We start from the raw sequence: 112637 nt of genomic DNA, 5'->3' as shown, positions 1-112637 counted from the left end.
CAAGAGCCGCGACGCTACGCCCACCGGCATCGATTGCAGCCTGGACATCCCGCGTTACGTGAGCCTGCAGCCGGGCATCACCAGCAACGCCTTTTACACCCATTTCCGCCAACCGGTCGGCGAGAACACCGAGTTCTACGCCGACCTGCGCGCCACCCGGGTCAGCCTGGAGATGCAGAACGCGCCGTTTTACGCGGCGATCGATCTGCCCGAGGACCATCCCGAAGCGTACAAGCCCAAGCCTTATCTGGATCTGCGTTACTGGTTCTCCGAAGTCGGCCCGGTGCGCAACCGCACCACCACCAGCACGCGCGATTTCACCGCCGGCCTCAAGGGTTATCGCAGCAAGTGGGAATGGGACGTCAGCCTGTCGCGTCGGCGCAACAAGGTGGTCAACCGCATCGACGGGCTGATCAGCGTGCCGGCGGTCGACGAGGCGGTACAGACCAAGACGTTTCATTTCAGCAAGACCGAAGAAAACACGCCCGAAGTGATCGAGGAGATTTCGCCGCAGGTCACCATGGGCGGCGAGATGGTGCTCGATACGGTCTCGGCCAGCCTGGAGGGGCCGCTGTTCGCGCTGCCGGCCGGCGATGTGCAGATCGCGGTCGGCGCCGAGGCGCGGCGCGAACGCCTGAGCAATCGGCCCGATCAATCGTTGGTGCGCGGCGACGTGGCCTTGGCGCAGGTGCTGGACGAGCGCAGGGCCACCCGCGATACCGCGGCGATCTACGCCGAGGCCAATGTTCCGCTGCACGACAAGCTGTGGGTCGATGCCGCATGGCGCCTGGACCGCAACGACGGTTACGGCAATCAGGCCTCGCCGATGTTCGGCGTGCGCTGGCAGCCATGGCAGTCGCTGATCCTGCGCGCGTCGATGGGCGAGGGCTATCGTGCGCCGACCTTGGCCGAGCTGCGCCGGCCGCTGGTGATCGAGTCCTCCGGCTACGTGCCCGCCACCGCCGCCACCGCGCCGTGTCTGATCGATCTGGGGCAATGGTGTCAGGTCGATCGCCACGCGACCATCAATCCCGACCTGCGGCCTGAAACCTCCACCAGCCGAAGCTTCGGCTTGATCTGGACGCCGAACGAGGCGTTCAGCGCCACCCTCAACCGCTATCGCATCCGCCGCCGCAACGAAATTCTGGCGATCGACGCGGTGTCGCGGCCGGAGCTGTATCCCAGGGCGATGGTGCGCGACGAGGAAGGCCAGTTGATCGGCGTCAACACCTACCTCGACAACATCGGCAGCACCGAAGTGCGCGGCTGGGAGGTCGAAACCGAATACCGGCTGCGCACCGGGGAATGGGGCAACTTCACCTTCCGCCTCAACGGTCACTACATGGACCGTCTGTCGCGCCGCGCGCATCCGGCCGAGAGCGAGTTCGATTACGCCGGCTTCGGCACGCCCGACCGCACCGTGTTGGGCAGCGTGCGCTGGACCTACCGCGATTGGATCGCCACCGCGAACGTGCGTTACATGGGCCCGGCTACGGTGTGGATCGACACTCCGGGGCAAATCTGCCCGACGATCCGCGGAGTGACCGGACGTTGCCGCACGCCGAGCGCGACCTTGCTCGGCGTCGACGTGGCTTACGGCGGTTTCGATGGTTGGCTGATCGGGCTCAACGTCAGCAACCTCAACGATCGCCGGCCGGTCAACTACGACTACAACTTCGGCGGCTACAGCATCGTCGACGACGATCCGGTCGGGCGCTATTACCTGGTCAGCGCGATGTACCGTTTCTAAGTCTGCGCGTTCTGAGTCTGCGCGCCGCTCAACCCGGCGCGAGCCACGAGAACGGCGGCCACGGCAGATTGCGCAACACCCAGAACGCCGCCAACAAACCGATCCAGAAGCGACCGCTGCTGAGCGTGGCCACCGCGCGCTTGGGCAAGGGCAGGCGATAGCCCAGCGCGTGCAGCACCAACAGCGGCAGCGTCAGGATCAACCACGGCAGCAGCGGATTCATCGCCAGCATCTGCGCCAGATCGCCATGCGCCAGGGCGTGCGCCGCGCGGGTCATGCCGCAGCCGGGGCAATACAGGCCGGTGAGGTGATAGAACACGCAGCCCGGCAACGGGCTGTCGGCGGCGTTCGGATCGATCCGGCGCAGCGCCCACACGCCGGCCGCCGTCGCGGCGGTGGCCGCGGTGGCGACGACGGCGAGATGGAAGTGGCGCGAGTGGGTGTTCACATCGTCGGCTCGGGCGGGGTCAGCGCCGCAACGCGTCGCGCAGTTGGTCGACGACGGCTTCGGGAATGAGCGTCGAGGCATCGATGAAGACGCTGGCGAGGTTGCCGATCAGGCTCAGCCCGACCAGCGCCGCGCCGACCCAGCACCACACCTTCGCGGTCTCCGACGCGCGCCGCGCGCCGTCCTCATCGCCCGCGGCCCACTTGCTGTCGGCCTGGCCGCCGAACACGATCGCCACGATCCCGGGCACCGCGCCGATCCCGCAGCACAAACACAGGCCCAGCACGGTGAGGGTGATCGACCACGGCAGGTAATTCGGATACGGCGAGGCGGCGCGAACGGGCTGATTCATGACGCTCCTTGTGACGAAGGCCGGCGGCCATGAGCGGCCGCTCGCGGGCATCCTAACAGCGGCATGCGGCCTGACGGCGCCGACCCCGCGACGATCAGGCCCGATCGCCGCGCAAGCCCCGCACCCGCGCTTCCAAAGACTCGGCGCTGGCCTCGTGGCCGTCGACCGGCGCCTCGGCGATCACCTCCACCTCGGCGCGGAACCGTCGCGGCACGCGCATCCGCCTCATCCGCGAATCGCGCTTGCTCCACATGCTGGTCCACATCCCGCGCAGCGCCATCGGGATCACCGGCACCGGGTTCTTCTCCAGCACGCGTTCGATACCGGACTTGAACGGCGCGATCTCGCCGTCCTTGGTCAACGCGCCCTCGGGGAAGATGCCGACCAGTTGACCGTCGGCCAATGCCGCTTCGATCTCCTCGAACGCGCGCCGCATCACTTCAGGATCTTCCTTCGCGCCCGCGATCGGAATCGCCTTGGCGGTACGGAAGATCCAGCTCATCACCGGGATATTGAAGATCTTGTAATACATCACGAAGCGCACCGGCCGCGGAATGCTGGCGCTGAGAATCAACGCATCCATGTAGCTGACGTGATTGCACACCACCAGCCCGGCGCCCTCGTCTGGGATCTGATCGGTGCCCGACACCCGCAACCGGTACAAGCCGCGCACCAGCACCCAGCTCAGGAAGCGCATCAGGAACTCGGGCACCAGGGTGAAGATGTAGATCGCCACCAGGGCGTTGGCGATCGCCAAGGCCAAAAACACCTGCGGAATCGTCCAGTGGAAGAACCGCTGAACCACCACGCCCAGCACCGCGGCCAGCACGATGAAGGCCGCGTTCTGGATGTTCATGCCCGCGATCACGCGCGACAGCTCGTTCTTCGGCGAACGGTTCTGGATCAGCGCGAACAGCGGCACCACGAAGAAACCGGCGAACACGCCGATGCCGACCAGGTCCATCATGATCCGCCATGCGCCGGCGCCGTGGACGAAGCCGGACACGTCCAGTCCGGTCGCGACCGCCGCGCCGGGCCGGGCGAAATACAGATCGATCATGAAGGCGCTCATGCCGAACGCGCCCAGCGGCACCAGGCCGATTTCCACCGTGCGCGCAGAGAGTTTCTCGCACAGCATCGAGCCCACGCCGGTGCCGACCGAGAACAGCGCCAGCGCGAAGATGTACAAGGTGCCGTCGCCACCGAGATTGGTTAGCGCATAGGTAGGCAGTTGCGCGGTCAACACCGTGCCGACGAACCAGAACCACGACACGCCCAGCACCGAGTTGCGCACCGCCACTTGGCGGCGGGTCATGCGCAGGATGTTCACCGACTCGGGGATCGGATTCCAATTGATCTTGAGATCAGGCTCGCCCGCATCGGCGCGCGGAATCATCCGGCTGATGAGATTGCCGGTGACCGCCAGCGCGATGATCGCGGTGGCCGCCACCACCGGGCCGTGGCTGCCGGCCAGGGTGAAGATCAGGCCGCCGAAGATCATGCCGACCAGGATAGAAATCGACGTGCCCATCTCGACCAGACCGTTGCCGCCGGTGAGTTCCTTGGGCGACAGCACCGACGGCAGGATCGAATATTTGACCGGCCCGAACAGTGTCGACTGCAGGCCGGTGCCGAACAGCGCGATCAACAGGATCGTCATGCTCTGGGTCAGAAATCCGACCGCCGCCAGCGACATGATCACGATCTCCATCGTGGTCGTGATCCGGATCAGCTTGTGTTTCTCCAGCTTCTCGGCGATCTGCCCGGCCGTGGCCGAGAACAGGAAGTACGGCAGGATGAACAAGGCCGGCGCGAGGTTGGTGTAGAGCGTGCGCTGCTCATCGTTCACGCCCAGATAGATCAACAGCCCGATGATCGCCTGCCGATAGACGTTGTCGTTGAACGCGCCGAAGGCTTGGGTCAGGAAGAACGGCAGAAAGCGCCGTTGGGTGAGCAACGCGAACTGATTGTGCGCCATGCCGTCCTGCTTGTCGGTTCTAACCCGCACCTGGATGTGCGGCTCGCGCGAAGGATTCGCGTGGGGGAGCCTAACAAAAGGGCGCCGGCCCGGTGTAGCCGGGTCGGGCAGGTAGCGCAAAAGTAGCTTCCGCATCGCATCGCCGTAGACCCCGGCCATGCCCGCTCGCTCCGCCCCACCCACCTGCTTTTGCTGTTCCCCCCTTTGAAAAAGGGGGGGCAGGGGGGATTTGCTCTCGCCTTCCCTCACCCCGCCGCCGCATCCCGCCAATCCGCCCCGTGCACGCCTTCGGCCGCCTTGTCCCGCGCCACCCGGCTCCACTCCGGCTCTTGCCGCCACCGCCGCGTGGTGCGCTGGAAGAACTGGCTGTTGGGCACTTGCAGCACCGTATCGTCGCCGTTGGCATGGATCTCCTGCAGCGTGGTGTAGACGAAGTTGATGTCGATCACCCGCCCGCGCAGGCCCGGCTTATCGCCGCCCTCCAGCACCTCGATGTAGTCGTACAAACGGAACGGCCGCGTGGTCAGAATCAACAGCGCGCAGAAAATATTCGACAACACGCTCCACACCGCGAAGAACGCCACCGCGCCCACCGCCACGAACCCGGTCAAGGTGGTCCATACCACCGACCCCGGAATGCCCAGCCGGTTGAGCAACAACAGCAACGCGGTGATATAGATCACCGTGCTCAGCACCCGCCGCACGCCGATCGCGAACGCCGGCGCCAGGTCGTAACGCGTCGACAGCCGCCGCAACATATGTCGCAGCAGCGTGGTCAGCAGCCAGGCCACCACCAGGATGGCCAGCGCCTCGCCCAGTTTCGCGGCGATGTAGGCGGCTTGGGCGATGGTGGGGGACATGCGGGTACGGCCTTTGGCGATCGATACGGCCCTGCAGTGTACGAAGGCGCGGGTTAGCGCGCCGTGCCGGAGTGGGCAGCAGGCCGCTCCGGACCGTCTCCAACGATCCGCTGCCGTTCAAGCGCGATCGATGATTCATACGCCGCCCGACGCTTTATCCTGGTTCCGGCTGCCCGACGGTAGCCTTTGCCGCGCCCGACTTTGGGCGGCAGGATGCGCAGGTATGTCACGGAGAGTTCATGGCGGAGCATCACTTCCGAGTCGTCCGGCGCTTCTGCCCGGACACGGGGCCATCGACGCCGCGGAGGCATTTGTCCACGCGTTGATTCTCAACGCGGAAGAGGTCCATGTCGTTTGCCATTCCGGCACCCACTTCGGCGAAACGGGCGAGAGGTTCAATGAGGACGAATTCGATACGCTCGGCCTCGGCCGTTATTGCAGCAACCCATCATGGGAGACGACGATGAGTTTCGATCTGATGGTCTTCGAGCCGAGCGTCGCGCCCACTGAGCGCGCGGACTTCATTCGCTGGTACGAAGAGCAGGTCCAGTGGGCCGAGGGCCGCGGCTACGACGATCCCAGCGTCACGTCGCCGGCATTGCAGCGTTGGTTCGCCGATATGATTCGGTACTTCCCGCCGTTGAACGGCCCGTTCGCCGCGGAAGATCCGGACCACCACCCCACGGCCGCCGAGCACTGCATCGGGCGCAACGTCATCTACTCCGCCTTCCGTTGGTCTTTGGCCGATCAGGCCTACGCTAAAATGCGCGAGCTGGCGATCCAGCACGGCGTCGGCTTCTTTCATGCGAGCGAGGAAGAAGGAGAAATCCTCATTCCGGGTTTGGGTGCTTTGCAGTCGATCAAGAAGCCCTGGTGGAAGTTCTGATGGTGGTATCTGTGCGTTGGTTCTGGACGAAGCTGTGTCCGATTTGACTGGACTGGCCAGAGCTCCTACCGTTGAGCTCGAGGTCGAGAAGTACATTGACAGCACGTACGGGTGACGGGAGCGTCCATCATCAATCGCCCACTCATACCATCGTCCCAGTCGATCGCGCACAAGGCCCGGCGGCTCAGCCGTCTGGCGGGACTGATCGCGCTCTTGGGCGTTAGCGCCATGCTCGTCGCTTGCGCCGGAGCCTGGCTTGGAGTCGAGCATCCCGCGGTGTCCTGGCTGGACGCATATTGGTGGCAAATTTTTCTGGGGTGCGTTTTCGCCTACTGCCTGGTGACGCTCTACGCAAACTTCGCGTTGCGCTGCCCTTCCTGCCGCTTCCGGCTTGGGCGCGCGGGAATCAGTCCGGTGGTGATTTCACTGGGCTTGTACGTTCGCTGCTGTCCAAAATGCGGCGCCTCGATCCTGCCGCCCGCATCGGACAGCTGAGGAGGCGTAAAACCTACGTCCACCTGGCAGCGATCGAGTCGCCTCGTGAAGCGACGTCTAGTTCGCATCCGGCAAACCGCTGCGACTCAACGCATAAACATAGGCCGGCACCACACCGCCGCCCTGCAACTCGGCCGAGGTCAGCACACGCTCATACCCCTCGCCCTCGAACTCGTCCAGGCGTTGCCAATGCGCGGGCAGTGCATCGGAGCTGAAAACCAGCCCTGGGACTTCGTCGCCGTCCGCATCCAGGACGATGCCCGGATAGCCAGCAGCGGCTCCCCAACCTACTTGATGCAGCGTGCCCCGCACGGCTGCGGGCTCCCAAGCGCCAGGCACATCGGCGAGCACATGTTCGTTAGGCTGGCCCGGGGCGAGTGTTCCGTAAACGAAGAGTCGGTGGGTCATGGCCACTGCCAGTGAAGTCGGTGCCGGAATGAGTCGGCCTGTGCCGCGGACCGGGTCGGCCGTGAAGCGTCAGCCGGCGGGCCGGTACACGACCGCCATGCCGACGACGACGCCGAGACCCAGCATAACGGCCCACCCGTTGCGTCGATAGAACGGTATCGGGTTGCTGCCGATCAGCGCCACCGCGGCGCGCGGATTGAGCACCCAGCCGTGCACGCAAACCGGGCACACCAGTTGGTACTGCTTCGACATCACCCAGCCGAACAAGTGATAGAAATGGCCGTACTCGTACTTGAGACGAAGAGCGAAATCCTGGTCTTGCTGGCATTTCTGGCAGTACTCTCGCTCCGACAGATCGAAGGTGAGTTCACAGTCGCCGGTACCCCAAAGAATCATCGTCGTCCCTGATCGTCGATAGCTATCCAGCGTCCGATCATATCGTTCCGCGAAACGGCTTGGGTGGATTCGCGGTAGATCCTCAGCCGGATTGCGCTCCTATCACCCGGCGACATGCGGCTTCACGGCTTTGGTGGCGCTGCGCGGTCATCCGCGCCGAAATCGATCGCATCGCTGTCCAGCGGAAACTCACCAGTCCGGGTCTGCCAGTTCCCGTCGCTGTCCCTCATGCGATAGCGATCGATCACGTAAGGCACGCCTTCACTGGCCAGGATGTCCGGCGAGGTCACTACCTGGAAGTGCAGATGCGGCCAGCGGGCGTCGCCGGAGTTGCCGATTTGCGCCAAGGGCGCGCCGCGTCGGACGCGGTCGCCTTTCTTGACTTGCACGCTGCCGGGCTTGAGATGAGCGTAATAGGCGAACTGGCCGTCGCCGATGTCGAGCACGACGGCGTTGCCGGATACGGTTTGCATGGTCAGCGGAACCGCGGTGTTGAAGCCGGCCTCGGTGCGGGGAATGTTGTCGGGGATGCCGTCCTGGGCCAGCACTACGGTCGCGTCGGCGACGGCCAGCACGGGCTTGCCATAGGCGTGATAGGAGCGCACGTCGCGCGCGTCGCCGGAGAAGAGGGCGTCGTCTTTGCGTTGTTTCCAGTCGATGGCGTAGCGGCGCGAAATCCGGGCGAGACCGCCGACGACGAACAGGCCCGGGCGGTGATGACGGTCGATGCGCAGGCCGTTATCGGCGATCCAGTCCGGGCCCGCGACGGGGCGACCGAGCGTTTTCACTTTGTCGTGGCGAGTGCCGATGGCCGGGCCGTCCGCCGCGGCGCCGTCCAGCAGCACGCGGTGGCTCAGTCGCGCCGGAACGGCGGAGGATTCATCGAATGCGAGGCAGATCAGCGCGACGCCGCTGCGGCCGCCGTCCAACGGATGATCACCGTCGAGGCCGCCCGGGCCGACTGCCAACAATTTTTCGTAGAGCTTGGGGCCGGTCAATGTGAGCAGCGGCTCGCTGCTCGAGCCGCTCGCATCGAGGACTTCGATGCCCTTGAGACGAAGCGGGTCTTCCGAGTAGTTCTGCAGATGCAATTCGTAGATCAGATAGCTATAGCCGTCGCCCGAGAACGCGGTGGGTTCGAATGGGGTGCGGATTTCCAACTGTATCGGAGGAAACACTGGCAGGACGGCAGACCGTGCGGTGTCCGCACCCGCGGCGCGACGCGCGATCTCGCATCCTTGAGGCAACGGCAGGCGCGCCGGGGTTGCGGCGAACACGGGCGCGATGGCCAGCAGGCTGGACAGTGCGGCGGCGGTGCGGACGGATCCAATCGACACTCGTCATCTCCTGGCCGCGGATCCGGGTGTCGCGGCGATTGTCGACCGTGGATGCGGCCGGCCACCTCACTGCCCGCAGGCCGAACTGTGGCGTCCGAAAGGGTGGTCCAACGTATAGCGGGGTTAGGCCGGACATGAGGATAGAGGCAATCATCCGGGCACAACAAGCTGCGTGTGAGTGGAAAACGATCGAGTTTGGGTTGGGTTGCAGGCCGCGGTTATAGGAACGCATCCATAATCGGATGTCGGTTCGGCAAGAAAGTAGAGACCTTGCAGCGGTTTCGATGATGAACGGTCAGGCCGCAGGCACACCCAGCCCCAAGCCATCAGCGACCAGCGAAATGGCCTGCGCCACAGTATCGACAACGACGGATGCGGCGTGGGCATCGGTTTCAAACAAAAACGGAGATGCGCCGGAAGGCGATTCCAGCTGAACCTCATAAGGGCTGCAAGGGTGTCGGAAGAACCATACGCCGTCATCGTCGGCATCAGGGTGCAGCACCTTCAGGTGCGCAACGGTCAGTTCTGGGTGAACCCGTGTCAGTTCTTTGATGATTGCGTCGATGTCACGCATCGTCTTCTCGCAGTGAAAGGTGGAGTTGCGCTTGGGAAGCTTCTTTTACCTTGGACGCCCAGTGCACGTCTCCCGGCTCTACCACTAGAACGTGGAAGCCGTGCGTGTGTCCTTCGATTCCAACCCTTTGGAATCGTCCACCAGCAAGTCGATGCTGAACGCGGGAGGGAACTTGGATGGGGAGATCTTCCGGCCGCGCAGAGCATTTGCATGCGTATTCCCATTGACTACGCCTCCCAGGCGAATGCCCGCGCAGAGGAGCCATAGATAGATGTATCTCTCCGACCTCAGCGAAGAGGTATAGATCCACAGGTCGTGTCCTTGCGCTTGCAACTCGCGCATCAGCGCAACCGCGCCTTCTCGCAACCGCTCGCGGAAGATCAGGCTCATGGGGAACGGCAGCGTCGAGGAAGGAAACTGGTCTTTGCCCAGCGGGGTCAACGTGCCGTCGATGTCGAAGGCGATTCGCATGAAGGTGGCGTCAGCGGTCTCGGTTGAGTCGGGTGCCGCGAGGCGGCGCCGGTTCGGCCGATGGTGACTCGATGGAAACTACGTCGCCCGGCAGGAACAGGGCCGACCACAATGCCTGCAACTCGGGTTCCGGGACGTCCAGGACCAGCCTTACGGCGCGCTCGTTGTCCGGGCCTTCGACCGACTCGACGCTCTTGATCGGGATCACGAGGTCCATCTGCGAGTTCACGGAGATTTTGACGATCAGGCCGGCACGTACAGTTCCCGAGCGGATATGCCCGTGCAGCGCAATCGCGCCGGGTGGGAACGGCTCCACAACCTGGGTCACTTCGAAAGTCGCTTGGGTGTCGTCCATCGCGGTCAATCCCTGAGCTTGGCCGTGCGCTGTGCGGCGGCTTCGGCAACTCGGTTACGACACCAAGGCCACGTCCGCCCCGGCGCGGATCGTATTGTGCACTTCGGCCACCGCATCCGTCTGGCGCAGCAGATCGGCGATGACCGAAGCGTCGGCGGCGGAAGAACTCACCCGGGCGCGATAGCGGATATTCGTGGCGGCCAACCCGACCCCGGGGAAGTCGGCGGTGGCTTCGACCTCCACGCTGTCGATGGGGATGCCGAGGCGGGCGGCCTCGCGGTACACGTCGTTGCAGTAGCAGGTGGCCAGCGCCAGCATCAGGAACTCGCCGCCGTTGACCGCCGAGCCCCGGCCCGTGGCTTTGGCGGGGATGGGCACCGATTGTGAGGCCGCATCGGTTCGGACGGTGGTCGTGTGCCCGGCGGGGGTGTTGCTGACAAGCGCAGAAATCTCCACAGCGTTGGTCTCCGGATCGAAGGTGCATTGAGAACGGAGCGCCGAGCAAGGGAAACGGCGTGGACCCAATGGTGTCAATGCGCCGTCGATATCGAAGGCGATTGTCATCGCGATGCGCCGAACGGGGCTTGAATCGAGCCGGTGGGAGTGCGATAGCGTTATAACGCCGCTTGAACGCGCTGTCAGGCTTTGTCGTAGTCGTTCAACAGGACTTGTTCGCTAGCATTGGCGGCGATATGCACGAGCACGTCGTGTTCAAGCGCGACCGTCGGATGCGCGGCGCTGTTCTTGGCGAACCAGAACACTTCGCTGAGTGGTTCATCCGTATGCCACGTGGTGAAGACGTCTCGATCGTCCGGGACGTCGCCGAAGTCAAAAGCCCTCAGGCTCGCCCAGTCCACGGCGTCGTCCCACGAGCTGCAATCTTGACCCCACGCCATCATGTACAGGCAGCCCGAGGCCACCAGCCAATCGCCGACCTGCGATTGCCAGTCTGGCGACACCGCTTGTTCTGCGATGACGACAGCGCGGAAAGGTTGCCCGATGTTCAGCGCGGGCAGGGTTGATTCGGGAGTCAGATGAATGTAGGTGGGCGGATAGGGCATGACGGAGGTGTCTGGTCGCGCGTGAACTAGATTCTGGATAGGCCTGGGACGACCGTCAATCCAGGCATCTCAGGCGATGGATGTGGGTTTCGCGACCGGCCTGGGTTATGTGGCGCGTCTTGATGCCCTCCCGTTCGGCGATGTCGCTGCGAGGTGAAAACAACGCCGCTATTCATCTACCAGGCGCCGGCATTTCGCATACAGCCAGCTTCGCGGGACTACGCTCGGGCCGGTAGCTTGTGAACGAGGAGCTCGCTATGTCTGCGGATACCAAGACGCCGTTGGATCACGTCAATGCGACGTTGAGTCAGCTCAAGGAAATGCGCCACTATTCCAAGAACTATGTGGAACAGTTGACCGCGCAGTGGTTGCTGTTCGATGGGGAGTTGTCGAAGTTGAAGCAGGCCGCGCCCATCGAGGAACTGATGACGCGGCAGGGCGAGTTGTACGACGCGCTGGAGGCGGAGATCGCCGAGTTGGAGGAGTTGGCGGTGTCGTTGCAGCCGGCGCCCGAGGAACCGGCGGGGACGGTGCATTAGTTCGCGCAGGGCCTACGGAAAAAACCGGAAACAAGACGGCCGGGAAAATGGTTCTCCCGGCCGTTTTTTATTGGACGATGAGGGTTGGGGCGTCGCGGTTCGTCACGTCATGGTGAGGCTTCACCCTTTGGCCCACGTGATGACGTTGATGGGTAGCTTGCGCGGAGCTGGGTCGGGGTGTGGTCGCGGCTTGCGCCGCTCCTACAGTCGGTTTGCGTGAGCTGCGATTCTCCGTGTAGGAGCGGCGCGAGCCGCGACCGCGACATCGCGGCTACGACGCAGGCGCGTTGCGGCGGCGGGCGCCTGAAAACGAAACGGCCGGCAGCGCGAGGGCGCTGCCGGCCGTTTCGGTGTTGCGCCGCGGTGGAGTTACGACTGCGCGGCGTGGCGTTCGCGCTCGATCGCGCGCCAGCCGATGTCGTTGCGGTGGAATTCGCCGTCCCAGCCGATCTTGGCCAGCGCGGCATAGGCTTCGCGCTGCGCTTGGGCGACGTTCTCGCCCAAGGCGCACACGCACAGCACGCGGCCGCCGGCGGTCAGCACTTCGCCGTTCGCGCCGAGCTTGGTGCCGGCTTGAAAGACTTTGGCGTGAGTCGGTTGCGTGGCGTCGAGGCCATGGATGGCGTCGCCGGTCCTCGGGGTGTCGGGGTAGTTCGCCGCGGCCATCACCACGCCGAGCGAGGGACGTGGGTTCCAGTGCGCTTGCGCGGTGTCGAGCTGGCCGTCGATGGCGGCTTCGACCAGATCCAGCAGGTCCGAATCCAGGCGCAGCATCACCGGTTGGGTTTCCGGGTCGCCGAATCGCACGTTGAATTCGATGACCTTGGGCGCGCCGTCGGCGTCGATCATCAGGCCGGCGTAGAGGAAGCCGGTGAAGGGCACGCCGTCGGCGATCATGCCGTCGACGGTCGGCATCACCACTTCGCGCATCACGCGCTCGTGCACCTGGGCGGTCACCACTGGCGCGGGCGAGTACGCACCCATGCCGCCGGTGTTGGGGCCGGTGTCGCGGTCGCCCACGCGCTTGTGGTCTTGCGAGGTGGCCATCGGCAGGGCGTGCTTGCCGTCGACCATGGAGATGAAGCTGGCTTCTTCGCCGTCGAGGAATTCCTCGATCACCACGCGCGCGCCGGCCGCGCCGAAAGCGTTGCCCGAGAGCATGTCGGTGACGGCGGCTTCGGCTTCTTCCAACGTCATCGCCACGATCACGCCCTTGCCCGCGGCCAGGCCGTCGGCCTTGACCACGATCGGCGCGCCCTTCTCGCGAACGTAGGCCAGGGCCGCGTCGACGTCGGTGTGCACCGCGTAATAGGCGGTGGGGATGCCGTGGCGGGCGAGGAAGTCCTTGGCGTAGGCCTTGCTGCCTTCCAACTGCGCGGCGGCGGCGGTGGGGCCGAAGATGCGGCGGCCGTCGGCGCGGAAGCGGTCGACCACGCCGGCCACCAAGGGCGCTTCGGGGCCCACCACGGTAACGGCCACGCCTTCGTCGGCGGCCAGTTTGAGCAGGCCGTCGATATCGGTGGCGGCCACGCCGACGTTGCGGCATTTGGCTTCGTACGCGGTGCCGGCATTGCCGGGCGCGACCAGCACCTCGTCGATGCGCGGCGACTGGGCGAGCTTCCAGGCCAGCGCGTGCTCGCGCCCGCCGGAACCGATAACCAGGACTTTCATGCGTGCTCCGGGGGAAATGACGGATCGGGAGGGGGATATAACCACGGGATTTTACGGCAGCGGCCGGGCGCGGGCGACCGGCTGTTACTATCGCCGTGTTTCCGGCCAAGGGATTGGCGCCGCGATCGTGCGATCGGCGGCTGTGCGGCGCGTCCAGGACGGCCGCCGGTCTGGGCCGGGCCTGCTGGCGATCTGAGCGGTCGCGTCCGATCCGGGACGCGCGCGAAACCGCCGGGACGGTCGATCTGAGGCCGTGGCACCTCATCTTTTCCTTCTGTCTTCTTCTTCGGAACCGTCCGCATGGATTGGCTGCTGCACCAGATCGAACAAGCGATCTCCCCGATCATCGGCGCGATCAACAACGTATTGTGGAATTACGTGCTGATCTACGGCCTGCTGGCGGTCGGCGTGTTCTTCACCCTCCGCCTGCGCTTCGTGCAGGTGCGACGCTTCACGCACATGCTCAAGGTGATCGGCCGCGGCACCGACGGCGACGATGCCGGCATTTCGCCGTTCCAGGCGCTGTGCACCTCGCTGGCCGCGCGCGTGGGCACCGGCAATCTGGCCGGCGTTGCGATCGCGATGAGTCTGGGCGGCCCGGGCGCGCTGTTCTGGATGTGGTGCACGGCGGCGGTGGGCATGGCCACGGCGTATGCGGAAAGCGCGCTGGCGCAGCTGTACAAGGTGCGCGACGAGAACGGGCAGTACCGCGGCGGTCCGGCGCACTACATCGCGCGCGGCCTGCGTTCGCCGAAGATGGGTTGGGCGTTCGCGGCCTGCCTGTTGTTCTCGTACGGCGTGGTGTTCAACGGCGTGCACGCCAACGCCATCGCCCAGTCGGTGGGCGAGACCTTCAAGTTCAGCCAGACCCAGGTCGCGGTGGTGTTGGTGCTGCTGACCGGTGTGGTGATCTTCGGCGGCGTGCGTTCGATCGCCAAGGTCGCCGAGTGGGTGGTGCCGTTCATGTCGATCGGCTATATCGGTCTGGCGGTGTGGGCGCTGGTCGCGCACTACGAACAGATCCCGGCGGCGATCATGATGATCTTGCGCGGCGCGTTCGGCCTGGATCAGGCCGCGGGCGGCATCGCCGGCGGCATGGCGGCGGCGATGCTCAACGGCGTCAAGCGCGGTCTGTACGCCAACGAGGCCGGCATGGGCAGCGCGCCCAACATCGCCGCGGCGGCGACGCCGGTACCGCACCATCCGTCCAGCCAGGGCTTCGTGCAGGCGCTGGGCGTGTTCTTCGACACCATGTTCATCTGCACCGCGACCGGCCTGATCGTGCTGTTGTCGGGCGTGTTGGGGCAGGGCGGCGACGGTGTGATCATCACCCAGCGCGCGATGACGGTGTTCTTCGGCGAGTGGGGCGCGTGGTTCGCTTCCATCGCGCTGTTCTTCTTCGCCTTCACCACCATTCTGGGTAATTACTCGTATGCCGAGAGCGGGTTGCTGTACATCGGCGGCGGACGCAAATCGCTGTTCGTGCTGCGCATCGTCGCGTTGTGCGTGATCGTGTGGGGCGTGTTCTCGAAAGTGCAGTTGGTCTGGGACGCGGCCGACGCGGCGATGGCGGTGATGGCGACGCTGAACCTGATCGCGGTGGTGCTGTTGGCGAAGGTGGTGGTGAAGCTGACCCGCGATTACGACCGTCAGCTGGATGAGGGCAAGTCGCCGGAGTTCCATATCGCTCAGTACCCGGAACTGGGGCATGGCGTGGATCACGAGATATGGAAGGAGCGTGTCAAGCCGGCGCCGTAATCTTCAATTCCGCCTTGTAGGAGCGGCGCAAGCCGCGACTGCGACATCGCAGATACGGCGTAAGCGCGATGTCGCAGTCGCGGCTTGCGCCGCTCCTACAGGCAGTTAGCGCCGGATCATTGCGGGCGGTCGCAGCCTTGTTGTTGCAGCACTTGCTCGGATATCGCGTAACGGCCGTCGCGGTGCGGAATCTTGATATTGCGTCCGACCGGATGCGCGCCCTCGCGACCGACGACGTCGAGGATCTGTCCGTAACGCGCATAGTCGTACTGCGAATGGTCCAGGCGCAGTACGCAGCGCAGCATCGTGTCGGCGCTGTCGACCCGGGTGCCGATGCTCAGCACGGGTTCGAATTGCTGGTGTTCGGACATCCATGCGGCGAGGTTGCTGTGTGGATTGCGTTGCGGCGCGGCGCCGTGAATCAGGAATGCGGTGCGTCCGGGGCCCCATTGGTGCAATTCCACGGTGCCGGCGCGGCCGGCCAGCGGCGTGGCGATGCCGCGCTTGCTCGACCAGACCCGCACTTGTTGTTGTTCGGTGCGGGCATCCGACAGTATCCACACGTCGACCGAACCGCCGCCGCCGGTGCTGCATACCGCGATATCGCGCGGGCCGCGTTGTTCCGGGCCGCTGTCGGCGCAGACCTTGCGTCGCACCGAAGTGCGCTGGTCGCCGGCCGATTCCACGCCGCGCCACGTCCGGCCGCCGAGGCGGACGTGCTCGCCATAGGCCTTCGACAGCACGCGCGCGGCGTCGGCGTCGGGGATTTGTTGCGATGGCAGCGGTTGCAGGGCGAAGGCGTGGGTTGCGTGCAGCGCCAGCATCGTGGTCAGTGCGGCGAGGGCGAGTCTTGAACGCGGAATGAGGTATCCGGACATGGCGACATCCTGGTCGGGGGAATGGCGGCAGTATGCGCCGGCGGTGCAGCGCGATGACGGCGGCGCGAGTCGCGACTCGATCGTTCGCCTCGCTGTTCGCGGAGCCCGACTGTAGGAGCGGCGCAAGCCGCGACCGCGACACCGCGCTTGCGTCGTATCCGCGATGTCGCGGTCGCGGCTTGCGCCGCTCCTACAGAGGGAACGAATTTGCGGTTATTGAACGGCCGAGGCGGCGGCGATCACGCCGTCCTTGCGCATCCGCTTGATCGCCAGGTCGGCCAGGCTGTCCCACAGCGGCGGCGGCAGTTGGTTCTTGCGCAGGTGCCAGAGCAGGGCGATGGACTGGTAGCGGCCTTCGCGCCAGGTCAGCGTCGCGCGCCACGACGGTTGCAGGTTGTGCGGATCCAGCAGTTCGACCCGATAGTGATGCTCGCTGACGGTCTGCCCGTCGATCTTCAGATCCTGCAGCGACACCCGCAGCACCGGTGCGTTGGCGCCGCGGATCTGCTGTGCGGTATCGGTCTGATATTGCGCGGCGGCGCGTTGGTCGGACACGCGCGAAGTCTGGCCGAAGCGTTCCTGGTCGCTGCGCGCGGCCAGTTCACGGGTCTGGTAACCCATCTCGCCCAAGCGCTTGGCCAGCGCGCGTGCGACCTGCCCGGTGTAGTCGCGGCGCAGGCCGCCGCCGATGTCGAGCGACACGTCCGGCTGCACCAACAAGACCGTGACCGCGCGGCCGCCGATGCGATAGTCGCCGAGCGATTCGCTGTCCACCGCCTGACGCCGCGAGTACTGCCACAGACCCCACAGCGTCATCACCGCCAGCAGCACCGCGACGATGGTGAGCTTGCGCGCGATCGAACGTCCCAGGCTGCGGCCCAGCGGAGGTTTGGCGGTTTTCGACGGCTCGGACATGCGCGTTCGCAGGCGTGAGCGGGCGGCGGACCACCCGCGCGTGGCTTAGTGACGGAAGTGACGCACGCCGGTGAACACCATCGCCAGGCCGTGCTCGTCGGCGGCGGCGATGACCTCGCCGTCGCGCATCGAGCCGCCGGGTTGGATCACCGCCTTGATGCCGGCCGCGGCGGCGGCGTCGATGCCGTCGCGGAACGGGAAGAACGCATCGGAGGCCATCACCGAACCCGGCACGACCAGCCCGGCTTCCTCGGCCTTGAGCGCGGCGATCTTGGCGCTGACCACGCGGCTCATCTGCCCCGCGCCGATGCCGATGCTGCGATGGTCGCGCGCATAGACGATGGCGTTGGATTTGACGAACTTGGCGATGCGCCAAGCGAACAGCAGGTCCGACAACTGCGCGTCGGTCGGCGCGAGCTTGCTGACCACCTTGAGCTCATCGCGGCCGACTTCGCGCAGATCCGCGCTCTGCACCAACAGACCCGAACCGATCCTCTTGAAATCCAGCACGTTGCGGCCGTCGCCGTGCGGGATGCGCAGCACCCGCACGTTGGCCTTCTTCCTGGCGTATTCCACGGCCGCATCGTCGTAATCCGGCGCGATCAGCACCTCGACGAACTGGCGGTCGAGAATGGCTTTCGCCGTCGCCGCATCGAGCCTGGTGTTGAAGGCGATGATGCCGCCGAAGGCCGAGGTCGGGTCGGTCGCATAAGCCAGTTCATACGCATCGCCGCAGGCCACGCCCTCGGCCACGCCGCAGGGATTGGCGTGCTTGACGATTACGCAGGCCGGGCGCTCGAACTGGCGCACGCATTCCCACGCCGCGTCTGCGTCGGCGAGGTTGTTGTAGCTCAGCTCCTTGCCCTGCAACTGCACGAAGGTGGCCAGGCTGCCCGGCAACGGCTGCGCGTCGCGGTAGAACGCGCCTTGCTGATGCGGGTTTTCGCCGTAGCGCAGGTCCATGACCTTGATGAAGTTGGCGTTGTGCTGCGCCGGAAAGTCCTGCTTGCTGCCGTCTTCGGCGATCGCCGACAGATAGTTGCTGATCGCCGCGTCGTACTGGGCCACGCGGTTGAACGCGGCGACCGACAAGGCGAAGCGGGTCTTGGCACCGAGCGCGCCGCCGTTGCCCTGCAGCTCGGCGACGATATCGGCGTATTGGGCCGGATCGGTCGCGACCGCGACGCGGGCGAAGTTCTTCGCCGCCGAACGCAGCATCGCCGGGCCGCCGATGTCGATGTTCTCGATGATGTCTTCGAAGCTGCTGGCCGGGTTGGCCGCGACCTTCTCGAACGGATACAGATTGAGCACCAGCAGATCGATCGCGCCGATGCCGTGCTGGGCCATCACCGCATCGTCGATGCCGGCGCGGCCGAGCAGACCGCCGTGGACGATGGGGTGCAAGGTCTTGACCCGGCCGTCCATCATTTCCGGGAAGCCGGTGACCTCGGACACGTCGCGTACGCTCAGGCCGGCCTCGCGAAGCGCCTTGGCAGTGCCGCCAGTGGAAAGCAGTTCCACATTTTGTGCGGCCAGGGCCTGGGCGAGTTCGATAAGGCCGGTCTTGTCGGACACGGACAGCAGGGCGCGGCGGATGTGAACCGGCGTGCCGGTCGAGCGATCGGAGGTCATTCGGGGAGGAGGGCAGCGGAAGGGCGCGGGAATTATAGCCGCGCGGGTGGGGGTGGGCCGGCTGTTCACGCAGTGGAGCAGCCCAAGCGCCCGGCCGGCAATGGCCTTTCGAAAGCCGCCCGAAGAAGTCCCCCCTTTGAAAATGGAGGGCTGGGGGGATTCGCTCTTGTTCCAAAGCAAAATCAACAGCTCAAATCCCCCGCATCCTGCGGACGCTCGCCCCTTTTTCTGAAGGAGGGCAAAGGCACAGGCGCCGGCAAGGAAATGGCCGGAAAAAACGTGGAATTTCATCGCTGGCCGGGCACAGGCGCCTTCGGGCTATCCCCGTGGTCGAGCATTCCAATACCCCGCCCAGGCCGCCCACGCCACGCCGCCAACCCGGCCCGCAGCCGCTAAGCTGGATGCGTAAGCTAATCGGCGATCGCCCGTACGGGCGCGAGGGACGCTCAAGGAATGGCATCGATTTACGCTTTGAAAGGGCGCTTCCAGGCGCTGTTGCGACCGCTGGTGCGGCGCTTGCATGCGCTGGGCGCGACCGCCAATCAGGTCACCACGGCCGCGGCGGTGGTGTCGCTGGGGGTCGCCGCGCTGGTGTTCTGGGGCGCGCCGCACCGGCCCTGGCTGTTCGCGTTGCTGCCGGCATGGCTGTTCGCGCGCATGGCGATGAACGCCATCGACGGCATGCTGGCGCGCGAGTTCGGCCAGCAGTCGCGTCTGGGCGCGTACCTCAACGAATTGTGCGACGTGGTGTCCGACAGCGCCTTGTATCTGGCGTTGTGGGCGGTGCCGGGCCTGCATCCGGCGCCGCTGATCGCCTTCGTGCTGTCGGCCGCGCTGACCGAATACGCCGGTGTGTTGGGGCCGATGATCGGCGCGCCGCGCCGTTACGACGGGCCGATGGGCAAGAGCGACCGGGCCTTCGTGGTGGGTTGGCTGGGATTGCTGCTGGCGTTGGGCTGGATCGGCGCGCGCGTGGTCGACCCGGTGCTGATCGCGGCCGGCGTGATGTGCGCGTGGACCGTGGTGCGCCGCGTGCGCGCCGGATTGCGGCATGATGCCGCGCAGGACGTCGCGCAACGACAAGGAGAGCAACGATGAGGGAACGGGCATGAGCGAGGCGCAGGAACGTTATTTCGCCAGTTTCGACGGGACGCAGCTGTTCTATCGCCACTGGTCCGCCGACAAACCGGCCGACGGACCGCGCAAGGCGGTCGTGCTGCTGCACCGCGGCCACGAGCACTCCGGACGCGTGCAGCATCTGGTCGCCGAACTGGGACTGGAGGACAGCGACTTCTTCGCTTGGGACGCGCGCGGCAACGGCCGCTCGCCCGGCGAGCGCGGCGACGCGCCGGGATTCGAGGCGCTGGTGCGCGATCTGGACCGCTTCATCGCCCACCTCGGCGCGCAGCACGGCGTGGAGGTGGAGAATCTGGCGCTGGTCGCGCAAAGCGTGGGCGCGGTGGTCGCTGCGACCTGGGTGCACGATTACGCGCCGCGCATCCGCGCCCTGGTGCTGGCCTCGCCGGCGTTCAAGGTCAAGCTGTACGTGCCGCTGGCGCGCCCGGGTCTGACCCTGATGCAGAAGCTGCGCGGCAATTTCTTCGTCAACAGCTACGTCAAGCCGCAATGGCTGACCCATGACCCCGAGCGGGTCGAAAGCTACCGTACCGATCCGTTGATCGCCCGGCCGATTTCGGTGCGGGTGCTGCTGGGTTTGTATGAGGCGGCCGATCGCATCGTCGCCGACGCGCAGGCCATTACCGTGCCGACCCAGCTGTTGGTGTCGGGTTCGGACTTCGTGGTGCATCGCGGCCCGCAGGACCGTTTCTACGAGCGGCTGGGTTCGGCGATCAAGGAACGCCACCTGTTGCAGGGTTTCTTCCACGACACCCTCGGCGAGAAAGGCCGCGCCGCGGCGGTTAACCGCATCCGCGCCTTCGTTCAGGCGCGCTTCGCCGAACCGCTGGTGCGCGCGGATCTGTCGCAGGCGCATCGGCGCGGGCCCAGTTTCGAGGAATCCGAAAAGCTGTCCTGGCCGCCCGAGCGCTGGTCGCTGGCCGATCTGCGTTGGCGCTTCGTCCGCGCCGGGCTGCGTTTCGGCGGCAAGTTGTCGGAAGGCATCAAGCTCGGCCTGGACACCGGTTTCGATTCGGGCAGCAGCCTGGACTACGTGTACCGCAACGAAGCGCGCGGCAGCGGTCCGCTGGGCCGGATGATCGATCGCAACTATCTCGAAGCGATCGGCTGGCGCGGCATCCGCGTGCGCCGCACCCATCTGCACGAGCTGCTGCGCGAGGCCATGCGCCGTCTGCGCGCGGCCGGGACGCCGGTGGACGCGGTCGACATCGCCGCCGGCCACGGCCGCTATGCGCTCGAGGCGCTGGCCGGCGAGGGCGAGCGCGCCGATTCGATCCGCTTGCGCGACTACAGCACGCTCAACGTCGACAAGGGCCGGGCACTGATCGAGGAACTCGGTGCCGGCGCGACCGCGCGCTTCGATCAGGGCGATGCGTTCGATCGCAATGCGCTCGCCGCGCTCGATCCCAAGCCCAGCCTGGCGGTGGTGTCGGGCCTGTACGAGCTGTTCCCGGATAACGACATGGTGCGGCGCTCGCTGGAAGGCCTGGCCGCGGCGGTGCCGCCCGGCGGTTTTCTGGTCTATACCGGCCAGCCCTGGCATCCGCAGTTGGAGTTCATCGCCCGCGCGCTGACCAGCCACCGCGGCGGCGAGGCCTGGGTGATGCGTCGGCGCAGCCAGCAAGAGATGGACGATCTGGTGCGTGCGGCGGGTTTCGTGAAGATCGACCAGCGCATCGACGCCTGGGGCATCTTCACCGTGTCCTTGGCGCAGCGGGTCGGCCCATGACCGCTGCGACCGCGCGCCGCCCGTGGGGGCGGGCAGCGCTGTGGCTGTTGCTGCTGGGGCCGCTGTTCTTCCTCAGCTACGGCTATGCCAATTCGGTCGCGGCTGCGCGCGCGGACGTGCCGAGCATCGTGTTCGGCTGGGAGCGCGCGATGCCGTTCTGGGCCTGGACCATCGTGCCGTACTGGTCGATCGACCTGTTCTACGGCATCTCCCTGTTCGTGTGCCGCGACAAGCGCGAACTCGATACCCAGGCGTTGCGGCTGTTGACCGCGCAGGCGATCGCGGTGAGCTGTTTCCTGTTGTTTCCGCTGTATTTCACCTTCACCCGGCCCGAGAGCGGCGGCGTGTTCGGTTGGCTGTTCGACGTGTTGCTGGGTTTCGACAAGCCGTTCAATCAGGCGCCGTCGTTGCACATCGTGTTGCTGATCGTGCTGTGGGTGCGCTTCGCCCAGCACCTGCGCGGTGGCTGGCGCTGGCTGCTGCATGCGTGGTTCGGCCTGATCGGCGTGTCGGTGCTGACCACCTATCAACATCACTTCATCGATATTCCCACCGGCGTTCTGGCCGGTTGGCTGTGCGTGTGGCTGTGGCCGGAGCGCATCCGCGCGCCGTGGCGCGAGGCGGCATGGGTGCGCGATCCGCAGCGCTGGAAACTCTCGGCGCTGTATCTGGCTGGCGCGGGGGTGTGCGGTTGGGCCGCGATTGCATTCGGCGGATGGGCGCTGTGGCTGTGGTGGCCGGCGACGTCGCTGTCGCTGGTGGCGCTGAACTACGCCGTGCTGGGGCCGCTGGGCTTTCAGAAGCGCGACGACGGCCGTTTGAGCCATGCCGCGCTGTGGCTGTACGCGCCCTTCCTGCTGGGCGCCTGGATCAATTCGCGTTGGTGGACGCGGCGCGCGCCGCAACCGGTGTGGGTGATCGACGAGGTCTGGCTGGGCCGGGTGCCGGCGGCGGGCGAGCGCGAGGGTTACGCGCGGGTGGTCGACGTCAGCGCGGAGTTGCCGCTGCGGGCCCGGCGTGAGGGCGATGCGGTTCGGCCGATGCTGGATCTGGTGGCGCCGACGCCGGAACAATTGCGCGCGGTCGCGACCGATATCGAAGCGATGCGCGGACGCGGCGAGATTCTGGTGTGCTGCGCCTTGGGTTATTCGCGCAGCGCGACGGCGGTCGCGGCGTGGTTGCTGCGCAGCGGGCGCGCGGCGACGGTGGATGAGGCGATCGCGATCGTGCGCAAGGCGCGTCCGACCGTGGTGCTGCGCGAGCGCCATCGCCGCGCGTTGGGGCTGATGATGCGTCAAACGCCATCGGCGACGGAGCATGGAGCGCAGACGGCATGAACCCGAACGACAGCCCGCCACCGTCCGCCGGAGCGCCCATGGACCCGGCGGCATCGCCTGTCGGCGGGTTGGAACTGCATGCGATGGCGGCCTTGCTGGCGCAGGGGCGATGGCTGTGCGTCGCATCGCTGACGCTGTGGGCTTCGGGTCTGTTCGGATTGTGTTTGTCGACCGCGGTGCCGGGCTCGCAGTTCGCGTTGCTGATGCTCAGCCTCGCGGCCGGCGTGGTGCAGTTGTACTACGCGCTGCGGGTGGACTTCGATGCACGCCTGCTGCGCGCGCTGGCCCGGACCGGCGACGGAGCGGCCGATGCCGCGGCCGCGCGGCGCCTGGATGCCGCATTGAGCCTGCTGGGTTTGCTCAAGCCCGGTCGCGAAGGCCGCGATTGGGCATCGCGCTGGCGCGGCGCGCGCGGTCTGCTGCTGCGGCAAGCATCGATGTTGATCGTGCAGTTGGTCGCGCTGATCGGCGCTTACGGACGAGTATGGATATGAACACGGGCGACGATTGCGCGCAGTGGACCGACGAGCAACGCGGGTTATGGCAGCGACTGAGCGATTACCGTTTCGGCGGCGATCATCCGCAGCCGTTCCTGGACCGCATCGCGCATGTCGGCCAGTCCTCGCGCGAAACCGCCGAGGCCGCGCTGGAGGAATACCGGCGCTTCTGCTTCCTCGCGGTCGAGGCGGGCCATGCGGTCACGCCGAGCGATGCCATCGACAAGGTCTGGCACGCGCACATGACCGACACGCGTGATTACTGGCTGCGATTCTGCCCGCAGGTACTCAAGCGCGATCTGCACCATGCGCCGTCGCTGGGCGGGCAAGTGGAGGATTCGCGTCATCAACAGCAGTACCGCGAAACCTTGGACAGCTACCGGCGTTATTTCGGCGATCCGCCGGCCGCGTTCTGGCCGCCGCCGCGCGAGCTTCCGCAGCCGCGCAAGCCGGCGAATCCGAACGAAGCGCGGGTGCGCCTGCTCTCGCCCTGGGCCACCGCCCCGGGCGGCATCGGCCTGGGATTCTGGGCCGGAAGCCTCGTGCTGGCCTTGGTGTACCTGCTGTGCGCCTCCTCGCAAGGCACACCGAATCCCTTGAACTGGCGAGGCGCCGCCTTTCTCGCTGGGTACATTCCGGCGATCGTCTGGGCGTTCATCGCCGCCGGCGCCATCGCGCGCACCTTGCGCGGCCCGAACAGGCGCACCCATGCCGCGTGCGACGATCCGGTCGAGCTGGGTTTCCTTGCCGGCGGCGAGGAGCGCGCGGCCGATGTCGCGCTGGTGGAACTGATGCAGCGCGGCGTGCTGCAACTCGATTACACCGACACCGCCACCGATGCCGCGCGGCGGCGCGATCAGGTGTGGTTGCGGGTCGACACTTCCCGCGCCGCGCAACTGCCACCGCTGCTGCGCACCGCCAGCGACGTGTCCGCGCGCGCGCAGACCTTGACCGCGACGCTGGAGGCGCTGCAGCGCGCGTATCTGCCGGTCGCCGCGCAACTGCGCCGCAACGGCTGGTGGATGACGGCGCAGCGCGAATGGCAGGTACGCTTGATCGGCAACCTGCCGCCGCTGGCATTGACGGTGTTCGGCGTGGCCAAGATCGCGATCGGACTGATCCGCGACAAGCCGGTCGGATTCTTGTGCGTGCTGGTATTCCTGGCCGGGTTCTTGACCTTGGGCCGCCTGCTGCTCTCGCAGCTGCGCACGCGCGCGGGCGACTGGATATTGCACGACGCCAGTCGGGGACTGGCCGGCGCCGACATGGTGCGGCGTGCCGCGCTGATGGGCACCATCGGCCTGGTCGGCACCGATTGCAGCGAGTACCACACCTTGCGTACGCCGGTGTCGAGCGGTTCGAGCGGCGATTCGGGCAGCGGCGGCAGCGGTTGCAGTGGCGGTGGCGGCAGCTGCGGTGGCGGTTGCGGCGGTTGTGGCGGTTGAACGGAGTACGACGATGAGCATCGATCAAGAGACTTCGCACGATCCCGCTGCCGGGCGCCACGGCTGGCGCTTGGCCCTGGCGGCGCGATTGCGCCGGCACGGCGCCACGCCGAACGGCATTTCGCTGTTCGCCATCGGCTTGTCGGCGGTGGCCGGACTGTCGTTCTACTTCGCCCTGCGCGATCCGCCGCATTACGGCGCGGTGTTGCTGCTGTTCTCGGCGGTGTGCCTGGCCGGGCGCTTGCTGTGCAATCGTCTCGACGGCTTGCTGGCGCGCCGCGGCGGCATGGTCGGCAAGGCCGGTGAGGTGTACAGCGATGCGCCCGATCGCCTGGCCGATGCGCTGGTGTTCCTCGGTGTGGGCTACGGCCTCACTCCGTGGCTGCCGTGGGCGTCTGACCTGGGCTGGGCCGCTTCGCTGTTGGCGGTGGGCACCGCCTATGTGCGCGTGCTGGGTTTGGCCTGCGGCCTGCGCGAGCACGGCGAGGGACCGATGCCGCGGCGCACGCGCATGATCGCCACCGCGATCGCGGCGTTGTTCGCCGCGGCAGGACTGGCGCTGGGTCACATCGCGGTGGTGGCGTGGTCGCTGCTGGCCGCGCTCGGCGTGATCATCGTCGGCGCGGCGCTGACCATCGGCCTGCGCCTGCGCGCGATCGTGCGCGAACTGGAGGCGCGATGATCTCGCAACTGCTCGCTGACGGGTTCAGCGCGGCGATCCGGCTGCTGACCGGCGCGCGCGCCCTGTGGCGCTGTTCGCCGTCGGCCGATCACCGTGTGTATTACGGCAATCATGTCAGCCACGGCGATTTCGTGATGATCTGGTCGGCATTGCCGCCGGCGCTGCGTCGCGACGTGCGCCCGGTCGCCGGCGCCGATTACTGGCAGCGCGACGCGCTGCGGCGTTATCTGATCCGCGAAGTCTTCAACGGGGTGTTGATCGAGCGCGATCCGGCTCAGCGCAAACAGGACGCCATCGAAACCCTGTGCGAGGCGGTCGACGGCGGCAGTTCGCTGATCCTGTTTCCGGAAGGCACGCGCAACCAGAGCGACGAGCCGCTGCTGCCGTTCAAGAGCGGTCTGTATCACCTGGCGCGCAAGCGGCCGGAACTGGAATTCGTGCCGGTATGGATCGACAACCTCGCCCGGGTCATGCCCAAGGGCAAGGTGCTGCCGCTGCCGCTGTTGTGCACGGCGACCTTCGGCGACACGATCCGGCTCGGCGCGGACGAAGATAAGGATGCGTTTTTATGGCGCGCGCGCGAGGCTTTGCTGGCCTTGTCCGATCATGCGCCAAGCAACGGCCAGGGAGCGGCGGGATGAAGGATTGGATCGGTTTCGCGCGCGAGTTGCCGCATTCGGTGCTGTTGTTCGCCGGCGTCGCCGGGGTGTTGTTGATTGCGACCGTGATCGCCGAGTGGTTGCGCTGGAAGACGCGCGAGCGGCCCAGCGCGGTGGTCGCCAACCTGGTCGCGCGCATTCGCGCGTGGTGGGTGATGGCCTTGGTAGTGGGACTGGCGTTCGCGATCGGCCGGGTCGGCATGATCGTGTTGTTCGCGCTGGTCTCGCTGTTCGCGCTGCGCGAATTCATCACCTTGGCGCCGACCCGGCGCGGCGATTACTACGCCTTGCTGGCGGCGTTCTATCTGGCCCTGCCGTTGCAGTACTGGCTGGTCTACACCGACTGGTACGGGCTCTACACCTTGTTGATTCCGGTGTATGCGTTCTTGCTGCTGCCGATTCTGTCGACCATCGGCGGCGACACCACGCGTTATCTGGAGCGCACGGCCAAGGTGCAGTGGGGGCTGATGATCTGCGTGTTCTGCATTTCGCACGTGCCGGCGCTGATCAACCTGCGGATTCCGGGGTACGAAGGGCGCAATCTGCTGCTGATCGCGTTCCTGGTGATCGTGGTGCAGTCTTCCGACGTGCTGCAGTACGTATGGGGAAAATTGTGCGGCAAGCGCTTGATCGCGCCGAAGTTGTCGCCGTCGAAAACGCTCGAGGGCTTCCTCGGCGGCGTCGCCTCGGCCACGGCACTGGGCGCGGCCTTGTGGTGGATCACCCCGTTCACGCCGCTGCAGGCCGCAGCGCTGGCGTTGGTGATCAACCTGATGGGTTTCTACGGCGGCCTGGTGATGTCGGCGATCAAGCGCGATCGCGGGATCAAGGACTGGGGGCATATGATCGAAGGCCATGGCGGCGTGCTCGACCGGTTGGATTCGGTGTGTTTCGCCGCCCCCGTATTCTTCCATTTGATCAGGTATTGGTGGGTGTAGCCGACGCGCTCGCGAGCCATTGGCTCGCGCGTCGGCTACACGCCCGGCCAAGGATGGCCGGGCCGGACGCTCCGAAGCCCGCGCAAGTCCCGCCATGGATGGCAACGCGATTCGACTAGAAGCACCGCCCGCTTTGCGCGCATTGCGCGCAGGCCGGCTACACGCCCGGCCAAGGATGGCCGGGCCGGACGCTCCGAAGCCTGCGCAAGCTTCGCCATGGATGGCAACGAGCAAACCAAGACGCGTCGGACGCTTTGCGCGCAGTCAGGCTGGCCCCACCCAAGCACGCCCGACCAACCCGAACCTCGCGTAAGCTTCCTTATCAACGGCAACGAGTGAATCCAAAGCCGCTGCCCGCGCGGAGAAACAGATGAATTCGCCATCGCTGCAAATGGACGACGCTGTCTACGAACGCCTCAACCGGCTGTGCCAGGCGGGCAACGAACTGACCCGCGAAGGCCGCTTCGACGCGGCGGTGACCCAGTTCAACGACGCCTGGGAACTGGTGCCCGAGCCGAAGAAGGATTGGGAAGCCTCGACCTGGATCCTGACCGCGGTCGGCGATTGCTATTTCCACCTGGGCGATTTCAAGTCCGCGCGTTCGGTGCTGGAGTACGCGGTGCGCTGCCCGGGCGGTCTGGGCAATCCCTTCATCCATCTGCGCCTGGGGCAGGTGATGCTGGAGTCGGGCGAAGCCGATCGGGCCGCCGACGAACTCATGCGCGCTTACATGGGCGCGGGCAAGGATATTTTCGCCGAGGACGATCCCAAGTATCTGGCGTTTCTGGGCACCCGCGCGCAACTGTGATCGCGGCCCGCGCCGGGCGCGGCCTCAGGTCCAGTCGAAGGTCAGCAGCGCCAGCCGTTCGACCGGCTCATAGAACAACATCAGGTCCGCGCCGCTGCTGCGGTAATTCCAGCCCTGCATCGCGCGCGCCGCTGAGGTGGGGCGCGGATGATCGCATGGGGCGATCGCGGTGAATCGGCGACGGCGCGCGGAGCGCTGATGCATCGCCGGATCGCGCGAGTCGCCATCGCGGCGACCGTCTTGGGCCGCGCTTACTCCAGCCCGTACTCGCGCAGCTTCTTGCGCAGGGTGGCGCGGTGAATGCCGAGCATCGCCGCGGCGCGGCTCTGATTGCCGTCGCAGTGTTGCAATACCTCGGCGAACAGCGGAATTTCCAGCTCGCGCAGCGCGATTTCGTAGAGGTTCTCGGTGCCGCTGCCGTTGAGGTCGCCCAGGTAACGCCGGATCGAAGTCGCCACGTGATCGCGCAACGGAACGCGGGGTCCGGAGCGGGAGGCTTCGTTGCGGTCGTTGAGTGCGTTCAAGTGCTTCCCCGTAGCAGATTTCCGTCGACCGTATGGACTGGATGCGCACTGCGCGCAGCGCCGACGGGAGGGGGAGTCTAGCGCGCCGGGGTCGCGGCAGACAACGCGACGGCGCGATATTTCATCGGAAATCGAAAGTGAACGCGACCACGTGCGGCGCCGGTTCGAGCACGTCGAACTGCACCGCGGCGCTTTGCCCCGGCGCGATCAGTTCCCCGGCCTTGTAACCCTTGCGGTAGTCCTTCGGAGAGAACGCGCGCTGGCCGACCTTCCGGCCATCGACGTCTTCCAGACTCAGCACCAGGGTCGGCCAGGGTTGCGCCCAGCGCGCATCGTTGCGGAATCCGGCGGAAACGCGCAGCACGCCCGTGCGATCGGCGACCGGCAGCACATTGCGATTGAGCATCGTCAACGCGCTCGGCTCGCGCCACGGCGGAATCTCGCACGGCAGCGCCCCGCACAACGCGGCGACCGTCGGCCGCCAGCCCGCATCGGCGGCGAGTTCGTCGCGTTGCGCCAGCAGCAGTTGCAAACCCAACAGCAAGGCCAGCGCAACGGCGAGCGCGGCCAAGCTCCAATGCAGACGCGGCGCGGCGGCGCGGGTGCGCGCCTGCTGACGGGCGAAGCTGGGCGCGCGGCGCGTGGCCGATACCGCGGTTTCGGGTTTGCCGTTGCGCGGCGCCGCGCGTCTGGAGCGCCGCGCGACGGGCGCCGTCTCGGCGGTCAGCGGCGGCAGCGGCAGGGCCGGCGTCTCGTTCGGTGCCTGATCGGTGGTGTCGGACGCGGCTTCGGCGTGGGTGGGCGTAGTTTGCGTGGCTGCGGCGTCGGTCTGCGCGATTCCAACCGGCGCGGCTTTTACGGATGTCGTTCCTGAGGGCTCGATCGCTGCGGGGCCTTCGGAACGCGCGTGCTCGCGCGTCGCCGTGGCGGTGCCGGCGGCAGTCACGCCGCTCTTTGCCGCATCGGCCGCATCGGCCGCATCGGCGCCACCGTGCGGGATCGGACGCACCGAGGCGACGGTGCCGGCCTTGCGCAACTCGCTGGCTCGCGATGTCGCAATCGCCGGTGCGCTCTTGCGTGGAGCCGACGCGGTTTGCGCAACCTTTGCCGGTACCGACACCGACACGCTCGGTGCGGTGGTGGTATCGCCCGCATCGTCGGACTTGCCTTGCAAGGCGCCGCCGCAACGCGGACACGCCCGCGGTGGACCGTCGTTGGCGACGATCAGCGCGACCAGGTATCCGCAATGGGGGCAGGCGACGAACATTCGCGTTATTCAACCATGCCGCCGCGCTCAGCGACGACGTACGCCTGTGACGCGGATCCAGTCTTCGAGACGGTCGGCGCGCAACTGATCGAACTCGGCGGCATAGCGCGCGAGCACCTCGTCCTCTTGTCCGGCCAGGATGCCCGACAAGGCGATGCGTCCGCCCGGCGCGACGCGCGCGGCCAGCGTGTCGGCCAAGGCGATCAGCGCCGAGGCGAGAATGTTCGCGACCACCACCGGATACGTCGCCACCGGTTCGTCCTGCGGCAGATGCACTTCGATGCGCGCGCCCACGCCGTTGCGTTCGGCATTGTCGCCGGTGGCGATCAGCGCCTGGGGATCGTTGTCCACGCCGACCGCGTGCGCGGCACCGAGCTTGAGCGCGGCCAGCGCGAGAATGCCCGAGCCGCAACCGAAATCGAGCACGCGGCGGCCGGCGAGTTCGCCGGCATCGGCCAGCCCGTCCAGCCAGGCCAGGCACAGCGAGGTGGTCGGGTGGGTGCCCGAACCGAACGCCAGGCCCGGATCCAGCCGCACCACCGCCGCTTCGGGCGTGTCGGCCTCGCTGGGGAGTTCATGATTCCACGGCACGATCCAAGTGCGGCGGCCGAACTGCAGCGGCGCGTACTGGTCCATCCAGGCGCGTTCCCAATCCTGGTCCTCGACCTGGCGGAAGCGCACCTGGGTCCAGTCCAGGCCGGGATCGAAGGACTCCAGCGCGGCCAGCACGATCAGCGCGTCGGTCTCGTGTGGGAACAGCGCGCTGAGCACGATGGATTGCCACAGCGGGGTCTCGCCCACGCCCGGTTCCAGGATCGCGTGCTCGTTGCTGGTGTCGGCATCGGCGTCGAGCATGGTCACGGCGAGTGCGCCGACGTCGTCCAGCGCGGCTTCGAAACGCGGTTGTTCGGTTTCGCTGCAGCGCAGGGTCAGTTCGAGAAAGGGCATGAGGGCGCGGGCGGTCGTTCGAAAGCGGCGGCCATTATTGACCCGTTTCGCGACGATCAGATAGCGTGCGCCGGTTCGCGTCCCGCCGGACCCAGGAGCCGCACGCAATGGAATCGCCCGCCTGTTCGCCGCACGCCCCGTCCCGCTCGCCCCTGTCGCCGCGACCGGCGCGCCTGTGGGCGGCGTTATCGCTGCTGTGCCTGGTCGCGGCCTGCACGCGCGAATCGGCCGCTCCGTCCGCTCCGGGTGCCACCGCGCCGCCGGTTGCGACGGCTCCGGCTCCGGCCGCGCCGCCACCGGCCGAGACGGTGCCGTTGGATGCCCACGGCGAGGTCGGCAGCCTGCAATTGCGAGCGCTGAGCGAGATTCCGAAAGCCCCGCCCGCCGACATCGAGGCCTCACCTGACTGCATGGTGGAGCCCGCCTCCGATGAAGCGCGCGCGGCGGTCAAGCAGGGCTGGCGGATCGTCGACGAATTCGCTTGGGGCGGCTACCGCGTGCTCGGCGTCGCCGCCGCGCCGGCGCATCTGGCCGGCGCGGGCTGCGTGGCCGGCGGCGGGCGTGTCCTGTTCTTCCGCGATGGCCGGCTGGCCGCGCAGTTGCTCGATCTGAAGGCCGATCCGAAAGAATCCGACGCCGGCGTCCAGCACGTATACGCCCACGACGATCCGGGCAAATCGTCCAGCCCGAGCCCTCGCGACGGCGCCAGCGAACTGCGGGTCACCGATTGGGCGGTCGAACGCGCCCGGGTCGTGACCGCGGGTCGAGGGCGTGGATCTGCCGCAAGCGCGCGAGCGTCTGCTGGCGCGGGGCTGGAAGGCCGATCCGCCCAAGCGCGAGCCGGGCAGCGCGGAGTATCTGCAGGGGATCATCGATGCCGGCTATCCCGAGGTCGAGGATTGCTCCGGCACCGGCCAGGGTTTCTGCAGCTTTATGTATCGCAACGCCGCCGGCGACCGCTTGAACCTGGTCACCGCGGGCGAATACGTATCGGCCTCGCAGGGGGGCGAGTCCGCCTGGCCGGGCGGTCGCCACGCCGGGGTTACCTGCGCGGGCGCCAGGGGTAGCGCGACGGATGCTGAATAGGGCGAACGCTATGGTCGGCGAAGTGGCCAGGTCGGGTTCGCGCGGTCGGGGCGGCGTCTGAAATGTGATGAATCACTGAATTTGTTGGGGCGCGGGCATAGGCCCGGCGCTTGACTTATCATCGGCACCTTAACGATGCGCTGATCGTGCCCGTTCCGGCTTGCTGACCGGTAAGGCGCGGCGGCCACCGCGTCCGCGCCGGCTCGCGCCGTCGCCTCCGCCAGCCTGGATCACGAGTCACGCGCTTGATGTCCAATGCCTACACCTCCGGCTACCCGCAGAATCCGCGCCTCACCCGCGCCGGTGCGCGCGTGAGCGGACGCGTGCTGGCCAGCCTGGTGGGTCTGGCCGTGCTGGTTGGCGCCTTCGTCTACGCCGGCCGGCGCGACCCGCAGGCTCAGGCCGACGCCGAGCAGGCCGCGATCGGCAGCTCTCCGGCCGCGCGCGCGCCGTTGACGGCGCCGCAAAGCGCGGTCGGCGGCGACGACAGCGCCGGTGCGTCGGCGTCGCGGCGCAAGACGCGTATGCCGGTGCAATCGCCGTTGCGCCAGCAGTTCGAGCAGGCGCGCGATCTGTACGCCTATGCGCAGACCCTGCGCTCGCGTGCCGATGCCGGCGAGCCCGAAGCGATCTGGCTGCTGACCCGGGTCTACGACTATTGCGCCAACTATTCCAACGCGCCGGTCGACTACGGCAACGATACCCGCGCGATCGAATCGATGAACATGCGCAGCTCGGCGGCGATGGCCGCCGCGCGCTCGCGCGTGAGCGAGCGTTGCGCGCGCTTCGTTCCCGCCGACAACCTCAATTACCCGATGATCCTGGTCAAGCGCGTCGAAGCGGCCAAGGCCGGCAGCCTGCCCGCCGAAGCTTCGCTGCTCGCCGCCGGCGAGCCGCTGGAGAAGACCGAGGATTACCGCAACAACCTGATCGATCGCGTGGTGCGCTCGAAGGATGCCGATGCGTTCTCGGCGTTGGCGCCGGTGATGGGCATCGCATCGAACGGCCGCAGCACGGGTTCGGCCTACAGCCGCGCCGCCGGAACCCAGTTCGCCGAACTGGCCTGGCAGCTGGCGGCGTGTCAATTAGGCCAGGACTGCGGCCCTAAAAGTTCGTTAATGACCTCCTACTGCGCAAACGGCGGCATTTGCTCGCAAGACCCGCAGCAGGATTTCGCAAGTTTCGTTTACGACGCGGCGATCCCGCGTCAGGGAGCGGACGTGGTTCAGGAAATGGTCGATTCGCTGACTGGCGAAGAGAGGAAACAATGAAACGCGAGCACTTCATAAGCACGGCCAAGGTCGGGTTCTGGGCGCTGTTGTTGAGCGCCTACTCGGTCGGCGCCGCCGGCGTGATGATCGACGTGTTCGGAGACGACTACCGCGAGCTCGGCCAAGTGGCCGTGACCTCGGTGGATTCCAAGGCCGAACAGCGCTCGTTGAGCGCGGCGCAGATCGCGGCGGTATACCGCGCCCAGAGCGGCGCGCCGTTCTCGTCGCTGCCGCCGGGCAGCACGTTCAAGGTGGTCTGGCCCGACGGCTCCAGCGAGTACGTCATGGTCGTCAGCCCCTCGGCCAGCGGCGGCGTGCAGCCGATTCCGGGCACCCAGGTGGCCGCGGTGGGCAAGAACAAGGGCAAGAGCACGGACCTGCCTCGCAACGTGCCGGGCGCGGCCGAGCTGACCGAGGCCGATGTGCGGGAAATGGCGAATTGGATGGACGTGGCGCGTTGATCTTTGCCGGTTCCATGCCCGCCAAGGCGCGCGCAGACTTGCGCGCGCGGCGGGCGATCGTCCGAGAGTTGCTTATCGCCGGAGCGCAAGGCTCCGTGCGCGGCGGTCGGGTTTGATCCGATCGCGGTAGATGTGTGGCCGGCACCGCAGCGAAGCCCCGAAATCTTTTGTGGGAGGGCCTTCAGGCCCGACGCTGTTCGTTCCGCTCGCATCGAAGCCGCACTGCCCTTGAGTCAAAGGCGTTGGGCCTGAAGGCCCTCCCACAAGAAACTTCGTGGCTTCGTCGTGAGCGGTTGTTTGCTCAGTGCAGTGCATTCGCGCCGGTCGTCGCGCGGTGTTTGATCGATCCGCGTAAACCCCGCAAATAAATCCCGCAAGAAGAAAAGCCCTTTCTCGCGAAAGGGCCCTCTTCACCACTCAGGAGTTTCCCAGCCAGATCGCGGCCTGCCGCGAGGCGCCGCGCCGGTCAGACGATCGAAATCGTCTTCTCCTTCTGCTCCTTGAGCCGCTTTTCCAGGTAATGGATGTTCATCCCGCCCTGCTGGAAGCCGGCATCGGACAAGATGCGCTGCTGCAGCGGGATGTTGGTCTTGATGCCGTCGACGACCATCTCGCTGAGCGCCACGCGCATGCGCGCGATCGCGGTGTCGCGGTCGGGGCCGTGCACGATCAGCTTGCCGATCATCGAGTCGTAGTTCGGCGGCACGCGGTAGCCTTCGTAGATATGGCTGTCGACGCGCACGCCGGGGCCGCCCGGTGCGTGGAAGTGGTTGATCGGGCCCGGGCAGGGCATGAAGGTTTCCGGATCTTCGGCGTTGATGCGGCATTCGATCGCGTGGCCGTCGAGCACGATGTCGCTTTGCTTGATCGACAGCTTGCGGCCGGCGGCGATCATCAACTGCTCACGCACCAGGTCGATGCCGGTCACCAGTTCGGTCACCGGATGCTCCACCTGGATGCGGGTATTCATTTCGATGAAGTAGAAGCGCCCGTCTTCGTACAGGAACTCGAACGTGCCCGCGCCGCGATAACCGATGCGGATGCAGGCTTCCACGCAGACCTTGCCGATCTGCGCGCGCTGCTCCGGCGTGATGCCCGGCGCCGGCGCTTCCTCGACGACTTTCTGATGGCGGCGCTGCATCGAACAATCGCGTTCGCCCAGATGGATCGCGTTGCCCTGGCCGTCGGCGAGCACCTGGATTTCCACGTGACGCGGGTTCTCGAGGAATTTCTCCATGTACACCATGTCGTTGCCGAACGCGGCCTTGGCTTCGGACTTGGTGGTCTGGATCGCGGCGTTGAGATGGGCTTCGGTGTGGACCACGCGCATACCGCGACCGCCGCCGCCGCCGGCGGCCTTGACGATGATCGGATAACCGATCTCGCGCGCGATCTTGATGTTGGCCGCGTTGTCGTCGCCGAGCGGGCCGCCGCTGCCGGGCACGCAGGGCACGCCGGCGTCCTTCATCGCGCGGATCGCCTCGACCTTGTCGCCCATCAGGCGGATGGTCTCGGCGCGCGGTCCGATGAAGATGAAGCCCGATTGCTCCACGCGCTCGGCGAAGTCGGCGTTCTCGCTGAGGAAGCCGTAGCCGGGGTGGATCGCCTGGGCGTCGGTGACCTCGGCCGCGGCGATGATGGACGCCATGTTGAGGTAGCTCTCCGACGAGGGAGCCGGCCCGATGCAGACCGACTCGTCGGCCATGGCGACGTGCTTGAGGTTGCGGTCGACGGTGGAATGCACCGCGACCGTGCGGATGCCCAGCGCGTGGCACGCGCGCAGGATGCGCAGCGCGATTTCGCCGCGATTGGCAATAACGACCTTATCCAGCATGGGCGCGGCCTCAGCCGATCACGAACAGCGGCTGATCGAACTCGATCGGCTGGCCGCTCTCGGCCATCACCTTGAGCACCGTGCCGGAGACGTCGGCTTCGATCGGGTTGAACATCTTCATCGCCTCGATCACGCCGAGGGTGTCGCCGACCTTGACCGACTGGCCGACCGAGACGAACGGCGGCTTGTCCGGCGCCGGCGAGGCGTAGTAAGTGCCGACCATCGGCGCGCGCACCACGTGGCCGTCGGGCAGATCGTTGTGCGGCTTGGCGCTGCCGCCTGTGGCTGCTTCGGTCGGCGACTGCATCGGCATCGCCTGTGGCGCGCGCTGTTGCTCAGGCTGCGGCGCGTACATCGGCTGCGGTGCCATCGCATAGCCACCCTTGGGCGTGCGGGCCAGGCGGACCGATTCTTCGCCTTCCTTGATCTCGATCTCGGCGAGGTTGGATTCCTCGAGCAGGTCGATCAGTTTTTTGATTTTGCGCAGGTCCATGGAGCGGGCCTCAGTTTTGGATCTTGGATGCGGACCGCGCGAGGCGGTCCGGGCGATGGGGGATCAGGATGCCAGCCGCTTGATGGCAGCTTCGAGTGCGTAGCGATAACTATCGGCGCCGAAGCCGCAGACCACGCCAAGGGCCAGGTCGCTGAAATAGCTGTGGCGGCGGAAGTCCTCGCGGGTGTGCGGGTTGGACAGGTGGATCTCGATGAACGGGATCGCGACCGCCGCCAGGGCGTCGCGGATCGCCACGCTGGTGTGGGTGAAGGCGGCCGGGTTGATCAGGATCAGCGCGGTGCCGTCGCCGCGGGCGGCCTGGATGCGGTCGACCAGGACGTGCTCGGCGTTGGACTGCAGGCTGTCCAGGTCATGGCCGGCCGCCTGCGCACGCTCGCCCAGGTCCGAGTCGATCTCGGCCAGGGTGGTGCGGCCATAGACCTCGGGCTCGCGCGTGCCGAGCAGATTGAGGTTGGGGCCGTGCAGGACCAGGAGCTTGGCCATGGGGACCGGACGGTTGCCTTCAAAGGGCGGCAGTTTGCGCGATGGCAGCTCAGCTGTCCAGGAGTTGCCCGCCAAATCGGCGAAGTTGTCGCGATTTAAGCGGTTGTTTGAGTGGCGGCTCTAAATGCCGGCGTGATCGCGGCAACAGGCGCATTTTGAGCACCCGATCGCAACCGTTGGCGGCAGTTGAACCTGGGCGGGCCGCAAACTGGCTGAACGCTATTCGAGCACACCGGCGCGGCGAGCGAGCGGACCTGCGGCGGGCCGGTTATGCGCTGACGGTCACGGACCGGTGCTGAAAGCCGCGGCGATGCCACGAGGTCTGTTGTGGGAGGGCCTTCAGGCCCGACTGCGCCAAGCGCCGCCTCAATCCACCCAGCCGTCGATCTCGCGTTCCAGGAACGGCCCGATCCGCTGCTTGAGCAGCTTGCCGTCGGCGCCGATCAGCACGGTGTACGGCAGCACGCCCTTGGGGTTGCCCAGTTGCACCCCCGAATCGCGAGGGCCCGGCTGGTCGAGAACGATCGGATAGCCGACCGGTACGCGCTGCAGGAAGGCGGCGACATCGGCGGGGTTGTCCAGGGCGATGCCGACCACTTGCGTGCCCTTGTCGCCCTGCGACTGGGCATAGCGGTTGAGCTCGGGCATTTCCTTGATGCATGGGCCGCACCAACTGGCCCAGACGTTGATCAGGATCGGCCGTCCGGCGTACGCCCGCGGCAGCTCGATCGGCTTGCCGCTCAGATCGGCCAGGCGCAGCGTCGGCATCGGTTGGCCGCGTTCGGCCACGGCCAGATCGGCCGGCGGCTTGGGCGCTTGCCGTGCGAGCTGGTCCTGCAGCACGCGCTGGCCCAGTTCGGTGCGCTGGAACCAGCCGCCGCCGTTGATCATTTGCCCGGCGAGCACGCCGAGTGCGCCGGCGGCGACGGCGATCGCCACGATCTTGATTGCCGAAGGAATCGCGATGGTCGTGTCTCCTCAGTGCGTGCGTTCAGCGCGCCGCCGCGCGCGCGCGTTCGGCGCGCTGAGCGAATTCGGGCGCTTTTTCGAAACCGACCAGGCGCAGTTCGCGCCGCTCGGCACCGTGCGCGTAATACAGCGTCATCGGCGGGCCGATGATGCCCAGCCGCTTCATCAGCGCCTGATCGATGTCGTCGTTGGCGGTGACGTCGGCCTTGAGCAGGACGAAGCCGTCCAACGCGCGATGCACGGCCGGTTCGGGGAAGGTGTATTTCTCCATCTCCTTGCAGGCCACGCACCAGTCGGCATAGAAATCGAGCATCAGCGGTTGGCCGGATGCCTGTGCCGCGGCGATTTCGCGGTCCAGGTCCTGATTGGATTTGATCTTGCGGAACGGCAATTCGGCCGGATGCGCCGCCGCGCCGCCGCGCAGGCCGGCGAGCGGGCGCAGCGGATCTTCGCTGCCGGCCAGCGCGCCGAACACTTGCGCCGCGCCGGTCAGGCCCAGCAGCAGCGCCGCCAGCCAGCCCAGCGCGCGCACGCCGTCGCCCAGTGTCTTGCGGCTCAGCGCGAGCGCCACCATCACCGCCGCGCCGAGCAGCAGCGCGCCCCACAGCGCCAGCGTCACCGGACCGGGCAGGATGCGCGAGAGCATCCAGATCGCCATGCCGACGAACACCAGACCGAACACGCGCTGCACGCCGACCATCCACGGCCCGCTGGTCGGCAGGCCCTTGCCGGCGGCGACGCCGAACGCGACCAGCGGTGCGCCCATGCCCATCGCCAGCGCGAACAAGGCCGCGCCGCCGAACAAGGGATCGCGGGTCTGGCCGATGTAGAGCACCGCCGCGGCCAGCGGCGGCGCCACGCAGGGGCCGACGATCAGCGCCGACAACGCGCCCATCACCGCCACGCCGATCCACGAGCCGCTGCGCTGGCGATTGCTGACTTCGCCGACCAGATTGCGCAGCCGGTGCGGCAGTTGCAGTTCGTACAAGCCGAAGCTCGACAGCGACAGCGCCAGGAACAGCAGCGCGAACAGCACCAGCACCCAAGGCGTCTGGAAGGCGATCTGCAGATTGGCGCCGACCAATCCGGCGACGATGCCGGCGATGGTGAACACCACCGCGCTGGCCAACACGTACACCAGCGACAGCGCGAACGCGCGGCGCGCGCCCAGGCCCGGGCCGCGACCGACGATCAGGCCCGACAGGATCGGCACCATCGGCAACACGCACGGGGTGAACGCCAGCAGCAGGCCGAAGCCGAAGAAAGTCAGCAGCGCGAAATAGCGATTGGGGCCGGCGAGCGACGCGGCGAGCAGGCTGTCTTCAGCTTGCGCGGGCGCGCTGCCGACGGCCGGGGCCGATGCGGTGGGCGCCGCGGCGCCGGTGGCGTTCGCATCGTTGCCGGCGTCGGTGCTCGCCGAGACCGAAGCATCGGCCGGTGCCGATGCGTTCGCCGATACGTTGCCCGCATCCGCGCTCGCGCCGGTAGCCGCCGCGGCCGACGCATTCGCACCCGCGTTGCCGGGCGCGGCGCCATCGATCTTCGCCGGTTCGACCGCGGCGAGCGTGCCCTTGGGCAGATCGACCGTGATCTTGCGCGTCATCGGCGGATAGCAGATGCCGTCGGTCTGGCAGCCCTGGAAACCGGCGGTGAGCACGAGCTTGCCGCCGTCGGTGGTCTTGCGCAGCAGCGGCAGCGGCACGTCGATCTGATCGAAGAACACGGTGACATCGCCGAAGTGCTCGTCGCGGTGCGCGGTGCCGCGCGGCCACTGCGGCTTGCCCGCGGCGATGTCGGCGCGGTCGGTCTTCAGCGAGGTCTTGTCGCGATACAGGTAATAGCCGCGTGCCGGAGTGAAGCGCAGCAGCAGGGTGTTGCCGTCTTTGGCGATGGCCTCGAAACCGAAGGCCTGCTCCGGCGGCAACGGCAATGCGTCGGTGGCGCCGCCCGGGGCGGTGTTGCGCGGCGCGGTCAGCGGCGAGGAGCCGCCCAACAGCGGATTGGACGCGCCGATGCGATTGCCGAACCCGGCCAGCGGCGCCGCGCCGGGCACGGGGTCCACGCCCGGCGCGGTGTTGGCGCCGGCGAGCGCCACGGTCAGGGTGCGGGTCTGCGGCGGATAGCACACGCCGGCTTCGGCGCAACCCTGGTACTTGACCGTCAGTTGGACGCTGTCCGACTGGGCCTGGCCGGGCAGGGTCGCGCTGACGTCGTTGTGGTAAGTCTCCACATCGCCGAAGAACTCATCGCGGTGCGCTTTGCCTTTGGGCAACTGCAGCGCCTGCGCGGCGAAGCCGGCATCGGTCTTGACCGAGATGCGGTGACGGTAAAGGTAATAGCCCTTGGCCACTTTCCACGAGATCGCGATGCGATCCGGCGCCGGCGCTTGCGCGCTGAGCGCGAAGGCGTCGTCGACCGGCAGCAGATCCTTCTCGTCCACCGCCAGCGCGGGCGCGGACAGCGAAGCGGCGAGGCAGGCGAAGGCGAAGGCCAGACCGGCGCGCAGGCGCCGGCCTCGAAGCGGTTGGTCGGTCATCGGTCGGGAGTCTGTTCGTTCACCCATCGCAGGTACGGCTCGGAGACGTCGCGTGGTTCGACCACGAGAATCTCCGGCAGTTCATACGGGTGCAGTTCGGTCAGCCGTTTCATCAGCGCGCCGTAGACGGTGACGCGGCTTTTGATCAGCAACTGGATTTCGGTCGCGTGTTCGATCCGGCCCTGCCAGCGGTAGGTCGAGCGCGCGCCGGGGATACGGGTGACGCAGGCGGCGAGGCGTTCTTCGACCAGGGCCAGCGCGATCGCATCGGCGCTGGCTTCGTCGGGGCAGGTGCTGAGCACCAGCACGGGCAGGGTATCGGGCATGGGCTCAGTGTAAGGGGCCGGCCGCGGCCGGGAGGAACCAGTTGCGCGGTTTAACGCGGGCCAGTCCGACGGGGCCGGGCCGGCCGCGGCGGCGATTTTGCCCGATGAGGGCTTTGGCCGACGCAAACGCCGTCACCGCGGCTGCGCGGCCTGCCGTTCGCGCACGAACTCCACGAATGCGCGCAGCGGCGCCGGCAGCTGTCGCCGGCTGGGGTAGTACAGATAGAAACCGGGGAAGGCCGGGGTCCAGTCCGCCATCAGCCGGACCAGCCGGCCGGCGGCCAGGTGTTCGCGCACGTGACAGTCGAACAGGTAGGCGATGCCGACGCCGTCGAGCGCGGCGCGTTCGGCGACTTCCGGTTCGCCGACGATCAGCGGCCCGTCCACCGCGGCCTCGAGTTTTTCCGTGCCGCGCTCGAACTCCCAGTGATACAGGCTGCCGTCGGTGGGCCAGCGGAAGTTGATGCAGCGGTGCTCGCGCAGGGTGCGCGGTTCGGTCGGCGTGCCGTGGCGCTGCAGGTAGGCCGGCGCGGCGACCACCATCATTTCGATCTCGCCGCCCAGGCGCAGGCTGACCATGTCCTTGTCGAGCATCTCGCCCAGGCGCACGCCGGCGTCGAAGCGGCCGGCGACGATATCGACCAGGCGATCGTCGGTGACCAGGTCGACGACGATGTCCGGATAGCGCTGGTGAAACGGCCCCAGCAGCGGCGCGATGCGCTGGATCGCCGCGATCTTGGAGGCGTTGATGCGCAGCAGCCCGGCCGGCGTGTCGCGCAGGCTGCGCACGTCGGCGACCGCCGCGTCCAGATCGGCCAGCGCCGGCCGCAGGCGGCTCAGCAGGCGCGCGCCAGCCTCACTGGGCGCGACCGAGCGGGTGGTGCGGTTGAGCAGGCGTAGGCCCAGACGTTCTTCCAGGCTGCGGATAGTCTGGCTCAGCGCTGACGGCGACAGGCCCAGATGCGCGGCCGCGCGGACGAAACTGCCGTGTTCGGCGATCGCGGCGAAGGCGCGCAGTTCGGCGTAGTCGTTGCCGCGCATCGATTATGCATCCGTTGCTTAATGACTCATGCAGATAATGCCGGATTAACCCAGTAGTGTCTGCGGCCTATCGTGCCGCATCCCCACTGGAGATCGCTGGCATGAGCACCGCAACCACCCTGGACACCTACCGCCTGCTGGGCCGCTCGGGCCTGCGCGTTTCGCCGCTGTCGCTGGGCGCGATGACTTTCGGCAACGACTGGGGCTGGGGCGCCGAAGAAGCCGAGGCACGCCGGATCTTCGACACCTACCTCGAACGCGGCGGCAATTTCATCGATACGGCCAATCAGTACACCAACGGTTCGTCGGAGCGGTTGGTCGGCAAGTTCGCCCAAGGCCGTCGCGACGAATTGGTGATCGCCACCAAGTACACCCTGACCGGCCGGCCGAAAGATCCCAACGCCGGCGGCAACCATCGCAAGAGCATGGTGCGTTCGGTCGAAGACAGCCTGCGCAAGCTCGATACCGATTACATCGATCTGCTGTACCTGCACGCCTGGGACGCGACCACGCCGGTCGAGGAAGTTCTGCGCGCGATGGACGATCTGGTCCGTGCCGGCAAGCTGATCTACGTCGGTATTTCCGACACCCCGGCCTGGCAGGTCGCGCGGATGCAGGCCATCGCCGACCTGCGCGGCTGGTCGCCGCTGATCGCCTTGCAGATTCAGTACAGCCTGATCGAGCGCACGGTCGAGCGCGAACTGATGCCGATGGCCAAGGAACTGGGCCTGGGCGTGGTGCCGTGGTCGCCGCTGGGCATGGGCGTGCTGACCGGCAAGTACAGCCGCGCCGATCTGGACATCGGCGGCGGCGTGCCCGAGGCGATCGGCACGCGCAAGAACATCGCCGCCGGCAACGGAGCGCTGACCGAGCGCGCGCTGGATATCGCCGAGGTGGTCAAGCAGATCGCGCGCGATATCGGCAAGACGCCGGCGCAGGTGGCCTTGGCCTGGACCCTGCTCAATCCGGCGGTGACCTCGCCGATCATGGGCGTGCGCACCCTGGCGCAGTTGCACGACAACCTCGGTGCGTTGGAGGTCGAGTTCAGCGATGCGCAGCGCGCGAGGCTGGATGAAGCCAGCGCGATCGCGGCGGGCTTCCCGCACGATTTCCTGGCGATGCCGCTGGTGCGCGCGGTGATGTTCGGCGAGGTGAGGCCGCCTGTGCGGTTGTGATTGTGGCGGTGGGTGCAGCGCCGCTAGCGCCGGGCTCGCGGCTGGTACGAATCGGTCGGCTCGACCGAAGCTCAAAGCAAATCCCCCGGCGCAGCTACATCTTCTTCAAGCACGCTACGCGGGCGCCGGCCCCTTTTCCAAAGGGAACGGATGGGACGGTAAAGCAAGCTTGCGCAACCCGGTCGAAGCAACGGGCCGGCGCACTGTGAAGCCAGGCGCTTATCGATGCGCGGCGATCGGTTCCCTTTGAAAAAAGGGGGATTCGCTTTCGCTACCAAATCAACCGCCCCACCCATGGACGTAGCCGGCGGATCGTCGCTTTACACCGATCGCGCGCCCGCGCTCTGTTCCCGCTCTTGCGACTGATCGCGCTGAGCGACTTGCCGGCCATGATCGGCGACCGCGCGGTCGGCCGCTTCGCTGCTGTGCTGCAGCGGCACTTGAATGGCCTTGGCTGTCTCCACCGCCGCGGTGTTGCGGTTGAAGGCCGGGTTGTCGCCGATGCCGCTCACTTCGACCGCGCGCGCCAGCGAACCGTCGCGGTTCAACTCCACGCGGTCGGGGCGGGTACCCTCGCGCAGCACGGCGACGGTGAGTACGCCGGCCAGATTGCGGCTGTGTTCGCCGGGAGGAATTCCGCGCTCGTGTTCGGCCTCGTGCACTCGAGCCAGCACTTGGCGATACACGGCGGCATGGGCGCCATCGGGATCGCTGAGCAAGGCCGCGCGGTGCTGTGTGGTCGGTTGCGCGGTAGGTTGCTCCGCGCCAGCCGGCGCGGGAGCAGGCGGTTGCGGCGCCTGCTCGGCCTGGCTTTCCTGCCGTCGCTGCACGGCCTCGGCGGCCTCGGGCAATCCGCGTTCGACCGCGCGCGCGTTGAGAGCGTCGCGGGTGCGTTCGTCGGCCCGGCCGTCGGCCGGCTCGATGTTTTCGTCTCGCTGGAAGCGCCGTATCGCGGCCTCAGTGTTCTCGTCGTATCTGCGGGTGGCGCCTCTGGCACCCAGATATTCGAGCCCCTGCAACTGTCGCTGCAGATCCGCGACCGGATCGCCGCGGTCGCCGCGCGCAAGCACCTGGTCGTTCAACGGACCGTACAGGTCGGTGATGGTGCTCAGCTCGAAGTCGGGGTTGGCGCGCTCGACATCGGCCCTGATACGGTCGAACAGGGCTTGATCGGCTTGTCCGTTCACCGGATCGATGCCCGCATCGGTCTGGTATTTGCGCAGGGCCTGCTCGGTCGACGGACCGAAATCGCCGTCGGGGGAAAGCGCGTTGCCGGCGTCGTTGGTGTAACCCAGTTCCTTGAGGTATTGCTGCATCTCGAACACGCGGGCGTTGGCGTCGCCGTTCTGCAGCGGCGCGTCGGCGGCGCGCGTGGGCGGCAGCGGCGTAAGGTCGACTCCGTCGCGCTCCACCGCGGTGACCAGAGCGGGCACCTGCGCTTCCCACGCGGTGGCCAGGGCGGCGATGTCGGCCGCGCGGTTGACGCCATTGACGATCGCGCGCGCGCCCTGGTAATCGGCCGCGACTTCGGGGTCGGTGCCGATGTAATCGTCCAGGCCTCGGCCGGTGAACAATCCATCGCGCATGCCGCGCACGAGGATTCGCGACGCCACCTCCGGATCGGCGGCGAGCGCCGGATCGGCGACCAGATCCCCGCCTCGGCCGAGCGCCTCGCCCAGTCGTTGGTAATTGTCGCGATGAGTCAAATGCGCATAGCCGCGGCCGAAGTAGTCTTCTCCGCCTTCGTAGCCGAGTCTGGCCGCTTCCCGGCGGCCGAAGTCTTCTTCGGGCTTGGTGAAGTTCTGGCTCTCGTGCTCGGCCGTCGCCAATATGTAGGCGATCTGGCGCGGGTCGGTCACCCCTTCCTCGATGCAGGTTCTGACGATCAGCGCGATTGCCTGGTCGCGGCTGATGGGGGAAGAGGCGCTGCGTCCGTATCCGTCGCTCATGGTATCGCTCCTTGTGCGCTGTCGGAGGCCGCCGAGACGATCGCGCCGGCGGTCACCCCCGTTTCAGGGCGCTTGTTTGGTGCAGGTGTCATAATCGTTTTGTTCGGCGATGCGCGGCGTATCGCCTCGCAGCTCGATGGTCTTTTCGCCTCGTTCGCACGGACCGCTCCGGTACCAGATGTCGAGCCGTCCGGCCGCGATGCGAGACACCGAATGCCCGTCCACCAGATCGGCGAGGGCGCGGTTCTCCACCCATCGCCCGGACTTCGGATCGAACAGGTAGTACCCATACGAAGGATCGCCATACGACCCTTCGAAACCGGTCCAGACGATCAGGTCTTGTTTGCCGTCGCCGTTGATGTCGGAGAGCATGAAGGTCGGCCAGCCGTCGACGAAGCCGACATCGAGCGAGCCGCGGTAGCCAGTGGCACCGGCCTTGTGCACGGTCGAAAAAGCGACTTGCGGCAATGAAAGCGTTTGTTCGCCAACGCCGGGCAAGACGATCCGCAGTTGCGCGCCTGAGCACACCCGGCGGCCCTGTCCGGCGCAGCGCTGCGCCTGCATCGCCACCACGGCGTCGCCCAGGCGCAGGCTCAGCGCGCCGTGCGCATCGGGGAACCCGTGGGCCGATTGGCGGCCCGCGCGTGAATCGGATCCGGAGGCGGCCAGCACATCGAATTGCGCGATCGTGCGCGCAAGCCGGCACTCGCGTCCGTCCTGCGGGACCGCGGGCGCGGTCTTGCCCGCCACGCCGCACAGGCGGTCGGTTTCGTTGAGCCAGTCGCGTTGTCGCGTGCGCAACGCATCGCGCTGCGCGCCGGAGACTGCGCCGATCTTTTCCTTGTAGACGGTATTGAGCGCGCGGTCCTGATAGGCCAGTTCTTCGTCCAGGCACCGCCCGCGCGCTTGGGTGTCCCCGCCCGCGGCGGTGAGGCAGCCGCGGTACTTGCGGCTGCCCTGAGCGGATTTGAGCTCGGCGGTGGCCGTCGGGGCGGTAGCGGCTGCGCCGGACGCGCCGTCGCTCGCTGGAGCGGCTTGCGTCGATACCGGCTTGACGGGCGTGTCGCTTGCCGTGCTCGCCGAAGATGAATACGCCGTGCCGTTGCACGCCGCCATCAAACCAGCGCAGAGCAGGCTGACGCAAACCCTGCCGAGCCGCCGCCGGCCCTGCAACCGCCGAAATGTGACGTCGAAAATCATGCATTCCCTCGCGATCGAACGACGGGTTTCAGGCTAGCACGGATGCCGGAAGCCGAAGATTTCCCACGGGCTCAGGCCGCGATGTGAAGGCCCGTTTCCGGCGAAAACACGCAGCCCAGGTCCTGTTTTCCATTCAGTATCCGAATCGAGGCATTGGGCGGATTCTTCTCGCGGTCGAACCATTCGAACGGGTGGTGCAGCCATTGCATCACCAGCGCGCGCAGGGTGACGCCGTGGCTGACGATCACCAACTGGTCGATGCCGTTCTTGTCGTAGTCGCGTTGAAAGGTGCCGAAGGCCTGATGCACGCGCACGGCGACATCGAAGCGGCTTTCGCCCAGCGGCATGCGCGCCCAGAAACGGCCTTCGAACTCGACTTGTTTGTCGTAGTGGGCGCTCTCGCGTGGAAACTGGACGGCCAGTTCGTCCTCGGGGACGCCGTCGAACAGGCCGAACTGTTGCTCGACCAGATTGATGTGCTCGCGCCGGTCGAAGGCGAACTTGTCCGCATGTTCGCCTTCGGCGATAGCGGCCACGGCCTGGACGCCGCGGATCACCTGATCGGCGGTCTGCCGGGTTCGCGCATACGGCGAAACCCAGAAACGGGTTTTGGTTTCGCGCGTGTTGTGTTCGAGGAAATGGCGGCCGAGCCATTCGCCGGCCGAATACGCCTGATCGATGCCGCGTTCGGTCAGGCCGATGGCGTGATCGGCCAGGCGCATATGCGTGGAATGGTCGACGTTGCCGGCCGACTCGCCGTGCCGGATCAGAATCAGTTTGAGTTTCTTCATGCCGCAGGTTCCTCCTGGAAGTCCGCTCCGTGCGAGCGTGGATTCGATCGCGTTGCCGCGACAAGGATCGGCCAAAGCCCGGCCGGCGTCCACTTGCCGCGCGGCATCGGTCAGAACGCATTCTCTGCACGCCGATGCCGGTATAAGGTGGCGCATTCGGGAGAACCGCATGCTCGCTTGGCTCGATCTTCGTTCCGCTCTGGCGGTCTGTGCAGGCGCGCTGTCGATCGCGCTGTCCATTGCGCCGGCGCGCGCGGCCGCGCCGACATCGCTGCCGATAGCCGGCGAGATTACCCATGGCCGCTTTCAGCGCACGCCGGTGCGCTTGCCGCAAGGCGAGGTGAAGCGCTTCGTGCTGTGGTTCGCCGACGGGGCCGACGGGGCCGACGACGCCCGGCGCAAGGCCCGGGTCGACGCCTTGGTGGCCGATGGAGCGATGGTCGCGGTGGTCGCGGTCCGCGCGCTCGAGGAACGGCTCAACAAGGACGGTGGCAGCTGCAACTTTTCCTCCGGCGACGTGGAGAATTTCTCGCGCTTCGTCCAGGCCTATTACCGTTTGCCGACGTATCACTTGCCGCTGCTGATCGGCGATGGCGAAGGCGCCGCGTTCGCCTATGCCGTCGCCGCGCAGGGCGATGCGACGCTGTTCGCCGGCGCGATCGCCGACGGGTTCTGCCCGACGCTGGACATGCCACGCGCGTTCTGCGCCACCGGCGCGCTCAAACTCGCGAACGAAAACGGCGGCCTGCGGTTGCAGCCCGCGCCGTTGGCGCTGCCATGGCTGGTCGCCGCGCCGCGCGCCGGAAACGCGCGTTGCCAGGCCACGGCCGCCGAGGCCTTCGTCCAGGCGATTCCGCAGGCACGCCGCTTCGCCCGCACCGCCGCCGGCGAAGCGTGGCCGGGGCTGCGCGCGGCCCTGGTTTCGCTCGGCGCGCAGCGCCACGTCAGCCTGCCGCCGCCGCCGGCCGATCTGAAGGGCTTGCCGATCACCGAAGTGGCCGCGGCCGGCGGCGGCAATGCCGACACCTTCGCCATCTTCATCTCCGGCGACGGCGGCTGGGCCGATTTCGACAAGAGCGTCGCCGCGCGCCTGAGCCGGGCCGGCGTGCCGGTGGTCGGCGTGGATTCGCTGCGTTACTTCTGGACGCCGCGCACGCCGCAGAGCTTCGCCGCCGATCTGGACCGCATCGTGCGTTACTACGGTGCGCAGTGGAAACGCGGCAGCGTGTTGCTGGTCGGTTTCTCGCAAGGCGCCGACGTGCTGCCCGGCGGGTACAACCAGCTGCCGCCGGCCACGCGCGGCGCAGTGCGTTCCACCGCGTTGATCTCGCCCGGGCTCAAGGCCGAGTACGAATTCCATCTGACCAACTGGATCGGCGGCAGCGGCAAGGGTCTGCCGATCGCGCCGCAGGTCGCGCGCATGCCGGCCGCGCGGGTGCTGTGCATCTACGGCAGCGACGACGGCGACGCGCTATGCCCGAAGTTACCCAAGGGAGCGGCTTCGGTGGCGAAGATGCCCGGCGACCACCACGTCGGCGGCGATTACGACGGCGTCGCCGCGCGAGTGTTGTCGGCGGCGGGAATTTCGACCGCGGCGACCGCCACGCCCTGAGCTGGCGGCGCGCTGTCGGGGAAACGCGCGGTGCCGCGCTCGTGTTCGTCGTGGCGGCGCGGATCCAGCGAGATCAACCGGGTCACGTCGAGCAAGGCGGTCGGCAGATGCATGCCGCCGGGCGCGGCCAGATAGCGCGGGCGCCAGACCGGGTCGAACTTGGCCTTGAACCGGCGCAAGCCGACGAAGCCGTAGAAACGTTCGCCGTGGCGCGCGATCAGATTGGCGAAGCGGTTCCAGCGCCCGGCCAGGCGATGCTGCGCGAGCCCCGACAACGGCGCCATGCCCAAGCAGAAGCGCTCGTAGCCGTGTTCGCGGCCCCAGGTCAGCAACTCGGCGAACATGAAATCCATCGTGCCCTTGGGCGAGTCGGCGGCGTGGCGCATCAGGTCGACCGACAACTCACGGCCGTTGGTCGCGGTCCACAGGTTGGCGAAGGCGACGATCCGGCCCTCGTGTTCGACCAGGGCCAGCGGCAGGCGCTTTAGATAGTCGGCGTCGAAGCTGCCCAGCGAGAAGCCTTTTTCTTCGCCGGACTTTTGTTCCAGCCAGTCGTCGGAGACCGCTTCCAGTGCCGGCAGCAGCGATTCGACTTGTTCTACCGGCGCGATGCGGAAACTCAGGCCCGAGCGCTTGCCGCGATTCCAGGCCTGGCGCAGATCGGCGCGGGTCGGGCCTTGCAGATTGAAATCTGTCAGCGGCACCAGCGCTTCTTCGCCGAGCTTGACCAGGGTCAGGCCGAGGTCGAGATACGTCTGCCAATGCTGTTCGCCGACTTGATAGAACACCGGGCGCACGCCGAGCCGGTCGGCTTCTTCGCGGAAGCGCCAGATCAGCGCGCGCACCGCGTCGGGCGGGCCGACCGGATCGCCCATCGAGATCAGAGAGCCGCCGTAGCGTTGCATCATCACGAAGCCGCGCTGCGCTTCGTCCATCAGCAGCGCCTTGTCGCCGGTCAGCGCCAAATGCGCCTGGCTGTCTTCGGCCAGGGCCAGGATCGGACGGATCTGCGTCAGTTGCGTCTCGTCCGCACTCGGCAGCGGCGCGCGCGCGGCGTGCAGCAAGCGCGCCAGACCGAAGGCGACCACGGTCAGGCTGACCAGCAACATCGCTCGCAGCGCGCGCGGTGCGTTGCCGGAGACCAGGAACTCCCACCACAACTCGTTGCGGTATTCGACGTGGCTGTAGGCGAAGAACATCAGCCAGATCGCGGCGATCAGCACCAGACCCAGATTGCGCAGCCAGCGCCACGACCAGGCCTCATCGAGCAAGGCGCCCTGGCGGTAGAACTCGCGTCGCGCCGCCCACAGCGCCACCGCGACCAGCGGCGGCGCCAAGGCCAGCAACCAATGTCCACCGCGCAGCCACGACGGCAACGGCAGCAGCGCGCACACCGCCAGCGCCAGCGCCCAGGCGGTGTGACTGCGGCGTTGCAGGCCCTGGCCGATCAGCAGCAGGCCGACGCCGCCGAGGCTGGCGAGCAGTTGCGAGGTCTCGATCAAGGGCAAGGGCGCGCCGACCAGACGATGGCGCGGCTTGGGCAAGGTGCCGTCGAGAATCAGCGCCGCGCCGAGCACGAACGCGGCCAGCGCGATCACGTGCGGCAGCCACGGCCGGATCGCCAGCCACGCGGTGCGCAAGGCGCCCGCGCGCGCGGCGACCGGCCCGCGCACGGCGGCGAACAGGCCCATGACCGTCGCGATCGCCAGCGGCAAGGCGTAATAAGTGATGCGGTAGGCGACCGCGGCGGCGAGCAAAGTGGCCGGGGCCACGCCAGGCAACAGCTTGAGCAGGCACCACTCGAACACACCGATGCCGGCGGGCACGCTCGACAGCAGGCCGGCGACCACTGCCACCAGGTACAGGCCGACGAAGCCGATGAAGTCGGTGCCGGGGATCGGCGCGAGCAGCGCGTACAGCGCACTGCCGGCCAATGCCAGTTCGATGACGCTGAGCGCGGTCACGCTCAGCACGGTGCGGCGATCGGGCAACCACAGCGCGTGTCCGCGCAGCCGCAGGGTGCGGCCCTCGCGGCCGACCGCGAACAGCAGGCCGAGGAATCCTAGTGCGATCGCGCCGCCGACCGCGCGGATCGCGTTCTCGCTCAGCGGCAACAGCGCCGCCGCCGGGGTGGGTTCGAACATCAGCGCGCAGGCCAGCAACACCCAGGCGCCGAACACGAAGCCCAACGTGCTCATCAGCACCACTTGACCGATGTCGGCAAGCGACAACCCGGCCGCGCCGTAACCGCGCAGCCGCACCGCGCCGCCGGTCAGCGCGGCGAAGCCCAGGGTGTGGCCGACCGCATTGGCGAGGAAGGCGGTGACGATCAGCCGCAGCGGCTTGACCTTGCTGGCGTTGCGGCGCAGGCCGATGGCGTCGAAGCCGACCAGGCAGGCATAACTGGCCAGGCCCAGCAGGAATGCCAGCACGATCCGACTGCTGTCGAGTTGCTTGAACGCCAGACGGATCGAGCGATAGCCCTGTTCGGTGAACTCGCCGGCCAGTGCTTGCAGGGCCAGCGCCAGGATCGCCAGGCTGGCCAGCATCGACAATGCGCGGCGCCAGGACGAAGCCGGACGGTCGGCGGAGGAGGCGGAAACGGGCTGAGTAGTCATGGGTGAGGCGCGCGGGGGTGCGTAAAGCTTTCAGCAAACGGCGCGAAAACGGAATGAGGGGATGGGGCGTGCAGTGTGAGGGGGATGGGGGGCGTAGGGGATTGGTTGGGGAGCAAAGGCAAATCCCCTGGCCCTTTCCAAAGGGGAGAATTCTTCGGATGGGGTGGGGTGGGTGTGTGGTGGATCGCTTCGGCGGCAAGGTGAGGGCGGGTTCGACCGCTCAGGCTGCGGCGCGAATCGCTTCAAGCACCGCCGCGCAGCTTCGCCGTGTGTTCTTCGAAACCGGTCTCCGAAAATTCGCCCCCCCTTGCAAAAGGCGGCGGCGCCCGACGCCGCAAGAAGTCGAGCCGAACACAGCGGCGCGGGGGATTTGCTCTCCCCAAAGCCCCGCATCACTCCCCGACCAACAACACGTACAAGCGGCCGAAATTCATCGGCAGCGAGACCCGCAGTTCGCCGCGCGGCTGCGCCGACAGGTCGTGCACGCCCTCGCACGCGGCAATGCGCGCACGACGGAACTGAATCCCGGTGCACTGCGCTCCAGCAGCCGCCGTTAACATCCATCGATAGTTTGTTAATTTTCCGATGCCATTGCGGCGACCTGGAAGTCAAACCACACTATTGGACGCGATCATCATGAAGAAGACACGGATTCTCACCGGCGCATTGCTCGCCGCGATGTCCTTAAGCAGCATGGCTGCCGATCTGAGTTACACCTCTGTGGAAGGCGGTTACGCCAAGGGCAAGCAAGATGTCGGCGCTGTGGACAGCCGAAACACCCGCGTGGAAGACGTCAAGGCCGACGGCTACTACCTCAAGGGTTCGGTGGCACTGGGCGATGCGTTCTACGTATTCGGTGGGTATGGCAAGATCTCCGATGACGATGTCCGTGTCACCAGCAGCGATTTCGTCGGCATTCCAGGCTCCCAGCCGTCGCGCCTCGACATCGACCAGAAGCAGTACCAGCTCGGCCTGGGCTATCACCACGGCCTGTCCGAACGCGTCGATCTTGTCACCGAGCTCAGCTATCTGAAGACGGAACTGGATACCAGCGCCCAGGCAGGACCGCCCTCGTTGCCTTCCATGCGCTACGGGGTCTCCAGCGACGGCGACGATTTCCGCGTCGCAGTCGGCGTCCGCGGCAATCTGGCTCCGAACTTCGAGGGCTGGATCAAGGCCACCTACACCGACGGCGATTTCTACGACAGCCAGTTTGGCGGCAACCTCGGCGTGCTGGTGAAGTTCAACGAGACCTGGGGCGTCACCGGCGAAGCCGATATCAGCAGCGACAATCGGCTTTACACCGTGGGACTGCGCGCCAGCTTCTGATCGTAGTGCGACCGCTTGCACCAAAGCGTTTGCTGCGCGTTCTTGCAAAAAAGCCCGGCTGCCCCGACGCCGCAAGAAGTCGAGCCGGGCACAGCGGCTTGGGGGATTTGCTCTCCCCCCAAGCCCTGCATCACTACCCGACCGGCAACCCGCCCGCACCCATCACCCGATCCCACACCGCCGGCTTGCCGATCGTTTCCTCGACGAAGTCGATGAACGCCTCGACCTTGCGCGGCCGATACTCGCGCCCCGGGTACACCGCATAGATCCCGATCGGCACCAGGCACCAGTCCGGCAACACCTCGACCAACTGCTCCGAAGCCAGTTCCTGCGCGACCGCGAACGTCGCCGTCTGCAGGATGCCGCCGCCGCGCACCGCCGCATCGACCAGCGGCGCGCCGTAGTTGGCCTTGAGCCGTCCGCGTACCGGCACCCGCAGCGGTTCGCGTTCGCCCTGGAATTCCCAGGTCGCGGTGTCGCGGAACAAGGTGTAGTGCAGGCAGTCGTGATCGATGAGTTCGGCAGGCGACGCCGGCGTGCCGCGCCGTTGCAGGTACTCCGGCGCGGCGACCAGGATGCGCCGCGTTTGCGCGATGCGCCGCGCGACCAGACGCGAATCGCTGAGCGCGCCGATCCGGATCGCGGCGTCGAAGCCGGCGCCGATCAGATCGATGAAGCGGTCGTCGAACTGCAGGTCCAGATCGATGCCCGGGTAGCGATGAAGAAAATTCGGCAGGTGCGGAATCACGTACAGGCGGCCGAAGTTCATCGGCAACGACACCCGCAACTCGCCGCGCGGCTGCGCCGACAGGTCGTGCACACGTTCGCCCGCGGCCAGGATCTGGGCCAGGGCGGGCGCTACTTCGGAGTAATAGTGGCGGCCCGATTCAGTCAGGCTCAGCCGGCGGGTCGAGCGGTTGAGCAGCTTGGCGCCCAGCCGCGCTTCCAGGGTGTTGAGCCGGCGCGTGATCGCCCCCGGGGTGACCTGCAACTGCCGCGCCGCGGCGGTGAAGCTGCCGTGTTGGAGGATGGCTTCGAAGGCTTCGAGTTCGGAGTACAGTCCGCCGATCATTATTGAGACATCCTCAATGATGAGTTGTCCTTGCGATCCTATATCAATGATCGGCTCAACAATAGCCTGTGCATCCCGACCCCATGCTCCCAAGGAGCCCGTCATGGATGCCTTCCAGCTTCAAGGCCTGAGCCTCGACAGCCTGCGCCGCGTCGACCTGCCGCAACCCCAGCCCGGCCCCGGCCAGGTGCGGATCAAAGTAGCGGCCGCCTCGATCAATTACCGCGACTACGCCCTGGCCACCGGCCGCTATCAGCCTGAGTTGCCGCGGCCGTTCGTGCCGCTGTCCGACGGTGTCGGCCGGATCGAGGCGCTAGGCGCGGGCGTGAGCGCCTTCTCGCCCGGTGAGCGAGTCATCGGCCACTACACGACCCAGTGGAAGGGCGGCCCGTTCAAATCCGAGAACCACCTGAGCAAACTCGGCGGCCCGCTCGACGGCTGGCTGGCGCGATCGATCGTGCTGCCGGTCGATGCGATCGCACGCGCGCCGGAATTCCTCGACGACGCGCAGGCCTCGACCTTGCCGGTGTCCGGGCTCACCGCCTGGACCGCGCTGCGCAAACTGCAATTGCGACCCGGTGCGACGGTGCTGGTGCAGGGCACCGGCAGCGTCTCGCTGATGGCCCTGCAACTGGCCGCCGCGCGCGGCATGCGAGTGATCGCCACCACCGGCGAAGCGGCCAAGGCCGAACGGTTGCGTGCGCTCGGCGCGGATGCGGTGATCGACTACAAGCAGCGGCCCGACCTGGCGGCGGCGGTGCGCGAACTCACCGAAGGACGCGGCGTCGACGGCATCGTCGATGTGGTCGGCGGACAGCAGTTCCTGCAGCTGTTGCAGGCCGCGGCCGACAACGCCCACATCGCGGTGATCGGCTTCCTGCAGAGCATGCACGTGGACGGCAATCTGATCGGCCCGATCATGGCCCATCAACTCAACATTCACGGCGTCAGCGTCGGCAGCTTGGAAGACCTGCACGCGTATCTGGCCGAAGTGCAAGCGCACCGCATCCGGCCGGTCGTGGGCGCGCGGTTTTCGTTCGAGCAAGGCGTCGAAGCGATCGCGTCGATCGCCCAGGCGCGGCAAATGGGTAAGCCGGTGGTGGTGTTCGATTGATCGCGATTGATCGTTTCGGGTTCTGTTTCGCGCAGGGAGGTCGTGTTCACTTGCCATGGTCTTCGCTCATGACTTCATCCTCGCGAAGGTGGGGATCCAGAGCCTTCAGAGTCATGCCGCGGTGAAGCCCTGGATCCCCGCCTTCGCCGGGATGACGCTAGCAATGAACGCGGCGATCGGAGTGCAAAAATCGAGTGCGCCGACGTTGCTTTGCTCGTCATTCCCGCGAACGCGGGAATCCAGCGACTTTGCTCCCATCCGCGCATCGCACTGAAAGCCGGCGCAGGCGCGAAGTCTTTTGTGGGAGGGGCTTCAGCCCCGACGCTGTTCTTGCCGATGGCCGCGATCTGATCGAAGAGCGTCGGGGCTGAAGCCCCTCCCACAAAAGACCTCGGGGCTCCGTCGAGATAGTTGCGCGTAAAAAAACGAAGGCCCGCGATCGCGGGCCTTCGTCGTCGCGCTGCAAATGCGCCGCTTAGGGAACCAGCTGGCAACTCGTCGGCTTGGCCGAATTGAACAGCGAGGCCGTCGCCCATTCCGGATGATCGATGAACGGGTTGCGGTTGCCCTGGAAGCTGAAGATCACTTCGTTGCGCGCCTTCTCCGCCGCATCCGGCGGATCGGCCTGGTGCCACGACAACAGCGTGGTCAGCAGTCCCATGTACGCCGGCGAGGATGAGGTGATGACGATCTTGCTGCGGTCGTCGGTCAACTCCAGGTCCGGTTCGCTCTGGCCATTGTTCGGATCGGTGCCGCCTTCGTAACGGATCGCCATGTACAGCACCGCGCGCGCCATGTCGCCGCGGCGCTTGCCCCAGACCTGGAACGAACCGCTGTTGCCGTCGGGCGTCTTGAACCAGTTGGAGTTGCCCGGGTACACGCCACTGCCGCCGCCGCTGCCGTTGTTGACCTCGGTGACGCGTTCGCCGCAGCCGCTCGACAGCGAGCAGTCGGCGAACGGCTTGTTGCCGCGATCGGCGTTGTAGCCCGCGTCGGTCAGATACAGCATATGGGTGTCGGTGTACGGCGCGTAGGGCAGGCCGAGGTTGCCGGTGGCGCTGCCGAAGCCCAGCGAGTTCGGCCAGGTGTGCTCGCGGTTGTACTTCACCCCGCTGCCGCTGCCGGCACGGTCGGTGATCTTGACGAAGCTGCGGTTCTTGTAGGCGTCGAGAATGCGGCCGGAGTTGTTCGGATCCTCGTCGGCGATTTCCAGGATCGACCAGGTGTTGGTGGTGCCGCCGCTGTACGGATAGACCGTGTGGCCCTTGATGGTTTCGTGCAGCGAGCAACGCAGCTGGCTCGCGCTGCTGGTGTTGACGTGCGCGTAGTAGCCGGTCGGCGTGCCGCCGCCGTTGGCGACGTTGAAGTTGACCACGGTGTTGGCGGCCGGTGCAGCGCCACCGGCGTCGGTGACCTTGCTCGCGACCACGGTGAAGGTGCAGGCCTCGCCGGCATGCAGCGCGGTGCCGGTGGAGGCGGTGATCGCGGTGCCGCTGGACGGGTAGGTCAGCGCGACCGTGCCGGTGGTCGCGCACTGCAGGGTCAACGCGCCGCTGGCCAGCGTCACCGCTTCGCTGAAGTTGACCGACACATCGCCGGCGGCGGGGAAGTTGGTCGCACCGTTGCTCGGTGTGGTCGAACTCACGCTCGGCGGCGTGTTCGGGGCCGAGCCGGTAAAGGTCTGATTGTTGTTGCAGGCGCCGAAGGTCTGGGTCGCCGAGCTCTGCCAGGTGAACTGCGAATAGGCGCTGCCGTTGCCAGAGAGCTGCAGCGACGTGCCGGCCGCGGCCGAACCGGATTCGGACACCGGCAGGTTGGTGCTGGTCGTGCCCGACGCCGGGCCGTTGCTCGCGGTGATCTGGCCTTCGTAGCTCAGGAACTGCACCACGGTGCCGCTGCCGTCGACCAGGGCGAAGCCGTCGTTGGAACCGTTCTGGAGGCCGTTGGTGGGATAGCTGAGCGTGGCGATGCGCGCGCTGCCGCTGCCGCAAGTCACCACGTTGCCGGCCGGGACCAGGTCGTTGTCGTAGGTGGTCGCCGAGGAGGGCGTGCTGCCGTTGTAGAGATAGACGCGGTAATTGCTGAGCGTTTCGCCGGCCGTGGCGACGACCTCGATGCGCTCGCCGACATCGCCGCTCGAGGTGGCGTCGTCGTAGTGGAATTCATTGATGAACACGGCGGCCGAGGCCATCGACGGCAGCAGCGCGGCGATCGTCAGCGACAGGACGCCGGCGCGGCGCAGCGACAGCGGGTTGGAACGGCCAGCAACGGACTTGGGCATCGGTTCTGCTCCTTGTGAGTGGCATCGCGCGGCCGCCGGGCGGCGGATCGTCGGCGCGATTCGCGCCCTCCCCAGGGCGCGTGACGTGAGTCTAGTCCGGCTGTGTGACAGTGCCGGCCAGGGTGTGGCCGGGGGCGTGCCGAAAAGGGGACTGGTGTCGCGCTTGCGTCGGGCGATCGTGACCGCTCGGGGACAGTCTGGCGCCAGCTGAGCGATAGCCAGCCGACGGCTGGACGACAGGTGCGCGGGAAGGGGCGTTCGGGGAGGCCGCAATGTGCCTGGACCATGGCGCTGTCGGCGTCGAAACGTAGCTCTGCCGTCCCGGCGATCTTGATCGCAGGCCGTTGGCAGGGCGTCTTCAGGCAGGAGGCCTTTTGTGCGAAGTCTTTTGTGGGAGGGGCTTCAGCCCCGACGCTTTTCTTTCAGATCGGGGCCGCTGGAGCGGAAAGCGTCGGGGCTGAAGCCCCTCCCACAAAAGACCTCGGGCCGCAGTCGTGGGTGCGAAGCTGCTTTTCTTCCAGATGGCTGCAATTGGAGCCGAAGCGTTGGGCTCCAGTGCCTCCCACAAAAAGACTCTTGGGCCCGTCGCCGTGGGTGCGGACCTTCTCCCGTCAAACGACGCAGCCCGAATCGAAAGCGCCGGAGCCCCGTCCGCAAAAAACGCCGTTACTACCGAAGGCTCAACCCGCGCCGCGCGTCTTGGTGGCGCCACGCGGGCGGCCGGTGCGCAGCTCGGCCAATTGCTCGGCGACTTCCACCAGCGGTGCCTTCGATCGCGCCGGTGCCTCGCGGAAGGCGGTGATCAGGCGAAGTTCCAGCGGGTCGTCGATCAGCAGGGCCTCGGCGGCGGCGACCGAATCCATGGCCGTGTCCTGCGACAGATTCATCTTGCCGCGCCCAGTCGCCAGCCACTCGAACTGCACGCCGGTGATCATCGCCACGTCGCGCAGATGGGCGACGCTGGGGAACTTGCCCTGGGCCGATTCCCAGTGTCCGACCGCGCTGCGCTGCACGCCGACCGCGGCGCCGAGCGCAGCTTGCGACAAACCGGCGTGGCGGCGGGCGAGGCGTATGCGCTGTTGCGGCGTCATGTGACAGTTTTGGGCAGTTTTTAAGGGAATTATGCGTTGATGCTACCGGAAATCACCTGGCTACCGATAGTCGCTTTACGTAGTGCGTTTTCGATAGCTAGCCGGAAAGTAGTAGCCAATAAATACAGTAACTTATATTATCAAACAACTGTTGGAGCTACCAAAAGTAGCGAAAAACGTGATCCGATGAAGTGGCGCCCGCCCCAAGGACTCCAGAAGATGGCCCCACGCTGATACGGACTTCGGCAAGACACGAGGTCGGTTCGGGGGACAGGCGCAGGATTGCGCCATGCGTAGGACGGCCATCTCCGCACCAAAGAGCGCGTTCCACGGGACGCGCTCTTTTCTTTTGTGCGGTCCGCAAGCTGCGACTGCACCGCGCTGCGACAGGATCGACCTGCTCCCACCCCGCTGCGCGCGCCGCGCCGTCTTTTGTGGGAGGGGCTTGAGCCCCGACGCTTTTCGATCAGTCCGCGACAACGGCAAGCAAAGGCCTCGGGCTGAAGTCCCTGTCACAACAAAAAGGCGATCCGCGCTGAAAGAAGCAGTCGCCACTCTGAGAGCCGCTGCTTCGATGCGGCCCGCCGCTTACGAAGAGCACCCCGCGAAAACGCCGCGCCGCTTACCCCACCGGCCGCAGTTGTTCGTCGATCGAGCGGGTCTTGTCGGTCACCACATCGCCGGTGTGCTGGGTGGTTTTGCGTTCGATCAACAACACATGGCATTCCTCGTCGGCGATCGGGTTGTGGCGCACGCCCTTGGGCACGACGAACATTTCGCCTTCGCCCAATACGACGCTGCGGTCTTCCATCTCGATCACCAGCCGACCCTTGAGCACGAAGAACAACTCGTCCTCGTCGGCGTGGCTGTGCCAGGCCAGGGTGCCGTGCACGCGTGCGACCTTGATGTAGGCCTCATCCACTTCGGCGACCACGCGCGGCGACCACAGTTCGGTGAGCGATGCGGCGACGGCGGCGGGGGAGGTCACGGACGACATGGTCGGTTCCTGGCGAAGGCTGGGACGGTCAGTCTAGATGCTTGGGCCTGCGCGCGGCATCGACAAGGCCGGCGCATGCCGATTAAGGTGAATTCGCATCGCATCGCCGATGCAGCTCCCGCTCGACTCAGGACGCGATCATGCCGCCGACCGGTCCTTCGTTACCCGCCTGCGAACCGCGCGCCGCGCGTCAGGACGAAGCCGCGCGCCTGTGGGCGCTGCGCACGCGGGCGGTGCGTGCGGGCTGCGTCGGCCATTACGATGCGGCCACCGTCGCGATCTGGTCGGCGTCGCCCTTGCCGGACTCCTACCCGCGCCTGATCGCCGCCGGTGGCGCGGTGTTGATCGAGGAGGGCGACGAGTTGCTCTGCTACGGCATCGTCGATCTGGAGCGTGCCGAGGTCGAGGCGATGTTCGTCGCCCCCGAGCACGGCGGTCGCGGCCTGGGCGCGCGCCTGATGGGCGAGATCGAGGCGATCGCCCGTGACCACGGCCTGTCGGCGCTGACCGTGGCGTCTTCGCTCAATGCGACGGCGTTCTATCGATCGGTTGGATTCAACGCGATCGGCGAAGCCGCCTATCCGCATCCCAGCGGCGTGACGCTGGCATGCGTGCATATGCGTAAATCGCTGTAGGCCGATTGCGGCGGCGACGGCGTCGCATCGTCGTCACCGCGCCGCGCGCCTCACCCGATCGAATCGATCCACCCGCGCAGCGTCGGATCGCGAATCTCCAATACATCGAACAGGCCGACCGCGCGCAGGGCCGGCAAGGCTTGGCGAATGTGTTGTTCGGCCTGCGCGCGCGCTTCGTCGTCGGCGTGCGGGTTGCTGAGCGTTCGTGCGTTGGCCAGGAACGCGGCGACCGAGCCTTTGCGCACGGCGACGCCGTCGATGTGGGCCACGTCGAGGTGGTCGGGAAGCATGTCCTGAGCGCGCATGAGAAATCTCCGAAGTGAAGGTCGAGAACGTACGCCCATGCTGGGCTGCGCGTATCGGCTCTGCTACGTTGGCCCGGCCATCCGATAGCGCATTCCGGCCATGTCCGATCCCTTGCTCGCCCCGGCCCGCGCCGACTCCGGCGCGGGGCCGTTCGTGATCGCGGTGACCCTCGAGACCCGCGGCGTGCGCGATACCGCGCCGCATCGGCATGCGCGCGGGCAATTGCTCGGCTCGTACCGCGGTTTGCTCACCGTCGGCACCGAACTGGGGCGTTGGCTGGTGCCGGCCAGCGATGCGGTCTGGCTGCCGCCGCAGCATCGGCATTCGCTACGCTCGCATGGCGACCGGTTCTGCGGGTGGAGCGTTTACGTCGCTGAAGCAGACAGCGCCGCGTTGCCGGCGCAGCCGTGCGCGATGCGAGTGTCCGGCCTGTTGCGCGAAGCGGTGGCGCGGGTCGCGGCGTGGCCGCCGCAGGCGCGGCTGGAATCCGCCCAGGTCCGACTGGGGCAGGTGCTTCTGGACGAGATCGCGCACTGCCATTCCCACAGCCGTGCCGGCGAACGCATCGGCCTGCCGATGCCGCGCGATCCGCGCCTGCAGCCGGTGGCGCTGGCGCTGATCGAGGATCCGGCCGATCCGCGCGGCCTGGCCGAATGGGCGGCGCTGGCGCATCTGTCCGAGCGCAGCCTGAGCCGGCATTTCAGCGACGAGACCGGTTACAGCCTGCTGCAATGGCGCCAACGCGCGCGGCTGATGCGCGCGCTGGAGCGGTTGGCGGCGGGCGAGGCGGTGACCACGGTCGCGCTGGATATGGGCTACGACAGCGCCAGTGCGTTCATCGCCATGTTCCGGCGCCATCTGGGCGCGTCGCCGACCCAGTACCTCGATTCACTCAAAGACTGAGCGGCCTCGGACTTTCGGATGCGCCGTCGCGATGGCGAGCATGCCGATCGGTACCGGCTTCTTTTCGCGGCGAGACTCCCGCCGCCGGCGCTCATCGCCGTTGGACGGGAGCGTACTGACCTTTGTCGCCATAGCCTTGCGCCTTGCGATCGATGTTGGCGCACAGACGATCGCCGCACAGGATCAGGTCGGCGCTGTTGATCGCCTTGAGCTTGTCGGCCGCGACCTGGTTGTCGCGGATCACGCCGATGTAGTGCATCGACAACCAAATGGCGCCGACCAGCAACAGCGCGATGCAGGCGATCACGGTGCCGGTGACTTTCCAGATCAGGCTTTTATGCATGCGCTCCATGCGCTGAAGCTGCTGTGCGAGCGCCTGCGAGCCGTCGCCCAACGCCGTACCGGCCTGGACCAACCGCTTCTCGTAATCGCCGACCGGCCGCTCCAGCCCGCTGCGTAATTTCCCCATCAGCTCACCAGGCAAACCGCTCAACGTGGCGTCGGCCGATTGCCGTACCGTTGCTGGAAGCTGCTGCGACAAGGTTTGCAACTGTTGAGACAACGCCCTCTGCTGCTGCTCGATCTGGGCGCAGTTGCGTTCGAACTGTTCCATGAGCGTAGCGGTGGCGCTGATCAGTTCGGTCAATTCTTGCTGGTCCATGCGCGATGGTTCTCCTGGGTTGAGCGGTTACGGCTGTCGCTATGGGGGCATCAGCGCGAACGGCCGCCTTGACTGGGCTGCGCGGTTTCCTGCTGCCGATCGCGTTGCTGCTGCGCGGACGCGCGTTCGGCCGCCTGATGCTGCTCCTGCCGGTCGACAGTGGCGCTGGCCTCGTGGCGCAACTGCTGCCCGGCGCCATGGTTGGCGGCGGATTGGGTCATCGCGCGAAAGGTTTCTTGATCGCCGGAAGCATGCGCCTGGGTCATCTGGCGGACGAACGCCAGCGGATTTGCGCTCAACAGCGCGGTACCGGCAGCGCCGACCGAGGCGGTCTTGGAACTGAAGAAATCTCCAATGGCATCGCCGACCTCGCGGGCTTTTTTCTCCGCCTTTTCGCCGATTTCGGCTGCCTTCTTGCCGACGTGCTCGCCGACTTCGACGGCTTTTCGTCCGGCCCTTTCGCCGAGTTCGACCGCCTTCTCGCCGGTTTCGACGGCCGCCTTGCCGGCTTGCACGCCCACCTCGACGACTTTGCGCGCGGTCTTCTCGTGCATCTCGATTGCTTTTTCGCCGACTGCGGCGGCGATCTTGCCGGTTTGTATGCCGGTGTCGATTCCACGCTTGAGGGCTTTCTCGTGCAGTTCGACAATGGTCTCGCCGACCGCAACCGTCGTGGTGATTCCGGCGCGCAAGTGACGCACGTCGTCGCGGTACTTGTCGATCATGGGGTCGTACTGTTTGGCCAGGGCCTGCGTCTTGGGATCGCGCAGTACGGACACGTCTTCGTGCCCGTCGCCATCCACGTTGAGGAAATTGTCCATGTTGTGCGACCGGCCTTTAGTTCCGGACGCTACGGCCGCGACCAGCGGAGCGCGGTGAAGGATGTCGGTCGAAATGCGGTCGTGATTGTTGTAGCCGGCACCCTTGAGGCTGTTGATTTCCTCGGGCTTGGCGTAAACGCGCACCTGGCCGTAATGTGGGCTGGCGGCGCTGACGGCATCGCCCGCCATCACGTGATTGACGAAACGGTCGCCGCCCTTGGGCACGCCGTAATCGAGGCTGGCGGCGCCGTAGGGATTGAAGGCTTCGCCGCGCAGGCCGAACTTGTGCGCGGTGATCTGGGCCAGGCAGCCGCCTAAGGAGTGGCCGGTGATGGTGACTTCTGGGGCGTGTCCGCCGTAGTCCCTCGCGCTTTTCTCAGCAAGTGAAATCGCGCGTTTAGTAAATTCAATGGCGTCTTTGGCCTGGGCGTTCGAGCCCATCGCAACCATGCCGCCGTCTGCAATGACACCGTCCCGCGTGGCTTCGCGGCCGAATTCGGTTCCGCAGTGCGCCACCACGATTTCGCCGGTATCCACCCGCTGATAGATCGCGCCTTGGTAACCGGAGGGGCGATCCATGTATTCCAATGCTTTGTACTTTACGCCCTCCAGTTCAAACACTTTATTGACTGGATGCAGCCACTTTCCTTCGGAGCCCTTTTGGTCATCGCCGTAGGACTGTTCCGCCAGATTGGCATACTGCTGGGTGGGAATGGTCATGGCGTCACTGCCTTAGGTGTGAGAGTCACGGTGAAGAGTTCGGCGTCCTTGAGCGCAGGATCCATCTTTGAACGATCGGTCTGCCCGTACGCACCGTAATTTTCGATGTCCGGATCCTGCGGATAGAACTGCTTCAAGAGGTATGTCTTTTCAGCCTGCTGAGCCTTAATTTTTTCAGGATAAATATTAGGGACGAACCGGGTTTCCCCATGTGCCCCCGTAGCTTTTAAGGAAGCGTACGCCTGGATCAACTCCCAGTGGCATACGCCACGGCCGTAGTAGTCCTCATCGATCATGCCGTCGGTATAAACAACGCCGGTGTACTCGGTATCATTGACGCGGATCCAGACGATGGGTATGTCTTCGGTGGGCGTCGGCCAGAGGTGGCCGCCGTTCTCGTTCGGCGGCGGCAGACATTCCGGCGTCTTCACGTCGAACTGCATGAACCCCTCGATCGATGCGAACGGTCCGGGCGCATTGGCGAGCGTCAAAATGAGTTGGTAACGCTGCTTGGGATTCGGATTCTGTTTGAAGTCGGGCATGGTTTTCTCTGAAGAGGAAGGGCTGCAAGCGGACAAGGGCAGCAGCAAGCTCAGGCCTATCCACGAAAGGTGTTGTCGCATATCCAATCCTTGAGGCGAATCAGCCGATGAATCGGCACGAGTCAGTCAGCGTAGGGCCAATGCGCGCAATCTCTCGCGACAGTACCGGTGGCGCGCGATCGTCATTGCGTATGCCGCACAGCATTGGCGTCGCTCGAAAGCGGCTTTGGAAAATCAAACTTGATCTGGTCTCCGGAGTTATAGCTCATGTGCGGAAACTCGCCGGGAGCAAATCCGGGGTAGGACGCCTGTAGGGTGTCGTTCGAAGTCCATCGGATCTTCAGCTGTTTGTAGTCGTGCGGCGCTTCGAATCCAGCGATTCGATCAGACTCGGCATCGATGAGCGATGCGTCGGCGCGCATTACGTCTACTGCGGTAAAGCAGCTCCCCGGCGAGCCTTCTGCTTGTTGGAGGACGGCCTTGTATTTTCTATCCGGGGAGTAAATGATTTTGACGTCGTCTCCCTTGCATCCGCATGAAGTCAGCAGAAGAAAAAAGACAGGGAACAGGGGCTTCACTACGATTCTCATGACGTGGACCCTGCGTTAAGCCGCGGCGGCGGCGGGCATTCCGATGTCTTCATGTCGAACTGCATGAATCCCTGGACTGAGACGAACGGCCCCGGCGCATTGGCGATGGTCAGCGTCAATTGATAGCGCTGCTTAGGCTGCGAGTTCTGTTTGAACTCCGGCGCGATCTCGTCGTAAGGCGAGGCGCCGCAGCCGGTCAACGCCAGCAGCAGGCCCGGTCCCATCCATGAGCGGTGTCGGCGCATATTTCATCCTTGAGGCGACTGGGGTTGAGCCTACGGGAGGGCGCTCCGGACAGGCAAGGTCGATCGGATGTGCCATTTTTCGGAGTCATCGGTACTGGTTTAGGTTGCGCAGAGTCGGCCGGAATCAGCTTTGCAGTTGGGGTGCCGTGATCGGGTCGAAAGGCGATCGGGGCTGAAAGCCCTCCCGCAAAGCAGCGCCGGCCGAGGTGGCGCGCACGCGCCGGTCCGCTAGGCCCCATGGGGCCGGTCGCGACCGTTCCGAGGCATGCCCCGGCCTCTGGTTGCAAGATTTCTCGCCCCGCCCCCTTGAAAGCTCGCCGGAACGCCTCATTAAGCGTTCAGTCCCGGCCCGTCCGGGCGCTTTTGTCCCTTGAAGTTGGCACTCGCCGGGGGCGACTGCTAAAATTCCCGCTCTTTCCCCACCCATTCAATCACTTACAGAGGTCGCCATGAATCTCAAGCCGCTTTATGACCGCGTTGTGGTCAAGCCGATCGAAGCCGACGAAGTCTCGGCCGGCGGCATCATCATCCCCGACGCCGCCAAGGAAAAGTCGACCAAGGGCGAAGTCGTCGCCATCGGCGAAGGCAAGGCCCTGGACAACGGCAGCCTGCGCGCGCCGAAGCTCAAGGTCGGCGACAAGGTCATCTACGGCCAGTACTCGGGCAGCTCCTATAAGCAGGACGGCATCGAATACAAGATCCTCAAGGAAGACGACGTTCTCGCGATCGTCGGCTAAGAGCCAGGATTCGGGATTGGGCATTCGGGATTCGCAAAGCGCCTGCGCTGCGATCCCGCCCAACCCGACGTCCGCTTGCGCTCTTACCAATCCCTAATCCCCAATCCCAATTCCCGGAGTTTCACCATGGCTGCCAAAGAAATTCGTTTCGGTGAGGACGCACGCTCCAAGATGGTGCGCGGCGTAAATATTCTCGCCAATGCCGTCAAGGCCACCCTCGGTCCGAAGGGCCGTAACGTCGTGCTCGAGAAGAGCTTCGGCGCGCCGACGATCACCAAGGACGGCGTGTCCGTCGCCAAGGAGATCGAACTGGCCGACAAGTTCGAGAACATGGGCGCGCAGATGGTCAAGGAAGTCGCTTCCAAGACCTCCGACAACGCCGGCGACGGCACCACCACCGCGACCGTGCTGGCTCAGGCGCTGATCCGCGAAGGCATGAAGGCGGTCGCCGCCGGCATGAACCCGATGGACCTCAAGCGCGGCATCGACAAGGCCGTGATCGAAGCGGTGGCCGAGCTGAAGAAGCTGTCCAAGCCGTCCTCGACCAGCAAGGAAATCGCCCAGGTCGGCGCGATCTCCGCCAACTCCGACGCAGACATCGGCGACCTGATCGCCCAGGCGATGGACAAGGTCGGCAAGGAAGGCGTGATCACCGTTGAAGACGGTTCGGGCCTGGAAAATGAGCTCGACGTCGTCGAGGGCATGCAGTTCGACCGCGGCTATCTGTCGCCGTACTTCATCAACAACCAGCAGTCGATGTCGGCCGAACTGGACGACCCCTACGTGCTGCTGTACGACAAGAAGATCTCCAACGTCCGCGACCTGCTGCCCGTGCTGGAAGGCGTGGCCAAGTCCGGCAAGCCGCTGCTGATCGTCGCCGAAGAAGTCGAAGGCGAAGCGCTGGCGACCCTGGTGGTCAACACCATCCGCGGCATCGTCAAGGTCTGCGCCGTCAAGGCGCCGGGCTTCGGTGACCGTCGCAAGGCGATGCTGGAAGACATGGCCGTCCTCACCGGCGGCACCGTGATCTCCGAGGAAGTCGGCCTGCAGCTCGAGAAGGCCACGATCAAGGATCTGGGCCGCGCGAAGAAGGTGCAGGTCTCCAAGGAGAACACCACCATCATCGACGGCGCCGGCGACGGTGAAGGCATCCAGGGCCGCATCAAGCAGATCAAGGCTCAGATCGAAGAGACCTCGTCGGACTACGATCGCGAGAAGCTGCAAGAGCGCGTGGCCAAGCTGGCCGGCGGCGTTGCGGTGATCAAGGTCGGCGCGTCGACCGAGATCGAGATGAAGGAAAAGAAGGCTCGCGTTGAAGACGCGCTGCACGCCACCCGCGCTGCCGTGGAAGAAGGCATCGTCCCGGGCGGCGGCGTCGCGCTGCTGCGCGCCAAGGCCGCGATCAGCGGTCTGAAGGGCGCCAACGAAGACCAGAACCACGGCATCCAGATCGCCCTGCGCGCGATGGAAGCCCCGCTGCGCGAAATCGTCACCAACGCCGGCGAAGAACCGTCGGTCATCCTGAACAAGGTCCAGGAAGGTACCGGCGCGTTCGGTTACAACGCCGCCAACGGCGAATATGGCGACATGCTCGAGTTCGGCATCCTGGACCCGACCAAGGTCACCCGCACCGCGCTGCAGAACGCCGCGTCGATCGCCGGTCTGATGATCACGACCGAAGCGATGGTCGCCGAGCTGCCGAAGAAGGATGAGCCGTCGATGCCGGGCGGCGGCGGTATGGGTGGTATGGGCGGTATGGATTTCTGATCCAACCGTTCGCAGTAATGCAATAAGAAGAACCCCGCCTCGAGGCGGGGTTTTTTTTGGAGGCGACCGACGGCGAGCGACCATGGCCGCCGTGGTTACGACGGCTGACCGGGCCGGCGTACCGGGTGACGCAGCCGCAGCGCCCTCAGCGCGCCGTGGAAGTCGCTCGGATCGTCTTCGTCGCCGACGCCCGTCGGCGCTACCAGTGCGGCTCGCGGTGGTGGCGACGGCAGCGGGATCTCCGGCCGGTCGCCACGCGGGCGGGCCAGCATCACCTGCGACAGATCGTTGGCCGCGGCCACCCGCGCGCCCATGTCTGGCGGATTGGCGGCGAGGAAGCGCCGGACGATGGTCTTGATGATCGAGGTGTGGTCGAACACCACGTGACTGGCCTTGCCCTTGTCGACCCAGGGCGATACCACCAGCGCCGGCACACGCGGGCCGAGCTGGTCGACGCCGCAGACCGGCGCGGCGTCCTGCGGCGGCGAGACGTGGTCGTAGAAACCGCCGTGCTCGTCGTAGGTCACCACGAATAAGGTCTTGTCCCACTTCGGCCCAGCGATGAGCGCGCGCGCGATCTTGCCGATCAGGACCTGTCCGTCGATCACCCGGCTGGGTGCGTGGTCGTCGTTGGCGTACGGAACCGGCACTTCGATGAAGTTCGGGTCGATGAACGAAACCGACGGCAGCGTCCCCGTGCGCGCCGCCTCGAAGAAGCCGTGGCGCGGGTGGTCGATCGAGCGGATGCGGTTCTCGTAGTCGTCGACGTAGCGACCGAAGATCCGCAACGTGCAGTAACCGTGTTCGTAGTAGTTCCACGACACGCCTTGCGCGCTGAGGTGGTCGAAGACGGTCTTGGTCGAGATCGTGCCGTACTGCGCCGATTCGCTGTTGCCCAATTCCCATTGGCCGTAGCGATCGCGGTTGAGGCGGCCGGTGAGGGTGTAGTAGCGGTTGGGAAAGGTCGGGCCCGGATGGGCGCAGAACCAGCGGTCGCAGACCAGGAAATTGCGCGCGAGCGCGTCGTAGACCGGCACCTGGGCCGCGCTGTAGTGGCCCATGACCCGGCCCGGATCGACGCCCTGGCTTTCGAAGCGCTGGGCGAAGCTGGCGACGAAACCGTCCTGGCGGCCGCCGTTGACCTGAGTGAAGACGCATTCGTAGTCGTGGCAGGGGCTGTGGGCGAAGTTGTCGGCACCGAGTGGAAACGAGGCGTAGTCGCGCCCCTTGTAGCGGTTGCTCTCGCCGCCGCGCAGGCCGTCGACGTCGCTGCGCCCGCCTTCCTTGCTCAGGTAGCCGAGCATATGGTCGAACGAGCGGTTCTCCATCATCAGCACGACGATGTGCTCGATCCCCGCCAGCGTGCCGGGATCGAGCGGCGGTTGTGGATGTTCCGGGAAGGCCTCGACTTGCTGTGGCGGTTGGATGTACTCGACCACGAGTGCGTTGCCCTCGCCGAAGACCTGGGTCACGTGGTGTTCGCCGCCGGTCAGCAACGACCCGAGGCGGCGTTGGATCTCCTTGCGGAAGCGCTCCGATCGCAGCGCGCCGTACAGGCCGCCGCTGACCATGCTTTCGACGATGTCGGCGTAGACACCGTCGATGGGCCCGGTGACGTCGAGGTCGATGCCGACGTTGATGAACTCCTTGCACAGCGCCGAGCGGATCTTATTCTTGACCTTCTCGGTGGCCAGGCCGTTGGGCACGGTGATCTTGCGCTTGACTGCGCGATGCCAGTACTCGTAAACGTCGCCGGTGAAGGCACGCGATAACAGGCGCAGCGATGCCGCACTGGTCTCGATGACGTCGACGCACTCAAGAACGTCCACGCGATTGCTCACGCGGCTGAAATAACAGTTCAGGATGATGCGGAACGATTCGATATCGGCGTCGGGCGTCGGCCACTTTCCGTCGATCTCTTCTTCTCCGCCGGTCTCGAAATGGACGGTGATGCGCAGTTGCGGACGCTCGCCCGGTAACAGCTCCAACAAGATGCGCTCGGTGTTGAGGTCGCGGATGCGATGACTGGTGTCGATGACCTCTTCGACCAAGGGGGTGTCCCCGTAGGTTCCGTCGTTGCCGAGCATGTAGACCCGCACCAGGTTGCTGTGGATCTGGACGCGGATCAGCGGATGCGCGGCGTGGTTGAAGTAGCGGTCGAACTTCTGCTGCAACGCGCGCAGGTCGAAGCTGCGCCGTTGCAGGCGGCCGACCGGCCATGCGCGCAGGAGTTTGCGCACGGACAAGGGGAAGGGCGGATCGGGGCGGTAGCGGGTGGCGAACGTGCGCAGGCTGACCTGCGGAGCGATGGCCGAGCGGATGCTGGTGCTCATGGTATTGCCTCCTTGCGGCTCGCGCCGGTCACTGCAGCGAGATCAGGATCGGCACCAGCCCGCGGCCCTGCTCGAAACCGCGCAGCGCCTTGCCGATGACCGCGCCGCCGGCCTGAGCGGCGTCACCGGCCTTCATGGCATGGCCCGGCGTCGGCGAGGTGGTCAGCAGATCGCCGACTTCGATCGCGCCGTAGGCGGCGTCGACCTTGCAGAACACCTTGCCGAGCAAGGCGACCGGCTGGCGCAGCCGCTCGGAGGGCTGGTTGTCGAGCACGATGCCGGGCTTGAAGTCGCCCGCGCCGGAAACCACGCCAGCGACGCGACGGTCGTAGGCGCGCTGACTCGGCGACAAAGCCAGTTCCTCGTCCAGCACCATCACCGTGCCCGGTTCGACTGCGGCGTCGGTGGCGATGTTGAAGTTCTCGGCGCAGTCGGCATTGATCAGACGGATGTCGCCGGTGACCTCGACGTCGCCTTCGAAATATCCGGCCAGGCGACCGCCCCGGCCACACACGGCGATACCACCGGGACCAGCCACACCGACTACGCCGATGCCGTTGGTCTTGTGCTCACCCCACAGACCGGCGCCGCCGACGGTGCTGTAGGTCTCGCCGTAGACGCCATGCCATTGCTTGGCGATACCGACCACGCCGGCGCCGCGGTCGGCTTCGCCCCAGATCGCGTGATAGTTGCCGCTGTGGCCGTAAAGACCGTAGCCATCGCGACTGTCGCCGGACACGCCGATTCGGCGGCCGCGGCCCTGTACGCCGGGTCCGTCGCCGACGTTGGAGCCGGACACGCCGGCGTGGCGATCGGAATGGGCAACGCCGCGCACGCCGTTGAAACGCAGACTTTCGCCGCGGATCGCGTCGTTGTCGGCGTGCAGCTTGGCGAATCCGGCTACCGCTTCGGATACGACAATCGAGGACACCCGGTCGTTCCAGTCCATGCTGATCGCGGCGGTGTCTTCGTTGACGTCGACGAACGCTCCCTGGAAGTTGGGAAGCTCATACAAGCGCACGATCATGCCACTGGGCACCAGCAGCGAGCTGAGGCTGTTGTCGCCGATGCTCAGGTTGGCCGCGTCATAGCGACCCGGGCCAAGCACTTGCAGCCGGCCGGTGAATTCAGAGTGCTCGTAGATCATCACTTCGCGCGTGGGCGGCGGCGTGTCGGCGGCGGCGTAGACCACCAGCGAACTGGTTTTTTCATTCCAGGTCGGGGTCAGCAAGGACAGGTCCTCGCGCAGGTCGATATAGGCACCCTGGAAACGCGCGTGCTGGTACAGGCGCACGGCCATGCCGGCTGGAACCTTGACTGAGCTGATGGTGTCGTTGCCGATCGAGATCTGGGCGAGGGTATCGTCGTAGCGGCCGATGGCCAGGGCCTGGGACCGGCCGAGGAAGTTGGCGTGCTCGTAGATGGTGATGTTGGGCATGGAAAACTCCGTTTCTGTCGTAAGCGTTCGCCGGCGGCGAAACGGCCGTGCGGCGACGACGCGGGCGAACTCCGTCGCATGCATCGCAAGAACAGAAGCGGCGTGGGCGGGGAAAACCTGACATCGGGGTGTCGGCGACACCGACGCTGGCTTCGCAGGGGCGATTACGGCGCGTGCGCGCCGCTGCCGCGGGCGTAGCCGAGAACGATGGCATCCCCGGCCGACAAGAGCGCTGGATCGGGCTTCAAGCTCCGCGCCGTGGCGACGGTCGCGGCGAAACCATCGCGCAGGCCCACGAGACGCTGCACGCGCGCCTTTTGCGCGAACAAGGGCATCTTGCGTTGCGTGGTCATGGTCGGATCGCGCTCGGCCAAACCCAGCGCGGTGTCGATACTGACCAATGCATCGGCCGAGCGTCCGCTCATGGCCAGCGCCTGCGAACGCAGCAGGCCGTTTTCCACCTGATAGCCCAGGTGCCCGCTGTCGGGGCCGGCGAACATCGTGCTGGCCCGGTTCAAGTCGAGCAGAGCGAGATCGGGCCGTTTGCGCGCCAGGTGGATTTCGACCCGGCGATGAAGCAGGCCGCCCATCGTCTCGTTGTTGGTGCCGGTATAGCGACCGAAGTTCTCGATCGCGCCGGCGATCAACGGTTCGGCTTCGTCGATCTTGCCCCGGTCGGTCAGCACCATGCCCAGGCGCAGCTGCACGGCGGCCAGAATCTGTATTTCCTGGTGGTTGCGATAATCCTTGAGGATGATCCGCAAGGCCTCGCGCAAATACCTTTCCGCCGCGTCGAAGTGCAGGCGCTTGTATTCGAGCGTGCCCAGCGAACTCAGCGTCCCGGCGACCTTGCGATGTTCGGGCCCGAGCACCGAGCGGTAGACGGACAATGCCTCCTGCAGTACGCGCTCGGATTCGTCGAACCGATCTGCCCACATCAAGAAGACGCCGTACGAGTCCAACGCCCGCGCTGTCTGATCGTGGGGTCGCCCGTGGATGCGCCGCCTGAGCTCGATTCCCTCCAAGTGCAGCGCTTCGCTTCCAGCCAGATCGTCGGAGTTCTCCTTGGCTTCGGCCAGATACTTGATCATCTGGGCGAACTCTCGATCCCGCGGAATTTTCAGCGCCCGCCAGCGACGGACGATCGGCTCAAGCGCATCGCGACCTTCCTTATAACGGCGCGCGACCGAAAGAATCTGGCCGCGCATCGACTCGGCTTTGAGCAGATCCATGGAGTCGGAAGGAAACAATCTGCGCGCCTTGGTTGTGGCCTCGTCGGCAATGGCGAGCGAACGGTCGACTTCGCCGGCGAGCAGCAGATTGGAAGCGTATTGGGCCAAGCCGTCGATGGATTCGGTGGACTCCCACGAACGTAACGCCGGCAACAGGGTTTCGAGCAGCTTCCCGGATTCGACCGTGCGGCCTGTCGCCTGCATGACGACCGCGCGCAGAACCATCGCATTGAGCAGAACCGGCGCGCGGTCGTCGAGTCCGATCTTGCGGCCGGAGGCGATCGATTCCGCCAGGAGGGTGTCGGCGTGCGTGTAGTCGCCGATGCTGTAGCTGATCCGGCCGAGTGTGCCGAGCAGTTCCACGCGCAGTTCCGGGTCGATCTCCCGGTTCGCGCGCAGACGCTCGACCGCCTTGGCGACCAGGATATCGGGAGTCGGACGCTGGTTGGCCGGCAGTTGCGCTTCGTTGGCGTCCAGCAGTTCGATCATGAAATCGCGGGCGGCGTTGGCGCGTTGCGCCTGACGCTCGGCCAATCTTGCTTGCCACACCGCGGTTGCGGTGAATCCTGCGATCGCCAGCAACGAGAGCGAGGCGACCGCCACCAGGCTGCGATTGCGCCGGACAAACTTGCTGGAGCGGTACCACAGCGACGGCGCGCGCGCGGCGATCGGCTGATCGCGCAGGTAACGATCGATATCGTCGGCCAGCTCGCCGGCCGAGGCATAACGTTGCGTCGGCTCGGCGGCAAGCGCCTTGCCCAGAATGACCGCCAGTTCGCCCTGCGGTCTGGCCCGGGCGGGCGAGCCGGCGAGCGTGCGTTGCTGAGGTCCGCGCAGCGCCGCATGCGGGCCGGTATCCAGCGGCCGGACGCCCAGCAGCAGTTCGTGCATGACCACGCCGAGGGAATAGACGTCGGTGGCGGTGGTGATGGGACCGCCATCGAACTGCTCCGGCGCGGCGTATGCGGGGGTCAGGCCGGTGAATACGGTCGGCGCGCCTGGGGACGGCGCGTCGTCGTCATCGAGCAGTTTGGCCACGCCGAAATCCAACAGCTTCAACTCGCCCTCGGTATTGACCATGATGTTCGATGGCTTGATGTCGCGATGCACGATCAGCGCGTTGTGAGCGGCTTGAGCGGCTCGACAGACACTCGCGATCAAACGCAGGCGCGCGCGCAGATCCAGGCCAGCGCGTTCGGCATGGCTAAACATCGGCTCGCCGTCCACATATTCCATCGCCAGATACGCGATCCCGGCTTCGCTCACGCCGCCGTCGATCAAACGGGCGATGTTGGGATGCGACAGCGCGGCCAACGCTTGCCGTTCGCGCCGGAACAAACGCTGCTCGATCGCCGAGAACAGGCCACGCCGAAGCAGCTTCACCGCCACACGTTGGCGGAAGTCTGCGTCTTCGCGTTCCCCCAGGAACACCGCGGCCATTCCGCCTTGTCCCAACAGCCCGATCAAGCGGAATGGACCGATACGGCTTCCGATCAGCGAATCGGGTTCGATGACATCCTCGGCTTCCGTCAGTGTGCGCATGGAATCGTCGAGCGGATAGTCGAGCAGACCCGCGCGATCCTCGCCATCGAGCAGGAGCAACACGCTGCGCAGCACGCGCGAGTCCTGGCAGTGGTGCCTGAGCCACTGCCGCCGGATATCGGGGGATTGTTCCATCGCGGCTTCGAACCAGCCGCGCGTCGGAGAAATCGAAGTAGTGCTCATGTCGGACTCCTGTCCACGCGCAATGCCATGTACCACGGCACCGTCGGTTGCCGCGGCAACCGACGCAGAACGCCATGACCAATCAGCCGCTCAGTCGCGCTTGTAGCCAAGCGCGCGCATACCGCCAATCGCGGTGCACGGTGCGCTCGCTGCGTTCCAAGAGCGAGGCGATCTGGCCGAAGGGCATGCCGGCAAAGTAGTGCAGCTCGACCACCTCGGCGGCGCGTGGGTCGTGATCGCTCAACTGACGCAGCACTTGATCGAGTTCGAGCAGATGACGCGGGTCGATCGCACCACCGTCGAGCAGGGCGTCGTCGAACTCGACTTGGCGGCAGTCGCCGCCATGTTTGAGGCGGCTGCGTTCGCGCGCGCGATCGATTAGCAGATGACGCATGGCCCGTGCAGCGTACGCGTAGAACTGGCGCGTCCGATCGAAACGTTGGGGGCCGCGATGAAGCTGCAGATAGAGCTCGTGGACCAGGGAGGTCGTGTTCAGGGTCTGGCCGTCGCGCAGACAGCGCTGGCGATGGGCCAGACGGCGCAGTTCCTGGTAAGTGAGGGCGAACAACGAGTCGATCGAGACGGCCGGTGTCGGCTCGGCCAGGGTTTCCGGGCTCATGGCCATATCCTTATGGACGCAATGAAGGTGCTGTAGCGAACGTGAAACTTGGCCGGGGCAGGACACGGCGGCGCCAAAATTTACTTGGCGGGGCTGCTGACGGACAATGCCGCCTGTTCAGATTCTAGAAAGGCAATGTTGATGCGTTGGCGCTTGCTGTGCTCGCTCCCTTTATGTGCTGTCCTCCTGCTGACCAGCGGCTGCGCCGTAGTCAAAGTCAAAGAGCGCGGTTTCGGCGAGGTCGCCGCCGAGCGCAATCTCGACGCGCTCAACGGCGGCAAGCTCAGTACCTCGGCGGCGACCGCGCTCGGCTCGGCGGGGTTGGACCCGGAGCAATGCGCGCGCGAGCCTGCGCCGTGCATCGAGCAGTTGCGCAAGTTCGCATCGGTCGAAGATTGGCTGGCCACCGCGTCGGAGCTGCAGTTGCTGCGCATGAACGCTGCGCCGGCCACGGTCAGCAAGGCCGCGGAGAGCGCGGGGTTGTCCAAGCGCAAAGCCGCCGCCGCGGTCGCCCCGGCCGCGCAGGCGCAGACGCAGCGCGCGATCGCGACCCAAGTCGCCTCCGATGAACGCACCCGCGCCGCGGTCGAAACCGCGCGCTATGCCTACGCCTATCTGTTCCTGACCCCGCGCACGCCCGAGCAGCGTGTGTTCGAAGCGCGTCAGGAGCGGGTGCTGCAGTACTACAACCGCGCCGTCGATGCGGTCGCGCAGGCCGCGTTCGAAGCCAGCCGCGGACAGGTCGGCGCTACGCCGCTGCAGGTGGGCGGGATGAATCTGCGCATCGGCTTGCACGGCTATGAAGCGTCCGAAATCAGCCAGCAACCCGAGGCCTTGCTCGCCTCGGATACGTTGGGATTCGATAATCTGCGTGCGGTGTATCGACGCGATGGATTCGGCACCGGTCTGGTCGCGGTGTTTCCGCGCCGCGCGCGTACCGATCCCGACGCCGAGGACACGCCGTACCGCGATACGCGCTATCTGCCGGTGACGGCGACCTTGCGCTTCGCCGGCGACGACCTCGACGCGGTGCTGGGCGGCCGCGAGGCCAGCATGGACGTCTACAACCCCTACCGCATCGAGAGCGAGACCATCGCCGGACGCCAGGTGCCGTTGGCGGCGAACTATTCGGCGGCCTACGGCATTTGGCTGGCGCGCTCGGAGCTGGCCCGTTTGAGCCTGAGCAGTCTGCTGCGACCCAAGCAGGCACGCGCGTTCAAGCCGCGGATCTATCTCAATCAGCCTTACGATCCGAACAAGCGGGTAATTGTGCTGGTGCACGGTCTGGCCAGCAGTCCGGAAGCCTGGGTCAATCTGGCCAACGAAATCCTCGGCGATGAAACCCTGCGCAAGCGTTATCAGCTGTGGCAGGTGTTCTATCCGACCAACATCGGCATCTTGTCCAATCGCGCGGCGATCGCTTCGGCGCTGACTCAGACCTTCCAGCATTACGACCCCGAAGGCGACGACGTCGCCAGTCACGATGCGGTCTTGGTGGGCCACAGCATGGGCGGCGTGATTTCGCGACTGTTGGTCAGCGACAGCGGCGAGCGGGTGCTCGACGAAACCCTGGGCATGTTCGATCCGTCGGTGTCGCAGCGGCTGCGCCAGGAACCGATGGTGCGCGAGTTGACCGTGTTCGCACCGATGCCGCAGTTCCGCCGGGTGGTGTTCCTGGCCTCGCCGCATCGCGGCGCGGTGGTCACCGACGGCTGGCCGCTGCGCATGGTGCGCAAGCTGATCCGCTTGCCGTTCGATGTGCTGCGCGATACCACGGAGTTGATCCAGCGCAGCCAGGTCAATCAGGACGAACTGCAGAAGATAGGTTTCCGCAAAGGCCGCCCGCCGACCGGGCCGGACGATCTGAGCCCGAATTCGTTGTTCATGCGCAGCACCGAGAATCTGCCGATCGAGGCCGGTCTGCCGTATCACACCATCGTCGGACAGCGCGACGCCAAGTTGCCGTTGCTGCAATCCAGCGACGGCGTGGTGCCGTATCCCAGCGCGCATCTGGACGGCGCGCTGTCGGAGAAGGTGATTACCTCCGGTCACAGCGTCCAGGAAACGCCGCAGGCGATTCTGGAGCTGCGGCGGATTTTGCGGATCGATATGGCCGAATACGAGCAGCGCGCCAAGCGGTAAGGCTCGGCGCGTTTTCGCCGGAGCGCTGTAGGAGCGGCACAAGCCGCGACCGCGACAATCCGGCTACGTCGAAGGTTTCGTCGCAACCGGATTGTCGCGGTCGCAGCTCGCGCAGCTCCTACACGCAGGTAGCGCGGATCAGTGGTGGCTGGTGGTGGAAATCCCGCCGCCCTTGCCGTCGGGCACCTGCATGATCACGTTCTGCATCATGCCCTGGTCCTCGTGTTCCAGGATGTGGCAGTGCAGGACATACTCGCCGATGTAACGCTGATACCGAGTGCGCACGAACAAGCGATAGCCGGCCTTGACGAACAGCGTGTCTTTCCAGGTGCCTTTGAGGTTGGCGTATTCCGGGTCGTCCTTGTCGCCGGTGACGCTGACGTCCACGCCCTGGGCGTTGAGAATGCGCGAGATCTGGAACGGGTTGACGTGGATATGGAAGGGATGGCCGCCGCGCTTGGAGCTCAGTTCCCATTCTTCGATGTTGCCCAGCACGAGCTGGCGCGTCTTGCCCTGGCCGTAGGGATGGCCGTCGACCATGTAGCGGCTGCCGTCGATGTTGAACTCCAAGGTCTGCGCGCCGGTGATTTCGCTGTCGGCGATGTCGGGATGCGGCACGAACGAATCCAGGCGGAAGTCGTTGCGCAGATCGCCGATGACCTTGGCGCGCATGTCGGCCGGCATATAGGCCTGCGCGGCATTGCCCAGGCTCTGGATCAGGAACGCGCGGATGTCGGTGATCGGCGCGATGCCGCCGGCGGCGACGTCGGCGATGCCGAGCAACTGGCGGTCTTCGGCGGCGTTGCTGATGCTGGCGCTGGCCGGCGCGGCGGCGTCGATCACGCAATATTTGCCGGGCTTGGGGAACACCATCGCCACATCGCTGCGATAGCCGGGCTGCAGGATGTTCTGCTGCTTGGCGATCGCCTGGGCGTGGGTCAGGCCGTCGGAAGCGATCTCGTACTGCGGTATCACCGCGCCGGTGCAGTTCTTGCCGACCCAGCTGTCGAGCGCCGCGCCGGACAGGCCCTTGATGCCCGGCGCGCTCGGGCGCAGCTCTCGTAACTGCAGGCTGATGGTGTCGCGCACGCCGGCATGCAGCAGACGCCAGCGTTCGATGCGGCCGGCGAGCAGCCCGTCGAAAGTCGGCAGCACGTCGCCGTTGATGCTGGTGTGGCGGCCGGACTGGACCCAGGTGTCGACCTTCGCGCCGGGCGCGAAACCGAACTGATCGTAGCCGTCGATGCCGCCGGTATCGTCCGGATCGCAGACCCAGGCGACGATTTCGCCGGCCTTGTTCTTTTCGACCTTGATCTGTTTGTCGGCGCCGCGGCAGGCATAAGCGACTTGCTGGAACAACAGCACGCGTTCGGGAATCGGCACGTTGTCCGGATTGCGCAGCAAGGTATCGATGTCGCCGTTGCGCCCAGGCGTGGGCAGGCGTTCGCCGCGCACCAGCAGCGCGCCGGCCATGCCGCTGGACACCTGCAACGCGGTCGAGCCATGCAGATGCGGGTGATACCAGAACGTGCCGGCCGGATGATCGGCGGGCAGGTTGTATTCGTATTCGAACTTCACCCCGGGTTTCAAGGTGATCAGCACGTTATCGCTGTTGCCGGTCGGGCTGACCCACAGGCCATGCGAATGCAGGTTGGTGGAGTTGAAGCAATGCGGGACGTTGATGTCTTTTGGGTGGCAGTCCGGCTCCGGTTCGAGTTGATTGTCGAGGCGGATGCGCACGGTTTCGCCGGGCGAGGTCACGATGGTCGGCGCGACGAAGGGCACGTCGGGGTTGGTGCCCGGACTTTGGTAAGAGCGCAGCTTGACCTGATCGTAGCGCTGCTCGCGCGGATTCCAGATGCGCGAGGTGGTCATCGCGATGCGCAAGTCGAGTGTGGCTTCGCGCGTGTCCAAGCGCTCGGCGCCGCTGCCGGTGAGCGCTGTCAGCGGTTCGGGTGCGTCTTCCGAGCGCAGCATGCGCGCAAGCACCGGTTGCTCCAGCGCGCGCAGCGCCGGCTTGGGCGTGGCGGCGTCTTGGGCGAGCGCTGCATGCGGCGCGGCGGCGAACACGCAGGCGACGGCGATGGCCGTCAGCGGTGCGCGCGAGCGATGGCGGCGCGAATAGGCGGCGGGCTTCGGAGGTGGACGTTCCATGCTGGGCTCCTGTGGATTGGATGAAGTGCGGGAACGGCACTGAGGATTCGGCGGACGCGCACGGCGCGCAGCTGCGCGCGCGCCGCGGCATGCGGCTGCGTTATGGCGGAATGTCGTTGGCCCCTGTTGCCCGTCGTTGGCGGCCGTGTTCGCGCTGATCTGCGCAACGGCCACTGCGGCGGTGCTGCATGTGTGGCGATCCAACGGCAGGCCAGGCGGTCGTGCGAATCGCCATGCGATCGCGCTGCGCGTGCCGTCGGATCGGCATCGAGAACGGCGTCTCCCCGGGAATCGGCGCGTTCGGTTGAACAACGGTGAAAGCCCGAGGGGCAGGCCAGAGGGACGGCTGCGAGTTCTGGCTAGGCCTGGGTTCGGGCCGTACCGCGAGCGGTGCGGGGTTCGACAGGTCGCCAGCGACTGGAGGGCGGCGCTGCGGGCGTCGACCCGGGCGGGTCGTTGCCTGCTCGATCGGCCGCCACGCCGACTTCGGCTTCCGGCGCAAATGGCGATCGGCTTTCCCTGTTCAGCTTTGTCGAAGGCCACGACCGCGAATCGCGCGAGGTCACACCGGCGATTTCGATGGCATCGGTAACAGCCTTGCCGTTATTAGCTTTGGACATATGCCTGGGATGGCCCATGCAAGCGTTTCAAATGAACTGACAAGTTCTGTTTTGCAGTGCAGCGTGCAAAGGGGATAACGGTTCCTTCACGATCGCCCCGCATCCCGACGTGGGGGAGGGAGCAAAGCCCGCTACCGGTTCTACCGGAAGCGGGCTTTTTTATTGGGCGGGATTTGGGTGATGTGATTTAGGTGGGGCCCAGGTGTGATTTGGGCGCGGTTTGAGTGGCGGTTCGCTATGCGCGGTTGGGTGTGTGCCGCTGCGTTGCGAGTTCCGCCGTGGTTGTGGGGGGCGGCTTACGCCGCTCCTACACCCAGCGACTGTAGGAGCGGCGCAAGCCGCGACCACGCCATCCCATCAACGACGAAACTCCAGCGCGATTGCGTCATCGCACTCGCCATGCGCAGCCGACATGATGCCGCGATCGACGGCCACCACCGGCATGCGATCATCCGCGCATGTCCGCATCCGCGCCCTCGCATTCTTCTCTCGACCGCAACGCGTTCGAATCCGCGTTCGCCGAACGCGCCCTCGCCCGGCTGCGCGCGGCTTCGCCGCAGACGCTCGGTGCGCTGGAAGATCCCTCGCTGGCCGCGCGGGTCGCGCGCGTGGCCTTGGTCAGCGATTTCGCCATCGATACGCTCGCGCGCCAGCCCGATTTGCTGCTCGCGCTCGCCGCCGACGATGGCGCCGCGCCGTTGCCGCCGCCGTCGCTCGAACCGGAACAGCGCGGCGAGTGGGGCACGCGTCTGCGCCGCTATCGCAGCGCCGGTTCGACTCGGTTGATCTGGCGCGACGTGCTCGGCCTGGACAGTGTCGAAGACACGCTGCAAGGCAGCACCCATCTCGCCGAGGTCTGCCTGCAGATCGCGCTGCACGCGCTGGAAGACGAATTCGAGCGGCGCCACGGCGCGGTGCGCACGCGCGAGGGCGAGCGCGTGCGGCTGGTGGTGTTCGGCCTGGGCAAGCTCGGCGGCGCCGAACTCAACTTCAGTTCCGACGTGGATCTGGTCTACGCCTACGAGTCCGACGGCAGCACCGAATTCGACGGCCGCGATGCGGCGCGCGCGCTGGACGCGGAGGCGTATTTCGCCAAGCTCGGGCAGCAGCTCGCGCGTCTGCTCGACGAGATCACCGCCGAGGGTTTCTGTCATCGCGTGGATCTGCGCCTGCGGCCGTACGGCAATGCCGGCCGGGTGGCGTGGTCGTTCGCGGCGATGGAGCAGTACTTCCAGCGCGAAGGCCGCGATTGGGAACGTTACGCCTGGCAGAAAGCGCGGCCGGTGGCCGGCGACATCGAGGCCGGCGAACGCTTTCTGGAAGCGCTGCGGCCGTTCGTCTACCGGCGTTATCTGGATTTCGGCGCGCTCGACGGCCTGCGCGCGATGAAGGCGGCGATCAGCGCCGAGGTCGCGCGCAAGGAACTGGCCGACGACATCAAGCGCGGGCCGGGCGGGATCCGCGAAATCGAATTTCTGGTCCAGGCTCTGCAACTGATCCGCGGCGGCCGCGAAGCCGAACTGCGCGGCCGGCGTCTGTTGCCGGCCTTGCGCGAATTGGTGGCCCAGCGTCAGATCGGCGAAGACGCGGGCGAGACCTTGGCCGACGATTACCGTTATCTGCGCCGCCTGGAAAACCGCCTGCAGATGCTGCGCGACGCGCAAACCCATGCATTGCCCAGCGGCGATGGCGAACGCGCGCGCATCGCCGCCGGCCTGGGCTATGCCGATTGGGCGCAGTTGCTGGGCGAGCTGGAACAAAGGCGCGAGCGCATCACCGCCGAATTCGAAGCGCTGCTGGCGCCGCGCCGCCGCCGCGCCGCGCCCGACGCCTTGACCGCGTACTGGCGCGCGCTGCCCGAATCCGGCGCGGCCGACACTTTGGCCGATGCCGGCTTCGAAGCCGCGGCCGATGCCGATGCGGCGTTGCGCGATTTCGCCCGAAGCCCCGGCGTGCGGGGGCTGTCTGATGCGGTGCGCGCGCGCCTGGACCGGGTGTTGCCGGCGCTGCTGCAGGGCGCGGCGGCTTCCTCGCAGCCGATGCTGGCGCTCAAGCGCTTGTTGGCGCTGCTGCACAACGTGCTGCGGCGCAGTGCGTATCTGGCCTTGCTCGACGAACAACCCGCGGCGCTGTCGCGGCTGATCGAGGTGGTCTCGCGCAGCGCGCTGCTGGCCGAACGCCTGGCCTCGCATCCGCTGCTGCTCGACGAGTTGCTCGATGCGCGCGTGGTCGGCCCGCTGCCGGGGCGCGACGAGTTGCTGGCCGCCTGCGCCGAGGTCGATGGCGGCGACGACACCGAAGCCAGTCTGCAGGCGCTCAACGAAGTGCGGCAGTCACTGAGTTTTCGCATCGCGATGGCGCTGCGCGACGGCCGCCAGTCGGCCGAGGACAGCGCGCGCCAGCTCGCCTGGCTGGCCGACGGGGTGGTCATGCGGGTGCTGGCGATGGCCGAACAGGAAGTGGCCGCCGCGTACGGCCGGGTGCCGGGTGCGCGCTTCGCCGTGCTCGGCTACGGCAGCCTCGGCGGCGAGGAACTGGGCTTCGGCTCGGATCTGGATCTGGTGTTTTTGTACGACGCGCCGGCGGTGGAGGGCGGCGCGTCTTCCGACGGCGCGCGCGCCCTGGACGCGCCGCGTTGGTTCGCGCGTTTGGCGCAGAAGATCGTCGCCCTGCTCGGCGCGGTGACCGCGGCCGGGCGTTTGTTCGACGTCGACGTACGCTTGCGGCCGGACGGCGCCAAGGGGCTGCTGGTGTCGTCGCTGGCCAGTTTCAGCGAGTACCAGTACGAGCGCGCCTGGACCTGGGAGCATCAGGCGCTGGTGCGCGCGCGTTTCGTTGCCGGCGACGCCGATTTGAGCGAGCGTTTCGAACAGGTGCGCGCGCGCACGCTGACCCGAGCGCGCGAGGCCGACAAGCTGCGCGGCGATGTCGCGGTGATGCGCGCGCGCATGCAGGCCGAACTCGATCGCAGCGACGCGGCCTACTTCGATCTCAAGCAAGGCGAGGGTGGCTTGGTCGATCTGGAATTCCTGCTGCAGTACCTGGTGCTGCGCGATTCGGCGCGCGCACCGGCGCTGTTGGTGCCGCGCGATACGCCGGGCTTGATCGCCGCCGCGCAGACCGCCGCGTCGCTGTCTGCGGCGCAGATGCGGGATCTGCTTGCAGCGCATGCGGTGCTGCTGGCAGCGGGATTGGAATGCACGTTGGATCGAAGGCCGCGACGGGTGGTGGAGACCGATGCGATCGCTGCGGCGCGCGCGGCGATCGCATCGGCGACGCGCGAGACTGGCTTGCGAGCGCCGTCGTGAGGGCTGGTGCTGACAAATCCGCGAAGTCTCGTGGGAGGGGCTTTCAGGCCCGACGCTTTCCGATCCGACGCAGCGATCTCCAAGAAAAGCGTCGGGGCTGAAAGCCCCTCCTACAAAAGACCTCGTGGCGGCATGGCGATCTTTTGACCCGAAGCGAGCACAGGCGAATCACCATGATCGACGACACCGCCCGCGGCATGATCGCAGTCTGGATGGGCACCTCCACCCAGACGTTGGAAGCGTTCAACCGTTACACCGAAGGCATGGAATCGCCGGATTCCGATTGCCCCGCGCATCGCGATTTCGGCTGCGGCTTCATCGACTCGGATTTCTTCGTCGCCTACGGCACGGCCGACAACCGGATCGTTCCGGTCGAAGAACTGGTGCTTGAAGTCGGGACGTACTCGCTGGACACCGAGCGTGCGATCCTCGCGCGCTGCCACGAACTGGGCGTGACTCACGGCAACTCGCTGTATTTCTACGACCACTGCACCTTTCACGAGGAGCAAGCCGGGCGGCTGTACAACGAGTTGCGCTTCATCGGAAATTTCGCCAACGCAAAGCCTAAGCCGACGCGAGGTTAGACACGCGGGCTGGACGGTCGAGGCCGCTTACTCTCCTTTCTTGCTCAGATTGATGCACTGCTGCAGCAATCTTTCTACCTTGTCCGCGTTGTTGATCAGCGCGGCTTGTTCACTGACGGCTTGATAGCACGCGCTCGAATCTCGGTGCTGGTAGTACTTCGCCAACCCTTGCGAAATATTCTGCGAAGCGACCCCGGTGGCGAAGATCTTGCCCAGCGACACCGAGGCGCCCTTGGCGTCGGCGGAATTCTTGTTTTCGAAACTTCCGAACACCGAATAGGAGTCCTTCTTCAGCGCCAGCGCTTCGCGGGCGGCGGTGAGTTCGTTGCGGCGCTTGGCCAGCAGATCGGTTGCCCTGTCTTGCTCGGCGACGGTTTCGTTGCGCTTTCTTGTGGCGTTGGTCAGGTTGGGATCGGCCGCCAGATCCGCGGCTTCGCCGGCGCTCAACGCCAATCGCTCGATGTCGGAGATCTTCTTCTCGTTGGCGGCGTTGTCGAAACCGGTCGGCGGCGCGGTGCTTGCGGCGGGCCGCAGCGCGGTGAGTTTGATCAGATCGGCCTGGCGGGCGTTGTATTCGCTGTCTCGACGCGACAGGCTCTCCAGTCGTTTGTATTGCTCGCGTGCGTCGTCCGCGTCGGCGCTGGCGTCGCGGGCGCCGACCACCGCGGCGCCGAAGTCCTGTAGCGCCTTTTGATAGTTCTGCGCTTTCAAGTCGGCGTCGACGGATTCGTCCTGGCCGCCTCCGCTGGCGGTGCCGCCGATGATATGGACGCCGTTGATGGCGGGGCTGCATTCATAGCCGCCGTCCTTGGTCTGGCAGCGCTTTGATACGGCGACCGGAACGTACGCGGCGTCGACCAGCTTGACGCCCACGCTCATCGACAGTCCAGGTGTTTCGGTGGACGTTGTCGAAATATCCACTCCTACCGAAGTCTTGGACGAATAGACCAGAGGCGCTTGTTCCATGGTCGCGCAGCCACCCAGTACCAGCAGGACCGCGATGCAAGAGGCGGTGACGGTCTTCATTGTGCGAGTTCCCCTGTGTCAGTGCAGATGTCCGACGGCTTCACGCCGCCGCTGTCGAGTACCTCAAGCAAGCGTCGGGTCTGTTCGGGACTTTGGGCGATCAGGACGACCCGGCAATCGTCCGGACGCGGTGCGTAGAGCACGATTTGCGATTGCAGGCCCAGGCTCAGCGAGCGCGGCGCGGCGAACACGCCCAGGCCGCGGGTATGGATGGCCAGCGGCGACAGCGCATACGCCTGCACGCGCGTGCCGAACAATCCGCGCGTACGGATCGTGCCTTCGCGCGAGTAGACGGTAATGCTGGCGCAGCCGGACGCCGCCGCGATCAGGGCCAGCAGCAAGGCGCTTATGGAGGTACGCGCAGGCGCGGCATTCATTGCCGTCGTTCCCGGTCGGTTTCGGCGACGCTCCCCGTGCGCCGACACAGCTTCGCTGCTACGCCGGCGCGCAGGCCCCTGACGCAAGCGGCGCTCTGTCCCAGCTACTACGCAATGCGAGGGCCGCAACGGCCAGCGTCGTACGCGGCGATCAGTCCGCGAGTCGCAAGCGTTGCCGCACTTCCTGCGCCACCCGCGCCGTCTCGCGCAGCGGCGTCACCGGATACGGCAGCAACTGCTCGTCGAACGCGCGCGCGCGGCCCAGGCCGAGCAGGCTGTCGACGAAGCGGCGCGGGCGGCCGTCGACGCGCTCGCTGCCGAACACGAACACCGGCACGCGGGTGGCCGCGGCCTCGGAGAGCATGTTGACCGAGTCGGCGGTGCAGACGATGCGGTCGGCCCAGCCGAGCAGGCCGGGATAGGGATTGGTGCCTTCGCCGGGTTCGTACCACGACACCTTCGGCAACCGCGCCAGCCGCTCGCGCAAGCGTGCGCGGATCGCCGCCGGGGTGCGCCGCGAGGTGGTCGCCAGCAGACTGCCGCCTTCGCGTTCCAGCAAGATCTGCAGGTGTTCGGCCAAGGCGTCGAAGGCGGCCTGGTCGAAGTCGGCGTGCGCGCTGGAGCCGCCCAGCAGCAGCGCGGTGCGCGGCCCGGGCAGGGCGCCGAAGGCGGGGAAGGTCTTGCGCGCGCCGGCCAGCCACAGGTCGTCGACCGGGTGCAGGCTGCCGAGCAGGGTGATCACCGTGGCGCCGCTCAGGCCGTCGTGCTCGGGCGCGATCACCAAGTCCCAGTGGCCGGTGGCGATGCGCGGGTTGAGGATCTGCACGGTCTGGCAGGCCGGGCCGCGCAGCAGCCGGGTCGCCAGCGCGGCCTGGCGGCCGCAGCCGATCGCCAGCCGCGGCCGGGCCTGCAGGGCGCGCACGAAATCGGGGCCGAAGGCGTTGAGCGCGCCGGGCAGTTTGCGCGGCGACGTCCAGCGCCAGGGCGCGCGCGGGCTGAGGATCCAGTCGGTCGCCGGCCGGCCCAGGGCCTGGGCCAGCGCGCTGGCTTGGCGTTGGTTGCCGGCATGGCCGTCGGTCAATAACCAAGTTGCAGCAATGGAGTCAGTCTTCGCAGAAAGGCCGTTTCGTTGCACGGGTGCAGGTAATCCGTTCCGGGAGTGTCGGTTTTGCGGTCGCATCGAGACTCTACACTTCCGTCTCCCGACCACCTTGCCAAGCTTGGCAGCCCCACGGAGAAGACCATGTCCAAGGTTTTGAACGACGAAGCCCTCGATCAGCTGTTCCGCACCGCCCGCACCCATAACGTCCTGGGCGGCGAGGTCAGCGACGAGACGCTGCGTCAGCTTTACGACCTGGTGAAGTGGGGCCCGACCAGCGCCAACGGCTCGCCGGCCCGGTTCGTGTTCGTGAAGTCCAAGGACGCCAAGGAGAAGCTGCGCCCGGCCCTGTCGGAAGGCAATCTGGCCAAGACCCTGGCCGCGCCGGTCACGGTGATCGTCGCCCACGACCTGGAGTTCTACGAAAAGCTGCCCTACCTGTTCCCGCACGACGACGCGCGCAGTTGGTTCGCCGGCAAAGAAGCGGCGATCAACATCACCGCGTTCCGCAACGGCAGCCTGCAGGGCGCCTACCTGATCCTGGCCGCGCGCGCGCTGGGCCTGGACACCGGCGCGATGTCGGGCTTCGACAACGCCAAGGTCGACGAAGCCTTCTTCGCCGGCACCCAGATCAAGTCCAACTTCCTGATCAATCTCGGCGCCGGCGACCACGCCCAGTTGTTCCCGCGTTCGCCGCGCCTGCCGTTCGACGAGGCCGCGCGCATCGATTGATGCGTGCGCGCCGACCCGGTTCCGAGCGCGAGCGGATCGTCGTCCGCGCCCGTTGCGCCATAGTGGTTTCGCGTTGTGTTTCTACCCGCTGCGTCTAGTCATCCCATCCGATCGACCCTTTCGAGGAGCCCCACCATGAAGCGCATCCTGCTCGCCGCCGCCCTGGGCCTGGCGTTCGCCGGCACCGCCGTTGCCGCACCGCTGACCTACAAGATCGACCCCAACCACACCGACGTGATCGCCAGCTGGAGCCATTTCGGCTTCTCCAACCCGGTCGCGCATTTCGGCAAGGTCGACGGCAGCATCACCTACGATCCGGCCAAGCCGGCCGCCTCCAAGGTCGAGGTGACCATTCCGCTGGACGGCCTGGATTCGCACGTGGGCGATTTCGACGAGCACCTCAAGAGCGCGGATTTCTTCGACGCGGCCAAGTTCCCGACCATCACCTTCAAGAGCACCAAGGTCGAAGCGGCCGGCGAGAAGAAGCTCAAGGTGACCGGCGATCTGACCGTGCACGGCGTGACCAAGCCGACGGTGCTGGACGTGAACATCAACAAGATCGGCGAACAGCCGATGGCCAAGCGCGCCGCGGCCGGCTTCGACGCCACCGCCACGCTCAAGCGCAGCGATTTCGGCATCGGCAAGTACGTGCCCAACGTCAGCGACGAGATCAAGATCCGCATCACCACCGAAGCGATCGTGCCCAAGCCCTGAGCCGGCGACCGGTACGGTCAGTCGATCCAATCGGTAAACTGATGCGCGCATGATCATCGAACGTCCCTCCAGTGCACGCGGCCGCGTCCAGGCCGGTTGGCTCGACAGCCGCCACACGTTTTCCTTCGGCGGTTATTACGATCCGGCCTGGATGGGCTTCGGTTGTCTGCGCGTGATCAACGAAGACCGCGTCGATCCCGGCGCGGGCTTCGCCCCGCATCGCCACGCCAACATGGAAATCCTGAGCTACGTGCTCAGCGGCGGGTTGGCGCACAAGGACAGCAGCGGGGGCGGCGGCACCATCGGCCCGGGCGAGCTGCAGTGGATGAGCGCCGGTCACGGCGTGGAACACAGCGAATACAACGCGTCCAAGACCGAACCGGTGCATTTCCTGCAGATATGGGTCCAGCCCGATCGGCTCAATGCGCAACCGGCGTACGCGCAGCCCACGGCGGCCGAGACGAAGGACGGCGAGTTCGTATTGCGCGCCTCGCGCGATGGCGTTCACGGCGGCGTGCCGATCCGTCAGGACGTGAACCTGTATTCGCTGGCCCTGGGTCAGGGCAGTCGGGCGCGGCGGACGCTGGATCCCAAGCGCTTGTACTGGCTGCAGGTGGCGCAAGGCCGGATCGAGGCCAACGGCCGAGCTCTGGAGGCCGGCGATGCGCTGGGCTTCAGCGAGGAATCGGCGGAGTTGATCTTGACCGGCGCAGGCGAATCGCCCGCCGATGTGTTGTGGTTCGAATTGCCGCCGGCGCGCTGAGCGCATAGCGACCGGTGTAGGAGCGGCACAAGCCGCGACCGCGACATGCCGCCTGCGACGCAAGCGTAGGGCCTCGATTTAGACCTCGCCGTTACGACATAGGCGCGTTTCGCGGTCGCGGCTTGCGCCGCTCCTACACGGGGCGGTTGGGGCGGGCGGGCTCGCATGGCCCATGCCCGCGAAACCGGATCATCACCGAACCCCACGCCCACGCTGTTAAACTGCCACCCCGCGTCGCCACCCGTCGTCCCCCAATGACCACCGCAGCCAACGCCCATCCCACCCAGGCCAACGCCGACCAGCGCTACACCGTGACTCGCTCCGAGTTGCCGTTGAGCTGCCCGTTGCCGTCGATGGCGCTGTGGAACTCGCATCCGCGCGTGTACCTGCCGATCGAGGCCGAGCGCGAATGCCAGTGCCCGTACTGCGGCGCGCATTTCACCCTGGTCGACGACTGACCTTCCGCCATGGCATCGCTGCAGCCGACCCCCACGCGCCGGCTGACCGTGATGCAGCTGCTGCCGGCGCTGGAATCCGGCGGCGTGGAGCGTTCCACCCTGGAAGTCGCCGAAGCGCTGGTGGGCGCCGGCCATCGCGCGATCGTGGTCTCGGCCGGCGGCCGTCTAGTGCCCAGGCTGCTGGCCAGCGGCGCGGAACACATCGAACTGCCGATCGGGCGTAAATCGCCTTCGACCCTGCTGCACGCCTTCACGCTGCGCCGGTTGTGGGCCGAACAAGGCGTGGATCTGGTGCACGCGCGTTCGCGCCTGCCCGCCTGGGTCGGCCTGCTGGCCTGGCGCGGCATGAGCGAAGCCGCGCGGCCGCGCTGGGTCACCACCGTGCACGGTCTGAATTCGCCTTCGCGCTACAGCGCGGTGATGACCCGCGGCGAACGGGTGATCTGCGTCTCGCACACGGTGCGCGATTACGTGCTCCTACATTATCCCGACACCGAAGCCGACAAGCTGCGGATCATTCCGCGCGGAATCGATCCGGCGGCGTTCCCGCGCGCGCCCTGGCCCGACCGCGACGCGCGCGCCTGGGCCGCGGCGTCGCATCCGGTCTTGGGCGGCGACGGGCCCTTGCTGTTGCTGCCCGGTCGCGGCACGCGATTGAAAGGCCATGCCGACGGCCTGCAACTGTTGGCCGATCTGCGCGCCGGCGGCCGCGATGCGCGGCTGTGGCTGCCGGGCGCGCGCGAAGCCGGACGTGAGGCCTACATCGCCGAAATGGAACAGCTCGCCCAGCAACTCGGCGTCGCCGACGCGGTCGCCTTCACCGCGCCCACCGACGCGATCGCGCGCGCCTACGCGGCCAGCGATCTGGTGCTGCAACTCTCGCGCAAGCCCGAGGCGTTCGGCCGCACCGTGGTCGAGGCGCTGGCGTGCGGGCGGCCGGTGCTGGGCTGGAATCACGGCGGCGTCGGCGAACTGCTGACGCAGTTGCAGCCGGGCGGCGCGGTCGCCCCGTTCGATGCGCAGGCCGCGCACAGCGCGGCTTGCGAATTGCTAACGCAAGCTCCGCCGGCAGTCGATACGATGGGGTTTTCCCTGCAGGCGATGCAGGAGGCCACGCTTGCCGTCTATGCCGAACTCCTCGACGTCACCTCAAGCTAGCGCGGCCGGCGCGGGTTCGCCGCTGGCCGACGTCGCCGGCGAGGGTCCGCGCGCGCCGTCGCTGCGGCCGCCGGAGATCGTCGGCTGGCGCTGGGCGCCGGTCTGGGTGCTGGCCTACGTCGCGCTGTTGTTCGCGCCAGGCGTCGCCGAAGCGGTACTCAGCCTGGGCGCGGTGACCATGCTGGTGAAGCTGGTGCTGCAGCGCTTCAACACCGGCGCGCGCTTGCTCAGCGATCCGGCCTGGGCGTTGACCAGCGTGCTGTTCGCGGCCTACTGGCTGCCGGAGCTGATCTCGGCGATCGATGCGGTCGATCCGGGCCGCGCCTTGCGCGAAGCCGCGGTGGATCTGCGCTATCTGCCGTTCCTGTGGTTGGTCGCCGCAGCGGTGGCTTCGCCGCAAGGACGGCGCACGACCTTCGGCGGATTGGCGATCATCATCTCGGTGTGGACGGTGGATGCGCTGCTGCAGGGCATCAGCGGCACCAGCCCTTTGTTCTTCGCGATCGATTCGCTCAAGCGTTCGATCAGCGACCACGGCATGTGCAGCGCGGCCGAGATGGCGATGGTCGATCGGCTCGGCGGCATTCTGGGACCGTGCAATCTCAAGCTCGGTCAGGTGATCGCGAGTTTCTCGCCGTTCGTGCTGTACGCGGCCGCGCGGCGTTACGGCGTGGGCGGTTGGCTGACGGCGGCCGCGGCGGTCGGCATCGTGGTGGTGCTGGCCGGTTCGCGCGCGTCATGGATCACTTTCGCGCTGGTGTTGCTGCTCTCGGGCTGGCGCTTGCTCGGAGTCAAACGCCTGCTGGTGTTGTTCGCTTCGGCGCTGCTGGCCTTGGTGGTGCTGAATCTGACCTCGGCGCAAGTGCACGATCGGTTGGTGCGCACCGCGCAGATCGTCAGCGCGGATCTGGCCGGGGTGGATACGGCGTTGTCGGGACGCACGCGGATTTGGCGCGCGGCCACCTGCATGGTCGCCGAGCATCCGGTCAACGGCGTGGGCGCGCGCGGTTTCCGCGAGGCCTTCCCGGCCTGCGATCCGCAACCGGGCGTGACCACGTCCTGGGGCGAGGGGCCGGCCTTGCACGCGCATCAACTGCTGCTGGAAGTGCTCAGCGAAACCGGTGCGTTCGGCCTGCTGATGTGGCTGGCCGGCGCGGCGTTGGCCTGGCGCGCGTGGATCTTCGCCGACACGCTCGCGCGCGAGCGGGCGCGGCCGGCGATGTTGGCCTTGCTGGTGACGGTGTTCCCGTTCAACACCCACCTGGCGTTTTATTCGACTTTCTGGGGCGGGCTGACCCTGTTGCTGGCGGCGTTGTACGCCGGCAGTCTGCTGGCGCAGTCGGCGGTGGAGGGCACGCGGGTCGATAGTCGCTGAAACTCCCTGTAGGAGCGGCGCAAGCCGCGACCGCGACATCACACCTGCGAGGTAAATGCGATGTCGCGGTCGCGGCTTGCGCCGCTCCTACAGGAGGCTACCGTGACTTTCGAAGTCAGGGTCGTTTCTTGTACGGCGAAACCAGACCGGGCGGTCGGCGCTTGAAGCGGCGGTGGATCCACAGGTATTGGGTCGGCGCTTCGCGCACCATGCTCTCGATCTGTGCGTTGACGCGGGCGCTGTCGGTGGTCGCGTCGTCGGACGGAAATTCCGTCAACGGCGCGCCGATGCGCAGGATGTAGTCGGCGCCTTCGCGGCGATGGAAGAACGGCACCACCGCGCAACCGCTGAGGCGGGCGAATTGATGGGTCGCGGTGATCGTTGCCGCGGGCACGCCGAAGAACGGCGCGAACACGGTGTCCTTGCCGCGCATGTCCTGATCGGGCGCGTACCACAGAAAGCCGCCTTGCTTGAGGTGGCGCATCGCCGGACGGATTTCCTCGTTGGTGAACATGGCGCGGGCATAGCGCAGGCGGCCGCGCTTGACCGCCCATTCCATGACCGGATTGCGATGCTTGCGGTACATGCCGGCCAACGGCAATTGGTCGCACATCAGCCGGCCGCACATCTCCAGGGTCATGAAGTGGCCCGAGATCATCAGTACGCCGCGCCCGGCGGCGCGCATTTCATCGAGCAGTTCCACGCCCTCGATCCGCACCGTGCGCCGCATCGGCGTCACCTCGCCCCACCAGGCGCGGGCGAACTCGAAGAAGCCGATGCCCAGGTCGCGGAAGCTCTCGCGCAGCAGGACTTCGCGTTCGGCCTCGCTTTTCTCGGGGAAACACAGCTTCAGGTTGATCCGCGCCGCGCGCCGGCGCTGGCTCGCCGCGCGCAACGCGAACGCGCCGATCCAGCCGCCGAGCAGGCGCTGCAGGCCCCAGGGCAGGCGTGCGCCGAAGCACATGCCGGCCAGCGCGAGCCACATCGGCCACAGGCGCGGCGAAAGCAGGGAGGGACGCGGGGGCAGGGCGGGTTCGGCCATGTCGCTAGTGTATTCGGTGATGCCGTGAATGCCTGCAGGGCATGAGAAATCGCCGTCTGCGGGAGCGCGCGAGCCGCGGCAGAGCACGGCTCGCACGAAGGCGCGCATGGCAGGCGCAAACAGGCTGAGGGAGCGCGCGGATCGCGGGAATATCGGCCTGGAGATAACGGCGGGCAGCACGGCGCGGAATGCGCCGCGCGGCGCCCGCCAGCGCTCGCATGCGGCTCCGCCGGGCCTGCGCCGCGCCGCGCCACCGCCGTCTCCACCTGCGAATCACTGCCGCAGCCCGTATCCTTAGCGCCATGCGGAAAGACTTCATCGAGCGCCTGTTGCGCGGCCTGTATTCGGTCGCGCTGTATCTGTTGGCGCCGGTCACGGTCTATCACCTGATCTGGCGCGGTTTCCGTCAGCCCGCGTACTTCCAGCGCTGGCTGGAGCGCTACGCGATCTACCGCGGGCCGGCGCAGTCGCGCACGCTGTGGCTGCACGCGGTCTCGGTCGGCGAGGTCAATGCCGCCATCCCGCTGGTCAACGCATTGCGCCGCGGCCGGCCCGACCTGCGCCTGCTGGTCACCACCATCACCCCGACCGGTTCGGATCGCGCGCGTTCGGCCTGGGGCGATTCGGTCGAACACGTGTATCTGCCCTACGATCTGCCCGGCGCGGTCGGCCGTTTCCTGCGCCATCACAAACCGTGCGCGGCGCTGATCATGGAAACAGAACTGTGGCCGAACCTGCTGTTCGGTTGCCGCGATCGCGGGATTCCCGCCTATATCCTCAACGCGCGGCTGTCGGAGCGCTCATTGCGCGGCTATCGCGTGCTGGCACCGCTGGTCAGCCGGGCGCTGCGCACGGTGCGCGCGGTCGCCGCGCAGTCGCGCGCCGACGGCGAGCGCTTCATCCAGCTCGGCGCCAATCCCGACCAGGTGATCCAGACCGGCAACCTTAAATTCGACGTCAGCGTGCCCGACGCTTTGGAGGAGTTCGCGCTGGAGTGCCACCGCCATACCGGCGAGCGTCCGGTGTGGATCGCCGCGAGCACCCACGAGGACGAAGAAGCCGCCACCGTGGCCATGCATCGCCGCCTGCGCGAACGCTTCCCCGGCTTGTTGCTGCTGTGGGCGCCGCGTCATCCCGAGCGTTTCCGGATGGTCGCCGAGAACGCGCGCAGCGCCGGCTGGCAGGTGTCGACGCGTTCGCGCGCGCGCTGGCCGCAGCCGGGCGACGATGTGTTCGTGATCGACACGCTCGGCGAGTTGATGAGTTTCTACGCCTGCGCCGACGTGGCTTTCGTCGGCGGCAGCCTGCAGGCGATCGGCGGGCACAATCTGCTCGAACCGGCGGCCACCGGCACGCCGATCGTCACCGGCCCGCACCTGCACAACTTCGTCGAGATCGCCCAGCGGCTCGACGATGCAGGAGCGTTGCGCATCGGTCAGGATGCCGATGCGGTGGAGGCGGCGATCGAGCGCTTGCTAGCCGATTCGCTGGAACGCGCGCAGATGATCGACGCCGGCCGCGCCCTGGTCGAACTCGGCCGCGGCGCATTGGCGCGGACGATGGCGTTGCTGCGGCCGTCGTTGCCGCCGCCGCCCTGATCTGACGCTAGCTGGCTGTAGGAGCGGCGCAAGCCGCGACCGCGAAACCATAGCCGCGTCGACAGCCGCGAGGTCGCGGCCGCGGCTTGCGCCGCTCCTGCAGTCGCCCATAAAGAAAAACCGCCGGGCGGGCCGGCGGTTTTCATGCGCGATGCAAGCGTCGGAACGCGCTCACTGCGTGGGCGGCGGCGCCAGATTGGTCGCCGCGTCGGCGGTCAGCAGGCGGTTGATGTCCTGCACGTCGGCCACGTCGAGCGAACCGGCCGATTGCTCCAGCAGCAGGCGGTTCTGCAAGAAGTTGTACTTGGACTCGGCGTAGGCCTGTTGCGCCTGCAGCAGGGTGCGCTGGTTGTTCAACACGTCCAGCACGGTGCGGGTGCCGACTTCCAGGCCGACCTGGGACGCGTCGTAAGCGGCTTGCGCCGAGACCACCGCCAGACGGCGCGCCTCGACTTCGCTGATGCCGGCGACCAGCACCTGATAGGCGTTGCGGGTGTTGCGCACCAGCAGGCGCTTCTGACGTTCGTACTCGTCCTGCGCGCCGTCGCGGCGGGCCAGCGCCTGACGCACGCCCGATTGCACCGCGCCGCCGGAATACAGCGGCACCGACAAGGTCAGGCCGATGCTCGGGCCGCGGCTGCCGGAGCTGCGGGTGTCTTCCGAAGGCAGGCTGCCCACGCGGGCATCGCCCCAGGACGCGGAGTCGCCGTAGCCGGCGCCGAGCGTCAGGGTCGGCCAGTGGCCGGCGCGCGCGGTTTCCACGCTGATTTCGGCGGAGCGCACGGCCAGCTCCTGCGCGTGCAGCGAGGGATTGTTCTCGATCGCGCGATTGACCCAGCTGTCCACGTTCTGCGATTCGGGCAGGCTGGGCTTGAAGTCGGCCGGCAGCGCCTTGAGCGTGCGCACCGGCTGGCCGGTGATTTCGCTCAGCGCCTGATAGGAATCCTCGACCGTGTTGCGCGTGGTGATGGTGCGCGCGCGCGCGTCGTCGTACTGAGCGCGCGCTTCGTGCACGTCGGTAATCGGCGCCAGTCCGACTTCCAAACGCTTGGAGGCGTAGTCGAACTGCTTCTGCAGCGCGGTCTCGGCGGCTTCGGCCGCGGCCAGGTTCTCCAGCGCCACCAGCACGGCGAAATAGGCCGACGAGGTGCGGGTGATCAGCTGCTGGCTGGCCGATTCCAAGGTGTAGTCGCTGGATTCGGTGAGCGCGCTCTGGCTTTCGAAGCCCTTGATGATCGCGCGGTTGTAGATCATCTGGCTCGCGTTGACCGAGTAGTTGCGCTGGGTGCTGTTGGTCTCGATGTTGGTGCCGAACGGCAGCTGCCCGGTCGGATCGGTCGGATCGCTGCCGATGTTGCCGGTGCTTTTGCTGAAGCTGCGGCTGCGGGTCAACCGCGCTTCGCCGGTCAGCGAGGGCAGCATGCGCGCGCGCGCCTGGACGCGTTCTTCCTGGCTCACCTGCCGGTTGGCTTGGGCCGCAGACAGCTGAGGATCGCCCAGGCGGGCCGCCTCGTAGGTCTGCAACAGGTCTTCCGCCGATGCGGCAGCCGGCAGAAGGGTTAGAGCCAGGGCAAGAACGAGCGGACGGCGGATCATGCGGCTTCCTTGGACTTGCTTGTTTTTGAGGGCTTGCTTGTTTTCAACACCCGCATGCTGGCATGCGGGCTCTTACGAGGTGCTGACGGGCAACTGACAGGACGGTCAGAACTCGAAGGCGGGCGCGGGCGCGGCGCCTTGGAGGTAAGGCAGATCCGTTTCGAACAACGATTGGATGCGCGAAGCGTTGACTTCGTTGCGTTCGCCTGCGGTCACCAGCACGCCTTCCATCGCCGGCGAACGGCCGCGGACCACGAACAGGCGGCCGCCCGGCTGCAGCCATTGCAGCCATTGCGGCGGAATCTGCGACACCGCGCCGGTCACGCAGATCGCGTTGAAACGGCGGTCGGTGCTGTAGTTCAGCGCATCGGCCTGCACCACCTGGGCATTGAGGATGGACTGGCCGGCCAGCCGTTCGCGCGCGGTCGTCGCGAGGTCGGCGTGGATCTCCAGACTGACCACTTCGCGGGCCAGGCGGCCCAGGCAGGCGGTGAGGTAGCCGCTGCCGGTGCCGATCTCCAGCACGTCGTCGGTCGGATCGACCGCCAGCGATTGCAGGGTGCGGCCTTCCATCACCGGCTTCATCATGAATTGCCCATGCGCCATCGGCAGCGGCAGGTCGGTGTAGGCCAGGTTGCGGTGCGCGTCGGCCACGAAGGCCTCGCGCGGCAGCTGCGCCAGCACATCGAGCACGCGCGGGTCGAGCACGTCCCAGGGCCGAACTTGTTGTTCGACCATCAGTTCACGTGCTTTGGCGTAATCGATCGTAATCATGAGGGTCTTCATCGTGCGCGGGGACCGCGAATTCTACCGGGACCGCGCGTCCCCGGCAGAAAAAGAATTAACCACCCACCGGTCGCAGCTTAGTGCCGAAAGTCACCAGAACTCCTGGCACCGTGCGCACTTAGCCCCATCCGGGCCGGTCCCGGCACCGCGCCGGACCCGGTACGGTCAGCCCTCGCGCCGGGCATAGGCGCGCAGGAACATCGTCACCGAGGCCTCGATATGCGCTTTGAGCTCGACCTTGCCGGTGAAGCCGCAGCCGAACATCAGCAAGGCGTGCGGCTCGCCCTTGACCAGGGCGAAGAACTGGGTCGCCGCGCGCGCCGTGTCGGTGATGTCCAGTTCGCCCGACTCGACCCGGCGCACCAACAGCGCCTCGAATTCGTCGTGCAGGCGTTGCGGACCTGCGTCCCAGAACATCTTCGACAGCGCCGATTCGACCACCTGCGGCGAGCACAGCAGGCGGTGGATCTGGATCGCCTCGGGCGTGCTGATCATCTCGTAGAAAGCGGCGGCGATCTCGATCAGACGCGCGCGCAGCGGGGTCGCCGGGGCCGGTTCGAACAGCGGCGGGGGCAGGTGCTGCTCGCAGTAGGCCTTCACCGCGGCGCCGAACAGGGTCTCTTTGTCGCCGAAATGGCTGTAAACGGTGAGCTTGGAGACGCCGGCCCCGGTCGCGATCTGATCCATGCTCACGCCGTCGAAGCCGTCGATCAGAAACAGCCGCTTGGCCGCTTCGAGGATCGCGTTGCGCTTGCTCAGGTCCTTCGGGCGGCCGGGACCGGCCGGCTTGGAGGGGGACGTGGGCTGCGCTGGGTTGGTGGGGCGGGGTGAGGACATGGGGTGGGATATTGGACTACGCGTGCGCAGAGTGGGTGGGGCGGAGCGGGGGATACTTGGACTACGCGCAGAGCCGATGGGCTGGGGCGCGGGTGCGGACAGGACTCGCGGTGTGGGTGAGGTAATGGAAGGGGTGCTGGATTACCCGCAGACACGGTGGGTTGAGGCGCGGGTGCGGATAGGACTCGTGGTGTGGGTGAGGTAATGGAAGGGGTGCTGGATTACCCGCAGACCCGGCGGGTTGAGGCGCAGGTGCGGATAGGACTCGTGGTGTGGGTGAGGTAATGGAAGGGGTGTTGGATTACCCGCAGACCCGGTGGGTTGAGGCGCAGGTGCGGATAGGACTACGCGGTGTGGGTGGGTTGGGGCGCTGGATAGGTAACAATACTGGACTGCGTGGTTCGATATTTATACAGTACCGCCAAGTACATTAATTCCCGATGAGGCCATCCGCAATGCGTAGCCGGAATTTTTCCGCTTTCCGCCCGGTCCCGACCGGTGCCGGGCGGCCCGTGACCGTCGGCGTTCGCCGCGCGGGGACGGCGCTGTTGGCCGCGGCGCTGGCCCTGGCCCTGGTGGCCTGCGGCAACGGCAAGCCGACGGTGGAAGCCGCGCGGCCGGTGCTGGTGAGCAAGCCCACCGGCGCGATCAACGCCGTCACCGCCTATGCCGGCGAAGTGCGCGCCCGCGAAGAAAGCCCGTTGTCGTTCCGGGTCGGCGGCAAGCTGATCGAGCGCAAAGTCGACGTCGGCGCCCACGTCGCCGCCGGGCAGGTGCTGGCGGTGCTCGATCCGGGCGATCTGGACGCGCAGACCCGAGCGGCGCAGGCGCAGTTCGCCGCCGCCGAGGCCGAATACGCGCGGGCGCGCGCCGATCAGCTGCGTTTCGCCCAATTGGGCACGGGGCAACTGGTCAGCCGCTCGGCGATCGACGCGCAGGACGCCGCGGCCAAGGCCGCGCAAGGTCAGCTCAATTCGGCGCGCGCCAATCTGGATGTCGCGCGCAATCAATCGGCCTACACCCAACTGCGCGCGCCGGCCGCCGGCGTGATCGCCACGCGCAGCGCCGAAGCCGGGCAGGTGGTCGCCGCCGGCCAACAGGTGTTCGGGCTGGCCGCCGACGGCGCGCGCGAAATCGCGTTCGCCGTACCGGAAGGGGCGATTGCGACCTTCAAGCCAGGCCAGCAGGTGTTGGTCGAGCTGTGGTCGATTCCCGGCAAGCGCTGGCCCGGGCGGGTGCGCGAAGTCTCGCCCGCGGCCGATCCGGCCTCGCGCACCTATGCCGCGCGGGTCGCCGTCGATGCGCCGGCCGGTACCTTGGAGCTGGGCCAGAGCGCGCGCATCTACCAGCCCGACGCGGCCGCTTCCGGCTTGAGCGTGCCGCTCGCCGCGGTGCAGCGCACCGGTCAGGGCACGGCGGTATTCGTCGCCGACATCGCCAGCGGCACGGTCAAGCTCAAATCCATCGGCGTCGGGCCCTACGGACCCGATCGCGTGCCGGTGACCTCGGGCCTGGGCGCGAACGACTGGGTCGTCGCCGCCGGCGGCCATCTGCTGCGCGACGGCCAGAAAGTGCTCGCGGTCGATCGCGAGAACCATCCGGTCGGCAAGTGATCGCGATGCGCGCGGCGCTGGGAATGGGCGGCGTGGCATTCATGAATTGGCAGTTCCGCTGACCCTCGTGCCCTCACCCCTGCCCTCTCCCGCGAAGCGGGAGAGGGGGATATCGAAGTGAGTTTATCTATGCGCTTCAACCTTTCCGAATGGGCCCTGCGCCACCGCAGTCTGATCGTCTACGCGATGCTGGTGCTCGCGTTGGCCGGCGCGATGTCGTACCTGCGCCTGGGCCGCAGCGAAGACCCGGCTTTCACCTTCAAGGTCATGGTGGTGCGCACGCTGTGGCCGGGCGCGACCGCCGAGGAAGTCTCGCGCCAGGTCACCGAGCGGATCGAGAAGAAGCTCATGGAGACCGGCGAGTACGAGTTCATCCGCTCCTACTCGCGTGCCGGCGAGTCGCAGGTGATCTTCGCCGCGCGCGATTCGATGCACTCCGGCGACATCCAGCCGCTGTGGTACCAGGTGCGCAAGAAGATCGGCGACATCCGCCCGACCTTGCCCAGCGACGTCATCGGCCCGTTCTTCAACGACGAGTTCGGCGATACCTTCGGCAACATCTACGCGCTCACCGGCCAGGGCTTCGACTACGCCGTGCTCAAGGACTACGCCGAACGCGTCCAACTCGCGCTGCAAAGCCAGCAGGACGTGGGCAAGATCGAACTGATCGGCGTGCAGGACGAAAAGATCTGGGTCGAGCTGTCGAACGTGAAGCTCTCCACCCTGGGCATTCCGGCGCAGGCGGTGCAGGACGCGCTGAATCAGCAGAACGCGCTGGTTTCGGCGGGTTTCTTCGAAACGCCGTCGAGCCGGGTGCCGATCCGTGTCGGCGGGCAGTTCACGTCGGTCGATCAGATCAAACAGTTCCCGATCCGCGTCGGCGACCGCACCTTCCGACTGGGCGACGTAGCCGAAGTGCGCCGCGGCTTCTCCGATCCGCCGCAGCCGCGCATGCGCTTCATGGGCGAGGACGCGATCGGCATCGGCGTGTCGATGAAGCAGGGCGGCGACATCCTCAAGCTCGGCAAGACCCTGGAAATCGAATTCGCCAACCTGCAGAAGACCCTGCCGGCGGGCATGCAACTGCGCAAGGTCGCCGATCAGCCGGCGGCGGTGGAGGAGTCGGTCGGCGAGTTCGTGCGGGTGCTGGCCGAGGCGGTGGCGATCGTGCTGCTGGTGAGCTTCTTCTCGCTGGGCTTGCGCACCGGACTGGTGGTCGCCCTTTCGATTCCGCTCGTGCTGGCGATGACCTTCGCGGTGATGGATTTCTTCGGCGTCGGCCTGCACAAGATTTCGCTCGGCGCGCTGGTGCTGGCGTTGGGCCTGTTGGTCGACGACGCGATCATCGCCGTGGAGATGATGGCGATCAAGATGGAGCAGGGATTCGACCGCCTGCGCGCGGCCGCCTTCGCCTGGGACAGCACCGCGTTCCCGATGTTGACCGGCACCTTGATCACCGCGGCCGGTTTCCTGCCGATCGCGACCGCAGCGTCGAGCACCGGCGAATACACGCGTTCGTTGTTCCAAGTGGTGACCATCGCCTTGTGCGTGTCGTGGATCGCGGCGGTGGCGTTCATCCCGTTCCTCGGCGACAAGCTGCTGCCCGATCACGGCCACGCCGCCGCGCCCAAGCCGGGGTCGCTGGCCGCGCGCTGGCACGACGCGCGCAGCAATCTCGCCAAGCGCATACCGCTGCTGTCGAGCGTGATCGCGCCGAAGGAGCCGGTGGACCATGCCCACGATCCGTACGAATCCAAGTTCTACGTGCGCTTCCGCGGTTGGGTGACCTGGTGCGTGCGCCGGCGCTGGTTGGTCATCGGCATCACCGTCGCCGCCTTCATCGGTTCGATCTTCCTGTTCCGCTTCGTGCCGCAGCAGTTCTTCCCCGATTCGGTGCGGCCGGAACTGATGGTCGACATGGAGCTGGCCGAGGGCTCCTCGCTGCATCAGACCGGCGAGCAGGCCAAGCGGCTTGAGGCGTTGCTCAAGCAACGCAAGGACCTGGCCAACTACGTGTCCTATGTCGGCACCGGTTCGCCGCGCTTCTATCTGCCGCTGGATCAACAACTGCCGGCGGCCAACTTCGCCCAGTTCGTGTTGATGCCCAAGACCCTGGCCGATCGCGAAACGCTGCGCAACTGGATCATCAAGGACGTGGTGCCGCGCTTCCCCGAGCTGCAATTGCGAGTGACCCGCCTGGAGAACGGCCCGCCGGTCGGTTATCCGGTGCAGTTCCGCGTGTCGGGCGAACACATCGACGTGGTACGCAAGATCGCCTACCAGGCGCGCGAAAAGATTCGCGCCAACCCGCACGTGGCCAACGTCAATCTGGATTGGGACGAGCCGAGCAAGGTGGTGCGTCTGCAGGTCGACCAGGAGCGCGCGCGCGCGCTGGGGATCAGCTCGGCGCAGCTGTCGCAGTTCCTGTCCAGCTCGCTGTCGGGCTCGCACATCAGCACCTACCGCGAGAGCAACGAGCTGATCGAAATGTTGTTGCGCGGGCCGGAACAGGAACGCCTGCAGTTGGACATGCTCGGCAGCCTGATGGTGCCCACCAGCAGCGGCCGCAGCGTGCCGCTGACCCAGATCGCCACGCTCGAGTACGGTTTCGAGGAGGGCATCATCTGGCACCGCGACCGTCTGCCGACCATGACCGTGCGCGCCGACATCTACGACGGCACCCAGCCGGCGTCGGTGATGGCGCAGATCTCGCCGACCCTGGACGGGCTGCGTTCGCAATTGCCGTACGGGTATTCGATCGAGGTCGGCGGCAGCGTCGAGGATTCCGCGCGCGGGCAGAAGTCGATCAACGCCGGCATGCCGCTGTTCCTGTTCGCGGTGTTCACCTTGCTGATGCTGCAGCTGCGCAGCTTCTCACGCAGCCTCATGGTGCTGCTGACCGCGCCACTGGGGCTGATCGGGGTGACCTTGTTCCTGCTGATCTTCCGGGTCCCGTTCGGCTTCGTGGCGATGTTGGGCACGATCGCGCTGGCCGGCATGATCATGCGCAACTCGGTGATCCTGGTCGATCAGATCGAACAGGATCGCGGCGAAGGGCATGAGCCGTGGAAGGCGATCGTGGACGCGACGGTGCGGCGATTCCGGCCGATCGTGTTGACCGCATTGGCCGCGATCCTCGCGATGATCCCGCTGTCGCGCAGCGCCTTCTTCGGGCCGATGGCGGTGGCGATCATGGGTGGTCTGTTGGTGGCCACCGCGTTGACTTTGTTGTTCCTGCCGGCGTTGTATGCGGCTTGGTTCAAGGTCAAGGTGCCGGCACAGACTTGATCGCCCTGTGGGTCAGGGCGATCGGGTTTTCGTCGTAGTCGCATCGACGCGGTCGCGGCTCGCGCCGCTCCTACAGTCGGAAACGTTGCGACCGAAGCCCCGGTAGGAGCGGCGCAAGCCGCGACCACGGCAACACAACTGCGGCGGCGACAACGGCAACGCCGTCGCCGCCGCCGCAATCAGGTGTGCTCGACGCTGAACGCCAACGTCGCTTCGATCGCGCGCTTCCACCCGGCATACAGCTTCTCGCGCTCGTCCTCCAGCATCTGCGGCTCGAAGCTGCGTTCGACCTGCCATTGCTTGGCGATCTGCTCGCGGCTTTCCCAGAACCCCACCGCCAAACCCGCCAGATACGCCGCGCCGAGCGCGGTGGTTTCGTTGACCTTGGGCCGGTTCAACGGCACGTTGAGAATATCGGCCTGGAACTGCGCGGTGAAATCGTTCGCGATCGCGCCGCCGTCGGCGCGCAAGGCCTTGAGTTCGATTCCGGAATCGGCCTGCATCGCGCTGAGCACGTCGCGGGTCTGATACGCCAGCGATTCGAGCACCGCGCGGACGAAGTGCTCCTTGCTGGTGCCGCGGGTCAGGCCGAACATCGCGCCGCGCACATCGCTGCGCCAATATGGCGCGCCCAGGCCGACGAAGGCCGGGACGAAGTACACGCCTTGGGTCGAGCGCGCGCGTTCGGCGTAGGCCTGCGAATCGCCGGCCTTGCCGAGCATGCGTAAGCCGTCGCGCAGCCACTGCACTGCCGACCCGGCGACGAAGATGCTGCCTTCCAGCGCGTACTCGACCTTGCCGTCGATGCCCCAGGCGATGGTCGTCAGCAGGCCGTTGTCGGAGCGCACCGCTTTTTCGCCCGTATTCATCAGCAAGAAGCAGCCGGTGCCGTAAGTGTTCTTGGCCATGCCGGCCTCGAAGCAAGCCTGGCCGAACAGCGCCGCCTGCTGATCGCCGGCGACGCCCGCGATGGGAACCGAATTGTTGAAGAAATGGCGTGCGCCGGTGTGCGCGTAGACCTCGCTGCTGGAACGCACTTCCGGCAGCATCGAAGCCGGTACGCCGAGCATCTCCAGCAGCTCCGGGCACCACTGGCGCTTGTGGATGTCGTACATCAGCGTGCGCGAGGCGTTGCTGTAGTCGGTGACGTGGGCTTTGTTCTCGGACAGATTCCAGATCAGCCAGGTGTCGATGGTGCCGAACAGCAGATCGCCGCGCTCGGCCTTCTCGCGCGCGCCTTCGACATTGTCGAGAATCCACTTGACCTTGGTGCCGGAGAAGTAGGCGTCGATCAGCAAACCAGTGCGCTCGCGCACCATCGGCTCATAGCCCTCGGCCTTGAGCTGATCGCAGATCTGCGCGGTCTGGCGCGATTGCCACACGATCGCGTTGTGGATCGCCTGGCCGGTGTGCCGGTCCCACACCACCGTGGTTTCGCGCTGATTGGTGATGCCGATCCCGGCGATCTGCGAGGCGCTGATCTGGGCCTTGGTCATGACCTCGATCGCGGTGGTCTGCACGCTGGCGAGGATCTCGCGCGGGTCGTGCTCGACCCAACCCGGGCGCGGAAAGATCTGTTCGAACTCGCGTTGGGCCACGCCGACCACCGCGCCGTGGCGATCGAACAGCATTGCCCGCGAACTGGTGGTGCCTTGGTCGATGGCGAGGATGTAGGTGTCGGTCATGGGCTTGGTGCTCATTGGGACAGGGAAGGAGGAATGAGGGGAGCGGGGAATGGAAGATCAGGACGAGGGCGAGGAGCTAGGAACGAGAAACTCACCATTCCCCTTATGTCCTCCATTCCCCGCCTCAGCCGTAAACTGCCTGGAAAGCGAAAGCCCCAAGCAACGCGCCAATGATCGGCGCCACAACAGGCACCCAGGCATAGCCCCAGTCCGAGCCGCCCTTGCCGGCGATCGGCAACAAGGCGTGGGCGATGCGCGGGCCGAGATCGCGCGCGGGATTGATCGCATAACCGGTCGGGCCGCCGAGCGACATGCCGACCACCACCACCAACAGGCCGACGCCGAGCGGGCCCATGCCGGGGGCGAGGGTGTTGGTGCCGATCGCGAGTGCGCCGAAGGTCAGGGCGAAGGTGCCGATGACTTCGGTCAGCACATTGGCCTTGGTGTCGCGGATCGCCGGAGCGGTGCAGAAGATCGCCAGCTTGAGTGCGGGATCGTCGCTGACGCGCCAGTGCGCCAGATAGGTCAGCCACACCAGGGTCGCGCCGGCGAACGCGCCGGCGATCTGCGCGACCACGAAGCCGGGCACCAGCGCCCAGGACAGTTTGCCGATCGACGCCAGCGCGATGGTCAGCGCGGGATTCATGATCGCGCCGCTGGTGGGACCGGCGATGTAGATGCCGATCAGCACCGCCAGGCCCCAGGCCGCGGTGATCACGCCCCAGCCGGCGCCCTGGGCTTTGGATTTGTTGAGCAGCGCCCCCGCGACCACGCCGTTGCCGAGCAGGATCAGCATGCCGGTGGCGATGAACTCGCTGAGATATTGCGACATCGGTGTGGCCATTGCGGTGGGTCTCCCTGGTGCTGGGTGGTGCTTTTTTAGTTTTGCGTTGCTGGGTGAAGCTTGCTTCTGACTTGTTGCGGACTTCTGTCGAGTTGCTGCCGCGTTGGCCTGCTGGCAGGTTTGCCGCGTTCAGGTTTACCGCGTTTCCCTCATGCCGTCATTCCCGCGAAGGCGGGAATCCAGAGACTTCAGCGCCATCTTTCCAGACCGTCATTCCCGCGAAGGCGGGAATCCAGCGCCTTTCGTGCGAGAACGTTTGAAGTCGCTGGACTCCCGCGTTCGCGGGAATGACAAGCAAAAAAGCGGCGGCGTGGGCATTACGCTTCCCAAGGTTACGAACAACCCCTCAAGCCTAGCCATCCGCGCCCCCAAACCTAGCCGCGATGTATTCCTGCAACCTGCGCTGCCCCTGCACATCGATTCGCAACCCCAACTTCGAGCGCCGCCACAAAATATCCTGCGCCTGCTGCGCCCATTCGAAATCGACCAGATAATCGACCTCGGCCGCGTACAGATCCGAGCCGAAGCATTCGCCCAGATCCTCCAGGTGCGAGCAACTCTCGACGATGCGCAAGGCGCGGCTGCCGTAGTTGCGGCACAAGCGCAGCGCCAGCGCATCGGGCAGCCAGGGCCGGCGCAGGCTGAAGTCCTCGTGAAAGGCTTCGAAATCCGCGTTCGGCAGATCGCCGCCGGGCAGCGGCGCCGCGCCGGTCCAGACCGGGCGCGGCGCGCCGAACAGGGGCGAGAGCGTGTCGCAGACTTCCTCGGCGAGCTTGCGCGAGGTGGTGAGCTTGCCGCCGAACACGTTGAGCAGCGGTGCGCCTTCCCGGTCCAGGGTCAGCAGATAGTCGCGGGTGATTTCCGAGGCCGCATCGCTGTCGTCGTCGAGCAGCGGACGCACGCCGCTGTAGGTCCAGACCACGTCGTCAGGGCGGATCGGCTGTTTGAAATAGCGCGAGGCCGCGTCGCACAGATAGTGGGTTTCGGTTTCGTCGATGCGCGGCGCCGACGGGTCGTCGCGATAGTCGACGTCGGTGGTGCCGATCAGGGTGTAATCGTGTTCGTAGGGAATGGCGAACACGATGCGCCGATCGGGCTGTTGGAAGATGTAGGCGTGATCGTGATTGAACAGCTTGGGCACCACGATGTGGCTGCCCTTGATCAGGCGCAGATTGTGGTTGTGCTTGACCTGCGCGACCTCATCGAGAAAGCGCGCGGCCCAGGGGCCGGTGGCGTTGACCAGCACGCGCGCGCGCACCGTGCGGGTCTTGCCGTCGGCCTCACGCAGTTGCGCATCCCAGCGCTGCTCGCCGCGCGTCGCCGACACGCACGCGGTGCGCGTCAACACGGTGGCGCCACGCTCGGCCGCATCCATCGCATTGAGCACGGCCAGGCGCGCATCCTGCACCCAGGCGTCGGAATAGACGAAGCCGCGGTGGAAATCGTCTTGCAGCGGCCGGCCGGCGATGTGCTTGCGCAGATTGACCGAGCGCGAACCGGGCAGGCCGCGTCCGCGCCGGCCACCGAGGCGGTCGTACAGGAACAGACCGATGCGGATCATCCAGGCCGGTCGCAGATGCGGCTGGTGCGGCAATACGAAGCGCAGCGGCCAGATGATGTGCGGCGCCATCCGCAGCAGCCGCTTGCGTTCCGCCAGGGCCTTGCCGACCAGGGCGAATTCGAACTGCTCCAGATAGCGCAGCCCGCCGTGGATGAGCTTGGTGCTGGCGCTGGAGGTGTGCGAAGCGATGTCGTCGCGTTCGCACAGCACCACCGACAGTCCGCGTCCGGCCGCGTCGCGCGCGATCGCCACGCCGTTGATGCCGCCGCCCACGATCAGCAGGTCGGCCGTGATTGCTTGCTCGGTCATGCGCTCCGCGTCTGGCTGCGGGCCGCGCGTCGCCGACCCAGGTTGCGTCAGGATGATGGCATAGGGTTACCGGCTGATTGTTGCCTGGGTTCACATCAATGGCGGGTGAGGGGTGGCGGCCGGGTCGGCAAACCGCGGACAAAAAAATCCCGATGCGGGGGACGCATCGGGGAGGGGGTACAGACCACTGGAGACTTGTGGGCCCCTTCTCCCGCGTGCGGGAGAAGGGGCCAGGAGGGCGGATGAGGGCGCGCGGTGCGCAAGAGCCGACGCAGGTTATGGCGGTTCGCTTGCCCTCACCCCAAGCCTCTCCCGTAAACGGGAGAGGGAGTAATACGTCTAGCAATTGGAGACTCGTGAGTCCTTCTCCCGCGTGCGGGAGAAGGTGCCCGGAGGGCGGATGAGGGCAGGCGGTGCAGAGGTCAATCGCGCAACTCCGCCACCTGACACGGCAATTCCAACCGCGCCAGCACCGCCGCAGTGACTTCCGCCGTAGTCGCCGCCTGTCCGGCCGGGGCCAGGTCGGCGGTGAGCACGCCGGCATCGAGCACCGCCGAAACGGCTTGTTCGACGCAGTCCGCCTCGGCGGTCAGCCCCAGCGAATGCCGCAACAGCAGCGCCACGCTGAGGATGGTGCCGCAGGGATTGGCGATGCCGCGGCCGGCGATGTCCGGTGCGGAGCCGTGGATCGGCTCGTACAACCCGACTTTGCCTTCGCCCAGCGACGCAGACGGCAGCAGGCCGAGCGAGCCGGCCAGCATCGAGGCCTCGTCGGTGAGGATGTCGCCGAACATGTTCTCGGTGACGATCACGTCGAACGCGCGCGGCTTGGCGATCAGGTGCATGGCCATCGAATCGACCAACTGGTGTTCCAAGGTCACGTCCGGGAATTCCTCGCGCGCGACCCGCGAGGCGACTTCGCGCCACAGCCGCGAGGTCTCCAGCACATTGGCCTTGTCGACCGAGACCACGTGATTGCGGCGGCCGCGCGCCAGTTGACACGCGCGGCGTACCACCCGTTCGATCTCGGCGACGCTGTATTCGCACAGATCGCTGGCTGCGTTATCGCTGCGTTGCTTCTGGCCGAAGTAGATGCCGCCGGTGAGTTCGCGCACCACGATCATGTCCACGCCCGCCAGCAGATGCGGCTTGATCGGCGAAGCGCCCAAGGTGGCCGCGTGCGGCTGCACCGGGCGCAGATTCGCGTACAAGCCCAGTCCCTTGCGCAGCGCCAGCAGGCCCTGTTCGGGCCGGACCTTGGCCTTGGGGTCGGACCACTTTGGCCCGCCCACCGCGCCCAGCAGCACCGCGTCGGCGCGCTGGCAGGCCTGCAGCGTCGCCGCCGGCAGCGGTTCGCCGGTGGCATCGATGGCGGCGCCGCCGATCAGATGCTCGTGCAGGGTGAATTGGTGACCGTAGCGGCGGGCGACCGCGCGCAGCACTTCCACTGCCGCGTCGGTGACCTCCGGACCGATGCCGTCGCCTTTGAGTACGACGATGTCAGCGCGCATGATGTTGCTCCTGTTGGTTCTGCGCCGCCGCTTCGCGACGCTGTTCGAAATGTTCGAAATGTTCGAAATGTTCGATAGCGTCGATCTGGCGCAGCAGATAACCGAGTTGGTCGACGCCTTCGAGCAGGCAGGTCTGCGCGAACGAGTCGAGCGGAAACTGCACGCTGCGTCCGTCGGGCAGATGCAAAGTGCGCGTGCGCACGTCGATGCGCAGCTCGATGCCGGGCTGGTCCAGCAGTTCGTCGAGCAGTTCTTGCGCGACCACGATCGGCAGCAGGCCGTTCTTGAGCGAGTTGCTGCGGAAGATGTCGGCGATCTCGCTGCTGATCACCGCGCGCAGGCCCAGGTCGGTGAGCGCCCACGGCGCGTGCTCGCGCGAGGAGCCGCAGCCGAAATTGCGCCCGGCGACCAGGATCGCCGCGCCGGCGTTCTCGGGCTTGTTGAGCTCGAAGGCCGGGTTGGGCGAACCGTCGGCGAGGTAGCGCCAATCGTTGAAGGCGAAGCGGCCCAGACCCTTGCGCTGGGTGGTGGTCAGAAACCGCGCGGGGATGATCTGGTCGGTGTCGATGTTGCGTTCGCGCAGCACCGCGGTGCGCGAGATCAGTTCGACGAAACCGTCGTCGTTTGCGGGCGGATTGACGGACGCGGACATTACGCGACCTCCTTGACGTCGTTGCTTTTGACCGGGGTGTCGAGGTAATCGCGCGGATCGACCACGTGACCCGCGACCGCGCAGGCCGCCGCGGTCAGCGGCGAAGCCAGCAGGGTGCGCGAACCCTTGCCCTGGCGGCCTTCGAAATTGCGATTGCTGGTCGAAACGGCCAACTGGCCCGGGCCGACCAGATCGCCGTTCATGGCGATGCACATCGAGCAACCCGGTTCGCGCCATTCCGCGCCGGCCGCGCGCACCACCGCATCGATGCCTTCGGCTTCGGCGTCGCGCTTGACCTGTTCGGAACCGGGCACCACCAGCATGCGCACGCGCGGATGCACGTGGCGGCCGCGCAGCACGTCGGCGGCCTGGCGCAGGTCGGACAGGCGCGAGTTGGTGCAGCTGCCGACGAACACCACATCAACCGGGCGTCCGGCCATCGGCGCGCCGGCGTCGAAGCCCATATACGCCAGCGCCTTGGCTTCGTCGGGATCGTCGGCCTGAGGCAGACGCGCATCGATCGCGGCGACCTGGCCCGGATGCGTGCCCCAGGTCAGGGTCGGCTTGATCTTGCTCGCATCGATATGCACTTCGCGGTCGAACGCCGCGCCGTCGTCGGTCCGGAACTCGTTCCAGCGCGCAACCGCGCGATCCCAATCGCCGCCGCGCGGCGCGCGCGGGGTCTTGGCGAGATAGTCGTAGGTGAGTTGATCCGGCGCGATCAGGCCGGCGCGCGCGCCGGCTTCGATCGACATGTTGCAGACCGTCATGCGCTGGTCCATCGACAACGCGCGGATGGTCGAGCCGCGGTACTCGATGACCTGGCCGGTGCCGCCATTGACGCCGATCTCGCCGATCACGTGAAGGATCAGGTCCTTGGCGCCGACGCCGGGCGCGAGCTCACCCTCGACGTTGATCGCCAGGGTCTTGGGCCGGCGCTGCAACAGGCATTGGGTGGCGAGCACATGCCCGACTTCGCTGGTGCCGATGCCGAAGGCCAGCGCGCCGAACGCGCCGTGGGTGGCGGTGTGGCTGTCGCCGCAGACGATGGTCTGGCCGGGCTGGGTCAGGCCCAGTTCCGGACCGATCACGTGGACGATGCCGCGGTACGCGCTGTCGAAATCGAACAACTCGACGCCGTGGCGCGCGCAGTTGCGGCGCAGGGTGTCGACCTGGTTTTCGGCTTCGGCGGTGTAGTAGGGCAGGCGGCCGTCGGCGCCGGCGGGCAGGGTCGGGGTGGAATGGTCGAGCGTGCCCTTGGTCAGGTCGGGCCGGCGCGGCGACAGGCCGCGCGATTCGAGCTCGGCGAAGGCCTGCGGCGAGGTGACCTCGTGGATCAGATGCAGGTCGATGTAGAGCACCGCGGGCGCGGCATCGCTTTCGGGCGATACCAGGTGCGCGTTCCACAGTTTTTCGAACAAGGTGGTGGGATGAGCCGAGGTGGTAGTCATGGAGTCCGGTGTTGTGCTTTGGCTGCTATGGCTGGAGCGGTTTGTCGTATCTTCGGAATTTGGTGGTCTCATTCGCGCGCGACTCTCTCAGCCGTCATCCCCGCGAAGGCGGGGATCCAGGGCTTTATCGCGACATCAATCGGAAGTCTCTGGATCCCCGCCTTCGCGGGGATGACAACTTCCAAATGTCGCGCTGGTCGAGAACCAATGCGCATGCTCACGCAGTCGCAGTAAGCCGCTGCGGCGCCTGCTGCGTGCGATGCACTCGATTGGCGACCTCCAGCCACGCCAACGCGCTGGCCTCGATTATGTCGGTGCTGGTGCCCGAACCGGTCAGTTCGACGCCGTCCACGCGCGCGACCACGCTGGCCTGGCCTTGAGCATCGTCGCCCGTGGTCACGCTCGACACGTTGTAGCTGTCGATGCTCAGCGCCACGCCGGTCGCGCGCGCCAGCGCTGCGAACAAGGCGTGCACCGGACCGTCGCCGACCGCGGCTTCGCTGACGGTGGCGCCTTCGGGTTCGACCAATTGCACGCTGGCCGTCGGCAGGCTGCCGTCGGATACGCCGGTGCTGACGTGGGCGCGGACCAGACGATAGCCGCGCGCGGCCTTGGCGTCGGCGCCCAGCACCAGCGCTTCCAGATCGGCATCGAACACTTCGCGCTTCTTCTCGGCCAAAGTCTTGAAGCTGGCGAACACGGCGTTCAAGCGCGCTTCGTCCAGACTGAAGCCCAGCGTCTGCAGGCGGTCGTTCAAGGCCGCGCGGCCGCTGTGGCGGCCCATCACCATCTGCGACTGCGCCCAGCCCACGTCTTCGGGATTCATGATCTCGTAGGTGCCGCGATGCTTGAGCATGCCGTGCTGATGGATGCCCGACTCGTGCGCGAACGCGTTCTGGCCGACGATGGCCTTGTTGCGCTGGACCACCATGCCGGTGATGCGCGAGAGCAGGCGCGAGGTCGGCACCAGGCGACGCGTATCGATGCGGGTAGTAGCGTTGTAATAGGCGTTGCGCACGCGCAGCGCCATCACCAGTTCTTCCAGCGCGCAGTTGCCGGCGCGCTCGCCGATGCCGTTGATGGTGCATTCGACCTGGCGCGCACCGCCCTCGATCGCGGCCAGGCTGTTGGCGACCGCCAGGCCCAGGTCGTTGTGGCAGTGGGCGCTGAAGATCGCCTTGTCGGCGCCCTGCACGTTGGCGCGCAGGTATTCGAATAGCGCGCGGATCTCGGTCGGCGTGGTGTAACCGACCGTGTCGGGGATGTTCAAGGTGCGCGCGCCGGCAGCGACCGCGGCGCTGCAGATTTCGGCCAGATAGTCGTGCTCGGTGCGCAGCGCGTCCTCGCAGGAGAACTCGACGTCATCGACGTAGCGGCGCGCCTGTTCGACCGCAGCGACCGCACGCTCCAGCACCTGCTGCTTATCCAGATTGAGCTTGTGCTGGCGGTGCAGCGGGCTGGTGGAGATGAACACGTGGATGCGCGGCTTGGCCGCGCCTTCGAGCGCGCGCGCGCAGGCTTCGATGTCGCCGGGATGGCAGCGCGCCAGGGTGGCCAGGGTGGAGCCGCGCACTTCGCGCACGATCGCGCGCGTGCCTTCCAGATCGGCTTCGGAACTGGCGGGGAATCCGGCTTCGATCACGTCCACGCCGAGTTCGGACAAGGCATGGGCGAAGCGCAGTTTCTGGCTCGCGGTCATGCTGCAGCCGGGCGACTGTTCGCCGTCGCGCAGGCTGGTGTCGAAGATGGTGACGTGCTGGGGCGCGTCGGCGATCTGCGTAACGGGCGCAGTGCCTACCGGGCCGGGCGAGTCGTTCATGCGGGAATTTCCTCTGTTACGACTGAATGCTGAGAATGGGTTGCGAATCGGGAGGAGGGCGGCGCCACCGCCGGCGAGGCCGGCGGCTCGTGACTAAGGTTGGCGAGCCGGTAAATGTCGGCCTCGATGGCGCCGCTCTCGGGCGCGCTGTTTTCGCGAACGTCGCGCACGCGGCGGCGCGGCCGGCGCGGCGCGCGCGGACGCACTTCCGACAGCAGGCGCGCGAGCACGCCGGCATCGAGATTGCCGCCGGAGACCACCGCGCATTTGCGCTTGGCGGCGATGCGGCGGCCGGCGGCGAGCGCCAATGCGCCGGCGCCTTCGGCGATGATGTGTTCTTCCAGCGCCAGCCGGACCAGGGTTTCGCGCAGTTCGGCTTCGCGCACGATCACCACGTCGTCCAGCAACGTGCTCAGCACCTGTTCGGTCAGGCGGCCGGGATCCTTGACGCGCACGCCGTCGGCCAAGGTCGCCGCCGGTTCGATCAGGCGGCGATCGCCGCGCAAGGCGCGCGCCATCGAATCCACGCCTTCGACCTGCGCGCCGATCACGCGTACCCGGCGCGCGGCCGGGCCCGACAGCAGTTCCGACTTCAGCGCCAAGGCGACGCCCGCGGCGAGGCCGCCGCCGCCGATCGGCACCAGCACCACGTCCGGCGCGAACGCGGCCAGCTCCAAAGCGACGGTGCCTTGGCCTGCGATCACATCGGGGTCGTCGAACGCCGACAGCAGGCGGTAATCGTGCTGCTGCGCCAGTTCGATCGCGAAGGCCTTGGCTTCGTCGTAGGTGTCGCCGTGCAGGCGCACGGTGGCGCCCCAGTGGGCGACGCCGGCGATCTTGGTCTGCGGCGCGCAGCGCGGCATCACCGTGATCGCATTGACGCCCAAGCGGTACGCCGCCCAGGCCAGGCCTTGCGCGTGGTTGCCGGCCGAGGCGGCGATCACCGTGCGGTGATCGCCGCGTTCGCGCGCGGCCAGCAGCGCGTTCAAGGCGCCGCGCACTTTGTACGAACCGGTGCGCTGCAGGTTCTCGAGCTTGAGCCAGCAACCGAAACGTTCGGCGTGATGCAGCGGCGTGGGTTCCAGGTAGCGGCGCAGCCGCGCTTGCGCCGCCAGCAGGTCGGCGGCGCTTACTTGTGCACTGCGGACTACGTCGCCGTCCATGATCAGACCGCGGTCAGCCACGAGGCGTAGCGCGACTCGTGCCCGCGCACCACGCGGCCGTACAACGCCGCCAGTTCGCGGGTGACTGGGTTGTCGCCGAACTCGCGTCGGTCGAGCACGCTGATCGCGCAAGCTTCGGCGGCGGTGCCGCAAACGAAGACTTCGTCCGCGTCCAGCAGCTCGTGCAAGGTCACTTCGCGAGATTCCGCGCCCGACAGTTCGATCATGGTGTCGCGGGTGATGCCCGGCAGCGCGTCGCGATGATCGACCGAGGTGACCACGCCGTTCTTGACCATGAACACGTTGGCGCCGGTGCATTCGACGACATAACCCTTGTCGTCGGTGAACAGCGCCTCGTCGAAGCCGCGTTGCTTGGCTTCGCGCTTGGCCAGGATCGAATTGACGTAGGCGCCGCTGAGCTTGAGCGGCGGCATCGAGGTCGCGGGGTTGCGCTTCCACGGCGACACGGTCAGGCGCGTGCGCGCGCCGCCCAGGTGCACGACTTTGGCCATCGTGGCGATCATCAGATGTTGGGTCAGCGCATCCACGTCCAGGCCGATGCTGCCGGTGCCCATCCACGTCAACGGGCGGATATAGGCGTCGCGATGGCCGT

99 protein-coding genes and 3 pseudogenes (2 of these 102 cut by a window edge) are annotated in these 112637 nt (G+C 66.6%); 37 read left to right on the top strand and 65 right to left on the bottom strand.

Annotated features, from left to right (window positions below; genetic code table 11):
- On the top strand, positions 1–1750 hold the 3' portion of the coding sequence (locus ACTOWJ_RS10265; protein ID WP_441334510.1) for a TonB-dependent receptor domain-containing protein. Its footprint begins 1097 nt before the window's first position; the window shows 1750 of its 2847 coding nt (coding positions 1098–2847); its start codon lies off the left edge, out of view; it ends in the stop codon at positions 1748–1750.
- A gap of 28 nt (positions 1751–1778) precedes the next feature.
- Here the strand turns inward: ACTOWJ_RS10265 and ACTOWJ_RS10260 are convergent, their stop codons facing one another.
- The 4 genes from ACTOWJ_RS10260 to ACTOWJ_RS10245 all read right to left on the bottom strand — a co-directional run bounded on the left by ACTOWJ_RS10260 (position 1779) and on the right by ACTOWJ_RS10245 (position 5388).
- Positions 1779–2198 (bottom strand): DUF2752 domain-containing protein, encoded by a 420-nt coding sequence (locus ACTOWJ_RS10260; RefSeq protein ID WP_441334509.1) that lies wholly within the window; start codon positions 2196–2198, stop codon positions 1779–1781.
- Positions 2199–2217: 19 nt separating this feature from the next.
- Complete coding sequence (locus tag ACTOWJ_RS10255; protein WP_441334508.1) at positions 2218–2550, bottom strand: CD225/dispanin family protein; 333 nt, start codon at positions 2548–2550, stop codon at positions 2218–2220.
- 94 nt (positions 2551–2644) lie between these two features.
- Entirely contained in the window at positions 2645–4528 is a 1884-nt protein-coding gene (locus ACTOWJ_RS10250; protein ID WP_441334507.1) for an MFS transporter, read from the bottom strand.
- Positions 4529–4773: 245 nt separating this feature from the next.
- On the bottom strand, positions 4774–5388 hold the full coding sequence (locus ACTOWJ_RS10245) for a mechanosensitive ion channel family protein (protein WP_441334506.1): 615 nt from the start codon (positions 5386–5388) through the stop codon (positions 4774–4776).
- Positions 5389–5611: 223 nt separating this feature from the next.
- On the opposite strand from ACTOWJ_RS10245, the gene ACTOWJ_RS10240 reads away from it, so the two are divergent.
- On the top strand, positions 5612–6274 hold the full coding sequence (locus ACTOWJ_RS10240) for a hypothetical protein (RefSeq protein ID WP_441334505.1): 663 nt from the start codon (positions 5612–5614) through the stop codon (positions 6272–6274).
- Positions 6275–6826: 552 nt separating this feature from the next.
- On the opposite strand, the gene ACTOWJ_RS10235 is transcribed toward ACTOWJ_RS10240, so the two are convergent.
- The 8 genes from ACTOWJ_RS10235 to ACTOWJ_RS10200 form a co-directional block, all read right to left on the bottom strand.
- On the bottom strand, positions 6827–7177 hold the full coding sequence (locus ACTOWJ_RS10235) for a gamma-glutamylcyclotransferase family protein (RefSeq protein ID WP_441334504.1): 351 nt from the start codon (positions 7175–7177) through the stop codon (positions 6827–6829).
- A 69-nt stretch (positions 7178–7246) separates the two neighbouring features.
- On the bottom strand, positions 7247–7573 hold the full coding sequence (locus ACTOWJ_RS10230) for a hypothetical protein (RefSeq protein ID WP_441334503.1): 327 nt from the start codon (positions 7571–7573) through the stop codon (positions 7247–7249).
- 122 nt (positions 7574–7695) lie between these two features.
- On the bottom strand, positions 7696–8910 hold the full coding sequence (locus ACTOWJ_RS10225) for a M23 family metallopeptidase (protein WP_441334502.1): 1215 nt from the start codon (positions 8908–8910) through the stop codon (positions 7696–7698).
- A gap of 295 nt (positions 8911–9205) precedes the next feature.
- On the bottom strand, positions 9206–9484 hold the full coding sequence (locus ACTOWJ_RS10220) for a hypothetical protein (protein WP_441334501.1): 279 nt from the start codon (positions 9482–9484) through the stop codon (positions 9206–9208).
- An 84-nt stretch (positions 9485–9568) separates the two neighbouring features.
- Entirely contained in the window at positions 9569–9955 is a 387-nt protein-coding gene (locus ACTOWJ_RS10215) for a hypothetical protein (protein WP_441334500.1), read from the bottom strand.
- Positions 9956–9965: 10 nt separating this feature from the next.
- Positions 9966–10310 (bottom strand): hypothetical protein, encoded by a 345-nt coding sequence (locus ACTOWJ_RS10210; RefSeq protein WP_441334499.1) that lies wholly within the window; start codon positions 10308–10310, stop codon positions 9966–9968.
- A 54-nt stretch (positions 10311–10364) separates the two neighbouring features.
- Positions 10365–10874, bottom strand: a complete 510-nt coding sequence (locus ACTOWJ_RS10205; RefSeq protein WP_441334498.1) for an OsmC family protein — start codon at positions 10872–10874, stop codon at positions 10365–10367.
- Between the two features lie 74 nt (positions 10875–10948).
- Positions 10949–11371 (bottom strand): DUF7684 family protein, encoded by a 423-nt coding sequence (locus tag ACTOWJ_RS10200; RefSeq protein ID WP_441334497.1) that lies wholly within the window; start codon positions 11369–11371, stop codon positions 10949–10951.
- 257 nt (positions 11372–11628) lie between these two features.
- Between ACTOWJ_RS10200 and ACTOWJ_RS10195 the strand changes: the two genes are divergently transcribed.
- Positions 11629–11910, top strand: coding sequence for a hypothetical protein (locus tag ACTOWJ_RS10195; RefSeq protein WP_441334496.1), 282 nt, complete (start codon positions 11629–11631; stop codon positions 11908–11910).
- 369 nt (positions 11911–12279) lie between these two features.
- Here the strand turns inward: ACTOWJ_RS10195 and purD are convergent, their stop codons facing one another.
- On the bottom strand, positions 12280–13581 hold the full coding sequence (gene purD / locus ACTOWJ_RS10190) for a phosphoribosylamine--glycine ligase (protein ID WP_441334495.1): 1302 nt from the start codon (positions 13579–13581) through the stop codon (positions 12280–12282).
- 300 nt (positions 13582–13881) lie between these two features.
- Between purD and ACTOWJ_RS10185 the strand changes: the two genes are divergently transcribed.
- Complete coding sequence (locus ACTOWJ_RS10185; RefSeq protein WP_441334494.1) at positions 13882–15339, top strand: alanine/glycine:cation symporter family protein; 1458 nt, start codon at positions 13882–13884, stop codon at positions 15337–15339.
- A gap of 116 nt (positions 15340–15455) precedes the next feature.
- Here the strand turns inward: ACTOWJ_RS10185 and ACTOWJ_RS10180 are convergent, their stop codons facing one another.
- The 3 genes from ACTOWJ_RS10180 to purH form a co-directional block, all read right to left on the bottom strand.
- The gene (locus ACTOWJ_RS10180) at positions 15456–16217 is read right to left on the bottom strand and encodes a hypothetical protein (RefSeq protein ID WP_441334493.1); all 762 of its coding nucleotides are present in this window, start codon (positions 16215–16217) and stop codon (positions 15456–15458) included.
- A 213-nt stretch (positions 16218–16430) separates the two neighbouring features.
- Complete coding sequence (locus ACTOWJ_RS10175; RefSeq protein ID WP_441334492.1) at positions 16431–17132, bottom strand: hypothetical protein; 702 nt, start codon at positions 17130–17132, stop codon at positions 16431–16433.
- 45 nt (positions 17133–17177) lie between these two features.
- Positions 17178–18764, bottom strand: coding sequence for a bifunctional phosphoribosylaminoimidazolecarboxamide formyltransferase/IMP cyclohydrolase (purH, locus tag ACTOWJ_RS10170; protein WP_441334491.1), 1587 nt, complete (start codon positions 18762–18764; stop codon positions 17178–17180).
- Positions 18765–19217: 453 nt separating this feature from the next.
- Between purH and ACTOWJ_RS10165 the strand changes: the two genes are divergently transcribed.
- The 9 genes from ACTOWJ_RS10165 to ACTOWJ_RS10125 all read left to right on the top strand — a co-directional run bounded on the left by ACTOWJ_RS10165 (position 19218) and on the right by ACTOWJ_RS10125 (position 27996).
- Positions 19218–19862, top strand: coding sequence for a CDP-alcohol phosphatidyltransferase family protein (locus ACTOWJ_RS10165; RefSeq protein WP_441334490.1), 645 nt, complete (start codon positions 19218–19220; stop codon positions 19860–19862).
- Between the two features lie 10 nt (positions 19863–19872).
- Positions 19873–21630 carry a bifunctional alpha/beta hydrolase/class I SAM-dependent methyltransferase gene (locus ACTOWJ_RS10160; RefSeq protein WP_441334489.1) on the top strand — a complete coding sequence of 586 codons (1758 nt, stop codon included), beginning with the start codon at positions 19873–19875 and terminating at the stop codon, positions 21628–21630.
- On the top strand, positions 21627–22967 hold the full coding sequence (locus ACTOWJ_RS10155; RefSeq protein WP_441334488.1) for a phosphatase PAP2/dual specificity phosphatase family protein: 1341 nt from the start codon (positions 21627–21629) through the stop codon (positions 22965–22967). Before ACTOWJ_RS10160 ends, ACTOWJ_RS10155 begins: the two co-directional genes overlap by 4 nt.
- Entirely contained in the window at positions 22964–23461 is a 498-nt protein-coding gene (locus tag ACTOWJ_RS10150; RefSeq protein WP_441334487.1) for a hypothetical protein, read from the top strand. Before ACTOWJ_RS10155 ends, ACTOWJ_RS10150 begins: the two co-directional genes overlap by 4 nt.
- Positions 23458–24909 (top strand): TIGR04222 domain-containing membrane protein, encoded by a 1452-nt coding sequence (locus tag ACTOWJ_RS10145; protein WP_441334486.1) that lies wholly within the window; start codon positions 23458–23460, stop codon positions 24907–24909. Before ACTOWJ_RS10150 ends, ACTOWJ_RS10145 begins: the two co-directional genes overlap by 4 nt.
- Positions 24910–24922: 13 nt before the next feature.
- A complete protein-coding gene (locus tag ACTOWJ_RS10140) occupies positions 24923–25591 on the top strand; it encodes a CDP-alcohol phosphatidyltransferase family protein (RefSeq protein ID WP_441334485.1) in 669 nt (222 codons plus the stop codon).
- The gene (locus ACTOWJ_RS10135; RefSeq protein ID WP_441334484.1) at positions 25588–26232 is read left to right on the top strand and encodes a lysophospholipid acyltransferase family protein; all 645 of its coding nucleotides are present in this window, start codon (positions 25588–25590) and stop codon (positions 26230–26232) included. The genes ACTOWJ_RS10140 and ACTOWJ_RS10135 overlap by 4 nt, the downstream gene beginning before the upstream one ends.
- Positions 26229–27188, top strand: coding sequence for a phosphatidate cytidylyltransferase (locus ACTOWJ_RS10130; protein WP_441334483.1), 960 nt, complete (start codon positions 26229–26231; stop codon positions 27186–27188). Before ACTOWJ_RS10135 ends, ACTOWJ_RS10130 begins: the two co-directional genes overlap by 4 nt.
- Positions 27189–27558: 370 nt before the next feature.
- Positions 27559–27996 carry a tetratricopeptide repeat protein gene (locus ACTOWJ_RS10125; RefSeq protein ID WP_441334482.1) on the top strand — a complete coding sequence of 146 codons (438 nt, stop codon included), beginning with the start codon at positions 27559–27561 and terminating at the stop codon, positions 27994–27996.
- A 24-nt stretch (positions 27997–28020) separates the two neighbouring features.
- Here the strand turns inward: ACTOWJ_RS10125 and ACTOWJ_RS10120 are convergent, their stop codons facing one another.
- From ACTOWJ_RS10120 to ACTOWJ_RS10100, 5 genes are all read right to left on the bottom strand, one after another.
- A complete protein-coding gene (locus ACTOWJ_RS10120) occupies positions 28021–28200 on the bottom strand; it encodes a hypothetical protein (RefSeq protein WP_441334481.1) in 180 nt (59 codons plus the stop codon).
- A gap of 47 nt (positions 28201–28247) precedes the next feature.
- Entirely contained in the window at positions 28248–28520 is a 273-nt protein-coding gene (gene fis, locus ACTOWJ_RS10115) for a DNA-binding transcriptional regulator Fis (protein WP_441334480.1), read from the bottom strand.
- 121 nt (positions 28521–28641) lie between these two features.
- On the bottom strand, positions 28642–29787 hold the full coding sequence (locus ACTOWJ_RS10110; protein WP_441334479.1) for a DUF3426 domain-containing protein: 1146 nt from the start codon (positions 29785–29787) through the stop codon (positions 28642–28644).
- Positions 29788–29814: 27 nt separating this feature from the next.
- Positions 29815–30735: a 50S ribosomal protein L11 methyltransferase gene (gene prmA / locus ACTOWJ_RS10105; RefSeq protein WP_441334478.1), complete on the bottom strand. Its 921-nt coding sequence runs from the start codon at positions 30733–30735 to the stop codon at positions 29815–29817.
- Positions 30736–31133: 398 nt separating this feature from the next.
- Positions 31134–31397 carry a hypothetical protein gene (locus ACTOWJ_RS10100; RefSeq protein ID WP_441334477.1) on the bottom strand — a complete coding sequence of 88 codons (264 nt, stop codon included), beginning with the start codon at positions 31395–31397 and terminating at the stop codon, positions 31134–31136.
- A gap of 109 nt (positions 31398–31506) precedes the next feature.
- Between ACTOWJ_RS10100 and ACTOWJ_RS10095 the strand changes: the two genes are divergently transcribed.
- The 3 genes from ACTOWJ_RS10095 (at position 31507) to ACTOWJ_RS10085 (ending at position 33553) form a co-directional block, all read left to right on the top strand.
- On the top strand, positions 31507–31821 hold the full coding sequence (locus ACTOWJ_RS10095) for a hypothetical protein (RefSeq protein WP_441334476.1): 315 nt from the start codon (positions 31507–31509) through the stop codon (positions 31819–31821).
- Between the two features lie 248 nt (positions 31822–32069).
- On the top strand, positions 32070–33092 hold the full coding sequence (locus tag ACTOWJ_RS10090) for a hypothetical protein (RefSeq protein ID WP_441334475.1): 1023 nt from the start codon (positions 32070–32072) through the stop codon (positions 33090–33092).
- On the top strand, positions 33089–33553 hold the full coding sequence (locus ACTOWJ_RS10085) for a hypothetical protein (RefSeq protein WP_441334474.1): 465 nt from the start codon (positions 33089–33091) through the stop codon (positions 33551–33553). Before ACTOWJ_RS10090 ends, ACTOWJ_RS10085 begins: the two co-directional genes overlap by 4 nt.
- Positions 33554–33625: 72 nt before the next feature.
- Here ACTOWJ_RS10085 and ACTOWJ_RS10080 read toward each other — a convergent pair whose 3' ends face one another.
- The 8 genes from ACTOWJ_RS10080 to ACTOWJ_RS10045 all read right to left on the bottom strand — a co-directional run bounded on the left by ACTOWJ_RS10080 (position 33626) and on the right by ACTOWJ_RS10045 (position 41256).
- Positions 33626–33868, bottom strand: coding sequence for a DUF6053 domain-containing protein (locus ACTOWJ_RS10080; RefSeq protein ID WP_441334473.1), 243 nt, complete (start codon positions 33866–33868; stop codon positions 33626–33628).
- Between the two features lie 151 nt (positions 33869–34019).
- Complete coding sequence (gene accC / locus ACTOWJ_RS10075; protein ID WP_441334472.1) at positions 34020–35387, bottom strand: acetyl-CoA carboxylase biotin carboxylase subunit; 1368 nt, start codon at positions 35385–35387, stop codon at positions 34020–34022.
- 10 nt (positions 35388–35397) lie between these two features.
- Positions 35398–35880 (bottom strand): acetyl-CoA carboxylase biotin carboxyl carrier protein, encoded by a 483-nt coding sequence (accB, locus tag ACTOWJ_RS10070; protein WP_441334471.1) that lies wholly within the window; start codon positions 35878–35880, stop codon positions 35398–35400.
- Positions 35881–35943: 63 nt separating this feature from the next.
- Complete coding sequence (gene aroQ, locus ACTOWJ_RS10065) at positions 35944–36384, bottom strand: type II 3-dehydroquinate dehydratase (RefSeq protein WP_441334470.1); 441 nt, start codon at positions 36382–36384, stop codon at positions 35944–35946.
- 366 nt (positions 36385–36750) lie between these two features.
- Positions 36751–37323, bottom strand: coding sequence for a TlpA family protein disulfide reductase (locus ACTOWJ_RS10060; RefSeq protein ID WP_441334469.1), 573 nt, complete (start codon positions 37321–37323; stop codon positions 36751–36753).
- Positions 37324–37375: 52 nt separating this feature from the next.
- Positions 37376–39889, bottom strand: coding sequence for a protein-disulfide reductase DsbD (gene dsbD / locus ACTOWJ_RS10055; RefSeq protein WP_441334468.1), 2514 nt, complete (start codon positions 39887–39889; stop codon positions 37376–37378).
- Entirely contained in the window at positions 39886–40215 is a 330-nt protein-coding gene (cutA, locus tag ACTOWJ_RS10050; RefSeq protein WP_441334467.1) for a divalent-cation tolerance protein CutA, read from the bottom strand. The genes dsbD and cutA overlap by 4 nt, the downstream gene beginning before the upstream one ends.
- 132 nt (positions 40216–40347) lie before the next feature.
- On the bottom strand, positions 40348–41256 hold the full coding sequence (locus tag ACTOWJ_RS10045) for a LysR family transcriptional regulator (RefSeq protein ID WP_441334466.1): 909 nt from the start codon (positions 41254–41256) through the stop codon (positions 40348–40350).
- Positions 41257–41357: 101 nt separating this feature from the next.
- Between ACTOWJ_RS10045 and ACTOWJ_RS10040 the strand changes: the two genes are divergently transcribed.
- Positions 41358–42431: an aldo/keto reductase gene (locus ACTOWJ_RS10040; protein WP_441334465.1), complete on the top strand. Its 1074-nt coding sequence runs from the start codon at positions 41358–41360 to the stop codon at positions 42429–42431.
- A 320-nt stretch (positions 42432–42751) separates the two neighbouring features.
- On the opposite strand, the gene ACTOWJ_RS10035 is transcribed toward ACTOWJ_RS10040, so the two are convergent.
- From ACTOWJ_RS10035 to ACTOWJ_RS10025, 3 genes are all read right to left on the bottom strand, one after another.
- Positions 42752–44380 (bottom strand): peptidoglycan-binding protein, encoded by a 1629-nt coding sequence (locus tag ACTOWJ_RS10035; protein ID WP_441334464.1) that lies wholly within the window; start codon positions 44378–44380, stop codon positions 42752–42754.
- A 63-nt stretch (positions 44381–44443) separates the two neighbouring features.
- Positions 44444–45496, bottom strand: coding sequence for an XAC2610-related protein (locus ACTOWJ_RS10030; protein ID WP_441334463.1), 1053 nt, complete (start codon positions 45494–45496; stop codon positions 44444–44446).
- A 155-nt stretch (positions 45497–45651) separates the two neighbouring features.
- Complete coding sequence (locus tag ACTOWJ_RS10025) at positions 45652–46371, bottom strand: histidine phosphatase family protein (protein ID WP_441334462.1); 720 nt, start codon at positions 46369–46371, stop codon at positions 45652–45654.
- 169 nt (positions 46372–46540) lie between these two features.
- On the opposite strand from ACTOWJ_RS10025, the gene ACTOWJ_RS10020 reads away from it, so the two are divergent.
- Positions 46541–47983 carry a virulence factor family protein gene (locus ACTOWJ_RS10020; RefSeq protein WP_441334461.1) on the top strand — a complete coding sequence of 481 codons (1443 nt, stop codon included), beginning with the start codon at positions 46541–46543 and terminating at the stop codon, positions 47981–47983.
- Between the two features lie 50 nt (positions 47984–48033).
- Here the strand turns inward: ACTOWJ_RS10020 and mprF are convergent.
- Positions 48034–50601, bottom strand: a pseudogene (mprF, locus tag ACTOWJ_RS10015) (bifunctional lysylphosphatidylglycerol flippase/synthetase MprF); the annotation flags it as partial.
- Positions 50602–51237: 636 nt separating this feature from the next.
- Here mprF and ACTOWJ_RS10010 point away from each other — a divergent pair.
- Complete coding sequence (locus ACTOWJ_RS10010) at positions 51238–51930, top strand: porin (protein WP_441334460.1); 693 nt, start codon at positions 51238–51240, stop codon at positions 51928–51930.
- A 133-nt stretch (positions 51931–52063) separates the two neighbouring features.
- Here ACTOWJ_RS10010 and ACTOWJ_RS10005 read toward each other — a convergent pair whose 3' ends face one another.
- Positions 52064–53002, bottom strand: a complete 939-nt coding sequence (locus tag ACTOWJ_RS10005; protein WP_441334459.1) for a LysR family transcriptional regulator — start codon at positions 53000–53002, stop codon at positions 52064–52066.
- 103 nt (positions 53003–53105) lie between these two features.
- Between ACTOWJ_RS10005 and ACTOWJ_RS10000 the strand changes: the two genes are divergently transcribed.
- On the top strand, positions 53106–54116 hold the full coding sequence (locus tag ACTOWJ_RS10000) for a zinc-dependent alcohol dehydrogenase family protein (RefSeq protein WP_441334458.1): 1011 nt from the start codon (positions 53106–53108) through the stop codon (positions 54114–54116).
- A gap of 74 nt (positions 54117–54190) precedes the next feature.
- Here ACTOWJ_RS10000 and ACTOWJ_RS09995 read toward each other — a convergent pair whose 3' ends face one another.
- Positions 54191–54652 carry a DUF6053 domain-containing protein gene (locus ACTOWJ_RS09995; RefSeq protein WP_441334457.1) on the bottom strand — a complete coding sequence of 154 codons (462 nt, stop codon included), beginning with the start codon at positions 54650–54652 and terminating at the stop codon, positions 54191–54193.
- Entirely contained in the window at positions 54592–56307 is a 1716-nt protein-coding gene (locus ACTOWJ_RS09990; RefSeq protein ID WP_441334738.1) for an endonuclease, read from the bottom strand. The genes ACTOWJ_RS09995 and ACTOWJ_RS09990 overlap by 61 nt, the downstream gene beginning before the upstream one ends.
- 375 nt (positions 56308–56682) lie before the next feature.
- Between ACTOWJ_RS09990 and ACTOWJ_RS09985 the strand changes: the two are divergent.
- A pseudogene (locus tag ACTOWJ_RS09985) lies at positions 56683–56862 on the top strand (DUF6053 domain-containing protein); the annotation flags it as partial.
- Positions 56863–57077: 215 nt separating this feature from the next.
- Here the strand turns inward: ACTOWJ_RS09985 and ACTOWJ_RS09980 are convergent.
- Positions 57078–57488 carry a helix-turn-helix transcriptional regulator gene (locus ACTOWJ_RS09980; RefSeq protein WP_441334456.1) on the bottom strand — a complete coding sequence of 137 codons (411 nt, stop codon included), beginning with the start codon at positions 57486–57488 and terminating at the stop codon, positions 57078–57080.
- A gap of 622 nt (positions 57489–58110) precedes the next feature.
- On the bottom strand, positions 58111–58485 hold the full coding sequence (locus tag ACTOWJ_RS09975) for a cupin domain-containing protein (RefSeq protein WP_441334455.1): 375 nt from the start codon (positions 58483–58485) through the stop codon (positions 58111–58113).
- 140 nt (positions 58486–58625) lie between these two features.
- Between ACTOWJ_RS09975 and ACTOWJ_RS09970 the strand changes: the two genes are divergently transcribed.
- Complete coding sequence (locus ACTOWJ_RS09970; RefSeq protein ID WP_441334454.1) at positions 58626–59120, top strand: GNAT family N-acetyltransferase; 495 nt, start codon at positions 58626–58628, stop codon at positions 59118–59120.
- A 50-nt stretch (positions 59121–59170) separates the two neighbouring features.
- On the opposite strand, the gene ACTOWJ_RS09965 is transcribed toward ACTOWJ_RS09970, so the two are convergent.
- The gene (locus ACTOWJ_RS09965) at positions 59171–59425 is read right to left on the bottom strand and encodes a hypothetical protein (RefSeq protein WP_441334453.1); all 255 of its coding nucleotides are present in this window, start codon (positions 59423–59425) and stop codon (positions 59171–59173) included.
- Between the two features lie 100 nt (positions 59426–59525).
- Between ACTOWJ_RS09965 and ACTOWJ_RS09960 the strand changes: the two genes are divergently transcribed.
- Positions 59526–60329, top strand: coding sequence for an AraC family transcriptional regulator (locus tag ACTOWJ_RS09960; protein ID WP_441334452.1), 804 nt, complete (start codon positions 59526–59528; stop codon positions 60327–60329).
- 91 nt (positions 60330–60420) lie between these two features.
- Here the strand turns inward: ACTOWJ_RS09960 and ACTOWJ_RS09955 are convergent, their stop codons facing one another.
- From ACTOWJ_RS09955 to ACTOWJ_RS09935, 5 genes are all read right to left on the bottom strand, one after another.
- Positions 60421–60990 (bottom strand): relaxation protein, encoded by a 570-nt coding sequence (locus tag ACTOWJ_RS09955; protein WP_441334451.1) that lies wholly within the window; start codon positions 60988–60990, stop codon positions 60421–60423.
- 50 nt (positions 60991–61040) lie between these two features.
- Positions 61041–62531, bottom strand: coding sequence for a hypothetical protein (locus tag ACTOWJ_RS09950; protein WP_441334450.1), 1491 nt, complete (start codon positions 62529–62531; stop codon positions 61041–61043).
- The gene (locus tag ACTOWJ_RS09945) at positions 62528–63073 is read right to left on the bottom strand and encodes a hypothetical protein (protein WP_441334449.1); all 546 of its coding nucleotides are present in this window, start codon (positions 63071–63073) and stop codon (positions 62528–62530) included. The genes ACTOWJ_RS09950 and ACTOWJ_RS09945 overlap by 4 nt, the downstream gene beginning before the upstream one ends.
- 182 nt (positions 63074–63255) lie before the next feature.
- Entirely contained in the window at positions 63256–63651 is a 396-nt protein-coding gene (locus ACTOWJ_RS09940; protein WP_441334448.1) for a hypothetical protein, read from the bottom strand.
- Positions 63652–63659: 8 nt separating this feature from the next.
- Entirely contained in the window at positions 63660–63908 is a 249-nt protein-coding gene (locus ACTOWJ_RS09935; protein WP_441334447.1) for a hypothetical protein, read from the bottom strand.
- A 449-nt stretch (positions 63909–64357) separates the two neighbouring features.
- Between ACTOWJ_RS09935 and ACTOWJ_RS09930 the strand changes: the two genes are divergently transcribed.
- Positions 64358–64645 carry a co-chaperone GroES gene (locus ACTOWJ_RS09930; RefSeq protein WP_441334446.1) on the top strand — a complete coding sequence of 96 codons (288 nt, stop codon included), beginning with the start codon at positions 64358–64360 and terminating at the stop codon, positions 64643–64645.
- Positions 64646–64771: 126 nt separating this feature from the next.
- Entirely contained in the window at positions 64772–66412 is a 1641-nt protein-coding gene (groL, locus tag ACTOWJ_RS09925; RefSeq protein WP_441334445.1) for a chaperonin GroEL, read from the top strand.
- A 95-nt stretch (positions 66413–66507) separates the two neighbouring features.
- Here the strand turns inward: groL and ACTOWJ_RS09920 are convergent, their stop codons facing one another.
- The 4 genes from ACTOWJ_RS09920 to ACTOWJ_RS09905 all read right to left on the bottom strand — a co-directional run bounded on the left by ACTOWJ_RS09920 (position 66508) and on the right by ACTOWJ_RS09905 (position 73759).
- Positions 66508–68745, bottom strand: coding sequence for a phospholipase C (locus ACTOWJ_RS09920; protein WP_441334444.1), 2238 nt, complete (start codon positions 68743–68745; stop codon positions 66508–66510).
- 28 nt (positions 68746–68773) lie between these two features.
- The gene (locus ACTOWJ_RS09915) at positions 68774–70183 is read right to left on the bottom strand and encodes a hypothetical protein (RefSeq protein ID WP_441334443.1); all 1410 of its coding nucleotides are present in this window, start codon (positions 70181–70183) and stop codon (positions 68774–68776) included.
- Positions 70184–70347: 164 nt separating this feature from the next.
- The gene (locus ACTOWJ_RS09910; protein WP_441334442.1) at positions 70348–73140 is read right to left on the bottom strand and encodes a protein kinase domain-containing protein; all 2793 of its coding nucleotides are present in this window, start codon (positions 73138–73140) and stop codon (positions 70348–70350) included.
- An 82-nt stretch (positions 73141–73222) separates the two neighbouring features.
- On the bottom strand, positions 73223–73759 hold the full coding sequence (locus tag ACTOWJ_RS09905) for an ECF-type sigma factor (RefSeq protein ID WP_441334441.1): 537 nt from the start codon (positions 73757–73759) through the stop codon (positions 73223–73225).
- A gap of 141 nt (positions 73760–73900) precedes the next feature.
- On the opposite strand from ACTOWJ_RS09905, the gene ACTOWJ_RS09900 reads away from it, so the two are divergent.
- Positions 73901–75901: an esterase/lipase family protein gene (locus tag ACTOWJ_RS09900; protein ID WP_441334440.1), complete on the top strand. Its 2001-nt coding sequence runs from the start codon at positions 73901–73903 to the stop codon at positions 75899–75901.
- Positions 75902–76039: 138 nt separating this feature from the next.
- Here ACTOWJ_RS09900 and ACTOWJ_RS09895 read toward each other — a convergent pair whose 3' ends face one another.
- The gene (locus tag ACTOWJ_RS09895; RefSeq protein ID WP_441334439.1) at positions 76040–78055 is read right to left on the bottom strand and encodes a multicopper oxidase family protein; all 2016 of its coding nucleotides are present in this window, start codon (positions 78053–78055) and stop codon (positions 76040–76042) included.
- 1078 nt (positions 78056–79133) lie between these two features.
- On the opposite strand from ACTOWJ_RS09895, the gene glnE reads away from it, so the two are divergent.
- Together glnE and ACTOWJ_RS09885 are read left to right on the top strand one after the other, a co-directional pair.
- Positions 79134–81983 carry a bifunctional [glutamate--ammonia ligase]-adenylyl-L-tyrosine phosphorylase/[glutamate--ammonia-ligase] adenylyltransferase gene (gene glnE / locus ACTOWJ_RS09890; RefSeq protein WP_441334438.1) on the top strand — a complete coding sequence of 950 codons (2850 nt, stop codon included), beginning with the start codon at positions 79134–79136 and terminating at the stop codon, positions 81981–81983.
- Between the two features lie 173 nt (positions 81984–82156).
- Positions 82157–82567 (top strand): hypothetical protein, encoded by a 411-nt coding sequence (locus ACTOWJ_RS09885; protein ID WP_441334437.1) that lies wholly within the window; start codon positions 82157–82159, stop codon positions 82565–82567.
- Positions 82568–82594: 27 nt separating this feature from the next.
- Here the strand turns inward: ACTOWJ_RS09885 and ACTOWJ_RS09880 are convergent, their stop codons facing one another.
- The 3 genes from ACTOWJ_RS09880 to ACTOWJ_RS09870 all read right to left on the bottom strand — a co-directional run bounded on the left by ACTOWJ_RS09880 (position 82595) and on the right by ACTOWJ_RS09870 (position 85051).
- Positions 82595–83593 carry a hypothetical protein gene (locus tag ACTOWJ_RS09880; protein ID WP_441334436.1) on the bottom strand — a complete coding sequence of 333 codons (999 nt, stop codon included), beginning with the start codon at positions 83591–83593 and terminating at the stop codon, positions 82595–82597.
- Positions 83590–83970 (bottom strand): hypothetical protein, encoded by a 381-nt coding sequence (locus ACTOWJ_RS09875; protein WP_441334435.1) that lies wholly within the window; start codon positions 83968–83970, stop codon positions 83590–83592. The genes ACTOWJ_RS09880 and ACTOWJ_RS09875 overlap by 4 nt, the downstream gene beginning before the upstream one ends.
- A gap of 151 nt (positions 83971–84121) precedes the next feature.
- Positions 84122–85051: a mitochondrial fission ELM1 family protein gene (locus ACTOWJ_RS09870; protein WP_441334434.1), complete on the bottom strand. Its 930-nt coding sequence runs from the start codon at positions 85049–85051 to the stop codon at positions 84122–84124.
- Positions 85052–85213: 162 nt separating this feature from the next.
- Between ACTOWJ_RS09870 and ACTOWJ_RS09865 the strand changes: the two genes are divergently transcribed.
- From ACTOWJ_RS09865 to ACTOWJ_RS09840, 6 genes are all read left to right on the top strand, one after another.
- Complete coding sequence (locus ACTOWJ_RS09865; protein ID WP_441334433.1) at positions 85214–85801, top strand: malonic semialdehyde reductase; 588 nt, start codon at positions 85214–85216, stop codon at positions 85799–85801.
- A gap of 135 nt (positions 85802–85936) precedes the next feature.
- Positions 85937–86515 carry a YceI family protein gene (locus ACTOWJ_RS09860; protein WP_441334432.1) on the top strand — a complete coding sequence of 193 codons (579 nt, stop codon included), beginning with the start codon at positions 85937–85939 and terminating at the stop codon, positions 86513–86515.
- A 49-nt stretch (positions 86516–86564) separates the two neighbouring features.
- Positions 86565–87278, top strand: a complete 714-nt coding sequence (locus tag ACTOWJ_RS09855) for a pirin family protein (protein WP_441334431.1) — start codon at positions 86565–86567, stop codon at positions 87276–87278.
- Between the two features lie 254 nt (positions 87279–87532).
- Positions 87533–87736, top strand: a complete 204-nt coding sequence (locus tag ACTOWJ_RS09850) for a zinc-finger domain-containing protein (RefSeq protein WP_441334430.1) — start codon at positions 87533–87535, stop codon at positions 87734–87736.
- Between the two features lie 9 nt (positions 87737–87745).
- Positions 87746–88894, top strand: a complete 1149-nt coding sequence (locus ACTOWJ_RS09845) for a glycosyltransferase family 4 protein (protein WP_441334429.1) — start codon at positions 87746–87748, stop codon at positions 88892–88894.
- 22 nt (positions 88895–88916) lie between these two features.
- Entirely contained in the window at positions 88917–90269 is a 1353-nt protein-coding gene (locus ACTOWJ_RS09840; protein WP_441334737.1) for an O-antigen ligase family protein, read from the top strand.
- A gap of 115 nt (positions 90270–90384) precedes the next feature.
- On the opposite strand, the gene lpxL is transcribed toward ACTOWJ_RS09840, so the two are convergent.
- Entirely contained in the window at positions 90385–91311 is a 927-nt protein-coding gene (lpxL, locus tag ACTOWJ_RS09835; RefSeq protein ID WP_441334428.1) for an LpxL/LpxP family Kdo(2)-lipid IV(A) lauroyl/palmitoleoyl acyltransferase, read from the bottom strand.
- Positions 91312–91613: 302 nt separating this feature from the next.
- Between lpxL and waaA the strand changes: the two genes are divergently transcribed.
- Positions 91614–92909 (top strand): lipid IV(A) 3-deoxy-D-manno-octulosonic acid transferase, encoded by a 1296-nt coding sequence (gene waaA / locus ACTOWJ_RS09830; protein ID WP_441334427.1) that lies wholly within the window; start codon positions 91614–91616, stop codon positions 92907–92909.
- A gap of 171 nt (positions 92910–93080) precedes the next feature.
- Here the strand turns inward: waaA and ACTOWJ_RS09825 are convergent, their stop codons facing one another.
- The 3 genes from ACTOWJ_RS09825 to ACTOWJ_RS09815 form a co-directional block, all read right to left on the bottom strand.
- Positions 93081–94505, bottom strand: a complete 1425-nt coding sequence (locus ACTOWJ_RS09825; RefSeq protein WP_441334426.1) for a TolC family outer membrane protein — start codon at positions 94503–94505, stop codon at positions 93081–93083.
- A gap of 105 nt (positions 94506–94610) precedes the next feature.
- The gene (locus ACTOWJ_RS09820; RefSeq protein WP_441334736.1) at positions 94611–95276 is read right to left on the bottom strand and encodes a protein-L-isoaspartate O-methyltransferase family protein; all 666 of its coding nucleotides are present in this window, start codon (positions 95274–95276) and stop codon (positions 94611–94613) included.
- Positions 95277–95456: 180 nt separating this feature from the next.
- A complete protein-coding gene (locus ACTOWJ_RS09815; protein ID WP_441334425.1) occupies positions 95457–96128 on the bottom strand; it encodes a TetR/AcrR family transcriptional regulator in 672 nt (223 codons plus the stop codon).
- Positions 96129–96640: 512 nt separating this feature from the next.
- Between ACTOWJ_RS09815 and ACTOWJ_RS09810 the strand changes: the two genes are divergently transcribed.
- Together ACTOWJ_RS09810 and ACTOWJ_RS09805 are read left to right on the top strand one after the other, a co-directional pair.
- On the top strand, positions 96641–97741 hold the full coding sequence (locus tag ACTOWJ_RS09810; protein WP_441334424.1) for an efflux RND transporter periplasmic adaptor subunit: 1101 nt from the start codon (positions 96641–96643) through the stop codon (positions 97739–97741).
- Between the two features lie 129 nt (positions 97742–97870).
- Positions 97871–101029 carry an efflux RND transporter permease subunit gene (locus ACTOWJ_RS09805; protein ID WP_441334735.1) on the top strand — a complete coding sequence of 1053 codons (3159 nt, stop codon included), beginning with the start codon at positions 97871–97873 and terminating at the stop codon, positions 101027–101029.
- A gap of 179 nt (positions 101030–101208) precedes the next feature.
- Here ACTOWJ_RS09805 and glpK read toward each other — a convergent pair whose 3' ends face one another.
- The 9 genes and pseudogenes from glpK to ACTOWJ_RS09760 form a co-directional block, all read right to left on the bottom strand.
- The gene (gene glpK / locus ACTOWJ_RS09800) at positions 101209–102714 is read right to left on the bottom strand and encodes a glycerol kinase GlpK (RefSeq protein ID WP_441334423.1); all 1506 of its coding nucleotides are present in this window, start codon (positions 102712–102714) and stop codon (positions 101209–101211) included.
- 124 nt (positions 102715–102838) lie between these two features.
- Positions 102839–103558, bottom strand: coding sequence for an MIP/aquaporin family protein (locus ACTOWJ_RS09795; RefSeq protein WP_441334422.1), 720 nt, complete (start codon positions 103556–103558; stop codon positions 102839–102841).
- Between the two features lie 352 nt (positions 103559–103910).
- Positions 103911–105428, bottom strand: coding sequence for a glycerol-3-phosphate dehydrogenase (gene glpD, locus ACTOWJ_RS09790; protein ID WP_441334421.1), 1518 nt, complete (start codon positions 105426–105428; stop codon positions 103911–103913).
- A 422-nt stretch (positions 105429–105850) separates the two neighbouring features.
- Positions 105851–106939, bottom strand: a complete 1089-nt coding sequence (leuB, locus tag ACTOWJ_RS09785) for a 3-isopropylmalate dehydrogenase (RefSeq protein WP_441334420.1) — start codon at positions 106937–106939, stop codon at positions 105851–105853.
- Positions 106929–107591: a 3-isopropylmalate dehydratase small subunit gene (leuD, locus tag ACTOWJ_RS09780; RefSeq protein WP_441334419.1), complete on the bottom strand. Its 663-nt coding sequence runs from the start codon at positions 107589–107591 to the stop codon at positions 106929–106931. The genes leuB and leuD overlap by 11 nt, the downstream gene beginning before the upstream one ends.
- Entirely contained in the window at positions 107591–109042 is a 1452-nt protein-coding gene (gene leuC / locus ACTOWJ_RS09775; RefSeq protein ID WP_441334418.1) for a 3-isopropylmalate dehydratase large subunit, read from the bottom strand. The genes leuD and leuC overlap by 1 nt, the downstream gene beginning before the upstream one ends.
- 217 nt (positions 109043–109259) lie before the next feature.
- On the bottom strand, positions 109260–110861 hold the full coding sequence (locus ACTOWJ_RS09770) for a 2-isopropylmalate synthase (RefSeq protein WP_441334417.1): 1602 nt from the start codon (positions 110859–110861) through the stop codon (positions 109260–109262).
- Between the two features lie 163 nt (positions 110862–111024).
- A pseudogene (locus tag ACTOWJ_RS09765) lies at positions 111025–112024 on the bottom strand (threonine dehydratase); the annotation flags it as partial.
- Positions 112025–112026: 2 nt separating this feature from the next.
- Positions 112027–112637, bottom strand: the 3' portion of a protein-coding gene (locus ACTOWJ_RS09760; protein WP_441334416.1) for an aminotransferase class IV. The gene runs 178 nt beyond the window's last position; only the last 611 of its 789 coding nucleotides appear in the window; its start codon lies beyond the right edge, outside the window; the stop codon is at positions 112027–112029.

Source organism: Lysobacter sp. CA199, from assembly GCF_052078715.1.
Taxonomy (GTDB): Bacteria; Pseudomonadota; Gammaproteobacteria; order Xanthomonadales; family Xanthomonadaceae; genus Lysobacter.
Note: the sequence above shows the minus strand (reverse complement) of the source record. Positions and strands in the feature narration are given on the sequence as shown.

Excerpts from the sequence above, each read along its gene's own strand:
- ACTOWJ_RS09845 (WP_441334429.1), top strand. The coding sequence starts at position 87,746 with ATGGCATCGCTGCAGCCGACCCCCACGCGCCGGCTGACCGTGATGCAG.
- accC (WP_441334472.1), bottom strand. The coding sequence starts at position 35,387 with ATGCTGGATAAGGTCGTTATTGCCAATCGCGGCGAAATCGCGCTGCGC.
- leuB (WP_441334420.1), bottom strand. The coding sequence starts at position 106,939 with ATGCGCGCTGACATCGTCGTACTCAAAGGCGACGGCATCGGTCCGGAG.
- purD (WP_441334495.1), bottom strand. The coding sequence starts at position 13,581 with ATGAAAGTCCTGGTTATCGGTTCCGGCGGGCGCGAGCACGCGCTGGCC.
- ACTOWJ_RS10205 (WP_441334498.1), bottom strand. The coding sequence starts at position 10,874 with ATGACAATCGCCTTCGATATCGACGGCGCATTGACACCATTGGGTCCA.
- ACTOWJ_RS09880 (WP_441334436.1), bottom strand. The coding sequence starts at position 83,593 with ATGAAGACCGTCACCGCCTCTTGCATCGCGGTCCTGCTGGTACTGGGT.
- ACTOWJ_RS09855 (WP_441334431.1), top strand. The coding sequence starts at position 86,565 with ATGATCATCGAACGTCCCTCCAGTGCACGCGGCCGCGTCCAGGCCGGT.
- ACTOWJ_RS10090 (WP_441334475.1), top strand. The coding sequence starts at position 32,070 with ATGTCCAATGCCTACACCTCCGGCTACCCGCAGAATCCGCGCCTCACC.
- ACTOWJ_RS10240 (WP_441334505.1), top strand. The coding sequence starts at position 5,612 with ATGTCACGGAGAGTTCATGGCGGAGCATCACTTCCGAGTCGTCCGGCG.
- waaA (WP_441334427.1), top strand. The coding sequence starts at position 91,614 with ATGCGGAAAGACTTCATCGAGCGCCTGTTGCGCGGCCTGTATTCGGTC.
- leuD (WP_441334419.1), bottom strand. The coding sequence starts at position 107,591 with ATGTCCGCGTCCGTCAATCCGCCCGCAAACGACGACGGTTTCGTCGAA.
- cutA (WP_441334467.1), bottom strand. The coding sequence starts at position 40,215 with ATGCCCGATACCCTGCCCGTGCTGGTGCTCAGCACCTGCCCCGACGAA.
- ACTOWJ_RS10195 (WP_441334496.1), top strand. The coding sequence starts at position 11,629 with ATGTCTGCGGATACCAAGACGCCGTTGGATCACGTCAATGCGACGTTG.
- ACTOWJ_RS09920 (WP_441334444.1), bottom strand. The coding sequence starts at position 68,745 with ATGAGCACCAGCATCCGCTCGGCCATCGCTCCGCAGGTCAGCCTGCGC.
- lpxL (WP_441334428.1), bottom strand. The coding sequence starts at position 91,311 with ATGGCCGAACCCGCCCTGCCCCCGCGTCCCTCCCTGCTTTCGCCGCGC.
- ACTOWJ_RS09950 (WP_441334450.1), bottom strand. The coding sequence starts at position 62,531 with ATGACCATTCCCACCCAGCAGTATGCCAATCTGGCGGAACAGTCCTAC.
- glnE (WP_441334438.1), top strand. The coding sequence starts at position 79,134 with ATGTCCGCATCCGCGCCCTCGCATTCTTCTCTCGACCGCAACGCGTTC.
- ACTOWJ_RS10250 (WP_441334507.1), bottom strand. The coding sequence starts at position 4,528 with ATGGCGCACAATCAGTTCGCGTTGCTCACCCAACGGCGCTTTCTGCCG.
- glpK (WP_441334423.1), bottom strand. The coding sequence starts at position 102,714 with ATGACCGACACCTACATCCTCGCCATCGACCAAGGCACCACCAGTTCG.
- ACTOWJ_RS10030 (WP_441334463.1), bottom strand. The coding sequence starts at position 45,496 with ATGGCGGCGTGCAACGGCACGGCGTATTCATCTTCGGCGAGCACGGCA.
- prmA (WP_441334478.1), bottom strand. The coding sequence starts at position 30,735 with ATGCCCTTTCTCGAACTGACCCTGCGCTGCAGCGAAACCGAACAACCG.
- ACTOWJ_RS09970 (WP_441334454.1), top strand. The coding sequence starts at position 58,626 with ATGCCGCCGACCGGTCCTTCGTTACCCGCCTGCGAACCGCGCGCCGCG.
- ACTOWJ_RS10245 (WP_441334506.1), bottom strand. The coding sequence starts at position 5,388 with ATGTCCCCCACCATCGCCCAAGCCGCCTACATCGCCGCGAAACTGGGC.
- ACTOWJ_RS09990 (WP_441334738.1), bottom strand. The coding sequence starts at position 56,307 with ATGGCCTCGGCCGCCGTGTTCATCAATGAATTCCACTACGACGACGCC.
- ACTOWJ_RS10120 (WP_441334481.1), bottom strand. The coding sequence starts at position 28,200 with ATGCATCAGCGCTCCGCGCGCCGTCGCCGATTCACCGCGATCGCCCCA.
- ACTOWJ_RS09960 (WP_441334452.1), top strand. The coding sequence starts at position 59,526 with ATGTCCGATCCCTTGCTCGCCCCGGCCCGCGCCGACTCCGGCGCGGGG.
- ACTOWJ_RS10210 (WP_441334499.1), bottom strand. The coding sequence starts at position 10,310 with ATGGACGACACCCAAGCGACTTTCGAAGTGACCCAGGTTGTGGAGCCG.
- ACTOWJ_RS09905 (WP_441334441.1), bottom strand. The coding sequence starts at position 73,759 with ATGAGCCCGGAAACCCTGGCCGAGCCGACACCGGCCGTCTCGATCGAC.
- ACTOWJ_RS10110 (WP_441334479.1), bottom strand. The coding sequence starts at position 29,787 with ATGTTCGTCGCCTGCCCCCATTGCGGATACCTGGTCGCGCTGATCGTC.
- ACTOWJ_RS10200 (WP_441334497.1), bottom strand. The coding sequence starts at position 11,371 with ATGCCCTATCCGCCCACCTACATTCATCTGACTCCCGAATCAACCCTG.
- ACTOWJ_RS09850 (WP_441334430.1), top strand. The coding sequence starts at position 87,533 with ATGACCACCGCAGCCAACGCCCATCCCACCCAGGCCAACGCCGACCAG.
- purH (WP_441334491.1), bottom strand. The coding sequence starts at position 18,764 with ATGACCTCCGATCGCTCGACCGGCACGCCGGTTCACATCCGCCGCGCC.
- leuC (WP_441334418.1), bottom strand. The coding sequence starts at position 109,042 with ATGACTACCACCTCGGCTCATCCCACCACCTTGTTCGAAAAACTGTGG.
- ACTOWJ_RS10185 (WP_441334494.1), top strand. The coding sequence starts at position 13,882 with ATGGATTGGCTGCTGCACCAGATCGAACAAGCGATCTCCCCGATCATC.
- ACTOWJ_RS09825 (WP_441334426.1), bottom strand. The coding sequence starts at position 94,505 with ATGATCCGCCGTCCGCTCGTTCTTGCCCTGGCTCTAACCCTTCTGCCG.
- ACTOWJ_RS09945 (WP_441334449.1), bottom strand. The coding sequence starts at position 63,073 with ATGCCCGACTTCAAACAGAATCCGAATCCCAAGCAGCGTTACCAACTC.
- ACTOWJ_RS09930 (WP_441334446.1), top strand. The coding sequence starts at position 64,358 with ATGAATCTCAAGCCGCTTTATGACCGCGTTGTGGTCAAGCCGATCGAA.
- ACTOWJ_RS09865 (WP_441334433.1), top strand. The coding sequence starts at position 85,214 with ATGTCCAAGGTTTTGAACGACGAAGCCCTCGATCAGCTGTTCCGCACC.
- ACTOWJ_RS09795 (WP_441334422.1), bottom strand. The coding sequence starts at position 103,558 with ATGGCCACACCGATGTCGCAATATCTCAGCGAGTTCATCGCCACCGGC.
- ACTOWJ_RS10150 (WP_441334487.1), top strand. The coding sequence starts at position 22,964 with ATGAACCCGAACGACAGCCCGCCACCGTCCGCCGGAGCGCCCATGGAC.
- ACTOWJ_RS10020 (WP_441334461.1), top strand. The coding sequence starts at position 46,541 with ATGCTCGCTTGGCTCGATCTTCGTTCCGCTCTGGCGGTCTGTGCAGGC.
- ACTOWJ_RS09900 (WP_441334440.1), top strand. The coding sequence starts at position 73,901 with ATGCGTTGGCGCTTGCTGTGCTCGCTCCCTTTATGTGCTGTCCTCCTG.
- ACTOWJ_RS09955 (WP_441334451.1), bottom strand. The coding sequence starts at position 60,990 with ATGGACCAGCAAGAATTGACCGAACTGATCAGCGCCACCGCTACGCTC.
- ACTOWJ_RS09805 (WP_441334735.1), top strand. The coding sequence starts at position 97,871 with ATGCGCTTCAACCTTTCCGAATGGGCCCTGCGCCACCGCAGTCTGATC.
- ACTOWJ_RS10230 (WP_441334503.1), bottom strand. The coding sequence starts at position 7,573 with ATGATTCTTTGGGGTACCGGCGACTGTGAACTCACCTTCGATCTGTCG.
- ACTOWJ_RS09980 (WP_441334456.1), bottom strand. The coding sequence starts at position 57,488 with ATGACGCCGCAACAGCGCATACGCCTCGCCCGCCGCCACGCCGGTTTG.
- ACTOWJ_RS10125 (WP_441334482.1), top strand. The coding sequence starts at position 27,559 with ATGAATTCGCCATCGCTGCAAATGGACGACGCTGTCTACGAACGCCTC.
- ACTOWJ_RS10215 (WP_441334500.1), bottom strand. The coding sequence starts at position 9,955 with ATGCGAATCGCCTTCGACATCGACGGCACGTTGACCCCGCTGGGCAAA.
- ACTOWJ_RS10085 (WP_441334474.1), top strand. The coding sequence starts at position 33,089 with ATGAAACGCGAGCACTTCATAAGCACGGCCAAGGTCGGGTTCTGGGCG.
- ACTOWJ_RS09935 (WP_441334447.1), bottom strand. The coding sequence starts at position 63,908 with ATGCGCCGACACCGCTCATGGATGGGACCGGGCCTGCTGCTGGCGTTG.
- ACTOWJ_RS10175 (WP_441334492.1), bottom strand. The coding sequence starts at position 17,132 with ATGTCCGAGCCGTCGAAAACCGCCAAACCTCCGCTGGGCCGCAGCCTG.
- ACTOWJ_RS10130 (WP_441334483.1), top strand. The coding sequence starts at position 26,229 with ATGAAGGATTGGATCGGTTTCGCGCGCGAGTTGCCGCATTCGGTGCTG.
- aroQ (WP_441334470.1), bottom strand. The coding sequence starts at position 36,384 with ATGGCCAAGCTCCTGGTCCTGCACGGCCCCAACCTCAATCTGCTCGGC.
- glpD (WP_441334421.1), bottom strand. The coding sequence starts at position 105,428 with ATGACCGAGCAAGCAATCACGGCCGACCTGCTGATCGTGGGCGGCGGC.
- ACTOWJ_RS09860 (WP_441334432.1), top strand. The coding sequence starts at position 85,937 with ATGAAGCGCATCCTGCTCGCCGCCGCCCTGGGCCTGGCGTTCGCCGGC.
- dsbD (WP_441334468.1), bottom strand. The coding sequence starts at position 39,889 with ATGACCGACCAACCGCTTCGAGGCCGGCGCCTGCGCGCCGGTCTGGCC.
- ACTOWJ_RS10140 (WP_441334485.1), top strand. The coding sequence starts at position 24,923 with ATGAGCATCGATCAAGAGACTTCGCACGATCCCGCTGCCGGGCGCCAC.
- ACTOWJ_RS09885 (WP_441334437.1), top strand. The coding sequence starts at position 82,157 with ATGATCGACGACACCGCCCGCGGCATGATCGCAGTCTGGATGGGCACC.
- ACTOWJ_RS09965 (WP_441334453.1), bottom strand. The coding sequence starts at position 59,425 with ATGCGCGCTCAGGACATGCTTCCCGACCACCTCGACGTGGCCCACATC.
- ACTOWJ_RS10160 (WP_441334489.1), top strand. The coding sequence starts at position 19,873 with ATGAGCGAGGCGCAGGAACGTTATTTCGCCAGTTTCGACGGGACGCAG.
- ACTOWJ_RS10235 (WP_441334504.1), bottom strand. The coding sequence starts at position 7,177 with ATGACCCACCGACTCTTCGTTTACGGAACACTCGCCCCGGGCCAGCCT.
- ACTOWJ_RS09875 (WP_441334435.1), bottom strand. The coding sequence starts at position 83,970 with ATGAATGCCGCGCCTGCGCGTACCTCCATAAGCGCCTTGCTGCTGGCC.
- ACTOWJ_RS10005 (WP_441334459.1), bottom strand. The coding sequence starts at position 53,002 with ATGATCGGCGGACTGTACTCCGAACTCGAAGCCTTCGAAGCCATCCTC.
- ACTOWJ_RS10180 (WP_441334493.1), bottom strand. The coding sequence starts at position 16,217 with ATGTCCGGATACCTCATTCCGCGTTCAAGACTCGCCCTCGCCGCACTG.
- ACTOWJ_RS10045 (WP_441334466.1), bottom strand. The coding sequence starts at position 41,256 with ATGCGCGGCAACGACTACGCCGAACTGCGCGCCTTCGCCGCGATCGCC.
- ACTOWJ_RS10155 (WP_441334488.1), top strand. The coding sequence starts at position 21,627 with ATGACCGCTGCGACCGCGCGCCGCCCGTGGGGGCGGGCAGCGCTGTGG.
- ACTOWJ_RS10165 (WP_441334490.1), top strand. The coding sequence starts at position 19,218 with ATGGCATCGATTTACGCTTTGAAAGGGCGCTTCCAGGCGCTGTTGCGA.
- ACTOWJ_RS10035 (WP_441334464.1), bottom strand. The coding sequence starts at position 44,380 with ATGAGCGACGGATACGGACGCAGCGCCTCTTCCCCCATCAGCCGCGAC.
- ACTOWJ_RS10080 (WP_441334473.1), bottom strand. The coding sequence starts at position 33,868 with ATGCACTGCACTGAGCAAACAACCGCTCACGACGAAGCCACGAAGTTT.
- groL (WP_441334445.1), top strand. The coding sequence starts at position 64,772 with ATGGCTGCCAAAGAAATTCGTTTCGGTGAGGACGCACGCTCCAAGATG.
- ACTOWJ_RS10255 (WP_441334508.1), bottom strand. The coding sequence starts at position 2,550 with ATGAATCAGCCCGTTCGCGCCGCCTCGCCGTATCCGAATTACCTGCCG.
- ACTOWJ_RS09915 (WP_441334443.1), bottom strand. The coding sequence starts at position 70,183 with ATGCCCAACATCACCATCTACGAGCACGCCAACTTCCTCGGCCGGTCC.
- ACTOWJ_RS09975 (WP_441334455.1), bottom strand. The coding sequence starts at position 58,485 with ATGTCGTCCGTGACCTCCCCCGCCGCCGTCGCCGCATCGCTCACCGAA.
- accB (WP_441334471.1), bottom strand. The coding sequence starts at position 35,880 with ATGGACCTGCGCAAAATCAAAAAACTGATCGACCTGCTCGAGGAATCC.
- ACTOWJ_RS10000 (WP_441334458.1), top strand. The coding sequence starts at position 53,106 with ATGGATGCCTTCCAGCTTCAAGGCCTGAGCCTCGACAGCCTGCGCCGC.
- ACTOWJ_RS10220 (WP_441334501.1), bottom strand. The coding sequence starts at position 9,484 with ATGCGTGACATCGACGCAATCATCAAAGAACTGACACGGGTTCACCCA.
- ACTOWJ_RS09910 (WP_441334442.1), bottom strand. The coding sequence starts at position 73,140 with ATGAGCACTACTTCGATTTCTCCGACGCGCGGCTGGTTCGAAGCCGCG.
- ACTOWJ_RS10135 (WP_441334484.1), top strand. The coding sequence starts at position 25,588 with ATGATCTCGCAACTGCTCGCTGACGGGTTCAGCGCGGCGATCCGGCTG.
- ACTOWJ_RS09815 (WP_441334425.1), bottom strand. The coding sequence starts at position 96,128 with ATGTCCTCACCCCGCCCCACCAACCCAGCGCAGCCCACGTCCCCCTCC.
- ACTOWJ_RS09770 (WP_441334417.1), bottom strand. The coding sequence starts at position 110,861 with ATGAACGACTCGCCCGGCCCGGTAGGCACTGCGCCCGTTACGCAGATC.
- ACTOWJ_RS10145 (WP_441334486.1), top strand. The coding sequence starts at position 23,458 with ATGAACACGGGCGACGATTGCGCGCAGTGGACCGACGAGCAACGCGGG.
- ACTOWJ_RS09995 (WP_441334457.1), bottom strand. The coding sequence starts at position 54,652 with ATGGGCGACGGCCTCGCTGTTCAATTCGGCCAAGCCGACGAGTTGCCA.
- ACTOWJ_RS10010 (WP_441334460.1), top strand. The coding sequence starts at position 51,238 with ATGAAGAAGACACGGATTCTCACCGGCGCATTGCTCGCCGCGATGTCC.
- ACTOWJ_RS09895 (WP_441334439.1), bottom strand. The coding sequence starts at position 78,055 with ATGGAACGTCCACCTCCGAAGCCCGCCGCCTATTCGCGCCGCCATCGC.
- ACTOWJ_RS10040 (WP_441334465.1), top strand. The coding sequence starts at position 41,358 with ATGAGCACCGCAACCACCCTGGACACCTACCGCCTGCTGGGCCGCTCG.
- ACTOWJ_RS10025 (WP_441334462.1), bottom strand. The coding sequence starts at position 46,371 with ATGAAGAAACTCAAACTGATTCTGATCCGGCACGGCGAGTCGGCCGGC.